This window comes from Aeromicrobium fastidiosum (assembly GCF_017876595.1).
Lineage (GTDB): Bacteria > Actinomycetota > Actinomycetes > Propionibacteriales > Nocardioidaceae > Aeromicrobium > Aeromicrobium fastidiosum.
Window position 1 is genome coordinate 504,885 of sequence record NZ_JAGIOG010000001.1, and the last position, 113,168, is coordinate 618,052.

Consider the following 113,168-nt stretch of genomic DNA (forward strand, 5'->3'; position numbering starts at 1 on the left):
GATCCCGGGGAGGTGTCACCGTGGGCCACGAACTCGATGTCCAGCTCCAAGGTCTCGGGTCGGAACGCCCGCGCGGTGTACAGGCGCACGTGCGGCCGTGTCGAGGGGGCCATCAGCAACCACTGCGCGAGCCACCCGTCATGGGACCAGCTCGGCATGCGCAGCTCCTGCTGCCCCGGGCGACGGAAGAAGAAGCGGAACATCTGGTCGTCGCCGACGTACCTGTACCGCGCGAGCTGCGGGCCGGAGATCGTCACGCCCACCAGGCTCGGGCTCAGCCGTGAGGTGCGGACCACGTCCGCGGTGATCATCTCCCTGCTCGTGGGCAGCTGTCGTCCGGGCCGCTTGCGCCGCGAGCCCGTCTCCGACTGACCCTGCGGGCTCATCGCTTCACCTTCGCGGCAGCGTCGGCGAGCAGCGGCACGAGCTTCTGCAGCGCCACGGGCAGGCTGAGGACGGAGCCGACGCTGAAGGCGGTCGCGATGTCGCCGGTGGGGTCCAGGAAGACGGCGCGCCCGTCCTCGACGACGGGCAGCGACCGGACGAGCGGGTCGCTCTTCAGCTGGTCGAGGGTGAAGCCGATGGCGAACAGGACCGTCACGTCAGCGTCGAGCGCGGTGATCTTCTCCGCGGGGACCACGGCGGAGAAGCTCATCTGTCGTCCCAGGGCCGGGATCGCGGCGGGCTGCTCGAAGCCGAGGCTGGACAGGAGATCCCAACGAGGATCTCCGGGCAGCGTGGCCCCGTAGGCGTCGCCGGCCTTGGCACCGGCGACGGCCGTCAGTCCCGCGAACTCGGGATGGGCCGTCTTGGCCGCGGCGATCTGGGCGTCGATCCCGTCGACGAGCGCGGCCCCTTCGTCGTCCTTGCCGAGAGCCTTCGAGACGGTCGACGTCTCCGCTCGCCAACCCAGTCCGTACGGATTCGCGCCCTTCGGGGCGTACACGGTGGGGGCGATCGAGCTGAGCCGCTCGAACTGCTTCTTGTCGCCGGCGGAGTTGACGTTGAGGATGAGGTCCGGCTTCAGGGACTGGATCTGCTCGTAGTTGATGCTCTGGTTGACGTTCTTCATGACCACCGGGGTCTCGGAGCCGAAGAGCTGGGTGGCCCAGGGACCCACGCCCTTGGCCTTCTCGCCGAAGCCCAGCCAGTCGTACACGGCGACCGGCTTGACCCCGAGGGCGAGCGCCGTCTCCGCGTCCGACCAACCGAGCGCGACCACGCGCAGGTTCCTGCCCTTCGGCTTGGGCACGGCGACGGTGCCGAACATGGTGTCGACGGAGGACACCAGGTCGTTGGAGCCCTTGCCCGTCCGCGGCTGGTCGCTGGATGACGAGCATCCCGCGGCGATCAGGCAGACCGCCGCCAGGATCGCGACGGCTGCGGGCCCGCGTGTGCTGTGTCTCATGAGTCTCATCTGGTTCTCTCGCTTTCTGGACGTTCGTGTGGAGTGGGAAGGAGCGTTCGGTCGGACGCCGCCACCCGCGGGACGACCAACGGGGTGCCGGCCTCCGGGTCCGGGACGACGACCACGTCGACACCGAAGACGTCGCCGACCAGCTCAGCGGTCACGACCTCAGCGGGCGGACCGGCGGCGACGAGCCGACCGCCGCGCATCGCCACGAGGTGGGTGCCGTAGCGCGCGGCCTGGTTGAGGTCGTGGAGGACGGCCACGAGGGTGCGTCCCTCACGGTGGAGAGAACGGCACAGCTCGAGCACCTCGATCTGGTGCGCGAGGTCGAGGAACGTGGTCGGTTCGTCCAGGAGGAGGATCGGCGTGTCTTGGGCCAGGGCCATGGCGATCCACACGCGTTGCCGCTGCCCGCCGGAGAGCTCGTCGACCCGGCGACGAGACAGATCGGTGAGGTTCGTCCGCTCCAGAGCACGGCGGACAGCGTCCTCGTCCTGGCGGGTCCACGTCCCGAGCAGCGAGCGGTGCGGGTGACGCCCACGCGAGACGAGGTCCGCGACGGTGATCCCGTCGGGCGCGATCGGCCCCTGCGGCAGCATGGCCAGCGAGCGTGCTCGCTGCTTCCGGCCGTGGTGACTGATGTCCTCGCCGCCGAGCAGCACGCGGCCGGAAGCCGGTGCGAGAAGCCCCGCGAGGCTGCGCAGCAGGGTCGACTTGCCGGACGCATTGGCTCCCACCACCACGGTGAACGAGGCGTCCGGGATGTCCAGGTCCAGTCCGTCGATCACGGTTCGCCGGTCGTAGCGGACGACGAGGTCCCGGGCCCCGAGCCCCAGGGGCTGACGCAAGGGCTCCCCAGCCGTCGCGCGTGCTGACGTCTCGCCGGCGTGCTGATCGGTCGTCATGCGACCCTCCGCGATCCGGTTGCCTCGGTCGCCAGGAGCCAGATCAGGTAGACCCCGCCGAGGCACATCGTGACCATCCCGACCGGCACCTCGGCAGGAGACACGACCGTGCGCGCGATCAGGTCGCACGTGCCCAGCAGCAGCGCGCCCATCGCCGCGGACGGCAGGATGTGAGCCCCCGAGGCTCGCGTGAGGCGGCGCGCGAGGTGGGGTGCTGCCAGGGCCACGAACACGATCGGGCCGGCGACCGCCGTGACGACGGCCGTGAGGACGATGGCGATCACGACGAGGAGCCCGAACGTTCGGCCGGTGTGGAGCCCCAGGCTCCGCGCGGTGTCGTCACCGAGCTCGAGGAGCACCATCTGGGAGCCGAGGAGCCCTGCGGCCGGCAGCATCACCGCGAGGCAGACGCCGACACCGATGGCGTCGCGCCACCCGGCGTCGACGAGCGAGCCGGCTCCCCAGGTCGCCGCTGAGATCGCCTGCCGAACGTCCACGGTGATCAGCAGATAGCTGCTCACCGCGCCCAGGATCGCGCTCACGCCGATGCCCACGACGATGAAGCGGTAGCCACTGGTGCCTCCTGAGCGCCAGGTCAACGCGAACACCACGGCTCCTGTCGCGAACCCGCCGAGCAGCGCGCCCAGGGTGATGCCGGTGCCGGACGTCGTGACGACGAGTGAGGCGATCAGCGCTCCTGTGTACGCTCCCGTGCTGAATCCGATGACGTCCGGGCTGCCGAGCGGATTGCGGGTGATCGTCTGGAAGATCACTCCCCCGACGGCCAGGGCAGCGCCGCCGGTCAGGCCGACCACGATGCGCGGCAACCTCCAGTCGACGACGACGAGCCGGGTCGCCGGGTCGCCGTGACCCGTGAGCGCAGCGACGATCGTGTCCACGCTGATGGCGGTCTCGCCGATCGTGAGCGACCACAGACCGACGCCCACGGCGAGCAGCGACAGGACCATCGTGACCGTCGCCGCGCGCACGTCCAGGCGCAGCTGCCGACCAGCCGGCAACGGGACGCTGCGCGTGGTTCGGGGCCAGATGTCGCTCGAACCTGCTGCAGGCAGCACCACACCTCGGATGCTCACTGGCCGACCGCCTTGCCGCGGCGGGTCACGGCGATGAGGACCGGGGCCCCCATCGCGGCCATCACGATGCCCAGGGGGAGCTCCGACGAGGTCAGCACCCGGGCCGCCATGTCGGCGGTCAGCAACAGGATCGGAGCGGCCAGCATGCTGAGGGGCACGATGAGCCGTTGGTCAGGTCCGACGATCGCGCGGACCAGGTGCGGCACCATCAGGCCGAGGAACGAGATGGGCCCTGCGGCCGCCGTGGCCGCGCCGCACAGCAGGGTGAGCGCAGCAACGCCTGCGGTCCGCGTGAGCCCGGGGTGGGTCCCCAGTGCCGACGCGACCTCCTCGCCGAGCGCCAGCGTGTTCAGGGCCGGGGCGATGGCCAGCGCGATCACCAGCCCCACCACGATGAAACCGAGCACGGACCCGACGACGTCCATCTGCCGGTTCTGCAACGAGCCCGCCTGCCAGTAACGAACGCGGTCGAAGACCTCCGAGCTGGACAACGTGACGGCGAAGCTGATGGCGGTGAAGACCGCCCCCAGCGCGACACCGGCCAGCACGAGCTTGGTCGACGATCCACCGTCGGGGCCGGTCGAGCCGACGAGGAACACGACGGACGTGGCGACGAGGGCGCCACCCATCGCGAGCCAGACCAGCGTCGTCGAGCTGGTGGAGCCCAGCACCGCTGCACCGACCGCCACGGCGACGAACGCGCCAGCGTTGACCCCGAGGATGCCCGGGTCTGCGAGTGGATTGCGCGTCAGGGCCTGCATGATCGCGCCGGCCGCGCCGAGCCCGGCACCGACGAGTAACGCGAGCAGCGTCCTCGGCAGCCGGAAGTCGACGACCAGCAGGTCTGAGGTGCTCGAGCCACCATGCGTGAGCGATTGCCACACCTGCGACACGGGGATGTCACCCGAGCCCACCATCATGCTCAGGACCGACAACCCCGCCAGCAGGCACACTCCGCCGAGCACGACCGCTGCGACGTGCCGCCCGGGGTTCGCGGGGTGCGCGGGGACGCTCCCGAGCTCGGTGGGCGGCCTCAGGGCCGTTCGTTCGGATGCCATCAGCCGCGCCGGAGTGCCTTTCGAGACGGTGGTGGACGCGCGCCATCGAGAGAGGCACCGCGGGCTCAGGGTGCCCGCGAGGAGCAGTCAGGTTAGCCTTACCTAGCGTATGGACGACGTGCGTCGGCAGCCAAGGACGACCCGCGCGCCTTCCAGCACGATCGACGCACTCGCCCCGCGCGGGGTCGACGGTGGTGCGCCGATGATGGCATCGACGCCGCGTCCGCGGCTTGGTGCAGCCCGGCCCGCGCTCAGGCGAACCGAGCTGCGGGTGCGGGTGCGCGCGTCAACGCCTCCAGCTCCCTCAGGACCGCTTGCGTGTGCTGCCCGACTCCCAGACGGCGGACCTCTCTCAGGTCCTCTCGCGTGTCGACGTCCTGCCGCACACGGGGGTCGACATGACGGACTGCCTTGACTCCGTCGTGCACGTGCCGCTTGGCGGAGTCGTGCCCGTACTGCGTGAGGAGCAACGCCGGATCGTGCGCCCAGCTGAGCGTCGTGCCGCGGTCGGAGGCGTCAGGGACGAATGCTCGTTGGTACTCGCTCATCGCGGTGAGCGCCGAGTCGAGCGCCACAGCCGTGAGCGCGGCCAGATCGGCGGGCACGACGACGACCGGAGCATCGGGACGTCTCGACATCGCCCAGCGACGCCCCCGGTCGATCGCCACGTTCAACATGTTGGGAGCCAGCATCGGCCTGTCCGTGAGCAGCACCGCCCCGTGACCTCGCGCAACCGACCCGAGCTCGACCTCGGCACTGACGATCACCAGCTGGCCCACCGACGATGCGTTGCCCACCTGCTCGAGGACGTCCAGGGCGAAGGCGCGCGCGAGATCAGCCCTGCGAGCATCCACCCCCAGGCGCGACTTCGAGAGGGCCCAGGGCTTGACGGGGACGATGACGGTGGCGTTCACCCGACCACCTCGTGGACATTCGCGTAGAGCGTCGTCCGCTCGCGCGCCGGGCGGCCCGCAGCATGGGCCATGGCCTCCAGCTCGGCTCGTTCCTTGCGCGACCCGTTCGTCGAGCCCGCCATGCGACTGATGGTCTCCTCCATCAACGTCCCACCGAGGTCGTTGACCCCGCCGTTCAGCACCTGGCTCAACAGCTCAGGACCGAGCTTGACCCAGGACGTCTGGATGTTGGGGATCAGGCCGTGGAGCATGATGCGCGCCACGGCATGGACCGCGCGGTTGTCGCGAGCGGTGGGACCCGGCCGCGCGACGCCGGCCAGGTAGATCGGCGACGACTGATGCACGAACGGCAAGGGGACGAACTCGGTGAAGCCGCCGGTGTCCTTCTGGATGCCCGCCAGGACCTGCAGGTGCTTGACCCAGTGACCCGGATGATCGACGTGCCCGTACATCATCGTGCTGGTCGTGGGCAGGCCGATGCGGTGAGCCGTCGTGACGACATCGATCCACGCCGACGTCGGCAGCTTTCCCTTGGTCAGGACCCAACGGATGTCGTCGTCGAGGATCTCGGCAGCCGTGCCGGGCAACGAGTCCACCCCGGCCTCCTTGGCGGCGATCAGGAACTCCGTCAGCGACAGACCCGTCCTGGCCACGCCGTTCATGACCTCCATCGGGCTGAAGGCGTGCACGTGGAGCGAGGGCTCCGCATCCTTGACCGCTCGGGCGATGTCGAAGTAGGCGGTCCCGGGCATCTCGGGATCGATGCCGCCCTGCATGCAGACCTCGGTCGCACCGACCTTGACCGCGATGCGTGCCCGGTTCGCGATCTCGTCCAACGACAGCGTGTAGGCATCGGCATCGGTCTTGCGCTGCGCGAAGGCGCAGAACCGGCAGCCGGTGTAGCAGATGTTGGTGAAGTTGATGTTCCGGTTGACCACGTAGGTGACCAGGTCGCCGACGGCTTCGCGACGCAGCTGATCGGCGAGCTCCGTCACGGCCTCGAGAGCCGGGCCCTCCTCGGCCGTCATGAGGCTCACCGCGTGCTGGGTCGACAGGCCGGCAGGATCGACCTCCGCGGCCCGAAGCGCCGCATGAAGATCTGACGGGATGCGCTCGGGACCGCGCTGATCGCGACCGACGCGGTCGCGAAGCACCGACCAGTCACCGTAGACCTCGTCGAAGTCACTGCGTCGGTCCGTCGTCCGACCGTCGACATCGATGCTCTCGTGGAGGTCCGCTCGACCGGTCGTGGCACGGAAGCCGCCATCCGGCTCCTGCCACGGGAGACCCACGGGGAGCACGTCGCGCGCCAGGCCGTCGTCGTCGCGCAGAGCGTCGACGTGACCCCGCAGACGCGGGTCGAGCCACGGAACGTCCAGGTACGGCGGATGCGCCGTGAGCCGCTCACGCAGGGTCAACCCCGCCTCGGAGCAGAGGGACGCGAGCCTGCCGAGGTCGGGCCACGGTCGCTCCGGATTGACGTGGTCCGGCGTCAGGGGGCTGATGCCACCGAAGTCGTCGACGCCGGCGTCGAGGAGTGCTCGGCACTCCGCCAGGTCGACCAGGTTCGGAGGAGCCTGGATGCGCATGGCCGGTCCCATGACGACCCGTGTCGTCGCGATCGCGGCCAGGTACTCCTCGAGACCCACGTCGTCCACGTGCCGCATCGCGGTGTCGGGCTTGGCGCGGAAGTTCTGGACGATGACCTCCTGGATCGAGCCGTACGATCGCGCGATGCGTCGCAGCTCCATGATCGACTCGGCACGCTCGACGACGTCCTCGCCGATCCCGATCAGCAGTCCCGTCGTGAAGGGGATGCTCAACCGACCGGCGTCCTCCAGCACCCGCAGCCGCGTCGCCGGGTCCTTGTCGGGCGACTTGTAGTGGGCATGCCCCTTCTCGGTCAGACGCACGCTGGTGGTCTCCAGCATCATCCCCATGCTCGGCGCGACCGGCTTCAGCCGGGACATCTCGGCCCACGACATGACCCCGGGGTTGAGGTGCGGGAGCAGGCCGGTCTCCTCCAGCACGCGGATGCTCATGGCACGGACGTACTCCAGGGTCGAGTCGTACCCGGCCTCCTCGAGCCACGCCTTCGCCTCGGGCCATCGATCCTCGGGACGATCGCCCAGGGTGAACAGCGCCTCCTTGCACCCCAGCTCCGCGCCGCGGCGCGCGATGGCCATCACCTCGTCGGGCGACAGGAAGGGGGCCTCGAGCTTGCCGGGCACCGTGACGAAGGTGCAGTAGTGGCAGCGGTCCCGGCAGAGCCTCGTCAGCGGGATGAAGACCTTGCGGGAGTAGGTGACGGTGGCGGGCCGTCCGGCGGCCTCGAGCCCGGCATCCCTGACCCTCCGCGCAACGCTCATCAGGCGGTCGAGGTGGTCACCGCGCGCTTCCAGCAGGGCCTGCACCTCGTCGCCGTTGAGCGTCTTGCCGGCTTCGGCACGCGCCACGGCACGGCCCACCGCCCGCGAGATCCCTACCTCGGTCTGCATGGCTCAGCCCTGCTCTACACCGGTGACCGCCACGCCCGAACGCGTCTTGTATCGCTTGTTCATGCTGATGAGCACCGCCGTGAGTGGCTCGAGCTGGCGAGCCAGCCGCAGGGCGCCGGCGTCGATGCCGCGCTTGCCCGTCACCGAGGCAGCCAGGTCCTGCACCACGTCCTTGGCATCGGCGTCGTCGCCGCACACCAGGACGTCGTCGTGCGACAACGGGTCGGGCGTCTTCCACAGCGACAGCGCCGCCACGTGGTGGAAGGCTCCGACGACGCGAGCCGTGGGCACCAGCCGCTGGGTCTCCTGAGCGGCAGACTCCTCCAGCACCAGCCCGAAGGGGCCGTCCTGGTCGAACCCCAGGGGGTTGACGCACGAGATGACCAGCTTGCCCGCGAGCTGCTCGGACAGTCCGAGCACCAGGTCGGCGTGACCGTCCCACGGCACCGCCAGGAGGACGATGTCGGAGGCCTGGACCGCGTCGGCGTTGGTCGCTCCGGAGACGGACGAAGCCCCCAGCTTGACGTTGATCTCGTCGGCCTTCTCCTGGGCGCGGGTCGCGTCGCGAGAGCCGATCGTGACGGCATGACCGGACAGGGCGAACCGGTAGGCGAGTCCTCGGCCCTGCGGACCGGTTCCGCCGACCACGGAGATGTTCAACGACATGGTGTCTTCCTCTTCATCAGACGGAACTGCATCGAGTCGAGCTCGACGACATGGTGACTGGGATGCGGCCCTCTTGCCGGTGGTCCTGGTCCGACCGCCGGTGGGTGGAACGGCGGCAGGTCCAGTGGATGTTCAGTACGTCACATCATCCTAGGACGAATGCGAACAATTTGAACATAGCGTTCTCAAAAATCTTTGGACGATCGAGTCTCACGCCGTGCTCGCGCGCGGGGCGACGGGAAGGGAGTCGAACGGATTGGCTCGCAACGAGATGAACCGCTCTTGATGGACCCTCTCCCTCGGCAGCCCCAGCCGGCCCAGCGCTTCGGCCGCAACGTCCATGAAAGGTGGCGGTCCGCACACGAAGGCATCGAACGAGGTCGATTCGATCGCCCAGGTCTCGACCGTCTCGATGGTCGGCGGACCCGTCTCGGAATCCAGCCAGTGCGAGATCGCGATCCGGTCGCGATGGACGTGGGACAGCTCCGCCAGTGCGCGGTCGAACATGATGGAGTCACGATCGCGGTTGGCATATGCCATGACGATCCTGGAGCTCCCCTTCAGCAGGGCAGTCCTCAGGATCGACAGGATCGGCGTGATGCCGCTCCCGCCTGCAAGGAGCAGGAGGTCGGCGCCGAACGACGTCGGAGTGAAGGCCCCCATGGGAGGGAGGGTCCGGATCCGCTGGCCCGGGCGAAGGCTGTCGCAGATCCAGTTCGACGCGTAGCCACCGACGGTCCGTTTCACGCCGATGCTGATGGTGCCGCCGGGTTCAGCCGGACTGCTGCACAGGGAGTAGCAGCGTGCGACCTGCCCCCTCGTGTCACCCGGCACCTCCAGGGTCAGGAACTGCCCGGGGCGGTAGGTGAAGTCGCTCTCCGCACCCACCGGAATCGCGAACGTGACGCACACCGCGTCCGCCGTCTCGTCAGTGACGTCGACGACGTCAAGGTCGAACGATCGTACTGGCATCAGGACTCCTCCCATGAACCGTCAGGCGACCTACGTCGGCGCTCACCGCGGACGTGGCAGGTGCTTGTCGATGAAGATGGCCTCCGCGGTGACGCACAGCTCGCCGTCGGCGTGAAGCTCGCCGGTCGTGCGGATCTTGCGACCCTCGACCGTCTCCTGACGGGCGGTGATCACCAGCTCCACGAACAACGGTGCCGGTCGGTGGTACCGCACGGTCAGCGTCCCCGTCATCCCGGACACCCCGGCCCACTGGTTGGCGAAGTCCAACGCATGATCGAGCAACAGCGCCGATATCCCGCCGTGGATGACGCCGGGCGGGCCCTGATACGGCAGGCCCAGAGTGGTCCGGCTCTCCACGCTGCCGTCGTCGCGACCGAGGAAGCGCAGGGGTGGGGCGAGGGCGTTCTCCGATCCCACGACGGGGTCGTGCCGGGTGACGCCATCGCCGGCCCACATGTCGACCATGCGCTGCTGCAGCGTCGGTGCGTGACGCTCGAGCCGTTCGGCCACGGCCTCGAGCCGCGCAGCCACGTCGGACATGTCGAGGGCGGTACCGTCACCCGCCAGCAGGAGCGCCTCGACGACGCGACGCGCTGCCGCGACCGCCACGTCGAGGCCTTCACCACGGGGCTCGGCGGTCAGGACGACAGGCTCGCGCACTGAGCTCACACCCGCACCGTTGCCGTCGCGTGCGTCAGCACCGGGGTACCGGTCTCGTCGGCACGGGTGGACACCAACGTCAGCTCGTCGCCGCTGCGCCACACCGCCGTCGCGATCGTCTGCCCGGGCACCACTGTGCCGGCGAAGCGGACGTCCAGCGCGGTCAACCGGGAGGCATCGCCGTCGAGGACCTCGTCCACGAGAGCCTTCGCCACGATGCCGTACGAGGCGAGACCGTGCAGGATCGGACGGTCGAAGCCGGCCGCCGCGGCGAACTCCGGATCGACGTGGAGCGGGTTGAGATCGCCGTTGAGGCGGTACAGCAGCGCCTGCCCGGGATCCGTCGTCGTCACCAAACGATGGTCAGGTGCCCGATCGGGCACGCCGGAGATCGGCACGGGACCCGGCTCTCCGCCGAATCCTCCCTCACCACGCGCCCAGATCTGCATCGTCGTGGTCCACAACGGTTCGCCGTCCGGAGCGGTGGCGTCACCTTGCAGCACGATCACCGCAGCCTTCTGCTTGTCCCAGACATCGGCCACCCGCGTCGAGACGGTGGCGGAGCCGGCAGGAGGGATCGGTCGGTGCACCGTCAGCTTCTGGCCTCCGTGGAGGATCCGGCGCAGGTCGATGTCGATCCCCGGCAAACGCATGTCCGCTGGCGGCAGGTCGCCCACAGACGGCCCGCCCCCGGCGACCATCGCGAAGGTCGGCAGCACCTGGAGATCACGCTCGTAGGTCCAGCGCAGCTCCGGATCGACCTCGGCGTGCCGCCCAGCGCCGAGCGAGAGGTGGTAGAGCAGCACGTCGCGCCGGGTCCAGGCGATGGTTCGAACCTGCGGTTCAGCGGATCTGGCGGCGTTGGCGTCGATGGGCACGATCAAGCCTCCTCGGCCGTTGCGGCCGCTGTCCTGCAGACCACGTCACGCCCCCGTCGGCGTCGAACGCCCCGCGTCGGCCACCAGCTGGCCGGCGGTCGCCGGGGCGACGACGAAGTGCGCCGCATCGAACGTGCGAGTCCGTCGCCAGTACTCGAGGTAGGTCCAGGGGCTGCTCACCACCACACGCCCGGCTTCGTTGCGGTACCAGTTGGTCATTCCCTGGTGCGACCAGATGGTCTGCGCGAGAGCGGCGTCGAGCTCCTCGTTGTAGTCCTCGTACACGTCCTCGCGCACCTCGACGCTGGCGACGTCACCCGTGGCGAGCAGGGCGATCGCCTGCAGCACGTAGCGCATCTGGAACTCCGCCACCAGCACCGCGCTGCCGCCGTGCCCCGCGTTCGTGTTCGGCCCGTTGAGGATGAAGAGGTTCGGGAAGTCCGGGACCGTCATGCCCAAGAACGCACGAGCATCGTGGTGGCCCCACACGTCGGTCAGCGTCCGACCAGACGCACCGCGAATCGTCATCGGCCACAGGTACTGAAGAGCCTTGAACCCCGTGGCCCACACGAGGATGTCGACGGCGTGCTCCTCACCCGAGACGGTCGCGACTCCCCGTGGGGTGATGCGGGCGACCGGATCGGTGATGACGTGCACGTCGTCGCGGCGCAGCGCCTTGTACCACCCGTTGTCGAGCAACGGCCGCTTGCCGTACGGAGGATATTCGGGGATGCACACGCCGTGGAGATCTTCGCGATCGCCCAGCTGCTGCTTGATGTAGTCGGTCAGGAAGACGCGGTGACGCTCGTTCTGGGCGTTGATCGACACGTCCGGCTTGTCCCAGTCGGGATCGATCTGCAGGCTCGCGTGCAGACTGTCGCTGAAGTGCCAGAACGCGCGAGCCCGGTACCAGCGGGTGTACGCGGGGCACCGTGCCATGAGGTAGCGGATCGCGGGGGTCACGCCACGTCCGTAGTTGGGGTGCGGCACCACCCACTGCTTCGAGCGCTGGAAGATCAGCACGTCCTCGGCCTGACCGGCGATCGTGGGGACGAGCTGCATCGCGCTCGCGCCTGTGCCGATGACACCGACCCGCTTGCCGACGTGGTCCACGTCGGGGCTCCACTCGGCCGTGTGCATCGACGGGCCCTCGAACGACTCCGCACCTTCCACCGAAGGAGTCTGAGGCCGGTTGAGCGTCCCCACCGCACTGACGAGCACGGGCGTCACCAGGGACGCCTCCTCACCCGTGTCGGTCTTCACGACGACCGACCACGTGGCGCTGCGGGAGTCGTAGTCGGCCTCGACGACCTCGTGCCCGAACTTGATGTGGCCGAGCAGGTCGTGCTCTTCGGCCAGGTCGGCGAGGTAGGCGTGCAGCTCGGGACGCTTGGCGAAGTAGCGGCTCCACCGCCCTCCGTCGGGCTCGAACGAGAAGGAATAGAGGTGGCTCGGGGTGTCGACACCCGCCCCCGGGTAGATGTTCTCGAGCCAGACCCCACCGAGGTCGGCGTTCTTCTCGATGATCGTGAACGGCACGTCCGCCTGCTTGAGCTTGATCGCAAGACCGATCCCGAAGATGCCGGCACCGATGATGAGGACCGAGAAGCCCGGCCGCAAGGGGCTGGGAAGCTCGACGTCTCGTGAGATCTGCCCGATCTCCTCGGCCAGGAGGGCGCCGTAGGAGTCCGGCACCTCGTCGGCCAGCGAGAAGGCCAGCATGTCGGCGACCTCGGACGGATCGAGCCGGCGGCCCCACGAGGCGCTCTGCTCGGACGACACGATGGCGTGCAGGGCTGCCTCACGGACCTCTGCCTGGAGCGACTCCGACAGTCCGCCGGTGTCGTTGTCGTCCAGCGCCCTGCCCTTGGTGATCCGGTAGCGCTCGCCCAGCCACGAGGGGTCTTCGGTGAGCTGGGCGAGCACCAGCAGGAGGGTCGGGATGTTGGCTTCGCCGAGGGCCGCGCGCAGCTCCTCGAGATCGGACGCCGCCGCGCTCGTGGGCGGCGGGGTTTCGCGGGAGATGGTCATGGTCGTCCTTGATGGTTGAAGGGCGCGGAGGGCGTCTGGCTCACTGCCCGCTCCAGACCGGAGCGCGCTTCTGCGCGAACGCCAGCGCTCCTTCGGCGGCGTCACGCGACGACCTGACGGCGTCGGTGAAGGGCACCTGGAGGTCGAACGCGTCCTCCAGCGACCAGTCCGGCGAGGCGGACACGAGTCGTTTGGCGGTCAGCACCGCCAGGGGCGCATTGGCAGCGATGGAGACCGCCAGTGATCGCGCCACGTCGACCGCGGCACCGTCGTCGGCGATGCGATTGACCAGACCCGCCGCGGCGGCCTGCTCGGCCGTGATCGGGTCGCCCGTGAGGATCATCTCCATCGCGAGCGCCTGCGGCACACGCCGCGGGAGCCGCAGCACGCCGCCGGCAGCGGCGACGAGCCCGCGCTTGACCTCGGGCAGTCCCAGCTTGGCGCTGCGCGCAGCGACGATGAGGTCGCAGGAGAGCGCGAGCTCGAGACCGCCGCCCAGGGCATTGCCCTCGATCGCGGCGATGACCGGCTTCGCGGGGGGCTTGCGGACGAAGCCGAACGCACCCCGCTCGGCGTGGAGCGGGCGTTCGCCCGTCGCGCTGAACGCCTTGAGGTCCATCCCCGCGCTGAAGACGCCGCCGGCTCCCGTGAGGATGGCCACGACGACGTCCGGTCGGGCATCGACCTCGTCGACGGCCGCGGCGAGGGCGTCGGCGGTCGCCTTGTCGATCGCGTTGCGAACAGCCGGACGATCGATCGTGATCGTCGCGATCCCGTCGCTCACCTCGAGCCGGATGGTGCCGCTCATCGAGGCGCCATCCGGATCGCGCCGTCGAGCCGGATCGTCTCGCCGTTGAGCATCCCGTTGTCGATGATCGACAGAGCCAGCTTCGCGTACTCCCCGGGCTCGCCCAGCCGGCTCGGGTGGGGCACCGCCTGTGCCAGGGAGTCCTTGACCTTGTCGGGAAGCCGGGAGAGCAGTGGCGTCTCGAAGGTTCCCGGTGCGATCGTGCACACCCGGATCTGCTTGCTGCCGAGGTCTCGCGCCGCGACGATCGTCATGCCGACGATGCCGGCCTTGGCCGAGGCGTACGGGATCTGGCCGATCTGTCCCTCGAAAGCGGCGACCGATGCCGTCAGGATGCAGACGCCGCGATCCCCGTCGATCGGATCGTTCTTGGCCATCCGGGTGGCGGCCAGTCGCAGCACGTTGAAGGTGCCGATCAGGTTGATCGTCACGACCTCGGTGTAGAGGTCGAGGTCGCCGGGGGTGCCATCTCGATTCACGAGGCGAACCGCCCCTCCCCTACCCGCACAGTGGACCAGCACGCGCACGGGTGCGTGGGACTCAGCGTCGTCGAACACGGCCTCGACCTGCTCGACGTTGCGCACGTCCGCCGGGACGAAGCTCACCCGCTCGCCCATCGACTCGGCGATCGCGAGCCCGTCAGACATCGGCAGATCCGCGATGGTGACGTGCAGGGCACCTGCCTCCAGCAAGCGGCTGACGGTGGCCAGCCCCAGGCCGGACGCGCCGCCCGTGACGACGGCGGAGGAGGTTGACATATCCATGGAGCGAGCCTTCCGACAGTTTTGAGCTTTCGCGTCTCAATATAGAATAGCGAGCCTCGTCGGTCAACGACTCCTGGCGAGAAGGGCAGGTCACCGGCCCTCCAGCCACCTTTTGCGCGACAGGACGTGCCTTGTGAGACTGCTTGACGGTAAAATGTCGCATTCGCACCGACCATCAGTCCGGCGACCGAGGAGTTTCATGACGACCGAGCAGGCCAAGGCCTCCGACCCCAGACCCCGAGGACGTCCTCGGCTCGACATCGACGACAACGACGTCGCCGACGCCGTGGCCGAGCTGATCGCCGAGCGCGGCGTCGAAGGCCTGACGTTCAACGACGCCGCGGAGAAGCTCTCCGTCTCGCGCGCCACCCTGTACCGCACCATCCCGACCAAGGAGCACCTCCTGGCCGTGCTGCTCGTTCGCAGCATGAACGAGATGAACGAGCTGGTCGCCGATGCCCTGAAGCGGATCGACGACCCGGCCGAACAGCTGCTCGCCCTGGTGGAGCTGCAGATCGACGCCGCCATCCGGATGCGGCAGTACATGCCGCTGTTCTTCGGTCAGGGCGACATGCCCGCCGAGACGTACACCCGGTGGCAGGGCTGGGCGCGGGACTTCGAACAGGCATGGGTCGAAGTGGTGCGCAGGAACATGCAGGCCGGGACACTGGCAGACGGCGACCCGGTCATCACCGCGCGCCTGCTGCTCGGAGCCTGCCTATGGGTCTCGCGCTGGTACCGCCCCACCGATCGCTTCACGGCGGAGCAGATCCGACAGTCGGCGCTCGACCTGGTCAACTCGATGGTGCCGCCGCGGGCCGCCGGCGAGGCGTGATCCAGGCGGCTCAGGCCGTCCGACCGGTCCCGCCGCCCGACGCGTCCGTCATGCTCATGGTGCCGGTCGCGCTGGCGCAGTGCTTGCCGTCCTTGTCACGGACGACCACCTGGACGGTGCGGATCGTCCGACCGCCGGGGATCACCGACGCCGTCAGCGTCAGCGGCGCGAACGCCGGCCGGTGGAAGTGCGTCTCCAGCACCGCGGTGACGGGCTGCCGGCCGGCCGGCGCCGTCCGTATCGCGGCGACGCCCATGGCCTGATCAGCCACGAGCGCGACGATGCCACCGTTGACCGCCCCGTTGGGATTGGGCGGGAAGTTGGCCTTGTCGAGCACGAAGTCCGCGCCGTCGGCGTCGATCCGCGTGCAGGTCAGACCCGAGGCCGCGAGCGTCGAGTAGCCATTGGCCCAGTCCAGCCAGCTCTGCTCCGCATCGTCCTGGCGCGGCAGCTGCTGGATGGCTTCTTGATTGTCTGCCGAGGTGGCGCTGTGCTGCATGAGACTCCTTGACCTGTTCGACGTGACCTGTTCGAGTTGACGTGTTCGACGTCTACAAGCCCAGCGCGTCCGCCAGCACCAGGCGCGGGTCGCTCGAGGCGGCCGCGCTCTGGCGCACGAAGCGGGCATCGGCGTAGGCATGGGAGATCGGGTACTCGCGCATGTAGCCGTAGCCCCCGTGGAGCTGCAGTGACTGGTCGACTGCACGATCGAACGCCCGAGTGGCCTCCATCCGGGCAGTGGCCGCAGCGACTCCGGACAGCGTGCCGTCGGCCAGCTCGTCGAGACACCGCGTGACGAATCCCTGGACGACGCCGATCCTCGCGCCGACCTCGGCCAGGCGAAGACGCGTGTTCTCCAGAGAGGAGAGCGGCCGGCCGAAGACCTTGCGTTCGACGACGTAGGCGCGCCCCAGCTCGAGCGCATGACGCGCTCCGGCCGCGGACACGACCGCGGTCCACAGGTCGACATCGCGCCGTACCCGCTCGACCTCGGAGCCATCGACCGTCGCGGCAGGCACGGCCAGCCGGACATCACCGAGCCCGGCCTCCAACCCGCCGAGCGATGCCGAGCCGGCCGTCACCTCGACGGCGTCTCGCGCCACGAGGCTGACCCCGGCCTCGCCGTCCGGACCGGACTGCACGACCACGAAGAAGCCGGCGCCGGCCGCGCCCGGCACTCCCAGCCCTCGGTCCCCACCGTCGAGCAGCAACGGGATCAGCAGATCCTCGCCCGCCGCGACGCGGCGGATCGTCGTCGTTCGATGATCCCCCTCGGGCAGTCGGAGCACCGCCGGCACCGCCACCCCGCACTGGTGGGCCAGCACCACTGCCAGCCCGATGGCGCCGGCTGCCACGACCTCCTCGACCAGCACGGCCGTGAATCGCGGATCACCGGTACCGCTGCCCCCGAGGTCATCGGGGACGTCCGTGCCGAGAAAGCCCTGGTCGCCGAGCGTCCGGAAGAGCTCAGCGGGCACGCGTCCCGCGGCACGCCATGCGTCGAGATGTGGCACCACATCGGCCCGGACGAGGCGACGGACCGACGCACGAAAGCTCTCGTGGTCCGCGCCATAGTGCGGAGGAGACGTCAGGCTCGTGTCGCCCGCCATCAGGCCCGCTGGTCGAAGCGTCGCCCGAGATAGCCCGACGCGATCCTGGTGCGCTGGATGGCCGGCGTTCCGCCGGCGACCGCCCAGCCCACGGCATCGCGATGCATGCGCTCGAGCTCGTACTCCTCGGCGTAGCCGTAGCCACCGTGCAGCTGGATCGCCTTGTCGGTCACCCGTTTGACCATCTCGTTGCTGAAGCACTTGGCGAGCGAGGCCTGCAGCTGGTCGGGCGCACCCTCACCGGCCTCGATGGCAGCTCGGTAGATCAGGAGCCGGGCCGCGTCGACGTCCATGATCATGTCCGCCAGCAGCATCTGGCTGGCCTGGAACTCGATGATGGGCTTGCCGAACTGCTCGCGCTCCTGGACGTAGGCCGCGGTGCGATCGAGCGCTTCCTGCGCGATCGCCAGGCACATCGTGCTGTTGCCCAGACGCTCGATCGAGAAGGCCGTGAAGAGCTTGTTGAAGCCACCTTCGGCGATGATGACCCGATCGAGAGGCACCCTCACGTCGTCGAGGATGATGTCGGCCGAGCCGACTCCCCGGTGTCCCATCAGGTTCTCCTGAGGGCCGAAGCTCAGGCCGGGGGTGTCCTTGTCGAGCAGCACCGCACCCATGCCGCGGCCACCCGGGGTGTCGCTGAAGCGCACGTAGACGAGGTACTGCTCGGCGTGTCCGGCGCCCGAGCACCAGCGCTTGACGCCGTTGACCACGACCTCGTCGCCCTCGATCCGCGCACGGGTGGACACATCGGTCGCTGCCGACCCGGCGTCGGCCTCGGAGATGCTGATGGCGATCACCACGTCCCCGGAGGCGACCGGCGGCAGGAATGCCTGCTTCTGCGCCTCGGTGCCGAACAGGTCGATCACCCGTGCGGGGCCCGCGCTCGCCTCGAAGATCGGCCACGCCGACAGGGGGTTGGCTCGCGCGAACTCCTCCTGGACGATGAGCGAGTCGATGAGCGGCCGGCCGCCGCCCCCGTACTCCTCGGGCAGTGAAAGGGCCAGCAGGCCCAGGTCGGCGATCTTCTTGCGCTCCTCGCGCGGGAAGTGCGTGCGGTCGGCGTCCATCGAACGCGCCAACGGCGCGTACTTGTCGCGGGCCACCTTTCGCGCGAGGTTGCGCAGCTCCAGCTGTTCTTCACTCAGGGTGAACACGTCATACGTCCCGTCGGTATTGGGGGTGGGTCAGCATCGTTCGATGAGCGTGGCGTTGGCCATGCCGCCGGCCTCGCAGATCGTCTGCAGTCCGTAGCGACCGCCGGTGTGCTCGAGGCCGTTGACCAGCGTCGTGAGCAGACGAGCTCCCGACGCACCCAGCGGATGGCCCAGGGCGATGGCGCCCCCACGCGGATTGAGCTTGGCGGGGTCAGCCCCGAAGTGCTCGCGCCACAGCAGGGGAACGGAGGCGAAGGCCTCGTTGACCTCGTAGTGGTCGATGTCGTCCAGGCGCACACCGGAGCGGCGCAAGACCTTCTCGGTCGCCGGGATCGGACCGGTCAGCATCGTGATGGGGTCGTCTCCGGCGAGGGCGAAGGCGCTGAATCGCGCACGCGGCGTCAGTCCCAGCTGCAGCGCACGCTCCTCGGACATGATCAGCACGGCCGCGGCTCCGTCGGCCAGCTGGGACGAGTTGCCGGCGGTGATGTGCCAGTCGATCTCGGGGAAGCGCTGCTCCATCTCGTCGGTGCGGAAGACGGTCGGGAGCCCGGCCAGCGACTCGACCGTGGTGCCGGGGCGAGGAGTCTCGTCATCGATGACGACCCGGCCGTCGGGCAGGGTGATCGGCACGATCTCGGCGCGCGCGTCAGTGGTGGAGGCGAGGTCGTGCGATCGAGCCGAGTACTCGTCGAGCATCGTCCGATCCATCCCGTGACGGGCGGCGATGAGCTCGGCCGAGATGCCCTGGGGCACGAGCCCCGGCTCGTAGCGCCGGGTCACCGCCGGGCTGTAGATGTCCATGTCCATGAGCGCGGACCACATCGGCACCCGACTCATCGACTCGACACCCGCCGCGATCACGACGTCGTACACGCCCGCGATGACGCCTTGGGCTGCGAAGTCCGCTGCTTGCTGGCTCGACCCGCACGCCCGGTGGATGGACACCGCCGGGATCGTGTCGGGCAACCCGGCTGCCAACGTGGCCATGCGGCCGACCTGCCCGGACTGCTCACCCACCTGGTTGACGCATCCGGTGATGACGTCCTCGATGAGCGTGGGGTCAAGGTCGGAACGCTCCACGAGCTGGCGGATCACCTGTGCGAGCAGCTCCACCGGGTGCACCGCAGACAGCGCGCCGCCCGGCCGGTCTCCCTTGGGGGCCCGGCCGCGTCCCAATGGGGAGCGGATCGCATCGACGATCACGGCACTCCGCGTCATATGGCTCCCGCTTTCCGGCCGATCCGACCCTTTTGATTCTGCGAGTCTCATAATAGAGTCAGGAGCGACACACGTCAACGCCGTCGATCAGAGGAAGCCCCCCACATGATGCCGAGATCCGTCTTCACCGACGAGCACGACGCCTTTCGCGCGGTGATACGCGAAGCCTTGACCACCGATGTCGTCCCCGACTATCCGTCGTGGCGGTCCTCCGGCATGCCCTCCCCGACGTTCTGGAGGCGCATGGGTTCCCTCGGGGTGCTGGGCATCAGCGTCCCCGCGGAGCATGGCGGCCTCCCCGGCTCCGACTTCCGACACAGCGCCGTCGTGACCGAGGAGATCCAGCGACTCGGCCTGGCCATCGGCGGCCTGCGCGTGCACACCGACATCTGCATGCCCTACCTGATCGAGTACGGCACGCCCGAGCAGCAGGCCACGTGGCTGCCTCGCCTGTGCGCCGGTGAGGCCGTCATCGCCCTGGGCCTGTCCGAGGCAGGCGCAGGCTCCGACCTCAAGGCCATGGCGACGCGCGCGGAACGGGTCGGCGACACCTACGTCGTCAACGGCTCGAAGACGTTCATCTCCAACGGTGCGGCCGCCGACCTGGTCATCCTCGCCGTCAAGACGGATCCCTCCGCCGGTCGCGACGGCATCAGCCTTCTGCTGGTCGACACGTCGACTCCCGGCTTCGAGACCGGGAAGCACCTGGACAAGCTGGGTCTGGCGGCACAGGATCTCGCCGAGCTCTCCTTCGTCGACATGCACGTGCCGGTCACCAACCTGCTCGGCGAGGAGAACGAGGGATTCCGCTACCTCACCGCCAACCTGGCCCAGGAACGCCTGTCGATCGCCGTCAACTCCCAGGCGGCCGCCGTCGCTGCACTGGCCTGGACGGTCGACGAGCTCGCCGGGACGCGCCCCGGGCAGGAGGCCAAGTTCACCCTCGCGGCGTGCGCGACCGAGGTCGCGGCAGGCCAGGCACTGGTCGACCAGGCCATCGGTGCGCATCTGAGTGGCCAGCTGGGCGTCGCCGACGCAGCAGCAGCGAAGCTGTTCTGCACCGAGCTGCAGGGCCGTGTCGTCGAGCGCTGCCTCGATCTCCATCCGGCCGGCACGGCGTTCCGTGCCGACTCCACGATCGGCCACGCGTACCTCGACGGGCGCGTCAGCCGCATCTACGCCGGCTCCAGCGAGATCATGAAGGTCATCGTCAGCCAACAGCTCGGGCTGTAGCAGGGGCGACTCGGGCACGCTGCAACGCAAGGACGTCGCCAGCCCGGCTCCCGCACCACGGTCGAACGGTGCGGAGGCTGGCTGGCGACGTCGGATCGCCCTACGACACGATCAGGAGATCTGCCACAGCGCCTTCCACTGATCCTTGTATCCGTCGGGTCCGGCGAAGTCGTCCTGCCCGGCGGCAGGCGGGTTCTTCTTGCTCCACACGGGGTACGGCTCCAGGGCGTGATCCTCGTTGAGCACATCCATGCCCAGGCTGTGCCGGGCCATCTGGTCGACGTTGGCCCACACCACGCTCTCGACAGGCTGCGGAGCCTGTGCGATGAAGGTGCCGTTCGCGAGTCCCGGCACCTGCGTCGGATCGGGGGACCCGAGCAGCAGCTTCACATCGTCGATACCGGCGGACTTCATCGCCTCCGGCAGTCCGAGAGCCAGCGTGTCGAACGGCGCCAGGACGTAGTCGATGTCGGGATTCTTGCGGAGAGCCGCCACGACGCTCTGCGGAGTGGCACCGGCAGCAAGATCGGGCAACGACATGTCCAGCTTCTGGAACCCGCACTTCGGGCACGACTTCTTGAGGTTCTTCTCGGCGTTGCCGGTGACCGGAGTCATGACCGGGAAGTCAGGCGCTGACAGCAGCAGGACGTTTCCGGCCCCCGAGCTGTCGACGATCATCTCGTCGAGCAGGCGATCGGTGGCATCCAGGATCCACAGGTTGTCACCGTTGGAGTAGAGGCCGTTCTCCTCGCCCTTGGGGACGGTCGAGACCGGTCCTCCCTCCAGGAAGACCGGGATGCCAGCCTTCTTGGTGACCGCGAGGCCTGCGCTCATCGCCTCCTCGGAGCTCGACGAGATGCCGATGTAGTCGGCACCTGCGGCGACGGCCTGCTTCAGTGCGTTGCTGGGTGCCTGCGGATCGGTCGGGTCCATCAGGATGGTCTTGAGCTTCCACCCGAGCGCCGCCGTCGCCTCCTTGTAGGGAGCAGTCAGCTGCGCCGCGACCGGGACGTTGTTGTGGATCTCGTAGACCAGCTTGCCCGCGGCCGGCTTGGCCGTGAGCGGAACGTCCTGGCTGATCGTGGTGATGGCCTGCTGGTACGGCTCCAACCGAGTCTGAGCCGCGGTGACGGCTGCCTCGTCCGTGCCGCCCGACGACCGGTTCTCGGCGTCGGACGAGCCGCCGCCGCACGCCGCGACGAGGCTGCCGGCGAGGACGGCGACGACGGCCGCGGTCGTCCTGCGTGGCCCGGGCCCGCCTCGTCGTGGCGGGCTGCCCTGCTTGCTCGTGGTGCCCTTGACTGCTGACATGTGGATGTCTTCCTCTCTCGTGGGGACCGAAGTCCCCGACGTCATGCGTGGGTGCGTTCCGGGTGCCTCGTCGAGGACACGATCAGGAGATCTTCCAGAGCGCCTTCCACTGGGACTCGTAGTCGTCGGGGCCTGCGTAGTCCGTCTGACCGGCGGCAGGCGGGTTCTTCTCGCTCCACACGGGATACGGCTCCAGCGCGTGCTGATCGACCAGCAGGTCCATGCCCAGGCTGTAGCGGGCCATCTGGTCGACGTTGGCCCACACGACGCTCTCGACGGGCTGGGGTGCCAGCGCCATGAAGGTGCCCTTCGCGAGTCCCGGCACCTGCGTCGGATCCGGAGACCCGAGCAGCAGCTTCACGCCCTTGATACCGGCCGACTTCATGGCCTCCGGCAGCCCGAGCGCCAGCGCGTCGAACGGCGCCACGACGTAGGTGATGTCGGAGTTCTTGCGGAGCGCCGCCACGATGCTCTGCGGGGCGGAACCAGCGATGAGATCGGGCACCGAGATGTCCAGTGACTGGTACGCGCACTTCGGGCACGACTTCGCCAGCGACTTCTTGGCGTTGCCCGCCAGCGGGGCCAGGGCCGGGTAGTCGGGCGTCGAGAGCAGCAGGACATCACCGGCCCCCTTGCTGTCGACGATCATCTCGTCGAGCAGACGGAAGGTGGCGTCCTGGATCCACAGATGATCTCCATTGCTGTAGAGGCCGTTCTTCTTCCCCTCGGGGACCGTCGCGGTCGGTCCACCCTCGAGGAAGACCGGGATGCCAGCCTTCTTCGTGACGGCCAGACCTGCGCTCATCGCCTCGCCACTGGCCGCCGAGATGCCGATGTAGTCAGCACCTGCGGCGACGGCCTGCTTCAGCGCGTTGCTGGGTGCCTGCGGATCGGTCGGGTCCATCAGGATGGTCTTGAGCTTCCACCCCAGCGCCGCCGTCGCCTTCTCGTACGGCTCGGTCAGCTGCGCCGCGACCGGGACGTTGTTGTGGATCTCGTAGACCAGCTTGCCCGCGGCCGGCTTGGCCGTGAGCGGAACGTCCTGGCTGATCTTCGTGATGGCCTGCTGGTACGGATCCAACCGAGTCTGAGCCGCCGAGACGGCTGCCTCGTCGGTTCCGCCCTTGGCCCCCGTGGGCTCGGACGATCCGCTGCCGCCGCACGCCGCAAGCAGGCTGCCGGCCGCCACGGCGACCACCGCGACGGTGGTCTTTCGCACGCCGAGCCCTCCCCGCCGCGTCCTGTGATCTCGGTTCCTCGTGGTGCTGCGAAGTGCTGACATGCGAATGTCTCCCTTTCCGATGAGTGTTGCTGTCCCCGAGGTCTGGTGTCGTGAGCCGTTGTTGCTAGTCATGGACGGTGGCCCGATCGTCGGCAGCCGAGAGGTCGGCACCCGCGTCTCCCACTGCCGGGCCCGCCTCGCTGTCGACCTGCGGGTCGGCGGCATCGGCGGCCAGAGGAGCGGCCGCCTGCCGCCGGCTGAAGACCACGGCGATCAGCAGGGCCACACCGTTGAACATGGGGGTGATCCAGAACTGACCCGTGTCGGACGACAGCTGCAGTCCCTGGACCCCGAGCGCCAGCGTGAAGATGGCCAGCAGCGTCCCCAGGACGTTCGGTCGGAAGTTGAACTGGGTGGCACCCAGGAAGATCGCCGCGAAGGCCGGGAAGATGAACGGGGCCCCCACCGAGTTCGAGAACGTCCCGATCTGGGCGATGTACACGACCCCCGCCACGCCGGCGATGAGGCCGGACGCGACGAAGGAGCCGATCACGAGGCCTTCGGTGCGGATGCCTGAGAGCCTCGCCGCCTCGCGGTTCGCGCCGGCTGCGAAGAGGTGACGGCCGAGCACGGTGTGTCCGAGCACGTACCAGAGCACCACTCCGAGGACCAGGGTGCAGTAGGCGGCATTGGGGATTCCCCAGTGCTTGCCCTGGCCCGCATCGACGAATCCCTGCGGGAGCTTGGCCAGCACCTGCTGGTTCTCGGAGATCTTGAGTGCCAGTGCCGCCAGCACCTGGCTCATCGCCAGGGTCGTGATGAACGAGTTGACGTTGAGGCGCGCCACGATCAATCCGTTGGCCAGGCCGACCACCCCGCACGCGATCACGGCGACGACGCAGATGAGCAACAGGCTCCGGTCGGGATGCTGGCTGGTCTGTTGCGCGACGATCGCCGCGGACAGCGCCATGTTCGTGCCGATCGTGATGTCGAACTCGCCCGCGATGAAGGGCACGAGCGCCGCCAGTGCCAGGATCCCGACCACGGCCTGGCTCGAGGCGACGTTCTGCATCGTCACCGTCGACAGAAACAGGTCGGGGTTCCACAGGCCGAAGATGACGAACTCGGCCGCGAGCAGGTAGAGGATGCTCACCCGCCGCGGACTCAGCAGCGAGCGCATCGTGGTGCTACTTGACATGGGAAACCACCTTGGTCGCGGAGTCGCGCGTCGTACGCGTCTCGGTTGGGGGGCCGGATCTGAGCAGCTCTTCCTCGATCCGGTCGGACGTGAGATCTGCTCCGGCGAGCTCGCAGGCGACGACGCCGCGGCGCATGACGAGCACGCGCTGGGTCAGCCGCACGAGCTCCTCGGAGTCAGACGAACACACCACGGCACACGCGCCATCGGCGACAGCTGCCGAGACCAGGTCGTGGATCAGCACCTTGGCACCGATGTCGACGCCCTGCGTGGGCTCGTCGATGACGAGGACTGCGGGTGACATCCTCAGGAGGCGGCCGAGGATGACCTTCTGCTGGTTGCCACCGGAGAACTCGAGGATCTGCTTGTCCTGCTGAGCCGGATACACGGCCAGCTCGTCGACCCAGGTCGCCGCCTCGGCGCGCTCCCGTCGAGGCACGACACGTCGCCCGCGGGTCGAGACCGATCGCAGCTCGGCCAGAGTCAGGTTCTCGCGCAGGTTCGCCACTCCGAGCAGAGCGTCACGCTTGCGCTCGGCCGGCAGATACGCCATGCCGTGCCTGATGGCGCTCCGCGGACGGTGTGCAGCGATCTCGGCGCCATCGACCTCCACCCTTCCGCCACGCGGTCGCTGGCCGAACAGTGCTCCGGCCAGCTCCTCGCGACCCGACCCCGTCAGCCCGGTGATCCCGACGATCTCGCCCGCTCGGACATCGACGGAGAAGTCGAGGATCGGACCCGACCGGAGGTTCCGGACCGACAGGCGAGCGGGTGCCGACTCCAGAGCCGCCCCGTCACTCACGTCGTCGGCGCGGGTGATCGCCGCCCCGAGGCGTCGGCCCAGCATGGTCTCGGCCAGCTCGTCGTGACTGACATCGGCGGACGCGACGGTGGCGACCCGTCGACCGTCGCGCAGGATCGTCACGGTGTCGGCGACTCCCAGCACTTCGTCGAGGTGGTGGGAGATGAACAGCACTGCTGTCCCACTGGCGGCCAGGCGGCGCAGCGCGTCCACGAGGATCGCGACGTCGGGCCCCGGCAGGGACGCCGTCGGCTCGTCCAGCACCAGCACGGCAGGCGGCGTGTCACCCTCGATGGCACGGACGATGGCCACCGCGGTTCGCTCTGCTGCCGAGAGGCTCGCCACCAAGGCGCTCGGATCGATGACGTAGCCGAAGTCGGCCATCGCCTGAGCGGTCCGCCGCTCCTCCTGCGCCCGGTGCAGGCGCGACAGCCTGCCCTGAGCTCCCGTGATGCAGAAGTTCTCGGCCACCGAGAACGCCTCGATGAGGCCGAGGTCCTGGTGCACGAACCTCAGTCCTGCGTCATGGGCGGCCGACATCGACCCCAGGTCGAAGGACGCGCCGGCCACGCGCGCCTGGCTGCCCTTGTCCGGCGCGTGATAGCCGGCCAGCAGCTTGACCACCGTCGACTTGCCGGAGCCGTTCTGCCCCACCAGCGCGTGGATCTCGCCGGGCGCGACCGCGAGATCCAGCGAGTCGAGCGCCATCTGCGATGCGAAGGTCTTGCTGACGGACTCCAGCTCCAGGGCGTTCGCCCGATGCGCGGTCATGATCGCACCGCCCTCGGCGTGCTGACGATGGATACGCCGCCGCACCCCATCACGTCCTGTGCCGGCGAGCCGGTCAGCGAGAACACGTACATGGCAACTTCTTCCTTCTGAGCCGGCGACTCACCTGGCGATGAGGCGCATCACTACCGACCTCGAGTCTCACCTACTTTTGAGACTTGGAGGCGCATAATGCTGAAGTTGTTTATATAGTGAGTGGCATCACACTGTCAATAGCCCGTCTCGCGGGCTCGCTCACAGGGTTCCGGGCAGCACAGAACCGCCTCGCCGCCTCCAGTGACGTGAGGCGGCGAGGCGGCCGTGATCGACCCGGCTCCGGCGTCGGCGAAGCAGGGGGACGGCAGGCCTCGGCTCAGCCAGCCGACACGCTGTCGAGGATGTCCGCCGAGTCCACGTGACCCACCAGGGCACCACCGTCGATGACCATCGACTGACCGGTCATCCAGGACGACGCGTCGCTGGCCAGGAAGACGGCCGCGCTGGCGATGTCCTCGGGCTCGCCGATCCGGCCGAGCGGCAGGCGCTCCTTGAAGTTCTCCTCGTTCGCCTCCCACAGCGCGCGAACCATCTCGGTGCGCACGAGCCCCGGAGCGATCGCGTTGACACGCACGTCCGGCCCCAGCTCGACGGCGAACTGCCGCGTCAGGTGCAGCACGGCGGCCTTGGTCGAGTTGTAGAAGCCGATGCCCGGCTCCGTGATCAACCCACCGATCGAGGCCATGTTGATGATCCGGCCACCGTGATCGCGCATCGAGGCCTCCCAGACGAGCCTGGTCCACAGGAGCACCGACAGCTGGTTGACCTGGAACATCTTCTCGGCCGCCCAGGCGTCGATCGTGACGAGCGGTCCGACCTGCGGACAGGTGCCGGCATTGTTCACCAGGATGTCGACACGGCCGTACTCAGCCATGGCGGCGTCGACACAGGCCTTCGACTGATCGGGATCGCCCACGTGGGCGGCGAAGGGCAGGACCTCGGCACCCGGATACGCCGAGCGGATCTCCTCGGCCACCTGGTCGAGCGCCTCCTGCTGGCGAGAGGTGATGACGACCCGCGCACCCTGCGCGACGTAGGCCTCGGCGATCGACCGACCGATCCCTCGCGACCCCCCCGTGATGATCGCGGTCATTCCCTGCAGATTGTTCGACATGCTCAGCTCGCTCTCGCTACGGGGCGCGCGTGGTTCTCCGACGCGATACGCCCTCTGGGTCATTCAGATGAGGTGGAAATACATCGTGCACGCGACGTCGAACCAAGGGCCGAGAGCCGCGGGCACCATCAGCCTGCCGAACCCCGGGAGGGCGGCGGGGGCGATCCGGCAGTCGCCCGCCGCACCCACTCAGGGTCCCAGTAGTAGGGACGAATGGTGTGGATCAGGTCGTCCTTGAACTCCAGGACCTCCATCATGTCCATCTCGATCCGCTCTCCGGTCGAGCGTGCGGTCGCGCTCGAGCGCGTCTCCTTCATCACGCGGCTTCCCACCGAGGCGAGCTCGTAGGGGAAGGGCGTGTCCCGCCAGCCCTTCCAGATGGATCCGATGTAGGTCATCAGGCTGACGAAGCCGTCGTGCCCGCGCCATTCGCCCTCGTACGGAAGGCCCGGCTGCTCGTGGATGACGAAGTCGGGATGGACGTACTGCAGAGCTCCTTGGAGATCGCCCTTGTTGACGGTCTTCATGAGGTTCTCGACCGTGGCGATCTGCTCATCGGGGGACATGGCTCTCCTGTCGTTGGGTGTGAATGGTCGTGGGGTGTGTGAAGGTCACGTCAGCACTCAGAGGCGCTCGATGAGCGTGGCATTGGCCATGCCGCCGGCCTCGCACATGGTCTGCAGTCCGTAGCGGCCCCCCGTGCGCTCCAGCTGGCCGAGCATCGTCGTCAGCAGGCGAGCGCCAGAGGCCCCGAGCGGGTGCCCCAGGGCGATCGCTCCACCAGCCGGATTGATGCGCGCAGGATCTGCCCCGAAGTGCCTGCCCCACGCGATCGGCACGGGCGCGAAGGCCTCGTTGATCTCGTAGTGATCGATGTCCCCGATGGACAGGCCTGCTCGCTTGAGCAGCTTCTCGGTCGCGGGCACGGGCCCCATGAGCATCGTGATCGGGTCGTCGCCGGCGACGGCGAAGGAGTGGAACCTGGCACGAGGCGTCAGGCCCAGCTGGAGTGCTCGCTCCTCGGTCATGATCAAGACGGCACTCGCACCGTCGGCGAGCTGGGACGAGTTGCCTGCCGTGACGTTCCACTGGATCTCCGTGAACCGCTCGGACATCTCGTCGGACCGGAAGGCGGGCCTGAGCTCGGCGAGACCGGCCGCCGTGGTTGCTGGCCGGACCGTCTCGTCGTGGTCGACGAGCGAACCGTCCGGACGTCGCACCGGCACGATCTCCGCGGTGAAGTCGGCAGCGTGAGCACGGGCGTGGGACGCTGCGGAGAACTCGTCCAGCTCGTCCCGACCGATGCCGAACCTGGCCGAGATGAGCTCGGCCGAGATGCCCTGCGAGACCAGACCGGGGGCGTACCGCGCCGCCACCGACGGGCCCTGATGATCCTGGCCCATCCGCGCCGTGCCCATCGGGATGCGGCTCATCGACTCCACGCCGCAGGCGACGACGATGTCGTAGACCCCGGCCAGAACCCCCTGAGCCGCGAAGTCCACGGCCTGCTGACTCGATCCGCAGGCCCGGTTGACCGCGACCGACGGAACATGGTCGGGCAGACCAGCGGCGAGCCATGCCCACCGCCCGATCGGGCCGGCCTGCTCACCCACCTGGCTGACACAGCCCGCGATGACGTCCTCGACCTCGCCCGGATCCACTGCCGCGTTGCGCGCGAACAGCGACTCCAGCACCTGGCCGAGCAGCTCGACCGGGTGCACGTCGCAGAGAGCACCTCCGGCCCGGCCGTCTCGCGCGGGCTTGCCTTTTGCCATCGGCGAACGCACAGCGTCCACCACCACCGCAGTCCTCGACACAGGTCCACCTTCTTGCTCTAGACTATTTTTGAGCCTTGCAGTCTCAAGATTACCTGAGGGTGCCATGGGGGTCAATGACGGCGCAACGCCGTCACGGAGAAGACAAGGAGATCGGCGCATGAATCAAGCAACCAACGGGGGTCCCCTGGCGGGACTCACCGTCATCGAGCTCGCGGGCATCGGCCCCGGCCCCTTCGCGGCGATGCTGCTGGCCGACATGGGTGCAGACGTCATCCGGATCGAGCGTCCCGACGGGACGGCCAGCACCATGGCTCCCACGCTGGACGTGACACGACGAGGCCGACAGTCCGTGACGATCAACCTGCGCGACCCGCGAGGCGTGGCGGCGGTCCTCGACCTCGTGGCGAAAGCGGACGTGTTGATCGAGGGCAACCGTCCTGGCGTCACCGAGCGCATCGGCCTGGGTCCCGAGGACTGCTGGGCACGCAATCCGCGGCTGGTCTACGGCCGCATGACCGGCTGGGGACAGGACGGCCCACTGGCGCACAGCGCCGGGCACGACATCGGCTATCTCGCGATCACCGGCGCACTTCACGCGATCGGCCGACCCGATGAAGGACCGACGATCCCGGTCAACCTGCTGGGCGACTTCGCCGGCGGATCGCTCTACCTGGTCATCGGCATCCTCGCGGCCACCATCGAGGCCCAGCGGTCCGGTCGAGGCCAGGTCGTGGACGCGGCCATCGTCGACGGCGCGGCGTCGCTGACCTCGATGCTGCACGGACTTCTCGCCGCCGAGCAGTGGCGTGACGAGCGCGGCGTCAACTTCCTCGACGGCGGCGTGCCCTGGTACGACGTGTACGAGACCGCTGATGGCGAGTACATGGCTGCGGGGCCGCTCGAGCCCAAGTTCTACGCCTCGTTCGTGGAGCTCCTCGGCCTCACCAGCGAGGAGTCGGACCGCAGCGATCCCGCGACCTGGCCCCAGCTCGCCGAGACGTTCCGCGCCACCTTCGCCACCAGGACACAGGCCGAGTGGACCGACGTCTTCGACGGCACCGACGCGTGCGTCTCGCCGGTCGTCAGCCTCACAGCGGCCGCCCAGCACCCGCACCTGACCCACCGGCAGACGTTCGTCGAGATCGACGGGCGAACGCAACCGGCTCCCGCTCCGCGGTTCAGCCGCACACCGTCGACCGTCCGACGCGGCCCGGTCGAGCCCGGCACCGACACGCGGGCCGTGCTGACCAGCTGGGGCGTCACCAACGTCGAGGAGCTCCTGGCCTCAGGCGTCGCCACCCAGGCCTGACACCAGGACCGCCTGCCGCCGGCACGAGCCAGCAGCAGGCGGTCCGTCGGGCGGGACGGTCAGATGCCTCGGAAACGCGGGCTTCGCTTCTCGGTGGCAGCTCTCGTGCCCTCCACGAAGTCGTCCGTCGCCATGCAGACGTCCTGGGCCGCCTTCTCCCGCGCGAGCGCGTCACGCAGCATGTCGCCCTCCGCCGCCGCGAAGGCCTTCTTGGTCTCGGCCAGCGCGACCGTGGGGCCCGCTGCAAGCCGCGAGGCCCACTCGGCCAACGTCGCGTCGAAGGCGTCGTCGGCCACGACACCGGAGATCATGCCCCACTCCGCAGCCGTCGTGGCAGTGACCCGCTCGGACAAGAAGGTCATCCGCGTCGCGCGTGCTCGACCGATCGCCGCTGGGAGCAGGTACGTCGCCCCGCCGTCCGGGACGATGCCCAGGTCGGTGAATCCCAGGACGAAGAACGCCGACTCCTTGGCCAGCACCAGGTCGGCAGCCAGGGCGAAGGAGCAGCCGATCCCTGCCGTCACGCCGTTGACACCGACCAGCACGGGCTTCGGCACCTCCTTGATCGCACCGACGAGCCGGTTGACGGCGTCGAGGATCGAGTGATCGGGCTCCGGGAACATGTTGGACAGAGCCGAGCCAGCGCAGAACGCACGCCCCTCCCCGGTCAGCACGATGGCGCGGACAGCCTCGTCCGTCGCAGCATCCTCGATGCCGGCGGCGGCTGCCACCAGCATCGCGGTGTCGACCGCGTTGAGACGATCGGGCCGGTTGAACCCGACGCGCAGCACGCCGTCGCGATGTGTGATGTCGATGCCATCCATCGACGCCCCCGCGCTCAGCGGAAGTCCATCCAGTGACCGTGCGGCGTCCAGCCCATCATGAACGGCAGCTCGATCTTGGCGATCGGACCCTTCGTGATGTCGTCCGTGTCGAAGATCTGGTACTCGCCGCGCTTGTCGGCCCACCACGAGATCGGCACGATGATGTAGCCGTCGCCCTCCGGGGAGTCAGGACTGCGCGGCGCGAACGTGGCTTCCATGACGGCAGCGGGCTCGTCCTGACGGATCTGGTACTCCTGGTCGGACAACGTCTCCATGTTGGTGACGACCAGGCTGTTCATCTTCATGCCGCCGCGCTTGACGATCCCGCCGACCTGGTAGCCCCACGTGTAGCCCTGCCCGTAGAACCGCTCGTCGACCTTGGGCAGCTCCGAGGGACGGTCGGACAGCTGCTCGGCCTTCACGTGGCCGGTGTCGAGGTCGACGATCCAGCGGCCGAGGCTGCTCCTGGCGATGTTGAAGTAGAGCGCGACGTCCTCACCCTCCTCCATGTCCTGCTCGAAGGGGAAGGGCGGACGGTTGAAGATCGGGCCGTCCAGCAGCAGCTTGTTGCCGACCACGTTGGCCGACATCGTGTGCATGATGTACTGCGGCTCGAGATCGGTCTTGATCCAGCGCACCGGCGTGTCGGGCGCATCGCGCGGGATCAACGCGAGGTGGATCGGGTTCTCGGGCTTCCAGCCCCAGACGCTGAGGTTCTGCTTCTGGTAGCGGTCCCTGTCGGGCACGAAGCCCTGGAAGGCCATCACGAGCCAGTCCTGGGTGAGCCAGGCGTCGTGGGCGACCGTCGCGAACGGCGCATCCCAGATCTCCCGGCTCCTGACGGACCCGTTCTTGTTGACGACGTGCATCGTGAGGTACGGCTGCTGATCGCTCCAGGTCCAGCCGAAGAGATCGCCCGTCGCGTGGTCCCACTTGGGATGGGCGGCGAAAGCGTTGTCGCCGTACGCCGCCGGCGGGATCATGCCCTCGGACAGCTTGGTCGACCACGGGACGATTCCCTTGGTCTCCAGGGTGATCGGGTCGAGCGCGATCGGCGGACCGCCCTGCTCGTGCGTCGCGATCATCTGTCCGGCGAACGGAAAGACATTGGTGCCGGCGGTCGTCTGGCTGACGCCGCGGTTGGCGTCGTCGCGGACGACCTCGCCGAATCCGGTGTCACGCCAGTCACCGAAGTTGCAGTCGAGCCACTCGAACATGCTGCGGTCGTGCTGCTCCTCCAACAGGTACTTGGGGGTGCGCACCCAGCGGTTCTTGTAGTCGACGCGGCCGTTGTCGAACACCAGGCCCTGGACCATGCCGTCGGAGGTGAGCCCCGCCGTGGTGCCCTGCTTGGTCGGACGCTTCCACGCCGGACCGACACGGTAGAAGCCTCCGGCCAGATCCTTGGGGATCTCGCCCTCGGTGACGATGCACTCGTCGACCGTGGCCTCGAACCTCATCGGCTGGAACGGTCCCCGGAGGGAATTGCCTTTCGGGATCGGATAGCCCATGAGGGTCTCCTCTTTCTCGTGGATGCGACATGTTCTCGGCCCGCCACTCGGGCCGGAATCTGGCTGGGGGTGGGTGCCGGGCTATCCGGCGACGGTGCGCCGGTCGGCTCGGTCGACCGAGAAGCCCATGGCCTCGAGGTCCCAACCGGTGTCACCCACGGCGGGCCGAGCGCGCAGGACGGCCTTGGTGACACGCCCGACGGCGCTGCGGGGCAGGTCGTCGAACAGCTCGACGTACCGGGGCACGGCGTAGTACGGCATCGACGACTGGAAGAAGGCGAACAGCTCCTCGGGCGTCACCTCGACGCCCGGCTTGAGGATGATGCAGGCCTTGACGTCCTCCTCGGTGAGCTCGGAGGGCACGCCGTGGACCGCGACGTCGGCGACCTTCGGGTGGCGCAGGATCGCGCCCTCGACCTCAGCGCTCGAGATGTTCTCGCCGCGGCGACGCATCGAGTCCTTCTTGCGGTCGACGAACTGCACCTGCCCGCTCGGCCTGATACGTCCGAGATCGCCACTGTGGAACCACAACGAGCTGGTGGCCGCGAGCGTGGCCTCGGGGTTGTTCCAGTAGCCGCTGAACATCGCGAACCGGTGGCGCGGCCGGAAGCAGATCTCGCCCACCTCTCCATCGGCGACGGGGCGGTCGTCGTCATCGAGCAGGATCACGTCGATCTGCGGGGCCGGAAGGCCGGCACCGCCCCGGTCGCGTTCGCCCGACAGGGGCGTCATGGAGACCGGGATGCACTCGGTCTGCCCGAAGATCTCGGCCAGCGGGTCGATGCCGAACCGCTCGTGGAACTCCTCCTGCGTCGCGGGGGTCATCGGGGCGACCATCAGGGTGCGCAGGCGGTGCTTGCGGTCGTCGGGGCTCGGTGGGAGCGCCATCAGCGACGCCCCGTGGGCACCGACGCCGTACGTGACGGTGGCACCGATCTCCTCGGCCCGCGCGATGAAGGTCCTCGCGCTGAAGTGCGCGTCGAGAGTCGCAGGGATCCCCGTCATGAGGCTGCCGAGGATCGTGTGGCAGAGGACGCCGACGTGGTACATCGGCATGGTTCCGTAGATCACGTCATCGGGCCCGACCTCGAGAGCGTCGAGGAAGCCCTGCGCCGCGCACTGCAGGTAGCCGTGGCTGAGGGCGCACCCCTTGGGATTGCCCGTGGTGCCCGACGTGTAGACGATGAGGGCGACATCAGTGGCTGACACGTCTGGCAGGTCGAGATCGGTGCCGAGCCCGGCCAGGTCGTCGAAGGGCACCAGCCGGGAGGCGGCCAGCTCGACGCCGTCGTCGGCGTCGAGGGCGACACAGACCTCGAGGCTCGGAACCTCGTCGATCACGGTTGCGAGCGCGGCGACGCCCTGGGCGTCGCTGACGACGACCTTCGGTGCGGCGTGACCGAGCTGGAAGGCGAGGAAGGATCCCTTCAGGAAGGGATTGAGCGACACCAGGATCGCGCCGAGTCGCGTCACCGCGTAGAAGATCAGCACCGCTTCGGATCGGTTCGTGGAGATCGTGGCGACTCGGTCACCCTTCGTCACGCCCAGCGCCTGGAGGCCGGCCGCGACCTCGTCGACGCGGGCATCCATCTCGGCGAACGTGAAGGAGCGACCGACGACGGTGAGGTACGGACGGTCGGACAGCTCGCCGGCCCGTCGGCGAAGGAGCTCACCGACGGGCTGATCGAAGACTGCGCCCGCGTCATGGGGACCTGCTGAGTTCATTGCGACTCCACCTTGCTGAGGCAAACATGCGGTATGCGCGTTGGGCTCGCCGTGCGGCGAACGAGGCGCTCACGAACGTCGCGACCATAGGATCTAGACGGCGATACAATTTATAGTCTAGCCTAAACTCATAGTCAAGCGTGGTGAACCTCACTGCGCACCGACCGCCAGTCACTCGCACAGCGGGTGGCTCACCCCTTGGAGGTTGTCCCCTTGAAGCTTGGAATCACGATGCCGTCGCGAACGACGGACCTGCGACGGATCCCGCAGTACGCCCAGTGGGCCGACGAGGCCGGGCTCGACACCGTGTGGAGCTGGGAGCTCGCGAAGGACCCGATCTCGCAGCTCGCCACGTCGTCCATGGTGACCCAGCGGATCGGCCTCGGCACGGGCCTCGCCGTGGCGAGCAACCGCACCGCCGCCTCGATGGCCAACCACGCCATCGACATCGACGAGCTGTCCGGCGGTCGCATGCACCTGGGGTTGGGCCCGGGGCTGATCCCCAACGCGAAGCCCTTGACCTACATGCGCGAGTACATGGACGTCATCCGCCTCAACTGGCAGTACATCGCGACGGGTGAGGCCCCCGCGTACGACGGCGAGTTCCACTCCTTCAAGCAGCCCCGCTACGAGGTCTTCGAGCGACGAGCGATGGTGCGCCCATCGATCCCGATCTACCTGGGTGCCATCGGGCCCAAGATGCTCGAGATGGTCGGTGCCAAGGCAGACGGCTGGATCGGTTCGCTGTCGACCCCTGCCTACATCGAGGAGCGCGTTCGCCCACTCGTCGAGCAGGGCGCCGAGTCCGCCGGGCGGTCGATGAACGAGGTCGACATGCTGGTGCAGCGGTTCTGCATCGTGTCCGACGACGAGGACGTCGCCTTCGATCGTGCGCGCAAGCAGATCGGCTTCTACCTGCTCGCCAAGTACAGCGACGCGCCCGCCAAGTTCGTCGGCCTGCACGACGAGGTCGTCGACCTCCGCGAGCGGGCTCGCACCGAGGGCGCGGCGGCGTACGCCAACATCAGCGACGAGCTCGTCCGAACCTTCTCCATCGTCGGCACGCCCGACCAGGCGAGGGCGCAGGTCAAGGAGTGGGAAGGCGTCGTCGACCACCTGGTCCTGCACATCCCGTACGTCCCTCCGCTGAGCGCCGAGGAGAGCGAGGACTCCTACGTCAACGCGGTCGCGACGTTCAGCCGCACCGGCCGAAGCCCGCTCCAGCCCGCCTGAATCCTCACCCCCAGCCAGCCAGTCACCACGAAACAAGGAGATCACCCATGTCAGACGAGAACCTCGACGTCTTCACCGAGCGCGTCGGCACCACCGCCTTCCTGCGGGTCAACCGCCCCGAGGCCAAGAACTCGATCCACGGCACACTGATGCGCGACCTCATCGAGTCCGCGGAGGCGGCCGATGCCGACGACGACGTTCGCGCGATCATCACCACCGGTGAGGGCAAGACCTGGATCGCCGGCGGCGACAAGCACGCCTTCGCGGAGCTCACGAGCTCCGAGCAGGGGCTCGACCTGGTCGAGCGCGGATACCAGGGCCCGGTCTCCGGCGACTGGGGAGTGCCGCAGCTCTCCCCCAACCAGCTGCGCGGCGACTCGTTCGGCGTCGCGCCGTGGGTGCGCCGCTTCCTCGACATCGGCACCCCCACCATCGCTGCCATCAACGGCGGCGTCGCAGCCGGCGGGATGGCAGTGTCCCTGATGCACGACGTGCGCATCGCCTCGACACAGACGCGATTCGCACCGACCTTCGTCGCCATGGGCGTGTCCCCGGAGCTGGGCCTGAGCTGGTTCCTGCCGCGCATCGTCGGATGGCCGAAGGCGCTCGACATCCTGACCCGGGTCAAGCCCATCGATGCCGACGAGGCGTTGGAGATCGGCCTGGTCGAGCAGGTCGTGGAGCCGCACGAGCTGCGTGACGCTGCGCTCGCCCGGGCGGAGGGCTTCGCCCAGATGCCGCCGGTCGCCGTTCGCATGGTCAAGCGACTCCTGCGGCAGGCCTCGGAGTCGACGCTGGAGGTACAGTTGGAGCGCGAGTGGAACAACCAGACGCGGCTGTTCGGCCTCACGTCGAACCGCGCCAATGTCTCACGGCACCTCGACAGCAAGATCAAGACCACCTGACAAGCGGCACACTGGAGCGAGATCGAAGGACTCTCCCGCATGCACGAACTGGATCTGGGCTCGCCGCCGCTGGACGGCCACGAGCGCGGCAAGAGGCGGCGCATCGCGGAGATCCTCGCAGCAGCTCGTGAGCTCCTGAACGAACAGGCTGCTGACGAGGTGACGACCTCGCGGATCGCCGCCCGCGCCGGCGTCGCGCCGATGACGATCTTCAATCTCATCGGGACCCGCGACGACCTGTGGGCGGCGATCGCGGCCGCCTCCTTGACGGAGGTCAGCCACGGCAGCTCGGAGATAGAGGACGCTCGCGAACGCGCCCACGCCATCGCCGACCAGTTCATGTCGGCGATCATCTCCGAGGCACCCGTGTGGCGTGCGCTGATCTCCAGCTGGCGCGACAGCGGCCGGGTCCTCGAGGGCGAGCCCACCGGCGCCCTGCTGTCCTGCTTCGACGACGCGGTCGACCAGGGCCACCTGTCCCACGAGGTCGACATCAGACGTCTCGTCGCCACGATCCTGAGTGGCTTCGTCGGCGCAGCACACCAATGGGCAGCCGGTCTGATCAGCGATCGGGGCATGCGGCGACGGGCGTCGGACCTGGTGGACCTCGCTCTCGCCGCCGGTCGACCCGACGGCCCTCCTCCGATGTGGCCCCCCGGCAGCTGAGATCGCCCCGCACGCAGCCCGTGACTGATGAGCTCCAGTCACGGGCTGCTCCATGTCCGAACCGATCGGCGCACGTCGGCACCGAGGTGATTGACATCACGCTGACCCTCCTCCTATTCTGAGCCTGTTGGTCTCAAAACAATTGTCGGGCACCCGCTCCACGTCAGCGGGCCCCGAGAGCCGGAGGATTCGTGTCAGCTCGACCTCGATCGCAACCGTCGACTCCTCGATTCGAGGGCGATGCCGTGCTGAGCGTTCGCGACCTGCGCGTCGCCTTCCCGGGAGCGGAACCAGTCGTCGACGGGATCTCCTTCGATCTCGCTCCGCGCCAGGTACTGGCGGTGGCCGGCCAGTCCGGCAGTGGCAAGTCGTTGACGGCCATGGCGATCATGGGCCTGCTGCCCCATCGTGCAGAGGTCACCGGTTCGATCACCTTCGCCGGCACCGAGCTCGTCGGTGCCAGCGAGTCGGTGCTGGCCGACGTCCGCGGCGCCGAGATCGCCATGGTGTTCCAGGAGACCAGGAGCGCACTCAATCCCGTGCTGACCATCGGCAAGCAGCTCGTCGGGGCGATCCGGGCCAACTCCGATGCATCCGCCTCGCAGGCGCGTGAGATGGCCGGCGACGCACTTCGTGAGGTCAAGATCCTCGACGCCGATCGCGTGCTCGAGAGCTATCCCCACCAGCTCTCGGGCGGCATGTGCCAACGCGTCGTGATCGCCATGGCCCTGGCCTGCGGGTCGCGGGTCCTCATTGCCGACGAGCCCACGACTGCGCTGGACGTGTCCGTGCAGCGCGACATCCTCACTCTTCTCGAACAGCTGGTCCGCGACAGGGAGATGTCGTGCATCTTCGTCTCGCACGACCTCGGCGTCATCGACGAGATCGCCGACCACGTCGCCGTGATGCACACGGGACAGATCGTCGAGTTCGGTCCCGTTCGACAGACGATCGCCGACCCGCTGCATCCGTACACGCGCGAACTGCTCAGCCACCTCGACTCGCTCGTCGGCGAGCCCGCACCGGTCCCGGTCGTGCCCGACCACCAGGCCTCCACCGATCCCGACCGCGGTTGCGACTGGGGACATGAGGACTGCGACGGCGACACCGAGCTGTTCACGCTCCCCGGCGGCCGACAGGTACGCAGCTGCCTCTACGCACCCCAACGCTATGCCCCGACTCCCACGATGCAGGAGGTCACCCGATGAATCCTGTGATCCGCCGGCGACTCATCGCCCTCGTGCCGACGCTGGTGGCCATCACGATGCTCGCCTTCAGCCTGCAGCTGCTCATACCGGGCGGCCCTGCCGAGGTCCTCGCCGCCCAGTCCGGCGGCACCCAATCAGTCCAGGACTTCGAGAGACAACTCGGCTACGACCGGCCATGGCTGGTCCGGTACGGCGAGTGGCTCGTCAACGCGGCACAGGGCGACCTGGGGTTCTCCTACCGCACCGGGACGCCCGTGCGCGAGCTGATCCTCGACCGTGCGGGGGCGTCCTTCGCCCTGGTGCTGCTGGCCACGCTGACAGCCACGATCGTCGGATCCGTGCTCGGGATCGTCGCTGCCATCCAGCGCAACAACCGGTTCGGTCGGACCCTCACCGCACTGTTCGGCCTCGGACTGTCCATTCCGAACTTCTGGCTCGCGACGTTGATGGTCGGCTTCTTCGCGGTCACCCTCGGATGGTTGCCCGCGGGCGGATATCCGGGCTTCGACAACGGTCTCGTCGAATTCGGTCGCAGCATGATCATGCCGGTCATCGTCCTGGCGCTGCCGAGCTCTGCCTTGATCGCCAGGCAGGTCAACAGCGCCATGGTCAAGGCTCTCGAGAGCAGCTACGTGCGGACAGCCCGCGCCACGGGTCTGACCAAGCGAGACGTCGTGTGGGTGCACGCCCTGCGGAACTCCCTCTCACCGCTCGTGGTCCTGCTCCCCGTGGTGGTGTCGAGCCTCGTCGGTGGCGCGGTGGTGGTCGAGTCGATCTTCAACATCCCCGGACTCGGCAGTGCCATCGTCGACGCGGCGCTCCAGCGTGACTTCCTCGTGCTCCAGGGAATCGTCCTGATCCTGGCCCTGCTCGTCCTGATCCTGAACATCCTCGCCGACATCGCGCTCGGCATCATCGATCCACGAGTCAGGAGCGCATCCGCATGACGATCCTCGATCGGGGCCCTGCCCTCCCCCTGCCCGACGCGCTCTCGCCGCCACCCCGGACGCGACGCCGCCGAAAGGTCATGATCGCGACGACGGTGTTCGGCGTGGTCATCGCGATCCTCCTGCTCGTGCCGCTCCTCCCCCTGGCCGACCCGCTGACCCAGAATCTCGGACAGCGACAGGCATCTCCGAGCGGAGATCACTGGCTGGGACAGGATGCCCTGGGTCGCGACGTCCTGTCACGCATCATGTGGGGAGCCAGGGTCTCGCTCCTCGGGATGGTGGTCGCGGTCGGGATCGCAGCCGCCATCGGGCTCCCCTGGGGGCTGACCGCCGGCTACTTCGGTGGCTGGACCGACGAGATCCTGATGCGCGTGGCCGACGGAGTCCTCGCGGTCCCCGGCGTCGTCCTGGCCATCGCGATCGTCGGGATGCTGGAGCCGTCGCTGTTCAACGCCATGCTGGCCATCGGGCTGGTCTTCTCGCCCACCGTCGCTCGCTTGATCAGGTCGGAGGCACTGCCGCTCATGAACGTCGACTACGTCAGCGCCTCCCTGCTGTCCGGGACCTCGTCGTGGCGGGCCATGTGGCGCCACGTGTTCCCCAACGCGATGGGGCCGGTGATCGTGCAGCTGTGCTCGCTGGCGAGCCTGGCGCTCATCATCGAGGCGAGCCTGAGCTTCCTCGGCATGGCGACCCAGCCACCCGCGCCGTCGCTCGGCGGCGATCTCGCCGATGCCTATCTGCAGTTCAGCCAAGCGCCACTGAGCACCGTGACCCCAGGTCTGGCGATCGCATTCGTCGCCTTCCTCGTCAGCCGAGTCGGCGACGAGCTGCGCGGCAAGCTCGGAATCCGATGAACATCCACCGGGAAGAAGACGCCATGGCGCAACAGGATCGCGAACGACTCGTGGAGCTCAAGAACGTCGTGGTCGAGTTCGAGAGCTCCGGCGGCACGTTCCGTGCACTCGACGAGGTCGACCTCTCCATCTGGCGCGGCGATCACCTCGCAGTCGTCGGCGAGTCCGGATCCGGCAAGACGACCTTGGGCCGCGTGCTCGTCGGCCTGCAACCCTTCCGCGGCGAGTTCGCCTCCGAGATCGGCGGCGCCCGATCCGCCCTGACGCCGGCACGCACGTCGCGTCAACGACGGCAGCGCGTCCCCGGCGACATCTCCATCCAGATGGTCTTCCAGAGCTCGGAGTCGTCGCTCGACCCGCGCTGGACCGCCGTCGCCGCGGTGGCCGAGGCGACGGCACGAGGCAAGAGGCCGAGCGCGGCTCAGCGCGCGGAGGCCGAGCGCTACCTGACGCTGGTCGGCATACCGCCCCATCGACACCGCGCCAAGGCCTCCGAGCTGTCCGGGGGCCAGCGGCAGCGGGTGGCGATCGCTCGCGCCCTGGCGCTGAAGCCCGATCTGCTCATCTGCGACGAGGCCACCTCGGCGCTCGACGTCGCCACCCGCGCCAGCATCATCACCTTGCTGACCGAGCTCAAGCACGACCTGGGCGTGACGTTGTGCGTCATCACCCACGACTTCACGACGGCGCGCGCCCTCAGCGACACGTGCATCGTGATGAAGAGCGGACGCATCGTCGAGCAGGGCGCGACCGCACAGATCATCAGCAACCCGCAGGCCGAGTACTCCCAGCAGCTGCTCGCGGCGGTCCCTCGGCTCCAGGTGACCGGGCCGCGACCCGCGGACGAGCCGCTGATGTCTGCGCTCGACCGCACCATCCTCACGGGGCAGAAAAGTGATTGACATCACCCGCACCGCTACCTATTCTGATTCTGTTCGTCTCAAAATGCTGTGACACCCCGCGGCTCGTCCTCCCGGATCCGGCCCGACGCGGTGATCAGCGCCCCCGTTGGACGGTCGGCAGCACCCTCGCGCCGTCCGTCAGAAGCTGGAGAAACCATGAACCTGTCCTTGGACCTGCTGAGAAGATCGAGCACCATCGTCTGCCTCACAGCCATCGCCCTGGTCCTGTCCGCATGTGGGGGCGGCGGCGCAGGCTCTGACAACGGGTCCGGCAAGACCGCCGCGACCATCGGAACGACCGTCCAGCTGGACTCCCTCGACCCGCTCAGCTCGACCGGAGGCAGCTACACCTACCAGCAGCTGGTCCACGAGCCGCTCATCGGCTTCGACCCCGAGACCTTGTCGCAGGATGACTCGGGACTCGCGGTGAAGTACGGCTTCCGCGAGGGCGACCCCCTGAAGTTCGACATCACCCTCCGCGAGGGAGTCACGTTCTCCGATGGGGAGGCGGTCGATGCCGAGGCGGTCAAGGCGAGCCTCCTGCGCTACGTGGCGAAGGGTTCGCTCTACGGGCTCAAGGGGATCGTCGGCTCCGTCGACGTGGCCAGCCCGACCGAGCTCACGATCAACCTCACCCGCGAGTTCGCTCCGCTGCCCGAGCGCCTGTCCCTGGACGGCGGGCTGATCGTGGCACCGGCCACGATCAAGGAGTTCCCCGACGCCGATGCGCTGACCAAGGCAGTAGGTGCCGGGCCCTACGTCCTCGAACAGAACCGGCCGGGGGTCAGTGCGACATTCGCTCCCAACCCGAAGTACTGGAACAAGAAGGACGGTGCCAAGCTCAAGAAGCTGACGGTCCAGTACTTCGCCGACAGCGCCGCCATGATGAACGCCCTGCGCACCGATCAGATCGACGGTGCCACGTATGTGCCCAGCAGCGACGTCGCGGGCTTCAAGGGCAAGGACGACCTCACTGTCTACAACCGACAGTCCGTTGGTCTTGACTTCGTCTACCTCAACTGGGACAAGCCGGCGCTCAAGGACCCCCGAGTTCGGGAGGCCCTGAGCTACGCACTCGACCGCAAGACGCTCAACGACGTCATGACCGACGGATACGGCACCCCGGCGGCCCAGGTCGTCCCCAGCGACAGCCCCTTCTACGTCGACGACGTGACCACCTTCGATCACGACCCCGCGAAGGCCGAGCAGCTGCTCAGCGAGGCGGGAGTCAAGGACAAGGTCAACCTCGACTGCGTCTGGTACGCCGGTACCGGCTGGGAGCGGCTGCTGCCCGTGGTGATCGACCAGCTCTCCAAGGTCGGCGTCACCCTGAAGGCGCGACAGCTCAGCGTGGCTGAGGCCATCCCTGCCTACTTCAAGCCCGACGGCGCAGACTGCCTGCTGGGAGGCACCAGCGGGACGTTCGGAGTGTACGGAGCCCTGGCGCAGAACTCGGACAGCACGTCGTTCTTCACCGCCGCCAGCTCTGACAGCGGCGTGGACAGCGCTCTTGCCGCGTTCGAAACGGCCTACACGCCCGAGGCTCGGAATGCTGCCAGCAAGGGTTACTACGAGGCGATGCTCACGGCGGCACCGATGATCCTCGTCGACAACCGGGCCAAGATCGCCGTCATGGACAAGGGGCTGAAGGGCTACGCCCACAGTCCGCTGTCGTCATTGGTGCTGCGTCACCTCAGCTGGTGACAGACGTCATCGCGTAGGCATCGAAGCAGTAGCCCGGGGTCGACGTGGCCGTCGACCCCGGGTCCCCTCGGACCCCGGCCGCACCCAACGGAGAACACCTGATGCAGACCCGCATGATCTACCTCGCCCGACGCAACCCGTCGACGACTCACGACGAGTTCGTCGTGAACTGGCGCGAACACATCGCCCTCGGGGGGCAGTTCCCCTCCGTCTATCGCCGATTCACCGAAGTGGTCCAGTGCGATGTCATCGTCGACCCCGACCTGGCAGGGACCGATGCTGACGTCCCGGGCGGATTCGACGGCATCGAGATCGCCGCGGCGCGCGATCTGCCCACGTCGATCAGCGTGTGGCGCGACGAGGCCGCGCAGACCCACCTGGTGCCCGACGAGCGCCGCGTCTTCGCGACGATCGTGCAGGACCTGGCGCTCCAGGCGCTGGGCTCGGTGCTGATCGACGGACCGCGCACGCCGTACGTGCTCGCGCGGCTCCTGACCCGCGACCCCGGTCTCAGCCGCGAGGACTTCATCCGCGAGTGGTCCGCCGTACCGCTCCCCGACCACTCCACCGTCCGGCGCTACGCCCGCAACTACATCATCCTCGACCCCCCGGCGGGCGTGCCCTTCGACGGTGTCGACGAGGTGTGGTTCGACACGGCTGACGACATGGACGCCTACGTGGACCACGTCCATGGCAGCGACGACCCAGCCGAGACACGCCTGCTGAAGCAGACACCCATCTCGCTGCCGACGCGGGTGGGCATCGCCTTCCCGCCCCTGTCCACGTGATCCCGGAGGCGGTCATGTCGGCCGAGACCGCGCCGCGGACGGCGCAGGCCGATGTGCTCGAAGACATCCTCACCGCTCGACACAGCTGCCGAGGATTCCGGCCCGAGCCCGTCCCGGACGACGTCGTGCGCCGGATGTTCGATCTGGCTCAACGCACCCCGTCGTGGTGCAACTCCCAGGCGTGGCAGGTCCACCTCGCCGGCGGGACGGTGGCCAGCGCGCTCTCGGCTCGACTCCTCGAGCGGGTGGAGGACGGCCCGCCCGCCCCGGACATCCCGGGGCCGGCGAGGTACGAGGGCGTCTACCAGGAACGCCGGCGGTCGAGCGGTCTGGCCCTGTACGGCGCCCTCGGCATCGGTCGCGACGACAGCGAAGCCAGGCAGGAGCAGATGCTCGCGAACTTCCGGTTCTTCGGAGCGCCGCACCTGGCCGTCATCAGCTCCCCAGTCGCCCTGGGCACCTACGGCGTCATGGACTGCGGCGGCTACGTGGCCAACCTGCTCAATGCCGCCGCGGCGCTCGACCTCGGCGCGATCGCCCAGGCGGCCATCGCGATGTACGCCGACACGGTCCGCGACGAGCTGGGCATCCCCGAGGACCGCTCGGTCGTCTGCGGTGTCTCGTTCGGCTACGCAGATCCGGATCATCCGGCCAACTCGTTCCGCACCGATCGCTCGGACATCGACGACATCGTGGCCGGGCTCCCTGTTCGGACCAGCACGACAGGTCGCTCCCATGGGTGATCGCCTGAAGCACAAGATCGCGATCGTCACCGGGGCAGCGGGGGCCCAAGGACGTGCGACGGCCGAGCTGTTCGTCGAAGAAGGCGCTGTCGTCTATGCCTGCGACGTCGCCGCCGCCGACTACGCGATCGAGGGAGTGCACCATCGCCGGCTGGACATCGCGAGCGAAGCCGGCTGGACGGCGCTCGTCGAGGAGATCGTCGACACTCATGCGCGCGTCGACGTGCTGGTCAACAATGCCGCGGTCACGATGTCGGCCGTCAACATCGTCGACGTCTCGGTCGAGGAGATCGAGACAGTCCTGCGCATCAACGTCCTCGGGGCGACCCTGGGCACGCGCGCGGTCATCCCGTCGATGGTCGCCGGCGGGAGCGGCTCGATCGTCAACATCTCCTCCGCTCTCGCGAGGCACGCCGCACCCACGCTCGGGGCGTACCAGCTCTCCAAGGGGGCGCTGGGCGCGCTGACGCGTCACGTCGCGGTGTCCTACGCCGGCGCCGGGGTGCGTGCCAACACCATCCTGCCCGGGCGGGTCGAGACACCGATGCTCACGATGGGCCGCTCCGAGGAGTCGCTCCAGGCAGCCAGGGCAACCATTCCGTTGGGCCGATTCGCCGACCCGCGAGAGATCGCCTACAGCTCCCTGTTCCTCGCATGTGACGAGTCGAGCTACATCACCGGTGTCGAGCTGCTGGTCGACGGCGGGGCCACCGCATGACCCCGCCCGAACGACACCAGCCGCCCGAACGACACCAGGCCGACACCGGGCAACGCCCGCCGCCCCGTCCGCAGCGCGTCGGGGCGATACCTGCTCACCACCGAAGGATGTACTCATGATCGATCTCGCCACCATCAACCGGCCGGTCGCCGTCGTCACGGGAGGTGGGCGCGGCATCGGTGCGGCGACCGCCGAGGCGTTGGCCGGCGCTGGCTTCTGCGTCGCGGTCGTGGCCCGCTCGGAGCAGCAGATCGACGAGGTGGCGGCTCGCATCACCTCGACCGGAGGCACGGCCATCGCCGTGGCGGTGGACGCGACCGACGCCGCGGCAGTGGCCCGCGCCGCGGCCCTCATCGCCGACCGACTCGGACCCGTCGACGTCCTGGTCAACGCGGCCGGGGGGCGCTTCCCCGAGAACATCGGTCCGCTCTGGCTGTCACCGCCCGAGACGTGGTGGAGCGAGATCGCGGTGAACCTGCAGTCGGCCTTCCTGTTCTCGCACGCGGTGCTCCCGTCCATGGTCGAGCGCGGCTCGGGGTGCATCGTCAACGTCGGAAGCTACTTCGGCTACCAACCCAAGGCCTACCGCTCGGCCTACTCCGCGGCGAAGGCCGCCGTGCACACGATGACGGAGGTGCTGGCCACAGAAGTCGCCGAGCACGGTGTCACCGCGTTCACGCTCGACCCGGCCATGGTCAAGACGACGCTTCTGCTCGACAGTGCGGCATCCGACCAGGCCGCGCGGTGGACCCCCGAGGCGACAGATCTGCCTGAGGACGGATACACACCGGCCGCGGCCGTCGGCGACTTCGTCGTGCGGCTGGTCCTCGGTGCCGCCGACGGCATGAGTGGACGGGTCGTCCGCGTGCACAGCGACCTCGAGGCGATGGACGAGCGCAGCGAGGAGATCCGGCGCGATGAGCACTACGTGCTGCGCATGACGAAGGCGCCCGGCATCGTCGAGTCCGATCCGTCGGACCTCTACCGGTAGATCGCGAGCGGCACCCGGGGGGAGACGCTCGGCCTCACGCGAACCGTTCGGCGCGCGCGACGTAGCCGACCCACTGCTGTGGCCGGTCGATGAGCTCGTGCCAGGCGGACGGGTCACGGGCGACCTTCTGCTCCAGGTCGTACTCGCTCCCCCACCACAGCTCGCGGACGCCGACGGCGAAGGCTCCTTCAGTGGTGCCCGGAACGGGACGGCACCGCACGTGGCGCAGAGCCCCCAGCCGTTCGCCCAGCTCGAAGTCGTCCTCTCGGTCCCACGGCTGGTCACCGCTCTGCTCGATGAACTGCAACAGCTTGATCGTCGTCGGCAACCGTCGTTCGTCCCACGCCGCCTCGGCGGCGGGGAGCGGCTCACGGTGATCCGGGCCCGACTTGAGCACCTCCTCCTCGGCGATCACGAAGGCCAGGTGCTCCACCTCCGCGAGCTGCGGCTCGTCCGGACCGATGTGGGCGATGTAGATCGGGTCGGTCCGCACGTTCAGCGCGTCGTCGAGACTGTCGAACCAGATCTCGGAGCAGCCCTCGAACCTCGTCTGGCGGTCGTCGATCAGCTCGCTGTGGATCTGGTGGCTCTGCACGTAGTCGCGCATCGACGAGATGGTCATGCCGATGGTCCCGTGGGGGTACCGGTAGTGGTCGTGGAACTCACGAGCGGACATTCCCGGACGACGCGGGATCGCCCCGAACAGCTTGACCCTGGACATCTCAGACCGCCTCCTCGTGGCCGTGCGCCGCTGCCTCGCCAGGTGGGCGCCTGTCGGAGTCGACCACGACGTACTCCTCGGTGAGATACACCTTCGACCTCGCGGCATCCACCAGATGCTCCTCGTCGGGTCTGATGAAGCTGAGGTACGACTCGCTGGAGGTCATCCGCGTCATGTCGTCCATCGATGCGAAGTGCGCCTCCATGATGCCGTCGAAGTCGAGATCGTCGGTCGGCAGACCCACGTCACCGAACTCGTCGGACGCCTGCTCCGCCCCGGCGATCATGTAGTTCTGGACGTAGCGCTGCATGCACGACGAGACCTCGGGCAGCTCACGGACCAGCCGCGCATGGACGTGGCGCCAGTGCTCGTCGAACTCCTCGCGGGTCAACGCGGGGTTGCGCTTGATCAGGACGATCATCTTGATCATGGTGGTGTCCTTTCGTGGGGCTTGCTGTCGTGGGGCTTGCTGTCGTGGGCCGTGCCGTCAGATCGGGGCCGGCGAGGTCGCCGCGCGAATGCCTTCTGGATCCCAGTAGTAGGCACGAACCCGGCGGATGAGACCGTCCTCGAGCTCGAAGACCTCCATGAAGTCCATCTCGATCTCGACACCCGTGGCCGCCGCCGTCGCCGTGAAGCGGACCTCCTTGAACACGCGGTTGCCCTCGACGGCCAGCTCGTAGGGATAGGGCGCGTCGACCCACCGCGTCCACGTGCGGCCGGCTGCCTCCATGAGCCCGAGAAATCCGTCCCGTCCGTGATACTCACCGGCGTAGGGAAGCCCCGGCTGCTCCACGAGGTCGAAGTCGGGATGGATCAGCTCCGAGGCGGACACCATGTCGCCCGAGTTGACCAGCCGCAGGAAGCTCTCGATGGTCTCGATCTGATCCTTGGGTGACATGCGTGCTCCCGTTCGAGTCGTGAAGGTTGGGCCGACAAGCCAGGCATTCGCTGCCGCGCGGCATCACACCGCGCGGCATCGGCTGGCCTCAGCCGTTCAGCAGGTCAGCACTCGCATAGATCGACTTGTACTCGAAGTAGTTGTCGAGGCCGACCGAACCGAGCTCACGACCCACGCCGCTCGCCTTCACGCCGCCGAAGGGGGCGTTCATGTCGAGTCCCCAGTAGTTGATGCCGACCGCTCCCGTCCGGATCTGCCGGGCCACCTCGATGGCGTGCTGCTCATCAGCGCTCCACACGACACCTCCGAGGCCGAAGTCGCTGTCGTTGGCGAGGCGCAGAGCCTCGACCTCGTCGTCGTAGGGGATCACGGCGATGACGGGTCCGAAGACCTCCTCGCGCGCCAGCCGGTCGCCGTTGTCGACGTCGGCGAAGATGGTCGGCTCGACGTACCACCCGCGGTCGAGTCCGGCGGGACGCCCACCTCCCGTGATCAGGCGGGCGCTGGTCTGCCTGGCCGCCTCGATGTGCTCGTTGATCCGGGCCAGGTGATGCTTGCTCGCCATCGGCCCCATCGTGACGGCCGGGTCGAAGGGATCGCCGATCACCTGATCGGTGCACCACGTCTTCAGCGTCTCGACGACGTCGTCGTAGCGCGACCGCGGTGCGAGGACGCGCGACGCGGTCGTGCACGTCTGGGAGTTGTTCATGAACGACGATGCACCGATACCGGCGTAGAACGTCTCCATGCTGGCGTCCTCCAGCACGATCGATGCGGACTTGCCGCCGAGCTCGAGGATGACGTGCTTCAGTCCTCGGCCAGCCGCCTCGCCGACCTTGCGGCCTGCCTCGGTCGAACCGGTGAACGCGACCTTGTCGACACCCGGGTGGCTCACCAGCGCCGCACCTGCCTCGCGTCCACCGAGGACGATGTTGAGCACGCCGGCCGGGAGACCGGCGTCGCGCGCCGCGTCAGCCAGGACGTAGGAGTCGAGAGCCGTCTCGGGAGAGGGCTTGAGCACGACCGTGCAACCCGCCGCCAGCGCGGGTGCGACGTTGAACATCGCGATCGAGTGCGGGTAGTTCCACGGGACGATGACGGCGGCCACGCCCAGCGGCTCCTTGCGCACGATCGTCGAGCCGAACATGCTCGGCTGGACCTTCTCGAGCTCGACGTCCAGCACCAGGTCGGCGTAGTAGCGGATCTGCATGGCCGGTGCCTGGCCGTTCAGGATCGTCGACATGCCGATCGTGGTACCGATCTCGCGGGTCACGAGCTGAGCGGTGAAGTCCGACCTCTTCTCCAGCTCGTCAGCGAACCGGTGGAGCGCAGCCGAACGCTCCTGGAGCGTCATCCGGGGCCAGGGCCCGCGGTCGAAGGCGTCCCGGGCGGCCCGGACCGCAGCGTCCATGTCGGCTTCGGTGGCCATCGCGGCCACTGCGATGACCTCCTCGGTGGCCGCATCGATCGCATCGTGAAGTTCGCCGCCGGCCGGGGCGACCCACTCGTTGTTGATGAAGAACTGAGGCCTGCCGAGTTCCGTCTCGTTCGCCGTCGTGCTCATGTCGTGTCTCCGGTTCTTGAAGGGGTGAGGGGCAGGGTGCTCAGTCGAACGTGATGACGCCGCGGATGTTGACCCCGGCGTTGAGGTCCTCGTAGGCGCGGTGGACGTCGTCGAGGCGGTACTTCGTCGTCACGAGCTCGTCGAGCTTGAGCTGACCGGCGCGGTACATCTCGATCTGTCGGGGGATATCGGCACGCGGGTTGCACGCGCCGAAGAGAACGCCCTGGATCCGCTTCTGCAGGAGCGTCAGCTCCATCGCGCTGATCGGGATGCCGACCTCACCGAACGGCATAATGCCGGTGACGACGACCGTGCCGCCCTTGCGGATGGCGGCGAAGGCATCGGCGATGTGCTCCCCGTGGACGACGCCGATGCTGACGATGGCGGAGTCGGCACCCTGCCCGTTGGTGATCGACTGGGCGTAGGCCGTGGCCTCGGCGATGTTGTCGTAAACGTGGGTGGCGCCCATGGTCAGCGCGTTGTCCCGCTTGAACTTGACCGGGTCGACGACGATGACCGTGGTGGCTCCCGCGATCTTGGCGCCCTGCACGGCGTTCGAGCCGATGCCACCGGCACCCATCACGATGACGACGTCACCGGCCTTGACCTCGGCCCCGTTGAAGGCGGACCCGAGCCCGGTGCCGACGCCGCAGCCGAGCAGGCACAGCTTGTCGAGCGGGAGGTCCTTGTCGACCTTGATCGCCGAGTGGGTGGAGACGACCGTGTACTCCGAGAGCGTGCCGATCGAGCAGCTCTGACCGACTCCCGTGCCGTCGGGCAGCTTCAACCGGAAGTCTTCGGGGTCGTCGAGCCGCGAGCCGAACATCAAGAAGGCACCGATGTTGCAGAGGTTCGTCAGGCCCATGGCGCAGAAACGGCACTCGCCACAGCTCGGGATGAACGAGAAGATGACGTGGTCGCCCACCTCGAAGCCCTCCGTGCCCGGGCCGACCTCCTCGACGATGCCACCGCCCTCGTGACCCGTGATGATGGGCATGTGCCCCGGGGGCATGTCGCCGGTCTGCATGTGGTCGTCAGAGTGGCACAGCCCCGCGGCGACCATCTTGACCAACAGCTCACCGTGGCGGGGAGCGTCGAGCTCGAGGGTCGCGATCTCGAACTTGCCGGGGGACTCACGGATGATGGCGGCTCGTGTCTGCATGGTGTTCTCCTTCGGTGGTGCCGGGCGGTTCGCGGCGGCGGGGGGGATGACGACGGTGCGATCACGCGACGTCGGTGTTGTCTGATGAAGCTGTCGGGACGGCGGGACTGCCGTTGTCTCAGGCAGGCACGGATGCTGCCTGGCTCCCCTCGCGCACACCGGGCGTGAACCTGATGGGCATGCTCGTCGGGCCTGTTCCTGCCGGCACGTCGGGGTAGTCGTACCAGCCGACCGGGCCGGCCAGCTCCATGTCGGGGATGCGACGGATCAGCTCGCGGAACATGATCGCGAGCTCGAGCCGCGCCAGGTGGACGCCTGCGCACAGGTGACGCCCGGACCCGAAGGCCAGATGTGGATTGGGCGAGCGCCGGATGTCGAAGACGTCGGGGTCCGCGAAGACCTCGGGGTCGCGGTTCGCGGCGCCGTAGAAGCCGACGACCTTGTCGCCCTTGCGGATCGTCTTCCCGCCGAGCTCATAGTCGCTGGTCGCGGTACGACGCTGGTACACGATCGGCGGGTTGAAGCGCAGCATCTCCTCGACCGCCTGGGGGATCAGCGAGGGGTCCGCGACCAGCTCGGCGTAGACGGACGGCGCCTTGATCAGCTCCCACATGCCCGTGGCCACCAGGTTGCGCGTCGTGTCGCTGCCGCCATTGACCATCAACAGGAAGTCGAGCGTGAACTGGAGCTCGTCGACATCCTCGTGCCCGTCCCACCCACCGTTGGCCATGCGTCCCATCCAGTCATCGGTCGGGTTGCCCTTGCGGTCGACGAATGCGCGGTGCGCCGCCTCGAACACGATCGCGGCCGCCTCCGCTCCCGGACCGTCGGTGATGCTGATGCCGCGCACGAGGATCTCGGCTGCCGGGAAGAGTCGCTGCGCCTCGTCGCGGGTGATGCCCATGACGTCGGCGATGACGAAGCTGGCCAGCGGCCCCGACAGGTCCTCGACCAGGTCGCACTCACCGCGCTCGATCACGCCGTCGATCACCCCGGTCACGAGCTCGTCGAGGTGCTCGCGCTGCGACCGCACCGGGATGGGCTGGAGCTCGACGGTGAAGAACCGCCGGTGCTGGGTGTGGCCCGGCGGGTCCTCGAACAACAGGTGCTTGTGGTTCTCGTCGCCGAAGACCATGTCGTCGTTGATGACGATGGTGGGCTCGTTGGCGAAGACGTCGGACTTGGTCTCCATCTCCTTGACATGCGCATGGCGCGTCAGGGCCCAGAATCCCTTGCCGTTCGGCTCGTCGTGCCAATGGACAGGGTCGTTCTCGCGCAGCCAGCGGAACTGGTCGTACGGCTGGGTGTAGCTGTAGTTGGTGGGGTCGAGGAGGTCGATCTTCACAGCGTGCTCCTTGGCAGGCTCGGCCGGCGGGGCGTCGATGACCGAGCCGGGCGGCTCGACTGTGACGCACACTACTTATACTAGCCGTCTCAAAATTACTGTCAACCACAATTGGCATCAGAATCGAGTGGTCGAACGCCCCCGCCACGCACCGCCCGACCGCGTGGCTTCACGAGACCATGCGGATCGCCTGCAGGGGGCACGCATCGGCAGCCGTCTGCGCTCCACGCGCCGCATCGGGATCCAGATCAGGCGATACATACTCGGATTCCGCCTCGTCCCTGAAGACCAGCTGACCGTCGTCGCGAAGCTCGAACTGATCTGGTGTCGTGAAGGCGCAGATGCCGTAGCTCTCGCACAGGTCCAGGTTCACGACAAACTTCACGACTGTCTCCTCAGCTCGACATGGACCACTAGTTGTGATCCTAATGATGTTGTCGAACAGTATAATGATGCTGGCCGTATCAAAACTCTCAGCCGGGGAGCGGCGCACAGACGGAGACACCCATGACGCACGTCATCACCCACGACTGCTGCAACGACGGCTCCTGCATCACCGTGTGCCCGGTCCAGTGCATCCGTCCCCGTCCCGGAGACGCCGACTTCACGACCGCCGAGCAGCTGTACGTCGATCCCGAGTCGTGCATCGACTGCGGAGCGTGCCTCGACGCATGCCCCATCGACGCCGTGCAGGCCGACTACCTGCTGCCCGCAGACCTGAGTCATCTGCTCGAGCTCAACGCCGAGTACTTCGTCGATCACCCGATCACCGACAACATGCCCGAGCCCGACGTCTACCGCAAACCACCGGCCGATCGCGAGCCACTGCGCGTCGCCGTCATCGGATCCGGGCCGGCTGCCTGCTACCTCGCCGACGAGATCTCCCAGATCCGCGGCGCCTCGGTGTCCCTCTTCGAACGCCTGCCCGTGCCATTCGGTCTCGCTCGCGCGGGCGTGGCACCAGACCATCCGTCGACCAAGCGCATCGTCGAGCGGTTCCGCGACGTCCTGCTGCGGCCACACGTGGAGTGCTTCTTCAACGTCGAGGTCGGCGCGCACGTCTCGGTCGACGAGCTGCTGCGGTATCACCACGCGGTGGTGATAGCGACGGGAGCCACGAGCGACGGACGGATCCACGTCCCGGGCGAGACCCTCGCCGGATCGCACTCGGCGCGGGAGCTCGTCGGTTGGTACAACGGCAGCCCGGATCATGCCGACGACACCTATGACTTCGACACCGCACGAGCTGTCGTGATCGGCAACGGCAACGTCGCGCTCGACGTGGCGAGGGTGCTGGCCCGTGACCCCGAGCACTTCACCCGGACCGACATGGCCGATCACGCGATCGAAGCACTCCGGCACAGCGCGGTGCGTGAGGTCGTGGTCGCGGCTCGCAGGGGGCCGGCGCACGCCGCGTACAGCACGGGCGAGCTCCGAGCGCTCGCCCGGATCGAGGGTGTCGACCTCCTGGTCTCCCCCGACGAGCTCACGGGGTCTGAGGAGACCGCGCTGTGGCGCCACGACGTCCTCCGTGCCGCATCGGACCGCACTCCGTCCGAGGGCAACCGGCGGATCGTCCTGCGGTACGGGCTCACGCCGACCTCCATCGACGACGACGGCAACGGGCGTGTCCGGTCCATCACCTTCAGCAGGGCCGACGGCAGCCCCGAGACGCTGGAGACCGGGCTCGTGCTGCGTGCGGCGGGCTACCGAGGACTTCCCTTCAGCGGTCTGCCGTACGACGAGGGTCGTGGGACGGTGGCCAATGAGCGTGGTCGCGTCACGGACCCCGAGACCGGCACGGCACACGCGGGGGTCTACTGCTCGGGGTGGATCAAGCGTGGCCCGTCCGGGGGCATCGGCACCAACAAGGTCGATTCGGCCGAGACCACGGAGGCGCTGTGGGCCGACTACGTCGCCGGCCGACTGCACGAGCCGCAGGGCGATCAGGCCGAGCTGGCTGCTCTCGTCGCGGAGCGCCAGCCGGCAACGGTCGACAAGGACGCGTGGCTTCGCATCGATGCCGCCGAGCGGTCGCGAGGGCGTGCGGCCGATCGACCGCGGGTGACCTTCGTGCGGGTCTCGGAGATGCTCGCCACCGCTCACGCTCCGCGCTGACACTGCGTCTCAGCGGAGGCAGGCCTCGATCTCGGCCTCCGCGAGTGCCGACGCCTCGGCGATGGTCAGGGCCACGCCGCCGGCCTTGATGATCCTCGCCCTTCCGCGGCGCAGATCGTCGCGGTAGCGGGCATCGATCACGTCGAACTCGAGATTCTTGACGTAGATGCGCAGACGGTCGCGCAACGCGTTGTCCGCGGCCTCCACCACGGCCGGCAAGGCACTGGTCTGGACGAGCAGCGAGTGCGCGACCCCACGGAGCCCCGGGTCGTGCAGGCCGAGGAGAACCTCGTGCTCGGAAGCGCGGATGATGTGGTCCTTCCACCAGTCGAACGCGTCGTCATCCTCGACGACCGCCAGCTCCACGTGCGGGACCGCGAGGGTGGTCGCCAGGGTCTCGACGGACGTCCGCAGATACGTCTCGTACTCGTCGGCGCCCAGGTGCGATCGCACCGATCTCATGGCCGCTCGCGCATCGGTGGCCGAGAAGCAGTACCGACGGACACCGTGCACCGATGAGTCGAGCAGCGCGTGCTCGTACGCGAAGACCCGGAACGGATTGGTCAGCGCACCGCCCGGCGAGCTTGCCAGCGCCTCGGCGTCGCTGGCCTCGAAGGCCCAGGTCGGCGTCAACCGTCGTCCCCGTGTGACGTCGCAGTACACGTTCGACCCGTGGAACCACTCGGGCAGGAGCGGACCCGGTCGACGCGAGTACGAGATGCTCACGCCGGTCGGCTGCGCCTGGCGCAGGAACCGGTGCGCGTCGAGATGCGTCATCGACTCGGTGAAGCGCACCAGCGGTGCCGGGCTCGTCATGCCGATGCGATACGCCGCTTCGTGGAGCCGTCCCGGCCAGTCGTCACCCCACACCTCTCGCGCAGCGTGGGCGATCCCGCTCGCCACGGCGGACCCGTCTCTGAGGTGCTGGGTGCCGACCGTGGCAGCACCCAGCAGGCCGAGCACGACGGATGACGCAGAGTCGAAGCCAGAGTGGCCATGGGCCGAGGTGACGACCAGACCCAGCGAGGTGACCAGCTGGCCGAACGAGGTGTCGACGTCGAGGCGGAATCTGGGTTCCAGCTCTGCCAGAAGCCGCTCGCCCTCCGCCGAGAGCTCCTTGTGCCGGTTGCCCGCGTCCATCGCTGCGACGACGAACTCCCGCAGGACGTGCGGTTCCTCGGGGCGCAGCGGGACGTCGACGTCGAGGAGCTGATCCAGATCGTCGGCAAGTCTCGCGACCGACGGATCCTTGGTGAGCTCGAGGAACTGCATCAGCTCGTGGCGCCGATCCGCGCCGAAGTGTGGTGGCGTCCGCTGGTGGGCGGCTATCGCCACTTCGGCGAGAGAGACCTGTGCTCGGTTGCGCACCCCTGGATACGTGCTGACGAGACCCTTCCTCGCCCACTGGTTGACTGCCTGTCGACTCACCCCGACCGAGCGCGCGGCGTCGGCCTGGGACACCAGGTCTGCGGGCACCTCGACGGAGTTGTTCGGGCTGCGCAGTCGTTCCGCCGCGCGCTCGAGGGCCCGGATCAGCTCGGGTACGGGGACCGCACCGCTCTCGGCAAGGCTGACCGCGAGGCGCTCGACCGCGTCGGAGACCTTCTCCACCCTGTTGTCCATGGTTGTCGCACTCTACTGACCCCGCGGCACCCGAGCATCGTGACCCTTTTGTCAATGGCGTCACTTGACGGCAGCTGATCGGGTCCGTACGGTCTGATGTGACGCAGGCAACACGGAGAGGTAACGAACGTGAGCACGAGGCAGCCCCCATCGATGATCGACCTCGCACGCCGGGCGGCAGCGCTGATCCCCGAGCCCCCCGCCGATGTGGTGAACCAGATCGAGTGGCGCGAGCTCGTGTGGGAGACCGCGCGGCGCCTGGCCGACCGCGGACCGTCGGTGCGCGAGATGCCGGGTCACCTCGACGCCGCTGTCGAGTTCGACGGCTCGTCCGAGCACCTCCTCCAGCTTGCGGCGATGTTCCAACGATGTGGTGCTTCGTCGACGACGTCCTCCACCCCACGGTCGACGAGGCTTCCGCACCCTCTCTGACCGCCGGTCTGCAGCGTCGACGCCCTTCGGTCCCTAATGATCGATTTGGTACATAGCACCATGAGTGTGATATCTACTTGACAAGGCTCTTCAGCGAGAGCTCGTACGAGTGGTCAGGCACCGATGAGCCCGCTCTCGTACCTGCACACCGACGTCGGGATGTTCACACCATGCACAGGGACGCAACGGCCAGGAGCCGCATCAAGGAGTACTTGCGCAGCCACGGACCGGTCGAGGACCCGTCCGGCCACGCCACGCGAGTTCTGCGCCAGGCCGTCGACTACCAGGGTTCTGCGGTCGCCTTCATCCAGATGCTCGCCGCCATGGACCGGGACGGGGAGCTCGAGCGGACCATCGTGGGCAAGCGAACCTACCGCGTCGAGGGGCTCGCCGACTCGGCCAGCGCGCTGGTCCCCGTGCACAGCAGCGACCCGTCAGCTGGCGCGCCTGTGGCCCTGATCGACTATGAGCGACTCGCCAAAGCCATCGTGAGCGAGCTCGCCGATCGGCTGTCCACGCCCTCCGGCAGCGGCTCGCCGGCTGTGAACCACATGCCGTCCCAGAGCACGAACACCGCGGCCGCGGAGCGCGCCCGGCTCGTGCAGGAGCGCGACGACTACGCCGCCCGCCTCCACGAGGCACGCCACCGCCTGGACGAGCTGCTCGGCGACGAGCCGGCCGCGGGAGAGGCCCGCCTCGACGACGCCTCGCCGCTGTTTCGAAAGCCCGCGAACTTCAGCTCGTGAGGCCTTGCGTCGCGCGATCGGCTCCTGACCCCGCCACCTGCGGGCGCGCGCCAAGGGCGTCCCTATGATGCTCGACCATGGACACACCATGACTACATCCACACATGCAGGTGAACCGCAGGAAGCTGTCCCACCAGGTCTGCGCTGGGCGGTGAAGCGCAGCTTTCTCGACTACGTCGCGCGTCTGCCCGACGGCCGAGTGAGCACGACGGACGGCGTGACGCACACCCCTGACGGCGAGTTCCTCTGGGCGGCGGCGGACCGTCACGAGGATGTTCCCGAGGCGGCAGACCGATCGCTCGGATTCGTCGGAGACCTCCGGTATGGCGGACACGGAGGCCTGCTCTTCGTACGTCTGGCCGATCCGTGCGTGACGCTGCGCGGCGGCGTGGGCACCGTGTCGGTCGCCGACACCTTCGACGAGACCCACCAGATGCTCGTGCCCCTGGTCACCTTCGATGTCACCCGATGGGATCAGCAGCCCGGCGTCGAGATCATGCGGGCCGACACCGTTCGGCTCACCGCTCGGGGCGCGACGATGTTCAACATGGTGTATCCGGCAGGAGAGCTGTTCGAACCGATCACGATGACGTGGCCGGTCGATCGACCGGGCGGCGCGTGAGATCGGGCTCGACGACCCAGCTCAGTGCGTGAAGTCGGGGGGAACCGCTCGGCTGATCTCGCGGGCGAGATCCTCGGTGCTCATCGGCGCGTCGTCGGCCAACCACCACCGGATGATCGCCATGACCCCGGCCGCGAACATCCGCGACGCCACCTCGGGATGAGCCGACTCCCGCTGAGCGCGCAGGTACTCGCGGGCGCGCTCGGCCAGGGCCTCCTCTGCCGCGACAGCGGATCGGCTGCCGCCGGTCAGGATCTGGCGGTAGACAGGACGCCGCTCGCCGATGAAACCCAACACGTAGGCCATGGCCTGCTCGCTGAGCTGCGTACCCGTCAGCCGGTTCTCGACCCGGGCGGTGAAGTAGATCGTCGACCCGGTGTCGAACTCCTCGACGAGCGCGGCGACTGCCAGCTCGTCGACTCCTGCGAAGTGGATCCTCAGCTCGGCCACCGTGCACGCGGCCAGCTCGACGACCCGGTGCAGGAGCAGCCCGGACTCGGCATCGAGGCTCGCGTCCCGGAACGCGGCGATCAGCCGCGTTCGCGAACGCCGCCCGTCAGCCTCGCTGGTGTGCATCATCGGTCGGCTTGCCTCCCTGGCCGGTGCCGGCGATCGGTCGGGTCATCGTAGCCCTCCGCGCCGGTATCTGGACATGCCCGCCCGGCAGTGGTCGTCGACGGGTCAGTGCTGACCGAAGCGGACTCCCGGGAACAGGCCCGAGGCGACCCCGGTGCGGAGAACCGCGGGCGCTCCCCCGGCCACGACGTTCGTGACGGCATCACGGTGGATGCGCTGGATCGCGAAGTCCGTGGTGACTCCGAGCCCGCCGTGCAGCTCGAGCGCCTTGAGCGTGATCTGCGGACCGACCGTGGCCCCGAAGAGCTTGGCCTGCGTCACCTCTGCCAACCGGGGGAACCTGCCCTCGACGGCGGTGGCCGCAGCGCGGTAGGCGAGGAGCCGCAAGGCCTCGATCTGCACCCACATGTCGGCCAAAGCGTGATGGACCACCTGGAACGCGACGAGCGGCTTGCCGAACTGCTCGCGCTGGAGCACGTAGCTCGAGGCCTCGTCGTAGGCCGCCTCGCTGAAGCCGAGCCAGAACCCGCAGTTGTGCAGACGCTCGAGGTTGAACGCGGTCATCAGCCGACCGAACTCTCCCGGAGCGCAGATCAGGTCGTCGACGCCGACCCGGACGTCCTCGAGGATGAGGTTGCCGTGGGCGATGCCTCGATCGCCCAGGAACCGGGGGCCACGCTCCACCGTCACGCCGGGCAGCTTGGCGTCGACCATCACCGCGCCGATTCCCTTGGCTCCCGGCACGCCGTCGAACCTGACGAACGTCGCGTTCAGGTCGTTGACGTTCGAACCGGTGACGAAGCTCTTCGTGCCGTTGAGGACGAACTCGTCGCCATCGCGCTCGGCCGTCGTGACCAGATCGGTGAGCGCCGACCCGGCCCCGGGCTCGGTCAGGGCGATGTTGCACGCCCGGCGGCCCGACACGATGTCGGGGAGGTACCGATCACGCGCCTCCTGCTTGCCGATCAGGAGCATCGAGGGGCCGGGCCCGCTGGTGGCGAACACCGGCTCTGCCGGCAACCACGACTGGGACATCCTGAACAGGGCCTCGACCGTGATCAGGTACTCGAGCGCTCCGCCCCCGAGCCCCCCGTGCTCCCGCGGGATGGCGACCGCGAGCAGACCAGCCTCGGCGACCCGGTCGAAGATGTGCCGGTACGGGGCCTCGTCGCTCTCGTCCCAGTCGCGTGCATCGTCGCGGAACGACCGACCCACTTCTTCGGCGGTGGCCTGGAGCTTCACCTGCTCCGGAGTGAGATCTAGATCCATGTGCCCAACACCCTCGTCATTAGTGAGATCAGTTGTCGCAGAATATGTGGGGCTCGGTCGCGAGTCAAGTACTCATTGTGAGACACGCAGATGCTTAAATGTGATCGACGCCGACCCGATGGCGTCGCCGAAGCGGAGGCACAGCCATGGTCAGCACCTCGGACTTGCTGCATCACACCCGGCGGGGACCCGTCACGCTCCTCACCATGAATCGCCCGGAGCGACGCAATGCACTGACCGCCGACCTCCTGGACCGCGTGCGCGAGGCCATGCAGATCGCCGACGGCGAGCCCGAGACCCGAGCGGTGGTGTTGACGGGCGCTGGCGGCTTCTTCTCCTCGGGCGCTGACCTGCGCGGCGAGTCGTTGGGAGCCGAACGCGTGCTGCGAGACCACTACGAGCCGTTGATCACGACGATGGTCGGCCTGGGCGTGCCCATCGTCGCGGCCATCGACGGGTTCGCCGTGGGTGCCGGAGCGTCGATCGCGCTGGCCTGCGACTTTCGCGTCATGGCCTCGGACGCCTTCGTCTACGTTCCCTTCGCGGGCATCGGCCTGATCCCCGATGCCGGACTGACGTGGCTCCTGCCCCGCACGGTCGGCGCAGCTCGCGCGGCCCAGATCTGCATGCTCGACGAGCGAGTCGATGCCGCCACGGCACACGCGTGGGGCATCGCCACCGCGGTGGCCGAGACGACCAGCAGCCTCGACCGGGCCCTCGAGCTGGCCACCGCCCTCGCCGCCCGCAGCAGCAGCCTCGGTGCCGTCAAGGCAGCGCTCGCCACGTCGTGGACCCGCGACCTCGCCGACCACATGGTCTTCGAACGCGAGGTTCAGCAACGCCTCCAGGCCCTGCCGGACTATCCGGCCGCAGTGGCCGCCTTCCGAGAACACCGCCCACCGACCTTCGGTCCGCGACCGGTCCCGGGTCCCACCCATCGAGGAGAACTGACATGACCGAGCACCACATCGAGGTCGAGGACGGCGTCTCGCTGTTCGTGCAGGACGTGGGACACGGACGACCTGTCGTGTTCCTTCACGGCTGGGCGCTCGGCCACGAGCTGTGGGACCGCCAGGTTCACGAGCTCGCCACCCACGGCCGGCGAGCTGTCGCGCTCGACCTGCGCGGACATGGCGCATCGTCGAAGCCGCTGACCGGCTACGGCGTCGAACGCCTGGCGGCAGACGTCATCGCGGTGATCGAGTCGCTGGAGCTCGAGAAGATCGTGCTCGTCGGGTGGTCGATCGGCGGACTCACGGCCTTTCGAGTCGCCGCCGAACGTCCCGACCTGCTGGAGCGCCTGGTGCTGGTCGGCTCCAACGGCGTGGCCGCCTCCAAGGTCCCCGGGCTTCCGTTCGGTGCCCCTGCAGCGAGCGTCGAGGGACCGGTGATCGCTGCCGAGCTGGCCGACCGGGTCGCTTCGCGCGAGGGTCACATACGGCGTACCGTCCTGCCGACGGTCTCCGACTCGACCTTGCAGTGGTTGCTCGCTCTCACGATGCGAGTCCCGGTCTGGGCAGGTGTCGACGGACTCAAGACCATCCTGAACACGGACCAGGTCAGTGCGGCTGCGACGCTGGCCGTCCCGCTGGTCCAGATCATCGGGGACCAGGACCCCACGCTCTCGGCTCGCGCCGCACAGTGGCTCATCGACACCGTGCCGGACGCGCGCCAGCTGACCGTCCCCGACTCCGGTCACTTCCCCATGGTCGAGAACGCCGAGGTCTTCGCCTCCACCCTGCTCGCAGCGGTCTCCATCGACCAGGGGTCGTGAGACCTCGTCCTCGGGCTCAAGCCGACCGGTTCGATCAGAGCTCGAGCACGAGGCGCCCACGAACACCTCGCTCGTAGTCGCCCCGAACTCCCTGCCACGAGGCAGCACGATGTCAGCGCCCAGACCGCGCACGAGCTCGACACCGGCATCGGCATCGGCCGCTTCGGCGACGATCCGCAGCCCTTCGGCAGCAGCGAGCTGGACGGCATACCCGCCGACGGCTCCGGCCGCGCCAGTCACCGCGAGCACCCCTCCTGCGGGCAGCTCGAGGGCGTCGAGGGCGTCGAGGGCACGGCGGGGCCCGACTTCTCAGCGTCGGTGAAGCCACCGCCGGCCCGGGTGATCAGGTCGATCAGGTTGACGGTCGCCGCGCGCACTCGGGTCAGTCTCCGCCCAGTAGGTGCCCGGCAGCGATCCAGGCCAGGGCCATGACGGGTGCCGCCGAGTTGCCGCTGACCTGATGGGGCAGGACCGACGCGTCGATGACCCGCAACCCTTCGACTCCGCGCACACGGAGCCGCGAGTCGACGACGTCATCGTCGCGCGCGCCCATCGCGCACGAACCGACCGCGTGGTAGATCCCGCTCCCGTGACGGCGCGAGTAGGCGACGACCTCGTCGTGGGTCGAGACGCTCGGGCCGGGGAAGACCTCGTCGCGGACCCAGTCGGCCAGCGGTGATGTTGCCACGATCTCGCGGGCGTGGTCGAGAATCGACCCGGTGGCCGCACGCTCCGCCTCGTCGTCGAGGTAGCGGGGCGACACGACAGGAGGCGTCGAGGGGTCGGCCGAGGCAACGTGGACCGACCCGGTCGATGTCGGCCGCAGCGCGTAGCCCGTGAACAGCAGCCCCGAGTATCGAGCGAGGCGCATCTGCTCCGAGGTCGCGTCCAGTGCCATCGGCACCCAGACGCCCTGGACGTCTGGCCGCTCCACGTCCGGCGACGACCTGAACGCGCTGACGACGTCATAGCCGCTCGTCGCGATCGGACCCCTGCGGGTCGCGAGGTAGCGGGCCCCGGCGATGGCCTGCTTGGGCAGCGAGTTGAGCCTCTCGGTCGGTCCGTGGCGACCGTCGAAGCGAACCTGCATGCTGACGGCTCGCTGCTCGATGACTCGCTCACCGACCTGGGGGCTCTCGACGACCTGGGCGATGCGGGCCTCGTGCAGCACGTCGCCTCGACCGATCCCCGACCGTTCGAGAAGGGCGGGGCTCTCGACCGTGCCCGCGGCGACCAACACCTCACGGCTGGCTCGCAGCTCGAGTCGGTCGTGCCCGTGTCGCACGACGACCCCCGCTGCACGGCGACCTTCGAGCAGGATGCGCTCGACGCGTGCGCCCGTCATGATCGCCAGGTTGGGACGGCACCGGACCGGGGCAAGGAACGCCGATGCGGCGCTGACCCGTCGGCCGCCGCTGATCGTGGCAGGCGTGAAACCGATGCGCTCGTCGTCGGAGTCGTTGAAGTCTGCTGTCGGGCGCAGACCCCGACTGCCGGCGGCCTCCAGCAGCGCCGCGGTGACCTCGTCGCCATGGGTCGCGATCGAGACCGCGAGAGGGCCGCCCTGCATCTCGTCGTAGGCTCGGGCGAACGCCCGGCTGCCCCAGCCCGGGTTGCCGGCGGACTCCAGGGCGTCGAAGTCGGCGGCGGCCCCGCGGACGTACATCATGCCGTTGACGAGAGTGGATCCGCCGAGGCCACGGCCGCGCGTCCAGACCTCCGCGGGGCCGCCCGCCATCGCAGGATCGGCCGGGTAGCGGTGGACGTAGCGATCAGATCGCAGGGTGAAGAAGAACGCCCGCGGCACCGACAGGAGCGGGTTGCGCCCACGACCGCCGTCCTCGACGAGCAGCACCGTCACGCCGGGATCCTGGGTCAGGCGATGGGCCAGCACGCATCCAGCTGCGCCAGCACCGACGATGACGTAGTCGTGCTCGTTGCGGCGGTCACGACTCACCGGCGAGCACCACCTGTCGGCAACCAACGCGGCACGAGACAACGCGCTGACCCGGCCCGCATCGCCCCCCACCAGACGCCCGCTCCATATGCGAGATCATCGGCCCGGCGCAGCGCTGTGAAGGTGACCGGACCCAGATCGGGACGAGCCGACCGGTGGGCCAGCAACCCGTCGACGACGGTCAGCGCCGCCACGACCCGGCGTGCCCGGGCAGAGCCCAGGCACAGCAGCAGCGCGACGGGCGACCAGTGCTTCAGCGCCAGGCCCGAGGTCTGCCGCAGCAGCGCAGCGGCAGTCGCCGTCACGAGGTGGCGACGCTGGCGGACGGGCAGGTCTGGGACCGAGGTGAACGCATCACGGGCCGTCCACCCGGCGCAGGCCGTTGCCACGGCGAGCGACCACGGCCGTTGCCAGAGCACGCCGGCGATCGCGACCGCGGCGACCGGGCTCATGACCGCGGGAGCGACCCGGTCGCCGTGCCGAGCGGCGAGCTGCGCCGCGCTCGTGCCGTAGAAGGCCTTGCGCCGCACCCAGGCGCGCAGTGACGTACGGGCGTCGTGCCGCACCTCGACCTCCGCGGCATAGCGGATGCGGTGCCCCTGGCCGATCAGCCGCCACACCAGATCGACGTCTTCTCCGGCTCGCAGGAGAGGGTCGAACCCATCGCTCAGCGCATCGACCCGGGCCACGAAGCACGCGCTGGGGACATAGGCCACGGCCGACCACGGCCGGACCGTCGCCGCCGCGGAACCGAGGTCGAGTGACCCCGAGGAAGCCTCGTAACGACCGAGACGACCGCGGCCCCCGGCTGACCGGACCCGTGGGGCCACGACGGCCAGGCCCGGATCGGCGGTGTGCCGGACCAAGGCCTGCAGATCGGCGGGCGCGATGTCGACGTCGGAGTCGACGAAGGCGACCAAGGGCGTGCGGACCTGCCGACGACCGACGTTGCGGGCGACGGCCGGGCCGACGTTGTGATCGAGCCTGAGCAGATGTGCCCCGTGCCGCGTGACGACCGCCGAGAGTGCTGCCGAGTCGCGCGACGCGTCATCGACCACGACGCACCTGACGTCGCCCGCGAGGCGTCGCAGCAGGCGGTCGACCCCGGAATGGTTGTCCCGCACGGGCACCACCACGGTCACCGCGGCGAGACCCTCCTCGGCCGCGCCCGATCCGCTGGAGTCATCACCCGGCACCGGATCGGCGAGGTCGAGGTCGAGCAGACGAGCTGCGAGCCGGGCCGTCAGCGGAGAGGTCACCTCGATCTCGCGGCCGGCGAGCAGGTCGCGCGCCAGGCCCGAGATGCGCACGACCTGCGTGCCCGACACCAGGAACTCACCGACCTCGACGCGATCATGGAGCCGGACGACGAAGCCGTCCGGCAACGATGGCCGCGGATCGGTCACCGCGACGTCGCGTGCCCGCGACCCAGGACTCCGTGCACATCGGCCTCTCCGAACATGATCCGCTGAACGATGTCGTCGACCATGGAGTCGAGTATCTCGGCCCCGGCCCCGGCCGAGGATCCGGCCGGGTCGCCCAGGACACCGTTGGCCGAGACGGCCCCCACCCCGCCGGCCATCATGAGCGGAAGGATCTCCGACAACGGACGGGTCTCCCCCGCCTCAGCCAGCTCGAGGCGCACCGACGCCGGCCGGATGTGGAGCATCAGCGACGTCTCGGTCAGACCGGCGTGCAGGTCGACCTCCTCCGTCGCGCACGGCACCCACGCGACATCGTGCTGCTCCGCGATCATCTGGAAGACCGCCTTGGACAGCGCAGCGACGTTGCCCCCGTGGGCGTTGACGAACACGATGCGGCCGGCCCAGGTGCTGATCGACCGCACGAGCTCGATGATGACCTGCTGCAGCACCTCGGTGCCGATCGAGCTGGTACCGGCGAAGCCCTGGTGCTCGCCGCTGGAGCCGTAGTTGACGGGCGGTGCCACGACCACCGGCCCCCCGAGTCGCTCGGCCACAGCGTCCGCGACCGCGACGGCGATGGCGGTGTCGGTGTCCAGAGGAAGGTGGGGTCCGTGCTGCTCGATCGATCCGACCGGCACCAGCACGAGCCGACCCGCGCTCACCTCGGCCCAGGTCGTGTCCGCGAGACGGGTCGCCATCTCACGCGATCGTCGCCGTGGCGACGTCCTCCGCGACGGCGACAGGAGCCGCCGCGCCGAGGCGGCGCTCGAAGCCGTCGGGGATGACGAGCAGGTCGCGGTTCAGCTGATCGGTCGACGACAGGCCCATGCCCAGCAACGACGAGTCGATGCCGCCGCGCAGGATGTCGAGGACGTTGCCGACGCCCGCCTCGCCGTTGGCTGCGAGTCCCCACAGGTAGGCGCGGCCGATCATGACGGCGCGTGCGCCCATCGCGACGGCCTTGACGACGTCGCTGCCGCGGCGGATCCCGCCGTCGAGCAGCACCTCGATCTGGTCACCGACCGCGTCGGCGACGGCCGGCAGCGTGCGGATCGGCGCCGGAGTTCCGTCGAGGTTGTTGCCGCCGTGGTTCGACACCGAGATGGCGTCGACGCCCAGGTCGACCGCACGTCGGGCATCGTCGACCCGACACACTCCCTTGAGCATGAACGGCTTGCCGCTGAGCTGGTACCACTGCTCGCGCATCCACTGCACGTCGTCCCACGTGGGCGGCGGCGTGCTCATCCACTCGTAGTAGGCGCCGAAGAACGTCGGGCCCTTGGCCTGGCCCGGGGCGGCGAGGTTCGGAGCCGTGAGATCGGGCAGGTCCCTGGCGAACGAAGCGAGCCAGCGCGGCTTGCGGACGACCTGCGGGGCGAACTTGACGGCAGTCTTGAAGTCGACCTTCTCGGGGATCTCGGGACTGCCCCAGTCGCGGCCCATCGAGAACGACCAGTCGAGCGTCGCGATGAGGCCCACGGCACCGGCGGCCTGCGCACGCTGCATGCGCTGGATCATGACGTCGCGGTCACCCGTCCAGTACATCTGGAAGAAGGTGCTGGGCGCGACGGCCGCGACCTCCTCGATCGACTTGCTGGCGAAGTTGCTGAGGCTCATCACGGTGCCCCGCGACGCCGCCGCCCTGGCCACCGCGACCTCGCCCTCGGGGTGCACGGCCTGCACGCCCGTCGGCGAGATGATGACGGGCAGCGACACGGCCTGGCCCATGACGGTCGTGGCCATCGAGCGCTCCGCCTGGTGCCCGGCCACGTGCGGGGCGAATCCCAGCTCCATGAACGCTGCCTCGTTGTCGGCGGTCGACTGGCCACGCTCCGAGCCGGCGACGAGCGCGCCGTACACCGACGACGGCAAGCGCTTCTTGGCGCGCCGCTGGGCGACAGCCACGGACTCGAACCACGGGTTCTGGGCCCAGGGGTTCTTCGACATCAGATGTTCTCGCTTCGGGTCAAGGGGTCGGGAAGGTCAGAGGGTGAAGCCCGCGAGCGGGCTCTCGGCGCACGCCGACACCGGCGGCCTGGTGGCCTGGACCGCGAGAGCGTCGTCCCGGCGGCTCAGCGTGAGCATGACCGGCTGGTTGCGGGTGGGGTTGGCCTTGGAGTGGTCCTTGCCCTGCGCGGGCAGCACCCGCTCTCCCGAGGCCAGAGCGTCCTCGCCGAAGCCCCGGACGCACTCCGGATCGGGGCCGTCGAGCGGCAGGCCGGTGAAGAACTTGGCGGCCATGCAGCCACCGCGGCACGCGTCGAAGAACGAGCACGACGTGCAGGCCCCCGACGTCTGCGGCGAGCGCAGGTCGTTGAACAGCTCCGACATCTGCCAGACGTTCTGGAATCCGCCGTCGGCCAGGATGTTGCCGGCCAGGAAGTTGTCGTGGATCGCGAAGGGGCACGCGTAGACGTCGCCGATCGGGTCGATCAGGCACACGACGCGTCCGGCACCGCACAGGTTGAGCCCGGGCAACGCTCCCCCGCCGTCGGCGACGCCGAAGGCCGAGAGGTGGAAGAACGAGTCGCCCGTCAGCACGTTCTCGCCGTTGGCGACGAGCCAGTCGTAGAGCTCGCGCTGCTGCTCGGGCAGGGGGTGCAGCTCGTCCCACACGTCCGCGCCGCGGCCCGACGGGCGCAGCCGCGTGAGCCGCAGCGTCGCGCCGTACTGGTCGGCCAGGGCCTTGAACTGGTCGAGCTGGCCGATGTTCTGGCGAGTGCAGACGACCGAGATCTTGGCGTCCTCGAAGCCGGCGTCCTGCAAGTTCGCCAGGGCCGTGATGGCGGTGTCGAACGAGCCGGGACCACGCACGTAGTCGTTGACCTCGGGCGTGGCACCGTCGAGGGATATCTGCACGTCGACGTAGTCGGTCGAGGCCAGGAATCGCGCCCGCTCGGGGGTGAGCCGCACGCCGTTGGTCGAGAACTTGACGCCCACGTCGTGCGACACGGCGTAGTCGAGCAGCTCCCAGAAGTCGGGACGGATCGTCGGCTCGCCGCCGCCGATGTTGACGTAGAACACCTGCATGCGCTGCAGCTCGTCGATGACGGCCTTGCACTGCGCGGTGCTCAGCTCACGCGGGTCCCTTCGCCCCGAGGACGACAAGCAGTGCGCGCACTCCAGGTTGCAGGCGTAGGTCAGCTCCCAGGTCAGGCAGATCGGGGCGTCCAGTCCCAGCTCGAACTGCTCGATCAGCGTCCCGTTCTGCGGGCGCTGCGTGACTGGACGGGTCTCGAGGATCGTCATGCGGCATCTTCTTCCACTTCCACGCGCGGGCGGATCATGTCGGTCTCGGCCAGGCCTCGCAGCGCCGACAGGTAGCCGGGCCAGTCCTGCTCGGGCACCTCGGCCGCGACGAGGGTCGACCGGACGTCGGGGTGCTCGGCGAGGCCACGGACGACCTCGACGAGCTGCATGCGCTTCAGGAACGTCAGCTTGCGGTTGCCGAAGTGGTACGCCATGGCCCCGAAGGGCTCGGGCCGCAGGGCGACCGCGGGCGACAGGCCCCAGGACTCGTCCAACATGTCAGTAGACGCCGCACATGCCGTCGATCGAGACCTCTTCGATGAGGTCCGAGGCGTCCAGCTGAGGCTCGTCCGCGGCCGTCGCGTCGGTGGTGGGGTTCTGGTCCATGACTGCTCCTTGGTCGGGGGCCACGGCAGAAAGTGGCCTGCGTCGCACTTTAATGGCATTGCGCGCCATAAAGAAAGGGGTCGCGGCGAAATGTTAGATTTGCCCGCGATGGCCGCTTCTCCCACCCGATCTCCCGGTCGCCCCTCGGTCACCGACCACGCGGCGATCGAACGGGCTGCGTTCGCGCTGTTCCAGGAGCAGGGCTTCGACGACACGACGATGGACCACATCGCCCGAGCCGTGGGCGTCGGCAAGCGCACGCTGTTTCGCTACTTCCCGTCCAAGAACGACATCCCGTGGGGCCAGTTCGACCAGAGCCTGGCGCACTTCAGCCGGCAGTTCGATGCCGTCCCGCCGACGACGCCCCTCGCCGACGCCGTGCACGGCTGCGTCGTCGCGTTCAACACCTTCGACGAGTCGGCCCGCGACCAGCACCGCTTCCGCATGCGGCTGATCCTGCAGACCCCGGCCCTGCAGGCGCACTCGGCGATCAAGTACGAGGCCTGGCGCCGGGTCATCGCCGAGTACGTCGCCCGGCGGCTGTCGCTGTCCGCCGGCGACCACCTGCCGCGCCTGGTCGGCCACGTCAGCCTGGCAGTCTCGGTCGCGGCCTACGAGCAGTGGCTCGATGAGCCGGCGAGCTCGGTGACAGATCTCCTCGACGAGCAGCTCACCGCCCTCCGCACGTACCTCGCGTGAGGCCCGCGGGCCCCGAGACGTCCGGCTGAGCCCATCGGCCTGCGGGCGCTCCGCGAAGCGGGCAGCCGGCGATCAGCGGACGACGGACGTGAATCGCGGCGAGCGCTTCTCGCCGAACGCCGCGACACCCTCGCGAGCATCCGGTCCGACACCCAGGTGCGCAGCAGCGTTGATCTCGAGGTCGAGCCCGTCGTCGGTGACGCCGCGCGGGCTCGACATGCGCTTCATGAAGGCCAGTCCGGTCGCGCTCCGCGAGGCGATCTTCGTCGCCATCGCCCAGACGTCGTCGAGGAAGGTCTCGGCGGCGAACACCTCGTGCACGAGCCCGAGGGACCTGGCCTGCTCGGCGTCGAGCGTCTCGCCGGTGAACATCAGCCAGCGCGCAGCGCGCGAGCCGACCGCATCGGTGAGGCGCTGGGAACCGCCGCCTCCCGGCACGAGGCCGAAGTTGGCGTGGACGTCCCCGAGCCGGGCCGACGAGCTCGCGACCATGAAGTCCGCCGAGAGAGCCAGCTCGAGGCCACCGGCGAGGGCCAGGCCGTTGACGGCCGCGATGACGGGCTTGGGGCTCGCGTCCATCGCCGAGAACACCGCCTTCCAGGACATCAGCAGCTCGCGGAACGCGGTCGAGTCCTGCGTCATCGTCGCGGCCTCGACAAGGTCGGCACCGGCGCAGAACGCTCGCCCGCCACCGGTGATGACGACGACGCGCACGTCGGCGTCCGCGCGACAGCTCGCGAGCGCCTCGCCCAGCGCGGCCACGAGCTCGCCGCTGAGGGCATTCATCTGCTCCGGTCGATTCAGGGTCAGCAGCGCGACCCCACCTCGTCGCTCCTGCGTCAGCACGTCGGCCATCGACATCGCCTCCTCGTCTGCGCCTGTCCTACCAGATCGACGCGGGCCCGTCGACGGCCCCCAGCTCCCGCAGGCCGGTCCAGCGAGCTGCCGAAACGTGGCGAGTCCCGCCGTCGCCGTCGAACGCACGGCTGGTGGACACTGAGATCATGCACATCACGGTCTTGTCAGGCGGGGTCGGGGGCTCCCGCTTCATCGAGGGGCTGCTGAGGGTCAAGGACCCCGACGACGACGTGACCGTCATCGTCAACACCGCCGACGACATCTCCTTGTTCGGCCTGCGCATCAGCCCCGATCTCGACACCGTCATGTACACGCTCGGCGACGGCATCGACCGCGAGCGCGGCTGGGGTCGCACCGACGAGTCGTGGAACGCCAAGGACGAGCTCGGCGCCTACGGCGTGGCCGAGGCCTGGTTCGGCCTGGGTGATCGGGACATCGCGACCCACCTCCTCCGCACCATGCGCCTGCAGCAGGGACGCACGCTCACCGAGGTGACCGCCGAGCTGTGCGAGAGGTGGCGACCGGGCGTGAGCCTGCTGCCCATGTCGGACGACCGGGTCGAGACCCACATCGGCATCGACCGAGACGGCGTCCGCGAGCTGATCCACTTCCAGGAGTACTGGATCCGTCTGCGCGCCTCGGTGCCCGTCGAGGAGGTGGTCGTGCAGGGAGTGCTCGACGCGACACCCGCCCCGGGGGTCGTCGAGGCGATCGTCGGTGCCGACGTGGTGCTGCTGCCGCCGTCCAACCCCATCGTGTCGATCGGTCCCATCGTGGCCGTCGCCGGTATCCGCGACGCGCTCGCGACAACCACTGCCCCGGTCGTCGGCGTGTCCCCCATCATCGGCACCGGTGCCGTGCGGGGCATGGCCGACCAGCTGCTCACGGGACTCGGCATCGACCTCAGCGCAGCCGGGGTCGCGGCGCACCACGGCCATCGCGAGTCCGGTGGGGTGCTCGACGGGTGGCTCATCGACTCCTCGGACGATGTCCAGCTGGCGACGATCGACGCGCTGGGCGTGACCTGCCGGGCCGTGCCACTGTGGATGACCGACGAGCCTGCCACCGACCAGCTCGTACGGGACACCATGGCCCTCGCCCTCCACATCGGCACCCGCCGGTGAGCCTCACGCTCGAGCCCGTCGACGGTATCGGCGAGGTACGTCCCGGTGACGATCTCGCCGACCTCGTGGCCGCTCGCACACAGCTGGCCGACGGTGACGTGCTCGTGGTCACCAGCAAGGTCGTCAGCAAGGCCGCGGGCCTGGCGACGACCGTCCCCAGGGACGAGCTGATCGCGGCGCAGACCGATCGCCTCGTCGCTCGTCGCGGACCCACCAGCATCGTTCGCACCCACCACGGACTCACGATGGCAGCCGCCGGGGTCGACAACAGCAACACCGAGCCCGGCACCCTGATCCCGCTGCCGCCCGACCCGGACGCGTCCGCCGCCACCATCCGCCGCCGCATCCTGGAGCTCACCGGCGTGCGGGTCGCGGTCATCATCTCCGACACCGCCGGGCGTGCCTGGCGGGTCGGTCAGACCGACATCGCGATCGGGTGCGCCGGCATCGCGCCGCTCGACTCGTTCGCGGGGCGCACCGACACCTACGGCAACCTGCTCGCCGTCACGGCACCGGCAGTGGCCGACGAGATCGCCGGTGCCGCCGAGCTGGCGTCCGGCAAGCTCGGCGGCCGCCCCGTCGTGCTGGTGCGCGGGGTCGACCCGGCCTGGTTGAGCGCCGACGACGGCGTGGGTGCCGGGGCGCTGCTGCGCGACGAGGCGAGCGACATGTTCGGCCTCGGCGCGCGAGAGGCCGCCGTCGCGGCCATCACGGGCGACGGTCCCGTGCGTGGACTGCCCGCCGACGACGCGATCACGGTCGACGACCTCGTCGAGCTGGCGCTGCGAGGAGTCACGTTCCCGCGTCAGCGGGTGTCGATCACAGGAGCCGGTGTGACGGTGGAGGCCGGCGACGATCAGGTCGTGGCCGGTGCCGTGGCCCAGCGGCTCACATCACTCGGCATCGCCTTCGGCATGACGATCGGCGTGCAGGTCGTCACGTCGACCTGATCCAGCGCCGGCTACCGCCTCGGCGGCCACCTGTTCGAGCTGGGCAGCATTTCAGTCAACGGAACGTCACCCTAGGTCTCTTCCCTCCACCCGTCGAGAATCGGTCGACAGCACCGACGACGGAAGAGATCCATGAGCACAGCCTCTGACATCACCCTGGCCGCGGCAGACCGACTCGAGCAGGCGACCCACAGCGGGCACCCCACGTCGCCGGTCCGCGACATCCTGGGCAGCACGGACATCCCCGCCGCCTACGCGGTGCAGGACGAGCTCACGCTGCGTCGCACGGCCCGGGGTGCGAAGGTCGTGGGCCGCAAGATCGGGCTGACGTCGGCCGCGGTGCAACAGCAGCTCGGTGTCGACCAGCCCGACTTCGGCGTGCTGTTCGACGACATGGCCTACGCCGACGGCGCCGACGTCCCCGCCGGCATCCTGCTGCAACCCAAGGTCGAGGCCGAGGTCGCCTTCGTCCTCGCCAAGGACCTCGATGGTGACCTCAGCCTGGCCAGGGTGCGCGACGCCGTCGACCACGCCGTCGCGGCGCTCGAGATCGTCGACAGCCGGGTGGCCGACTGGGACATCACGATCGTCGACACCGTCGCCGACAACGGGTCCAGCGCGCTGTACGTCCTCGGCTCGACCCAGCTGCGCCTCGACGAGTTCGAGCCCAAGGACGTCGAGATGTCGATGACGGTCGACGGCGAGGTCGTCTCGAAGGGCAACGGTGCCGCGTGCCTCGGCGACCCGCTGGAGGCGCTGCTCTGGCTGGCCCGCACGGCCCAGGAGTACGGCGATCCGCTGCGCGCCGGGCAGGTCGTCCTGTCGGGGGCGCTCGGACCGATGGCCCCCGTCGTCGCCGGCAGCTCCGTCCACGCCGAGATCAGCCGACTCGGCTCGGTCTCCATCAACTTCACCGAGGAGAACGCATGACCCGCACGAAGGTGGCCGTCATCGGCTCCGGCAACATCGGCACCGACCTGATGTTCAAGGTCCTGCGCCTGTCCGACACCCTCGAGATGGGTGCCATGGTCGGCATCGATCCCGCGTCCGACGGCCTGGCCCGCGCGGCCAAGCACGGCGTCCCGGTCGTCTCCGACGGCGTCGACGGGCTCATCGCGATGGACGGCTTCGACGACATCGAGATCGTCTTCGACGCCACCAGCGCCAAGGCCCACGAGGCCAATGCCGCCAAGCTCGCACCGCTCGGCAAGAAGCTCGTCGACCTCACCCCGGCCGCGATCGGGCCCTACGTCGTCCCGGCGGTCAACCTCCCCGAGCACCTCGACGCCGACAACGTCAACATGGTGACGTGCGGCGGCCAGGCCACGATCCCCGTCGTCGCCGCGATCAGCCGCATCACGCCGGTGCCGTACGCCGAGATCGTCGCCTCGATCGCGTCGAAGTCGGCCGGCCCGGGCACGCGCGCCAACATCGACGAGTTCACCGAGACCACCTCGGCGGCCATCGAGGCCGTCGGCGGCGCCGGACGCGGCAAGGCCATCATCATCCTCAACCCGGCCGAGCCGCCGCTCATCATGCGCGACACCGTCCTGGCGCTGATCGGGGACGCCGATCACGACGCCGTCCGTGAGTCGATCGAGACGATGATCGGCCAGGTCGCCGCCTACGTGCCCGGCTACCGGCTCAAGCAGGAGATCCAGTTCCGCGCGCTCGAGGCCGACGAGCCGGTCCATACCCTCGTGCCCGAGGGCTCCCCCGTCGCGACGCACCAGGTCACGGTCTTCCTCGAGGTCGAGGGCGCCGCGCACTACCTGCCCGCCTACGCCGGCAACCTCGACATCATGACCTCGGCCGCCCTGCGCGTCGCCGAGTCCCTCGCCGCACGCCTGCCCGCCGCCGACACCGCTGGAGCCGTCTGATGACCACGATCTTCGTCCAGGACGTCACCCTGCGTGACGGCATGCACGCCATCCGCCACCGCATCGACCCCGCCGACATCCGACGCGTCGTGACCGCCCTCGACGAGGCCGGCGTCGACGCCATCGAGGTCGCCCACGGCGACGGCCTCGCGGGAGGCTCGCTCAACTACGGCCCCGGCAGCCACACCGACTGGGAGTGGCTCGAAGCCGCCGCCGACGTCATCAAGAACGCGCGGCTGACGACCCTGTTGCTGCCCGGCATCGGCACGATCCACGAGCTCAACCGCGCCTACGACCTCGGCGTCCGCTCCGTCCGCGTCGCGACCCACTGCACCGAGGCCGACGTCTCGGCGCAGCACATCGCCCACGCCCGCGAGCTCGGCATGGACGTCTCCGGCTTCCTCATGATGAGCCACATGGCCCCCTCCTCGACGCTCGCCGAGCAGGCCAAGCTCATGGAGTCGTACGGCGCGCACTGCGTCTACGTCACCGACTCCGGCGGGCACCTGACCATGAAGGCCGTCGCCGAGCGCGTCAAGGCCTATCGCGGCGTGCTCGACGCGTCGACCGAGATCGGCATCCACGCCCACCAGAACCTCAGCCTGTCGGTCGCCAACAGCGTCGTCGCGGTCGAGCACGGCGTCACCCGCGTCGACGCGTCGCTCGCCGGCCTGGGTGCCGGTGCGGGCAACTGCCCCATCGAGCCGTTCATCGCGGTGGCCAACCTCGAGGGCTGGGAGCACGGCTGCGACCTCGCGGCGCTCGAGGACGCAGCCGATGACATCGTGCGCCCGCTCATGGACCGCAACGTGCAGGTCGACCGGGAGACCCTCACGCTCGGCTACGCCGGCGTTTACTCCAGCTTTTTGCGCCACGCCGAGAACGCCTCGAGCCGCTACGGCATCGACGTCCGCGACATCCTCACCGAGGTCGGACGCCGCAAGCTCGTCGGTGGCCAGGAGGACATGATCGTCGACATCGCCCTCGACCTCGCCCGCACCCGGGACACCGTTCCGGCCTGAGCGCCGACCCGGTCAGCCTGCGACGACGAAGTCGACGACGAGACGCGCGACGACGTCGGGCTGCTCGACCTGCAGGAAGTGACCCGCGCCGGACACGACCTCGACGCGGCTGCCCGGCGGGAGGACGTCCCGGGTGGGGCCGGTCCAGTCGCGGAGCACGCAGCCGTCCTGCCGGCCGTGCAGGTAGAGCATCGGCACCGTCGAGGCGCGCATGAGCCCTCGCTGCGCCGAGCGGTACTGCGCCGGGACCGTCCACCACCGGGCGGCGTGACGGTAGTAGCGCAGCACCTCGGTGCGCCGGTCGCCGATGGCCTCCCACGCGGCCTCGAGCTCGGCGCCGGCCGGGTGACCCGGCGACCACGTGCTCCACAGCCGCGGCACCAGCGCGCCGAGCGACCGCTCCGACACGACTGGCAACTGCTGGAAGGCGACGTACCAGCTGAGTCGCGCCTGCCGGGCCAGCCGGGCCAGCCAGGCCCGCATGCCGTCGGCGCGGTCCAGGAACGCCGCGGCGGGAGGCACCGCCATCGTCACGATCCGGCGGAACGGCTGACCGTCCAGGCCGGCGACCGCGTGCGCCGCGACTGCGCCCCAGTCGTGCCCGATCAGCACCGCGCGGGCGTCACCGCCGAGCAGGCCGTGCAGCTCGAGCGCGTCGCTGGCCAGCGCTCCGATGTGGAACGACCCGTCGGTCGGGACGCTGCTCGGCGCGTACCCACGCGTCCACGGCGCGACGACGCGGTAGCCCGCCTCGACGAGGGACTCCGCGACGCCGCGCCACGAGTGTGGCGAGTCGGGATAGCCGTGCAGGAGCAGCGCGAGCGGGGCGTCGTCGGGTCCCCACGACAGGGCTGCGAAGTCGACGGTGCGCCCGTTGACGGTGACCTGCTGGGCGTCCTGCATCCCAGCAGGCTATGCCGACGCCGGATACACGTCGTGGACGCTGCCCTTCGCTCCCCACTGGCACATCGATGGCGTCTTCATCATCGGGGTGGGGACCATCGTCGTCGGACTCGTCGCGATGACTGTCGCTCGGCGGACCCAGGCCACGTTCTTCGCGGGCCAGGGCCTGTCGGACACGCACGGCGAGCGCTCGACGTCCACGCCCTGACCCCTGCGTGCTGACCCCGCGGCCTACCATCGGCAGATGACAGTCGCCGGCCTCCTCCTCGCGGGCGGGGCCGGTCGCCGCATGGGCGGCCCGAAGGCACTGGTCCGCGGCGCCGACGGCCTCACGTGGGCCGAGCGATCCGTCACGGCGCTGGCGCAGGGTGGCTGCGATCCTGTTCACGTCGCGGTCGGCGCGAGCGCTCCCGAGGTGGAGCGGACGCTGTCGCACCGGCCCGTGCGCATCGTCCCGGTGCCCGACTGGAGCACCGGGATGTCGCGCTCGCTGCGCGCTGGGCTGCTGTCGCTGCCCGATCACAGCACCGCCGTGATCATCATGCTCGTCGACCTCCCCGACGTGGGTGCCGACGTCGTCCGGCGGCTCGCCCAGCACGCCGCACCGGAGTGCCTGGCCCGGGCCGCGTACGAGGGGCTCCCGGGCCATCCCGTCCTGATCGGCAGGTCCCACTGGGGCGCCGTCGTGGCCGGGCTGGAGGGTGACACCGGTGCCGGCACCTACCTCGCCCAGAACGAGGCACTGCTCGTGGAGTGCCGCGATCTGGCGACGGGCCGCGACGTCGACTCGATCAGTGAGCCACCGGGCTGACTCACAGCCCGCCGAACACGACCGATCCCTCGAACATCACGGCCGCCGGACGGATGTCGCTGATGTGCGTGGGCGGCGCCTGGAACAGATCGGTGTCGAGGACGACCAGGTTGGCAGCCTTGCCGACCTCGATCGACCCTGCCCGGTCGTCGATCCGCAGCTGCTTCGCGCCGCCCATGGTGTATCCCTCGAGCAGGCGCTCCAGCGACAGCACCGAGTCGGCGGCGGGACGCACGCTGCCCGGGTAGCGGTCGGCGTCGAGCGGGTACTCGGGGTCGACGCGGGTGTGCGCGACCTGCATGCCGAAGAACGGGTTGGCGCGGCCCAGCTCGTAGTCGGTCACGACGTCGCTGGAGTAGGCCAGCGTCGCGCCGCTGTCGATCATCGCGTTGAAGGCGTACATCCGGTTCCAGCGCTCCTCGCCGAGGTGCTCGATGGCCTCTTCGCCGAAGTAGCCGCCCGACCAGTGCGTCGTCCAGTTGATCAGCACGCCGAGCTCTGCGGGGCGGTGCATGTCGGCCGGGTCGACGAGCTCGCAGTGGGCGAAGGTGACCTGGATGCGCCAGGCACCGGAGTCGTCGACGGCCAGCGCCTTCGCGGCCTCGACCGCGTCGCACCCGGCCCGGAAGGCCCGGTCGCCGACCATGTGGATGTGCACGTCGACATCGGCCCGGTTGGCCGTCAGCAGGCACTGCGTCAGCTCGTCGGCGCCCATCTGCATGGCCCCGTCGCCGTCACCGTGCGAGCACGACGAGAGCTGCGGCGCGAGGACGGCGCTGTTGCCGACCTCGTTGGTGCCGTCGAGGAACAGCTTGAGCGTCCTGACCCGCACGCGGTCGCTGCCGTAGAGGTCGTCGTAGCGCTTGACGGTCGCGATGGCGTCGGGCAGGTCGTCGGACGTCCGGAAGCGGACGCCCCCCTCGTAGTGGCAGTGCAGGTCGCCGGCTGCGTCGAGAGCTGCGACGGCCTGCACCGTGCTCTCGTCCACGATGACGGCCTCGAAGACCGCGGTGACCCCGTGACGCCCGAGGAAGTCGAGCACGTACGACATCGACTCGGTCGTGACCTTGTCGTCGGGTCGCCAGCCCATCGCGTCGTACATCGTGTCGAGGAAGCGGGCGTGGACACTCTCGAACAGGTGCCCCGTGGGCTCTCCGTCGGCGTCGCGCGCGAACATCTCGAGCCCAGGCACCGGGTCGGGCGTCGACGCCGTGACGCCCATGAGCTCGAGCATCCGCGAGTTGACCCAGTGCGCGTGCTCGCTGAAGTCCTGGCACAGCACGGGACGGTCGCTGACGGCGCTGTCGAGCAGCTCCTTGGTCGGCGCTCCGTCGGCGAACAGCGCGCTCGGGTAGTACTCGAAGTACAGGAACGGCACCTCCTCGGGCGGGTGTGCCCGGGCGTACTCGCGCATGAAGTCCAGCAGCTCGTCGACGTCGTGCGTCCACGGCAGCCGGACGTGCCACCTGCTGTTGGCGACGGACGTGGGGTGGACGTGCGAGTCGATCAGTCCCGGCAGCACGAGCCGGCCACCGAGGTCGTGCACGACGTCACTGTCGTCCGCCCGGATGATCGGGTGCGTGCCGACCGCGATGAACCGCCCGCCCTCGATCACGACGGTGTCGACCGTCGGCTGCAGCGGATCGGACGTGTAGATCACTGCATTGGTCAGCGTGGTGCGCATCCTGGTCCACCTTCGGCTCGACGAGTCCGGCTGCTCCTGCGCCCGACCGCCGCAACATTATAAGAAATCACCTCACGCCGGTTGAGCCTCAGCCGCGCCTGTGCCCAGAAGTGTTGTCGGACCCCGTCTCCAGAGTGGGAGAAAAGTTGAGACGGCAGGGGTTTTCGGGAGTTGGACGATCGGCAGGTCATCGAGCAGGTGGTGGTGCGGCCTGAGGGCTACTCGAGCCCGGTGCAGGCGCTCGCGGTCGTGACGGTCACGGCACCCTCGTCTGCGGCGACCGTCAGCGTCGCGCCGGTCGTGTCGTTCGCGTACTTCATGAAGACGACGGCGTCCCCGTCGAGGCGGACGTCGCGATCTTGCAGATCAGCCTCTGCCGCAGCGAGGGCCACGGCCGCCCGGTCGTCCTGCGTGTAGGGGTAGCGGGGGCTGCGGTTGGTCCACGACACGATGCGCGAGTACCCGCCGGTCGAGCAGTCGCTGGTGGTCGTGTCGGCCGGCTCCCAGTCCTCGTCATCGCCCAGGAGCCTCTGGACGTCGGACTGGAGCCTGTTCTGCGTGCCACCGGCTTCTCGCGAGAGGTCCGCCGCCTGCGGCCGGGCCGAGTACGTGGGCTCGGCCGATGCCCGGTCGTCGCCGTCGTCGCCACTGCCGAGGGCCGTGATGACGCCGTACACCGCGAGGACGAGCACGATGAAGGCCACGACGGCCAGCACGGCGGCACGGTTCGGGTGCACCACCCCGAAACCCAGAAGTCCCGGGAACTCGCGCTGAGCCTCCTTGGGCGTGACCTGCAGCGGCTCGGAGCACTGGACCGGGATGTGCGTCAGGAGGTCCGCGAGGTCTTCATCGGCCCACATGTCGATGTTGAGCTTGAACGGGCGCCCGGTGCCGGCGACGACGAGGTAGTTGCTCGCGATGCCCCACTGCAGGAGCAGCCTCATGGCAGCTGCTCGGGTGCGTTCGTCGCGGACGATCGTGCGGGTGCGCCCATAGCTGCGCATCGTGATGTCGGAGGGGGTGACGGTGACGGTCAGCTGCGTGGGCAGCGTGAGGCGCACGACCAGGAGGATGGCCACGGTGACCACCGCGGTGACGGCCGCGACGGGGATTCCCACCTCGGGGCCGATGTTGATGAACCCGACGGCTCCGACGGGGCCGGCGACGAGGACTGCCGCGCCGGCGGCCTTCACCTGATCCCGCCTCGCACGGGTCCGCCGCCTCAGGTCGGGCGAATAGCGGATGGACGAGTCGGGGAGTGTGGTGCGGCTCATCGTGCCCTCTCCGTGAGCGACCCGATGGTCTGCTCGTGACGGTCTCGGCCGGAGCGACGCTCCGGACTGGCTCACACCCTAGGTCTGTGGCGACGCGATCGCGACCGACCACTCGACGGGAGCCCCGGCGAGGGCCCGAACCGCCCGTCGGGGCGTCGGCCGATTGAGCCTTCAGTGCGCTTGTGCGCACCCGCGAACGCCGTGTCGGAGCAGTGTCGGACCTTGTCTCTAGAGTGGGAGAAAGATTGAGACGGCGGGGGTTTTCGGGTGTTGGACGATCGGCAGGTCATCGAGCAGGTGGTCGTGCGTCGCGAGGCGCTCGCCGCGCTCGAGGCCGCCGAAGCCGTCGACATGCTCGACGTCGTCGACCGCGCCCGTGCCGCTGGCGAAGTGGTGAGCGCGGCTCAGGGACGTCGGCGGGTCGATGCGGCGGTGCACGAGCTGTCGCTCGCGATGCGGCTCCCGGCCCCCACGATCGAGCGCCGTGTGGCCCGGGCCCGGCGGTTGCGGTCGAGCATGCCGGAGGTGTGGCAGGCGTGGCTCGATGGACGCATCAGCACCACCCATGTGGCCGCGATCGACCGTGCCGCCACGCGGCTGGTGCATGCCGAGTCCGTGACCGCTTTGGACGACATCGCTGTCGAGCGAGTCGGGCGGTTGACGCCGGGTCAGGCGACCCGCTGGCTGGACCGGTGGGTCGAACGCACCGAAGCCACCGAGTCGGCCCGCCGCCACGAACGCGCGCACGCCGACCGGAAGGTCTCATCCCGGCCGCTGGGCGATGGGATGACCCGCCTGACCGCCGACGTCACCGCCACCGACGCGGCCGCGGTCATGCAGAGCCTGACCGGTGCCGCCCACGCGCTTCCCGCTGACGACGGGCGGACGATCGACCAAGCGCGCGCCGATCTGTTCGTCGACGCGCTATTGGGCCGCGAGCCCGGTGGGCTCGGATTCCGGGCGGTCATCGGCATCACCGTCCCGCTGTCGTCCCTGATGGGATTCAGTGATGTGCCCGGTGAGCTGACCGACCGGTCGGCCACGATTCCGGCGCACATCGTGCGGGCCGCCATGGCCGACGAACAGTCGCTGCTCTACCGGTTGGTCACCGATGATGTCGGCAACCTGATGACCGTCACCTGGCTCGGAAGGTTCGCACCGACCAGGTTGGCGCAGGTACTGGAGTTCCGCGACGGCACATCAGTGTTCCCCACCAGCACCGTCCCAGCCCGGGCCTGCGACACCGACCACAGTGACCCCTGGCCCGCCGAGACGTCCGCCGCGAACACCGGACCGTTGAACCGGCGTGCACATAACCTCAAGACCGAGGGACACCTGAGGCTGCGACAACCCGCGCCCGGGGTCTTCGCATGGACCACCAGCACCGGGCACACCTACACACGCACCGCAGAACCGTTGCCCATCGCAGACTGGGAACACCACTGGGAGCACGAAGCGGCAGAGCTACCCGCCGACCCGTGGGCAGACGAATTCACCGAGATGGTCGAGTACCTGACACAGCCCGTCTAACTCGCCGAGAGGGCTGCGAACAGCTGGGCGTGGCGCTCGGACGGGCCCTGGACGAGTCCTGACTTGACGAGCTTCGCCCAGTCGTCGGCCAGCACCTCGTCGAGCCCCGACTCGACGGCGTCGAGCGCAGCACCGGCCACTGCTGACGGAGAGACCTTCGGCGCGTCGAAGCCCGCCGTCATGTCGGTGTCGACGAGACCCATGTGGACACCGACGACGTGCGTGCCCTGGCCCGCGAGCTCGAGCCGCGTGCTGTCGGTGAGGCTCCACGCCGCCGCCTTGGAGGCCGCATAGGCACCCGCGCCCGGCATCGTGAACCACGACAGCGCCGACACGATGTTGATGACGGCACCTCCCCCGTTGGCCCGGAGGATGGGGGCGAAGGCGCGGGTCATCAGCAGCGGACCGTAGAAGTTGGTGTCCATCTCCTGCTTGATGGTCGCGAGGTCGCCCGAGACGACCGACGTGCCCGTCGAGACGCCGGCGTTGTTGATCACGATCTGCACGTCGCCGGCCGCGGCGGCCGCCGCCTCGATCTGGGCCGGGTCCGTGACGTCGAGCCGGAGGGGCTCGACCCCCTCGACGTCGACGTCTCCGGCGCGCGAGGCCGCGTAGATCTTCGCCGCACCCCGAGACTTGAGCTCGGCGACGAAGGCCGCGCCGATCCCCCTGTTGGCTCCGGTCACCAGCACGACGGCGTTCTCGATCTGCATGAGCTCCTCTTTCTTTAGCGATCACTATGGAATGAGATCGACGGTAGCACATTCCATAGCGACCACTACGGTATGCTCGCCACATGGCAGGCCGACCGAGGAGCTTCGACCGCGATGCCGCGCTGGCTGCGGCCGTCGAACAGTTCTGGCGCACCGGCTACGACAAGACGTCCGTCTCAACGCTGACGCAGGCGATGGGCGTCACTCCCCCAAGCCTCTACGCGGCGTTCGGCGACAAGGACCGCCTCTTCGACGAGGCGTCGACCCTGTACTTCGAGCGGACGTGCGAGGCCGTCGACGCCGCCACCGACGAGCCGACCGCCCGCGCGGCGATCGCCAGGACGCTCGACGACGCCGCCCGCGCGCACACCGACGCCAGGACGCCGCTGGGCTGCCTGATGCTGACCGAGCCGCGACTAGCGGCGCAGCGCGAGATCGTCCGCGAGCGACTTGCGCGCCGGATCGCGCGGGGCATCGACGAGGGCGACCTCCCGGCCAGCGTCCAGCCCGACGAGCTCGCCTCGTTCGTGGTGGCCGTCATGCGGGGCATGTCGGGGTGCGCCCGCGACGGGGGGACGGCCGACGAGGTCCGCGCGATCGCCCGCACCGCACTGGCAGCCATCCCCGAAGCCTGACCACCACGCCCGAGATGTCGGCAGTTCTTGCTGTCTTTTCGGCTTGGACACGTCGACAACTGCCGGCATCTGGCGGGTTTAGGCTCCCTCCGCCTTCGTCGTCGGGAACAGAATCGCGTCGCGGATCCCGATGCCCTGCAGCAGCATCACGAGCCGGTCGACGCCGAAGCCGAGACCGCCGGCCGGGGGCATGCCGAACTCGAGGGCGCGCAAGAAGTCCTCGTCGACGTCATTGGCCTCGGGGTTGCCCGCCGCGGCCTGGCGCGCCTGCTCCTCGAGCCGCTCGCGCTGGATGACCGGGTCGTTGAGCTCGGAGTACGCCGGCGCCAGCTCGACGCCGTTGATGATGAGGTCCCACGCCTCGACCAGGCCCGGCTTGGTGCGGTGCTTCTTGGCCAGCGGCCGCACCGACTCGGGGTAGTCGCGCACGAACGTCGGCTGGATCAGCGTGTGCTCGACGAGCTTCTCGTACAGCTCGAGCACGATCTCTCCGGCGTCCCAGCCGTCGCGCAGCGCCACCTCGTGCTCCGCGGCGATGGCCACGAGATCGTCGACCGACGTCTCGATGTCGACCGTGCGCCCGACGGCCTCGCTCACGAGCCCGTGGACCGTCGCGTGCCGCCACTCGGCCTCGAGGTCGATCTCGCTGCCGTCGCGACCGGGGACCACGGTCTTGCCGACCGCACGGGCAGCATCGAGCACGAGCTCGCGAGTCAGGACCGCGATCGTGTCGTACGAGCCGTAGGCCTCGTAGGCCTCGAGCATCAGGAACTCGACGTTGTGGGTGTTGTCGACGCCCTCGTTGCGGAAGGTCTTGGCCATCTCGTAGACCTTGTCGATGCCGCCGACCAGGGCCCGCTTGAGGTGCAGCTCGAGGGCGATGCGCAGCAGCGCCGGCTCGTCGTAGGCGTTGACGTGCGTGCGGAACGGACGCGCCGCGGCACCGCCGTTGGTGTGCTGCAGCACGGGCGTCTCGACCTCGATGTAGCCCAGCCGGTCGAGCGTCGAGCGCAGCGACTGCATGACCTTGGCCTTGACCCGGACGTTGTCGCGCGCCTCGGGCCGCACGATCAGGTCGACGTAGCGCATGCGACTGCGGGCCTCGTCGGACAGCGGCGCGTGCTCGTTGGGCAGGGGCCGCACGGTCTTGGCCGCGAGCTGCCACGACGTCGCCATGACCGACAGCTCGCCGCGCTTGCTCGTGATGACCTCGCCGGTGACGGCCAGGTGGTCGCCGATGTCGACGGTCGACTTGAACGTCGCGAGGGCGTCCTCGCCCACGCCGTCGAGCGAGATCATGGCCTGCAGCGGCGTGCCGTCACCCTCGCGGAGAGCGGCGAAGACCAGCTTGCCGGTGCCACGCACGAAGATGACGCGGCCGGCGACCGTGACGGTGTCACCCGTGCGGGTGTCGGGCCCCAGCGCCTCGGCGTCGTACGTCTCGACGATCTCGCGCAGCGTGTGGGTGCGGCCGACGACGACGGGGTAGGGCTCCTCGCCCCGCGCGATGACCTGCTCGCGCTTCTCGAGGCGCACCCGCATCTGCTCGGGCAGGTCGTCCTCGGGGCTCTGGGGGTTCGTCGCGTCGCTCACGAGGATCAAGCCTAGTGCCGCGGCGGAGACCTGCGAACCTGGGCTTGCGCCAGCGATCAGCCGACATTTCGTCGTGTTAGTTTCCGATGCATGACGAAATCCAGGACTCGCGCCGTCAGCCGTCTCGCCCTCACCACCGGCCTCGCCACAGCGTTGCTCGCGACCGGCACCGGTGCGTCTCACGCCGCCACCGCGATCGACTGCTCGACAGGGCCGGTCTCGATCACCACGAGCAACACCACCGTCCAGCTGACGGGCGCGTGCAGCACGGTCGTCGTCGACGCCGGCAACACGACCGTCCGGCTCGACTCCGCGTCCCGCGTCACGATCAAGGGCGGCAACAACACGGTCATCGCCCGCAAGGTCGGCTCGGCCACGATGGCAGGTGGCAATCACGCGCTGCGGGTGTCGGCGCGGCTGTCCACGGCCACGGTGAAGGCGGCCAACTCGACCATCAGGACGGCATCTGCCTCACGCATCACCATCAAGGGCAGCAACAACGACGTGCGGTCGACGCGTCTCACGAAGGTCGTCGTGAAGGGTGCCAACAACACCGTCAAGGTCAAGAAGGGCAGCACCAAGGTCTCCAACCGCGGTGCCAACAACTCGATCAAGGTCAAGAAGCGCAGGTAGGCACGTCTCGCCTGCCCCGGCGGTCAGCCGTGGTTCTTCTCGTGGATGAGGCGCAGACCCGTCAGGGTCAGGTGCGGGTCGCGGGTCGTGATGGTGTCGCAGTGGTCGACGACCGACTCCGGGAACGAGCCCGTCGCGATCACCGTGACGTGGTCGGGATCGGTGTCGAGCGACTCGATGATGCGACCCACGATGCCGTCGACGAGCCCTGCGAAGCCGAAGACCAGACCCGACTGGAGCGCCTCGACGGTGTTCTTGCCGATGACGTCGCGCGGCACCGCGAGCTCGACGCTGCGCAGCTGCGCTCCTCGCCGCGACAGTGCCTCGAGCGACAGCTCGACGCCGGGCGCGATGGCTCCGCCGATGTAGCGGTTGTCGGCATCGACGACGTCGAAGATCGTCGCGGTGCCGTTGAGGTCGACCACGACCGCCGGCCCGCCGTAGAGCTCAGCCGCCGCCAGCGCGTTGACGATGCGGTCGGCACCGACCTCGCGCGGGTTGTCTGTGTGGATCGGGATGCCGGTCTTGACCCCGGGCCCGACGACCGCGACGGGCAGGTCCGCGTAGTACCGCTCCTGCAGCGTCCGCAGCTCGACCAGGATCATCGGCACGGTGCAGCACATGCTGACCGCATCGATGTCGTCGATGCCCGCCCGGGCCGTGAGGCCCGTGATCAGCACCTGCCACTCGTCGGCGGTGCGTCGCTCGTCCGACGACACCTGCCAGTGCGCGATCAGCTCAGGGCCCTGGAACGCCCCGATCGTCGTGTGGCTGTTGCTGACGTCGAGGCACAGCAGGATCATCGGACTCGGCTCATCGGTGGGCTGCGTACGGGTTGGCGATGACGTCGCCCCGGGTCAGGCCCGTGCCCGGCAAGGCCTCGGCCGGGTCGTTGCCGGTGCCGATGATGCGGTTGTCGGCGTCGACGAAGACGACGTTGGGCTGGAACGTGCGCGCCTCGGCGTCCTCGAGCTGCGCGTAGGCGATCAGGATGACGAGGTCGCCGGGGTGCACGAGCCGGGCGGCGGCACCGTTGATGCCGATGACGCCCGAGCCCCGCTCGCCGGCGATCGTGTAGGTCTCGAGCCGGTTGCCGTTGTCGATGTCGACGATGTGGACGAGCTCGCCGGGCAGCAGGTTGGCCGCGTCGAGCAGGTCGAGGTCGACCGTCACCGAGCCGACGTAGTGCAGATCGGCCTGCGTGACGGTGGCGCGGTGGATCTTGGACTTCATCATGGTGCGGATCATGCGGGACCTCCGAGGGTCAGGGCGATGTTGTCGAGGAGTCGGGGCCTGCCGACACGGGCCGCGACGAGCAGCCGCGCGTCCGCGCCGGGCACGGGCGGCCCGAGCTCGGGATCGGTGAGCACGAGATAGTCGAGGTCGACGTCGGCCGGGTCGATCACGGCGTGCGCCGCGGCCAGCACGGCGTCGGGTCCCCCGACTGCCGCCGCGACGCCGGCCCGCAGCGCCGCCGACAGGATTGCGGCGGTCTGGCGCTCGTCGTCGCTGAGGTACCGGTTGCGCGAGCTCATGGCCAGGCCGTCGGGCTCGCGGACCGTCGGACATCCGACGACGTCGACGCCCAGCGCGAGCTCGCGTGCCATCTGCCGGATGAGGGTCAGCTGCTGGTAGTCCTTCTCGCCGAACACCGCGACATCCGGACGCACGAGCCCGAACAGCTTGGCGACGACCGTCAGCACGCCGCGGAAATGCGTGGGCCGCGTCGCCCCCTCCAGCACCGAGCCGAGCGGGCCGGGATCGACCGTGACGGTGTCGACGAGACCCGACGGGTACATGACCGGGACGGTCGGGGCGAAGACCACGTCGACGCCCGCCTCGGCACAGCGCTCGAGATCGGCGTCGAACGTGCGGGGGTAGTCGTCGAAGTCCTCACCCGGCGCGAACTGCGTGGGGTTGACGAAGATCGACGCGACGAGCGTCTGGCCCAGCGGCCGGGCGTGCTTCAGCAGCTGCACGTGGCCGTCGTGGAGGGCCCCCATCGTGGGGACGAACGACACCGTGGCACCGCCACGCGCCTCGACGAGCTCGGCGCGGGTGCGCGCGACGACCGGACCGGACATCGTCAGATCCCGGCGGCGATGTGCGCCATGGTGTCCCAGTCGGCCTCGTCGAGCACCTGGCGGATCGTGCCGGCGGTGGCGGCGTCGATGCGGTGATCGGCCTCGGCGCGACGGGCGGTCGCCCGGGCGAGCTCGAGGTACGCGTCGACCGTGGCGTCGTCGACGTCGGAGGCTGTGAGGGCGTCGACGTGCGCGCGGATCGTCGTGACGTCGCCCCGCACGACGGGCCCGGTCAGCGCCGCGTCGCCGTAGGCGAGGACGTTGTCGAGCGCCGCACCGAGCAGGGGCCGCAGGACGGCGGCCGGATCGGCGGCACCCGCGGTGCGCAGCAGGTCCATCGACTGGGCGACGAGGGTGACGAGGTGGTTGGCTCCGTGCGCGAGGGCTGCGTGGTAGAGCGCCCGGTCGGACTCGGCGACCCACATCGGCACGCCGCCGAGTGCCGCGACGAGCTCCTCGGCGAGAGCGTGGTCGGCGGGGGCTGCGGTGAGTCCGAACACGGGTCCGCGGTCGGCGTCGATCGCGGTGCCGGTGAACGTCATGGCGGGGTGGAACGCGATGGGACGGGCCCCGACACGGGTGAGGGCAGCCAGGGCGTCGAGCCCGTGGCGGCCACTGGTGTGCAGCACGGGCTGGCCGCGACGCACCGCGCCCGAGGCGGCGAGCTCCTCGGCCACGGCGATCAGGCTGTCGTCGGGGACCGCGAGCACCAGGATGTCGGACGCTGCCGCGACCTGCTCGGGATCGAGCACGGGCACGCCCGGCAGCAGGGTGCTGATGCGCAGGCGCGAGGCCTCGGACCGGCCGCTGACGCCGGCGATCGGGTAGCCGGCGGAGCGCAGGCTGGCGGCGAGCACGGAGCCGACCTTGCCGGCCCCGACGACGCCCACAGAAGGACGATGCATGGGTGGTGCCTCTCGTTCCAGTCCCTGACGGGTACCAGACAAATGGACACCTTCAGCATATCCCTCGGTCTCCGCAGCGCCATGGGGCAGCCGAGTGGGCTGGATCACACGGGGCCGACGGGGCGGGGTCAGCGCGGGATGGGAGCCGTGGCCGTGCCGGTGCGGTCGCCGTCGGTCAGCGTGACCGTGAGCGCGCGCGGTGCCCGCCGGGCGACGCCTCGCAGCGTGACGGTCCACCCCGAGTGCAGGTAGCGGCGCTCGGCACCCTGCCTCGACGAGACGATGTGCGGCTCGCCGCCGGCCAGGACGTCGACCACGTCGCCATCGGTCTTGACCTCCAGCTGCGGCGCCGACAGCTCGACGTTCGGGTACCACGCGGCCACGTCGAGCACGAGGTCGGCACCGTCGCGGTGCGCCGACCGGACGATCGCCCTTGCCGCGGTCTGCTCGGCGGTCAGCACGTAGGCCTCCGGCGCGACGGCGTCGCGCCCCCAGCCCGGCAGGTAGACCGTGTGCCCGTGCGGCTCGTCGCCCGACGGGTGCATCTCGGGCTGCATGCCCTCGGCGGCCACGTATCGCCACACCGCGTCGCGGTCGTCCGCGGCCAGGAGGGCGTGCAGCACCCGGTACTGCGCGGGGATCTCGGCGGCATAGCGATCCGGCGGGGCCGCCGCTACGACGTGCGGGACGCGCTCGACCAGTGCCGCGAGGTAGTCGTCGTCGGCCCGCTCGAGCTTGAGCAGCGAGTTGGGGACGTTGTGCCGCAGGTACTGCAGGACGCGCTCCTCACGGACGGCCGGCAGCGGCTCGAGGATCTCGAGCACCCGGTCCATCGCGTCGTGGCGGGCGTGCACGGCGGCGGCGGTCACGTGACCCTGCGAGATCGAGGTCGCCATGCGCCGCCACGTGTAGCCCGGGACGCCGGTGATGTCGAGCGTCCGGGCCTTCAGGAAGGCCTCGGCGGCGACCTGCTGGTCACCCGCGAGCAGCACCGTGGGGTAGACGAAGCCGTGCTCGTCCCAGAACGCGCGGCGGAAGATCTTGCCGCCCGGGATCGCGTTAACCAGCACGTCGGGACGGTCGGCCAGCACGACGCCCGCGGCCGGACGCGCGTGGACGGCCCGGATCCACGGGGCCGCGGGGCGGATGACGTCGCCCTCGCGGCGCTGGTACGGCATGACCGCGACGTCGGAGCCGCTGTGGCGCAGGCCGTCCATCGCGACCTGGATGCCGGTGCGGGTCACGGTGTCGTCGGAGTCGACGAACGTGAGGTACTCCCCCGTCGCCGCCTCGGTGCCCGTGCGGCGGGCGACGCCGACGCCGCCGTTGGCCTGGCTCAGCACCGTCACCCGGGGGTTCCGGGCCGCGAAGGCCCGCACCACCGCGAGGCTGTCGTCGGTCGAGCCGTCGTCGACCACGACGATCTCGACGTTGCGGTACTGCTGGTCGAGCACCGACTGCAACGACTCCTCGACGAGGTCGGCCGCGTTGTAGACCGGGACCACGACGCTGAGCAGGGGGCTGTCGCGGTTGCGCCAGCGCCGTCGCGCCGCAGCGGCGGCACGCCGCACCCCTCGCCGCCCGGTGGTGGTCACGCGCCGAGCATAACGAGAAGGCCTGATCGGCCGGGCCGACGTGCCCTAGATTGGCGGCGTGACGGCGCACCGGGTCTCGTGGCGGACGGCGTGGGAGACCGCGCTCTACGGCGACGACGGCTTCTTCCGCACGTCCGCGCCGGTCGACCACTTCCGCACCAGCGCCCACGTCGGGACGTTCGCGGAGGCCGTGGCCGAGCTGGCCCGGCAGGTCGGTGCCTGCACCGTCGTCGACCTCGGGTCGGGCCGCGGCGAGCTGCTCGTGGCCCTGCGCCCTCTCCTCGGGCAGGACGTCGAGCTGATCGGCGTCGAGGTCGCCGACCGTCCGGCCGACCTGCCGGACGACATCGCCTGGACGACCGAGCTGCCCGCGCGCGTCGATGGCCTCCTGGTCGCCAACGAGTGGCTCGACAACCTGCCGTGCACCGTCGTCGAGCGCGCCGACGACGGCACCGTGCGCGAAGTGCTGGTCGACCCGGCGACGGGCGACGAGACCCTCGGCGACGTGCACGACTCGGCCTGGCTCCGGCGCTGGTGGCCGCTCTCGACGCCCGGCGAGCGCGCCGAGGACGGCGGCCCCCGCGACGCCGCGTGGGCCGATGCGGTCGCCCGGGTCGACGGTGTGGCGATCGCGATCGACTACGGCCACCTGCGCGGCGACCGGCCGCCCTTCGGCACGGTGCGCTCGTACGCGGGCGGCCGCGAGGTCGACGTGCGGCTCGACGGCAGCCGCGACGTGACGGCCGACGTCGCGGTCGACGCCGTGGCCGACGCGGTCGGTGGCCGGCTCGTGCGCCAGCGGGACGCGCTCGCCGAGCTGGGCGTCGACGGCGGGCGTCCGCCGATCCAGCTCGCCCACGACGATCCCGCGGCGTACGTCCGCGCCCTGTCCCGGGCCGGCGAGGCCGCCGAGCTGACGGCGCGGGGCGGCCTGGGCGACTTCTGGTGGGTCGTCACCGACACCCGCATGGAAGGATCGGCCCCATGAGCCGCTTGCTGATCCGGTCCGGCAAGGACCCGTTCACCCCCGTCGTGGCCGAGTCGACCCTGACGCAGGACGTCTTCAACAGCAACAGCGGCAACTACCTGTTCCAGCACTCGATGTGGAAGACCCTGTCGGTCGACGGCGCCGAGCTCGTCTCCAACTCGACGCTGTCCGAGCGGGTGCCCCCGGAGCCGGGCGACGCGGCCCGCGTCAACGCCGAGTTCGACCACTTCGTCATCCCGATGGCCAATGCGTTCCGCGCCGAGTTCGCACCACGGCTCGACCGGCTCTCCGAGCTGCTCGAGGGCCTCAAGATCCCGGTCACGGTCACCGGCATCGGCGCCCAGGCGCCGCACGGGCACGGCATCGAGGCCCTCGCACCGGTCAACGACACGGTCAAGAAGTTCGTCGGCCTCGTGCTCGATCGCTCGGCGTCGATCGGCGTGCGCGGCGAGTTCACCCGGTCGTACCTGCTGAGCCTCGGCTTCCCCGACTCCTCGATCGACGTCATCGGCTGCCCCTCGCTGTTCCTGCACGGCCGCGACTTCCGGGTCGACAAGCGCGTCGACGCGATCGGGGACGACAGCCCGCTCGCGCTCAACCTGACGCCGGAGGTGCCGGGCATCGGGGCCTTCGCGACGACCCAGGCCGAGCGCCACCCCCACCTGACCTACATCGGCCAGGACGCCCACGACCTGCGGATGCTGCTGTGGGGCGTCCCGTTCCCGCACGTCCACGACCCACTCGTGCCGGTGCACCTCGACCACCCGCTCTACCAGCAGGACCGCATCCGGCTGTTCCTCGACACCTGGCCCTGGTACGACTTCATGGCGACGCAGCACTTCGCCTACGGCACCCGGTTCCACGGCAACGTCGCGGCGCTGCTGGGCGGAACGCCGGCGCACCTGCTGGCCCACGACTCACGCACCCTCGAGCTGGCCGAGCACCACCGCATGCCGTACACGCTGACCCCGTCGTTCGAGGCCGACGTGCGCGCCGACGAGCTGTACGCCGCGACCGACATGACCGAGTTCAACGCCGAGCTGCCCCACGGCTTCGACCGGTTCACGGCGTTCCTCGACCGCAACGGGCTCGACCACATCTGGGCCGAGGGCAGCGGCACCGGGACGTTCGAGGCCGACCTCGCGGCGGCGACCTTCCCGCCTCCGGTGCACCCGCTCGTCGCGGGCGACGGACACGAGATCGCCTCGCGCCTGCAGTGGCTGCGCGACGGCATGGTGCTCGACATCACGCGTCATCCGCAGGCCTACCGGCAGCCGTGGGAGCACCCAGTCTGGAGCGGCGCGGGCAGCCGGCATGCCCGACTCCACGCCAAGGTGCAGCGCCAGGCCGGCGAGATCGAGACCCTCTACGCCCGTCTCGAGCTGGTCGAGCGGGGCTCGCCCTACATCGCGCTGCGCCGCGTCGGTCGCTGGCTCAAGCGGCTGCTCGGCCGCTCATGACCGAGGTCACCGCCAGCGTCGGGTCTGGAGGACCGGGCACGGGCTTCGCCACGACCGACATGGTGCTCAACATCGGGCCGCAGCACCCCGCGACCCACGGCGTGCTGCGCCTGCGCCTGACGCTGGACGGTGAGCGCGTCAAGGCCTGCGAGCCGATCATCGGCTACATGCACCGGGGCGTCGAGAAGCTCTTCGAGGTGCGCGACTACCGGCAGATCATCGTGCTGGCCAACCGCCACGACTGGCTCAGCGCCTTCTCGTCCGAGCTCGGCGTCGCCCTGGCCGTCGAGGACATGCTCGGCATGGAGGTACCCGAGCGGGCCACCTGGATCCGCACCCTGCTGGCCGAGCTCAACCGCGTGCTCAACCACCTGATGTTCCTCGGCTCCTACCCGCTCGAGCTCGGCGCGATCACGCCGATCTTCTACGCGTTCCGCGAGCGCGAGACGATCCAGGAGGTCATGGAGGAGGTCTCCGGCGGGCGGATGCACTACATGTTCAACCGCGTCGGCGGCCTCAAGGAGGACATCCCCGCCGGGTGGACCGGACGCGCGTCGGCCGCGATCGCGACGGTGCGCTCGCGACTCGACGAGCTCGAGCAGCTGATCCTGGGCAACGAGATCTTCCGGGCCCGCACGGTCGGCATCGGCGTGCTGTCGCCCGAGCTGGTGCAGGCCTACGGCGTCTCCGGACCCATCGCCCGGGCCTCCGGCCTCGACCTCGACCTGCGCCGCGACGAGCCCTACCTGGCCTACGGCGAGCTGCAGGACGTCCTGCGGGTGCCGGTGCGCACCGAGGGCGACTGCCACGCCCGGTTCGCGGTGCTGCTCGAGCAGACCAAGGTGTCGCTCGACCTCGCCGGCGCCTGCCTGGCCCGGCTCGCCGAGCTCGCGCCCGGACCCGTCAACGTCCGACTGCCGAAGATCCTCAAGGCCCCCGAGGGATCGACGTACGTCTGGACCGAGAACCCGCTGGGCCTCAACGGCTACTACCTCGTGTCGCGCGGCGAGAAGACCCCGTGGCGGCTCAAGCTGCGCACCGCGTCGTTCAACAACGTGGCGGTGCTGCCCGAGATCGTGGCGGGCACCGTCGTGGCCGACCTCGTCGCGATCCTGGGGTCGATGTTCTTCGTCGTCGGCGACATCGACAAGTAGCCGGCTGCCGGTGGGGCTGCGGTCAGACCAGCCCGTGCTCGTGGGCGAACACCACGATCTGCACGCGGTCGCGAAGGTCGAGCTTGCGCAGGATCGCTCCCACGTGGGTCTTGACGGTCGACTCGCTGAGGAACAGGCGACCCGACACCTCTGCGTTGCTGAGGCCGGCGGCCAGCAGCACGAAGATCTCCTGCTCCTTGGTGGTCAGCTCGCGGTAGCCGGCCGGCACGGGCGTCCGGCTGCGGAACCGGCCCTCCATCAGCGACGTGAGGTCGTCGGGCGCGAGCACCGCGTTGCCCGCGTGCACCGTGCGGATCGCATCGGTCAGCATCGCAGGGGTGGCGTCCTTGAGCAGGAACCCACTGGCCCCGTAGCGGATCGCCGTCGCGGCGCGGTCGTCGAGGTTGAACGTCGTCAGCACCACGACGCGCACGGGACGGGTGCGGGCCGCTGCCCGCGCCGGCGAGAAGATCTGGCGCGTCGCCTCGACACCGTCGAGCTCAGGCATGCGGATGTCCATCAGCACGACGTCGGGCGCGAGCTCGTCGACCAGTCGCACGCCCTCGATGCCGTCGGCAGCCGACCCGACGACCTCCATGTCGTCGTGGGCGTCGATGATGATGCCGACCCCCGTTCGGAACAGCTCCTGGTCGTCGACCAGCACGACGCGGACGGGGATGGTCATGACCCCACCCTGTCAGCTCCTGGACGCAGCGGGATCCACGCGGTCGCGGTCCACGACGGCACCCCGTCCCGCTGCCGCCGGCGCGTGTCGAGCCGGCCACCGACCGACTCGAGCCGTCGCCGCATGCCCGGGAGCCCCAAGCCCTCGCCGAGGGGCCCGGAGCCCGCCGCACCGTCGACGACGTTGTCGACCTCGAGCCGCAGGTCGTCGTGCCACTGGCGGTCGACGTGGATCGGCTCGCCGCGTCGCCCGTGCTTGAGCGCATTGGTCAGCATCTCCTGCAGCACCCGGAAGGCGATGACGTCGAGATCTGGCGGGAGCGGGCGGGGCGTCCCCGACACCGAGCCGACGACCTCGTGCCCCGAGGCCTCGACGCCCTCGAGCAGGCGGTCGAGACCACCCTCGGGCAGGCTCACGGTCAGGGCGGAGTCGCTCGTGCTGGCGAGCACCCGCCGGACGTCCTGCAGCGACTCGCGGGCGGACCCGGCGATCGCCGCGAGGGTCTGCTTGACGCGGGCGACGTCGTCGTCGGGCAGGAACTGGGCCGACTCGGCCTGCGCCAGGATGACCGCGAGGGAGTGGCCGACGACGTCGTGCACGTCGCGGGCCAACGCCGCCTGGTCGGCCCGCAGCCGGGCGACCTCCTCGGCCGCGAGCTGCTGCTGCTCGGCCTGCTCGCGGCCCGTGCGGGCGACCGCGGTCTCGGCTCGCGACGTCACGCGCACGCGCAGCAGCAGACCTACGAGCCACGGCAGCACGAGCGGCATCAGCGCCACGAGGGCGATCAGTACGCCCTGCGACGCCACGATGTCGCCGCGCAGCAGCACGCCTTGGCCGATGATGTCGGTGATGACGTAGGGCCGGGCGAGGACGTAGAGCGCGCCCGCGAGCATGCCGACGGGGATCGACAGTCCACTGACCCACAGCGTCGCGGTGCTGCCGTGGCGTGCCGCGCCATAGGCCACCAGCGCGACCGCCAGCTCGGCGTAGACCAGGTTGACACCGTCGGCGAGCTGGTAGAAGCAAGTCAGCCACACCCCGGCGAGCGCGACGTGGGGCGCCGCCCGGTAGAGGCTGGCCGCGACCGCGAAGCAGACGGTGAGCAGGAGCCTGTCGCTCTCGGACGACATGGAGTAGCCGTCCGGGGCCACGATGGTCCAGACGCCGACCACCAGCACCGCCAGGCCGATCGCCGCGTCAGGGGCCCACCGGCGGGCGACGGTCAGCGTGTCGATGGCGGGGCCTCCTGCCGGGTGTGGGCGCACATGTCATGGCCATCGAACCACGATGGGAGGCTCCCGGTGCCTGTCACCGCGCCACCGCCTCGTCTACCAGGGCCGCGAGCAGCTCGGGGTAGGGCATCCCAGCGGCGGCGAACATCTTCGGGACCTGCGACTGCTCGGTCAGGCCCGGCATCGTGTTGACCTCGTTGAGCACCCAGCCACGGCTCGTCGCGAAGAAGTCGATGCGCGCCACCCCGGCGCAGCCCAGCGCGTCGAACATGGCGACGGCGTGGGTCCGCAGCTGCTCCAGGCTGATGTCGTCGAGGAGCGCGGGCAGCCTGAAGTCGGCGGCCCCGTCGTACTTCGTGGTGGTGTCGAACAGTCGTCCGTCGGGCACGACGATCTCGAGCGGCGGGCCGACGACCCGGCCCCCGTCCGGTGTCGCCAACACCGCGACGTCGATCTCGCGGCCCGTCACGACCTCCTCGACCAGCACGCGGTCGTCCAGCAGCAGCGCCGCCGCGATCGCGGGTGCCAGGTCGGCGGCATCGGTCACGAGCGAGAGCCCGTGGCTCGACCCGGCGGCGATCGGCTTGACCACGACGGGTCCCCCGAACCGCAGCGCCGCCGCCGTGGCGGAGGTGACGACCGTCCCGGCCGCCGTGCCGATGCCCAACGAGGCGGCCACGAGCTTGGTGGCGACCTTGTCCATCGCGAGCGCACCGGCACGCAGCGGCGACCCGGCGCAGGGGACGCCGGTCAGGTCGCACAGCGCCGCCAGCGTGCCGTCCTCGCCGTGAGGACCGTGCACGACCGGCACCACGACGTCGCACCCGCCGAGCAGGTCGACCGCCCGTGCCAGCGAGACCGCGACCGAGGGACCCAGCGACGCCCCGCCCGCTGTGCTCCAGCGCCCGTCCCGGCCGATCGTCAGGGCCAGGACCTCGAAGCGGGCGGGATCGAGCGAGCCCGCCACGGACGCCGCCGACGCCAGGGACACGTCGTGCTCGCAGCTCGCACCTCCTCCCACGACCGCGACCCGCGTGCGCCGCGTCATCGGACGACCCGCTGCACGCGGTGGCCGATGCCGGTGAGGATCTCGTGCTCGATCGTGCCGGCCCAGGCGGCCCACTCGGCGGCGGTCGGCTCGCCCGTGCCACCCAGGCCTCCCGGGCCGAGGACGACCGCGACGTCTCCGGGCCGGACGGGCAGATCGCCCACGTCGACGACGACCTGGTCCATCGAGATCGTCCCGACGACGGGCGCCCGTCGTCCGCGCAGGAGCACCTCGGCGCGCCCGGAGGCGGCGCGGGGCAGCCCGTCCGCGTAGCCGAGCGGCAGCAGCGCCAGCCGCGTCGCGGTCGGCGTCGACCACGTGCCGCCGTAGCCGACGGGGGTCCCGGCGGCGACGTCGCGCACCGTCACGACGGGTGCCGTGAGGGTCATGGTGGGCCGTAGGCCGGCCCGGCCCGTCGGGTCGATGCCGTACAGGCCGGCACCGACCCGGCACAGCTCGAGGTGCGTGTCCGGATGGTCGAGCAGCGCCCCGGTCGCCGCCAGGTGACGGACGCGCGGGCGCAGGCCCACGGAGCGCGCCACGTCGACCCCGTGGCCGAACCGCGCCAGGCCGTCCGCGACCTCGCCGGCACCGCCCAGGTGCCCCATGACGCCCACGACGTCCACGAACCCCTGCCGCTCGAGGTCGTGCGCACGACGGCAGAGCGCCAGCCACTCCGCGGGGCTCGCGCCGTCACGGGCCATGCCGACGTCGAGGTGCAGGTGCACGCGCGCCCGGACGCCCGCCGTCTCGGCGGCACCCGCGACCAACGCCAGGTGGGCCGCGCCCGGCACGGCGAGGTCGATGCGGTGCCGCAGAGCCGTCGCGAAGTCGCCCGACAGCGGGTTGAGCCAGCTCAGGACGGGCGCCGTGATGCCGGCCTCCCGCAGCTGCACGGCCTCGACGATGCTCGTCACGCCGAGCCACGTGGCCCCGTGCGCCAGGGCCGTCCGGGCGACGGGCACCGCGCCGTGACCGAAGCCATCGGCCTTGACGACCGCCATGAGCTCACCGCCGGCTCGCACGGCGAGCACGCGGGTGTTGGCGGCCACCGCCCCGAGGTCGACCGTCGCCACCGGCGCCGTCGTGGTCGCCGTGTCGTGGCCGTGCAGCATCGTCGTCATGCGGCGCTCGCGAGCCCGACGGGGCCGTACAGCGCCGCGGGAGCACCCGTCACGAGCGCCCAGTACCGGTCTCCGTAGCTCCAGTGCCACCACTCCGTCGGGTAGTTGACGAGACCGGCTGTGCCCAGCGCCTGCGCGAGGAGGCGACGGTGCGCGCGCACCTCGGCGGTCAGCCCGCGCGCGTCGAGGTAGCAGGCGCCGGCGCTCTGCTCGGGCGTCGCGTCGATCGGCGTGCCCATGTCGAGCTCGACGCCGTCGGGGCCGAGCAACGTCACGTCGACCGCGGCACCGGCCACGTGCGGAGCGACGTCGACCGGCGCGACGAACCGGCTGGTCAGCGTCGCCAGGTCGGCCGACGAGATGCCGGGGTGAATCGCGCGCAGCGACGACGCGTAGGTGTCGATGATCTCCTGCTGGACGAGGATGTCGCGCACCCCTTCGACAACGTGCAGCCGCAGGTGCGGGCCCAGGCCAAGCTGGGCACGGGCCAGGCGCGCGGCGAGCCCGGAGCGCACGAGCACCGTCCCGTCGCGGCCATCGGGGTGTGCCACCAGCGGCTCCGCGCACTCGTGCAGCGGTACGGCGCGGACACGGGGATCGCTCAGCAGGATCGTCATGCTCCGACGCTATGAGCCAGCCATACCGCCCCACATCGTCCTGAGGTGCCGACCCGCTGTCCCCGAGGACGAGAGCAGCGGCACCACCTAGGCTCGGACCATGGCCGACGCACGCATCCCCACGCCCATCGACGACCTCGCCGAGCAGTGGCTCGACACCATGCTCGAGCTCACCCCTGAGCTACACGTGCACCTCGGCCGGCCGGGGCGCGAGTCCGACTACACCGACCGCTCCCCCGACGGCGTCGCGGCGCAGGCCGACGCCGCCCGGTCGATGCTGGCGCGCGTGCGGGCCGCACGCCCCGAGGACCAGACCGACGTCGTCACGCAGGCCGAGCTGGTCCGCACCCTCGAGCTCGAGCTGGAGCAGATCGAGGCGGGCTTCTGGCAGCGCGACCTCAACGTCATCGCGTCGCCCGGCCAGGACCTGCGCGACGTCTTCGACCTCATGGGCACCGACACGACCGACGACTGGGAGCACGTCGCCCAGCGGCTGCACAACCTGCCGTCTGCGATGTCGGGCTACCTCGACTCCCTGCGCATCGGCATCGCCGCGGGCAGCGTGCCGGCGATCCGCCAGGTGCGCGAGGTCGCCGCGCAGGCCCGCAAGCAGACCGGCACCGACAGCTTCTTCGCTGGGCTCGCAACCCGCGCTGACGTGCCCGCGGCCCTGCAGTCGCGTCTCGACGACGGTGCCCGTGCCGCGTCGGAGGCGTACGGCCGGCTGGTCGAGTTCCTCGAGCGTGACCTCGCGCCGCACGCGCCCGAGGCTGACGCGCTCGGCCGCGAGCACTACGCCCTGGCCTCTCGTGCCTTCGTCGGCGCCGAGATCGACCTCGACGAGACCTACGAGTGGGGCGTCGAGGAGCTGGCCCGCATGGTGGCCGAGCAGGAGCGCATCGCCGACCAGGTGCTGCCCGGGGCCGGCGTGGCGGAGGCCATCGCCCACCTCGACGCCGATCCCGCCCGCAAGCTGCACGGCACCGAGGCCCTGCAGGCCTGGATGCAGCAGACCAGCGACCGGGCGGTCGACGAGCTCGGCCGGACGCACTTCGACATCCCCGATGAGATGCGACGCCTGGAGTGCATGATCGCGCCGACCCAGGAGGGCGGCATCTACTACACGCCCCCGAGCGAGGACTTCGCCCGCGCCGGCCGCATGTGGTGGAGCGTGCCCGAGGGCATCACGGAGTTCGACACCTGGCGCGAGCTCACGACCGTCTACCACGAGGGCGTGCCCGGCCATCACCTCCAGTGCGGGCTCGCGGTCTGGAACAGCGCCGAGCTCAACGGGTGGCGGCGACTCAACTGGAACTCCGGTCACGGCGAGGGATGGGCGCTGTACGCCGAGCGGCTCATGGCCGATCTCGGCTATCTCGACGACCCGGCCGACCGGCTCGGGATGCTCGACGGCCAGCGGATGCGGGCGGCGCGCGTCGTCCTCGACATCGGCGTGCACCTGCAGAAGCCGCGACCTGACGGCAGCGGCGAGGTGTGGACCGGCGACGACGCCTTCGGCTTCATGGCCCAGCACGTCAACATGAACGACTCGTTCGTGCGCTTCGAGGTCAACCGCTACCTCGGCTGGGCCGGGCAGGCCCCGTCGTACAAGGTCGGGCAGCGCATGTGGGAGCAGCTGCGCGACGACTGGGTCTCGGCGCAGACTGGTCGACCCGGTGGGGCGGACCTCAAGGAGTTCCACCGCCAGGCGCTCGCGGTCGGCAGCATCGGCCTCGGCACGCTGCGCACGACCCTCCTGCCCTGACCGGGGGTCAGGCGGGGCTGGGGTCCTCCTCGTCGTCGTGGGGCAGCCGGCAGGCCCGCTCGAGCAGCAGCCCGGCCACCAGCAGGGCGAGGCTCGCGCCGGCGGCCACGAGGGCCCGCACGAACCGCTCACGTCCGAGCATCGCGTCGAGGTTGTCGACGAAGGCCAGCGCGAAACCTCCGTAGAACCCGCCGACGAGCGCCGCCGCGACGGCGCACGACTTGGCCAGCGCCAGCAGTGCGATGCCGTGATCGGCCGTCATGCGCTCGTGCCGGCGGTGCAGCGCCTGCCACGTGCTGTAGGCGAGCGACCCGACGCCGGCGGCACCGGCCAGCAGCACGAGCGGGGCGACCCAGCCGAGCCGCGGCGGAGTGCCGCCCAGACGGACGAACAGGGGCGGCGTCAGCCGACCGAGGACGATGCCGACGGCGACGAGCCCCACGACGAACAGCGTCGACGTCGGCTTCGCGATCCTCATGGCGTGCTCGGCGGGCCCGAGATCACAGGATGATCTCGAGGTCCTCACGCTTGACGACGTCGCTGGTGTCGATGTCGCCGATCAGGTCGGCGACGAAGCCCTTGCCCGGGATCTCGCCCTCGGGGTCGATCTCGAGCCACGGCACGAGCACGAACCCGCGCTCGTGGGCCCGGGGGTGGGGCAGCACGAGTGCCTCGTCGTCGGCGACGCGGTTGCCCACGACGATGACGTCGACGTCGAGCGTGCGCGGCGCACCGGGCTCGGAGCGCTCACGGCCGAAGGCGTCCTCGATCGCGAGGGCACGGTCGAGCAGCGTGTGGACCGTCAGGGTCGTGTCGATCAGGACGACGGCGTTGAGGAACTTGCCCGCGTTGTCGGGGCCGCCGACCGGATCGGTCTCGTAGACCGACGAGATCGCGACGACCGTGACCTCGGGGGTGTCCTCCAGCGCCGAGACGCCGCCCTGCAGCTTGTCGATGCGATCGCCGAGGTTGGAGCCGATCGCCAGCACGGCCTGGCGGATGGGGCGCATGCCGCCCGTCATCGTGTCAGCGTCCAGGACGTACGGTGTGGGCGCTTCAGTCACAGTTTGCTCCGCTCTATCGTGACGGCGACGTCTTCGAACGTCACCGCGATGGGCGCTTCCGGCTTGTGCACCGTCACGCTAGCCCATTGGACCGACTCTTCGGCCAGGCACAAGTCCACCATACGGAGCGCGAGCGTCTCGATGAGGTCGACCGGATCGCTGACGATCTCGTCGTGGATCTGCTGAGCCAGGACGCCGTAGTGCACGGTCTTGGTCAGGTCGTGCTCGCGGGCGGCCGGTCCGAGGTCGAGACCGAGGCTCACGTCGACGACGAATGTTTGCCCGTTCTTCTTCTCCTCGTCGAACACGCCATGGTGTCCATGCGCGGCGAGGCCCCGCAGGTCGATGCGGTCGAGACCGTCGGGAATGCTCACTGGTCCTCCTCCAACATCAGCTCGGCGATCGGCGAGGCGTGGCGGGACCAGATCTTCCAGCCGCCCCCGACACGCACCACGATACTGGTGCTGACCGCCTTGCCTCCCGCGAAGGCCTCGGCGTCGAGCGCGAGGCCCTCGGCCGACAGCACGTTCTCGGTGCACGTGATGACCGCGGTGTCGGGGTCGGACGCCCCGCGCGGGAGCGTGACCACCTCGACGTCGGTCAGGAAGAACTGGATGTAGCCGACCCCGGCCATGACGACGGTCCACGACCGCAGCACCTGCGCCGTGCCCCGCAGCGGCATGGTGCCGAGGTGCACGCACGACGTCGCGGGGTCTTCGACCCACAGCGACGCCATGAGGTCGACGTCGCCGGTCTCGACGGCGTCGTAGAACAGGCGGTGCACCTCGAGCGGCGTCGTCATCGGGGCTCCTGCGCGAGCCGCGCGACCACGCGCACCGCATCAGCCGACGGACCCACCTCGTGCACGCGGACGCACCAGGCTCCGGCGGCGGCGGCCAGCGTCGTGACGGCCGCGGTCGCCGCGTCGCGACCTCCGGCGGGGCGGGGGCCGGCGTCGTCGGCGAGGAGGTCGCCCAGGAATCCCTTGCGGCTCGCGGCGACCAGCAGGGGGTGGCCCAGCGACACGAAGGCGTCGAGGTGGGCCAGCACGGTCCAGTTCTGATCGCCGGTCTTGGAGAACCCGAGGCCCGGGTCGAGCACGATCTGCGCGGGATCGACCCCGGCGGCGAGGGCCGCGTCGACCTGCACCAGCAGCTCGGCGCGGATGTCGCCCACGAGATCGTCGTAGTGCGTGTGCTTCTGCATCGAGGCGGAGTGCTCGCGCCAGTGCATCAGGACCACGGGCGACCGCGTCTCGGCGGCCAGCGCCATCATCGCGGGATCGGCCCGGCCGCCCGAGACGTCGTTGATGATCGACGCGCCGGCGTCGAGCGCCCGTCGGGCGGTGCCCGACCGCATCGTGTCGACCGAGACCCTGATGCCCTCCGCCACGAGGCCCTCGATGACGGGCAGCACGCGGCGGGCCTCCTCGGCCTCGTCGATGCGCAACGCCCCGGGCCGTGTCGACTCACCGCCCACGTCGACGATGTCGGCGCCGTCGGCCACGAGCTCGACCCCGTGCTCGATCGCGGTCGCGGCGTCGAGCCACCGGCCGCCGTCCGAGAACGAGTCGGGGGTGACGTTGACGACGCCCATCACGAGGCACCGGCCAAGGTCGAGCACAGGGTCGAGCACCGGCGACCTACCGCGCCGTGATGAGGCCCATGGCCTCGGCCCGGGTGGCCGGGTCGCGCAGCTGGCCGCGGACGGCGCTCGTGACGGTCTTGGCACCGCCCTTGCGCACGCCGCGCATGGCCATGCACAGGTGCTCGGCCTCGATCACGACGATGACGCCGCGGGGCTTGAGGATCTCGACGAGCGACTCCGCGATCTGCGTCGTGAGCCGCTCCTGCACCTGCGGACGGCGCGCGTAGACGTCGACCAGGCGGGCCAGCTTCGACAGGCCCGTGACGCGTCCGCCCTCGGCGGGGATGTAGCCGACGTGCGCGACGCCGAAGAACGGCACCAGGTGGTGCTCGCACATCGACCACATCTCGATGTCCTTGACCAGGACGAGCTCTTCGTGGCCGACGTCGAACTCGGCGGTGAGCACCTCCTCGGCCGTCTGCCCGAGACCCGAGAGCAGCTCGTCGTACGACTTGGCGACCCGCTTCGGGGTGTCCTTGAGCCCGTCGCGGTCAGGGTCCTCCCCCACCGCGATGAGCAGCTCGCGGATGGCCGCCTCGGCCCTCGGCCGGTCGACGCTCATGCCGGCCCCGGTCCGGCGGGCGGCGGGGCGTCGGGCCCCGAGTCGGGACCGATCACGACAGGCGTGCTCTTGTCGTTCTCGCCGCTGTACGACTGGCCGGGGATAGTGTCGACCGGCGGACGCGTGTCGGGCACGCGGGTGTCGGAGCCCGTCCAGGCCGGACGGATGTCGCGGCGACGCAGCGGCTCGAAGATGCGAGCCACCTGCGCCTTGTCGAGCGTCTCCTTCTCGAGCAGCTCGGTGACCAGCGCGTCGAGCACGTCGCGGTTCTCGTGGAGGATGTCGAAGGCCTCCTGGTGCGCGAACGTGATGAGCTTGTTGATCTCGTCGTCGACGATCGCGGCGACGTTCTCGGAGTAGTTGCGCGCGTGGCCGATGTCGCGGCCGAGGAAGGGCTGGCCCTCGTTCTCGCCGAGACGGACCGCACCGAGGCGCTCGCTCATGCCGTACTGCGTGACCATCGCCCGGGCCACGTTGGTGGCCTTCTCGATGTCGTTGCCGGCGCCCGTCGTGGGGTCGTGGAACACGAGCTCCTCGGCGGCGCGGCCGCCCAGCATGTAGGCGAGCTTGTCGAGCAGCTCGGCCCGGGTCTGGGAGTACTTGTCCTCGTCGGGCAGCACCATGGTGTAGCCGAGGGCGCGGCCGCGCGGCAGGATCGTGATCTTGTGCACGGGGTCGCTCTGCGGCAGGGCCGCGGCCACCAGGGCGTGGCCGCCCTCGTGGTACGCCGTGATGCGGCGCTCGTTCTCGTTCATGAGGCGGCTGCGCTTCTGCGGGCCGGAGATGACCCGGTCGATGGCCTCGTCGAGCGCGGCGTTGTCGATCGTCTTGGCCCCGTTGCGGGCCGTCAGCAGCGCGGCCTCGTTGAGGACGTTGGCCAGGTCGGCACCCGAGAAGCCGGGCGTGCGGCGGCCGATGGCCTCGAGGTCGACGCCGGGGCCGATCGGCTTGCCGCGCGAGTGCACCTTGAGGATCTGCGTGCGGCCGGCCAGGTCGGGGGCCTCGACGCCGATCTGGCGGTCGAAGCGGCCCGGACGCAGCAGCGCGGGGTCGAGCACGTCGGGACGGTTGGTGGCCGCGATGAGGATGACGCCGCCGCGGACGTCGAAGCCGTCCATCTCGACGAGCAGCTGGTTGAGGGTCTGCTCGCGCTCGTCGTGGCCGCCGCCCATGCCGGTGCCGCGGTGGCGTCCGACGGCGTCGATCTCGTCGATGAACACGATGGCCGGGGCGTTCTCCTTGGCCTGCTCGAACAGGTCGCGGACGCGGCTCGCGCCGACGCCGACGAACATCTCGACGAAGTCGGAGCCGGAGATCGAGTAGAACGGCACGCCTGCCTCGCCGGCGACCGCGCGGGCCAGCAGGGTCTTGCCCGTGCCGGGAGGGCCGTAGAGCAGGACGCCCTTGGGGATCTTGGCCCCGACGGCCTGGAACTTGGCGGGCTCCTGCAGGAACTCCTTGATCTCGCCGAGCTCCTCGATCGCCTCGTCGCAGCCCGCGACGTCGGCGAACGTCGTCTTGGGGGTGTCCTTGCTCATGAGCTTGGCCTTGGACTTGGCGAACTTCATGACGCCGGCCCCGCCACCCTGGCTGCGGCTCAGGAAGTAGATCAGCAGCCCGAAGATCAGCAGGATCGGCAGGAACGAGATCAGGAAGGAGCCGATGAACGACTGCTTGGGCACCTCGACGTCGAAGGTCTTGAGCTTCTTGTCGGCCACGGCGGTCTCGGCCTGCTGCACGAGACGTGCACCCTGGTCGCCGAGGTACTCGGCCTTGACCTTGGTGCCGTCGTTGAGCGTCGCGCGGATCTGCTGGTCACCGTCGACGAACTTGACGTCCTTGACCTTGCCCGCGTCGAGGTAGCCCACCATCGTCGCGGTCTTGATCTGCTTGAAGCCGTCGGCGTTGGACGAGACCGAGATGATCGAGATCACGACCACGGTGATCAGGGCGATCCAGATCCAGGGGCCCTTGAAGAGGCGTTTGAAGTTCATGTGCGGCGTGGAGCGGGTCCACTCCTCCTCGGGGTTCTGGTCGGTAGTCGAACGGTACACGGGGTTCCGCTCACCAGTTGAACGCGCTCAGCGGCCTGCGAGGTTCCCCTCACGAGTTCGCCAGCAGCGAACGAGAGCCCGCGATGTCAGGGCTTACGAGTACACGTGAGGAGACAAGGTGCCGATGCAGCGCAGGTTGCGGTAGCGCTCGTCGTAGTCGAGTCCGTAGCCGACGACGAAGGCGTTGGGGATGTCGAAGCCGACGTACTTGACCTCGACGTCCATCTGCTGCGCGTCGGGCTTGCGCAGCAGCGTGGCGATCTCGACCGAGGCCGGTCCGCGCGAGCGCAGGTTGGTGATGAGCCACGAGAGCGTGAGGCCCGTGTCGATGATGTCCTCGACGATCAGGACGTGCCGGCCGCTGAGATCGGTGTCGAGGTCCTTGAGGATGCGCACCACGCCGGACGACTGCGTGCCGGAGCCGTACGACGAGACCGCCATCCAGTCCATCTCGACGTGCCGGTCGAGGCTGCGGGCGAGATCGGCCATGACCATGACCGCGCCCTTGAGCACGCCGACGAGCAGGAGGTCCTGGCCCTCGTAGTCGGCCTCGATCTGCCGGGCCATCTCGGCGAGACGGGCCGTGATCTGCTCCTCGGTGAAGAGGGTCTGGTCGAGCTCGAGGTCGTCTGCGACATGCGTCTGGTCCACGGGATCAGCCTCCCACAGGGGTGGCTGCGAACGTCAGGGAAGTCCCTCCCGACGTCCTGACCCGGGTCACGCTCACCCGTCCGGGGAGCTCGATGCGCTGCTGCCCGTGCCAGTCGGTCACGAGGCGGTCGAGCTCGGCCAGGTGGGTCGACGACAGCTCGGCGCCGACGGCACCTGCCGCGAGGGCGACGCGACGCAGCACCCGTGAGCGCAGGGCCGGCGGGAGCGCGGCGAGCGTCGCGACGTCGAGCGGGTCGGCGACCTGGGCGGCGAGCTCGTCGAGCAGGTGGCCGTCGGCGCGCACCTGGTCGGCGGTGCGGGCGAGCGCCTCGGCCACCCCACGGCCCAGCACGTCCTCGAGCAGCGGCATGACCTCGCCGCGCACGCGGGACCGGCGGAACGCCGGGTCGCTGTTGTGCGGGTCGGTCCACCACGTGAGCCCGTGGGCACGGCAGATCTGCTCGGTGCCGGCGCGGCGCAGCGGCAGGAACGGCCGTCTCCACAACCCATCGATCGCCGCCATGCCGGCGATCGAGCGGGGCCCCGAGCCCCGTCCGAGGCCCAGCAGCACGGTCTCGGCCTGGTCGTCGAGGGTGTGTGCGAGCAGCACCGCATCGGCACCGGACGCAGCGAGCACCTCCCGGCGGGCCGTGCGGGCAGCGGCCTCCGGGCCTCCAACGCGTCCGACGTCGACCCGTCGTACGACCGCGCGCACGCCCAGCCCGTCGAGCTGCTGCACCGCGCGGGCAGCCACCTCGTCCGACCCGTGCTGCAGGCCGTGGTCGACGACGACGGCGGACAGGTCGAGCGAGCCCCGGTCGGCGACGAATGCGGTGACCGCGGCCAGCGCGAGCGAGTCGGCACCTCCGGAGACGCCGACCACGACGCGGGTCCCGGCGGCGAGGTCGGCCAGCGCCTCGCGCACGAGATTGCGACCCGTCGCGACGGCCGGGTCGAGTGCGCCGCCCATGACCGGAGGCCTCAGCCGTGGACGCGCTTGACCCAGGCGGCGGGATCGAGGATCTCGGCCTTGCCCGGGAGGTTGGCCGGCTCGGCCCACACCTGGTTGAAGCCGCTCAGCCCGACCATCTCGTTGACCTCGCGCACGAACGTCGCGCCATCGCGGTACTGCCGCATCTTGGCGTCGACGCCCAGCAGGCGGCGCAGCACCCGGTCGAACGGGCTCGAGCCGGCGCGCCGCTCGGTGAACTTGCGGCGGATCTCGGCGACGCTCGGGATGACCTCGGGCCCCACGCCGTCCATGACGACGTCGGCGTGGCCCTCGAGCAGCGACATGATGCCGGTCAGGCGGTCGACGATCTCGCGCTGGCGGTCGTTCTGGAACAGCTCGCTGAACGACGCCTCGGAGTCGCCCTTGACGATGCGGACGAGCTCGCCGAGGCCGTCGCCCAGCATCGACGACAGGGCCGACGAGTCGAGCTCGGTGGCCTCGATGAACTCGTCGAGCAGCGACTTCATGTGGCCGCGCATCCAGTCGACGGCCGTGAACTGCACGCGGTGCGTCTCCTCGTGCAGGCACACCCAGAGCCGGAAGTCGTGGGGGTCGACGTCGAGCTTGCGCTCGACCTCGACGATGTTGGGGGCCACGAGCAGCAGGCGTCCGCCCTCGCCCGCCGGGCCGTCCCAGAACGGGTCGAACTGGCCCAGCACCTTGGACGACATGAACGACATCAGCGCCCCGACCTCGGCACCGGCGACCTTCTCGCCGACCGTGCGACCGAGCCCCGTGGGTGCCTTGCCGGATGCGGCGAGCCTGGCGGCTATGGGGTCCATCAGCACCCGGAACGTGTCGAGGTTGGCCTCGACCCAGCGCGGACGGTCGACGACCAGCACGGGGGCCGTGGCCGACACGGCGTGCAGGTCGCTGAACTCGCGCACGGGCGCCTCGGAGCGGGCCGCACCCTCGCGCAGCTCGGCGACCGCCTCGGCGGCCTCGGCGGCCGACATCTCGGGGCCGGGACGCGACAGCTTCGTGGCCGTCGTCAACGCGAGGTTCCAGTCGATCATGCAGCCACGCTACTCGCGGGCGCCGCAGGAGCAGGTCGCGATGGCGGCCGCCACCCGGTCGAGGGCGGCCTGCGCCTGCAGCGGCAGGTCGCGGTCGGCGCGATCGCTCATGACGGCGAAGATGACGGGCCGGGAGTCGGCGTCGAGGGCGTAGCCCGCAAGCGAGTGGATGCCCGACAGCGTGCCGGTCTTGGCCCGGACGGTGCCGCGGGCCGCCTTGAGGTCGGCGAACCGGCCGACCAGGGTGCCCGTGAACCCGCTGACGGGCAGATCGGCCAGCAGGCCGGACGCGCGAGGCGTCCCCCGCGCGACCTGCAGCGTCTGGGCCAGCGTGGAGGGGGCGATGCGGTTGTCGCGGGACAGCCCGCTTCCGTCGTTCAGCACCAGGCCGTCGGTCGCGATGCCTCCCGCCGTGAGCGCCGCCTTCACCGCCGCGGTGCCGCCGTCGAAGCTGCCCGGCCCTCCGGCGGCGAGGCCGACGTGTCGCAGGACGACCTCGGCAGCCTCGTTGTCACTGACCCGCACGAGCGTCTCGACGATCTGGGCGAGCGTCGCGCTGCGCACCTCCGCGACCGCCGCTGCACCAGCACCCGCCGTCACCGCCGACGGGTCGCCCTTGACGTCGATGCCCTCGTCGGCGAGCAGCCGCGCGAACGTGCGGGCGGCGTCGTCGGCCGGGTCGTCGGCCAGCCCGGCACCGGAGTCGGACACTCCCTGGTCGGTCCACAGCGCGCTGATGCGCGTCACGATGTCGGCGCTGACGTAGCTGTCCTCCCACGTCGGGCTGGCGTCCGGACCGGTGAACAGCGAGGCGTCGTAGCCGAGCGTCACGGCGGTGGTGCCCGACGCCGTCAGCGCCTTGGCGGTGCGGCGGGCGAGGGTCGTCAGATCGGCCTGGAAGACCCGGTCGTCGCCGCGGGCGCGAGGCTTCGTCGCGAGGTACGGGTCGCCGCCACCGACCAGCACGATGCCGTCGGCCGAACGCACGACGGTCGTCGAGAACCGGGTCGCGGGGTCGATCGTCGCGAGGGCGGCGTATCCCGTCAGCACCTTGGTCGTCGACGCCGGCGCGAACGTCCCGGCACCCGAGCCGTACAGCGCGGTGCCGTCGGCCCCCACCGCCGCGAAGCCGACGTGCGGGCCGAGCGCCGCGTCCGCGAGGCCCGGCGCCACGGCCGCCTGGAGCTTGCCGGGGTCGACCGTGCCGGCATCGGGGGCGTCGGGCGCCGCGGAACGCGGTACCTCGTCGAGCGCGAGCGCAGCCGGCGGGACGACGTTGGCCGGGCCGCAGTCGCCGTCGCAGATCAAGGCGTTGAGGTCACCGCGGCCCCACAGCGTGACGCCCAGGGCGATCACGAGAGCCAGCACGACGGCGGGCACCAGCAGCGCGAGCGTCCCGCCCACGACCCTGCGTCCTCGCTGCTCCCCCACAGGCGCCAGACTATAGAGACCCCCGCCGCGCCGTTCTCTCGGCGCGCGCTCCCCAACTCAACCGCCGGAGGCACCAGTGATTTTCGACGTCACCGTGGAGATCCCCAAGGGCAGCCGCAACAAGTACGAGGTCGACCACTCGTCGCACCGCATCCGTCTTGACCGCACGCTGTTCACCGCGACGCAGTATCCCGCGGACTACGGTTTCATCGACGACACCCTCGGGCTCGACGAGGACCCGCTCGACGCGCTCGTGCTCCTGTCGGAGCCGACGTTCCCGGGCTGCGTCATCTCGTGCCGCACGATCGGCATGTTCCGCATGACCGACGAGGCCGGCGGAGACGACAAGGTGCTGTGCGTCCCGGCCAAGGATCCGCGCCAGGAGCACCTGCGCGACATCCACCACGTCCCCGAGTTCGACCGCCTCGAGATCGAGCACTTCTTCACGGTCTACAAGGACCTCGAGCCCGGCAAGTCGGTCGAGGGATCCACCTGGACCGGACGTGTCGAGGCCGAGGCCGAGATCCAGGCGAGCTACGCCCGGTTCAAGGACAACGGCGGATACTGAGCACCCCGATCGGCCCAGGCCGGTCCCGCTCCTCCCGTTGACCCCGACGTCCCGGCTCCTCGTCGCTGCCCTCGGATCAGCCCTGCTGGTCGTGGGCCTGACGACGCCTGCCCAGGCGGCGCCCGCCCGCGTGCCGGTGCCGTACGTCACGGCGTCGTCCCCGCACACCCTGACGCTCCAGTGGCCGGAGGTGCCCGGGGCCAGGCGCTACACGGTCTACGTGGCGTCGAGCCCGTCGAAAGCGACCCGCACGACCACGCGCAGCCACTGGTCGTACGGGCGCAGGACGACGCTCACGGTCAAGGACCTGCGCTCGAACCGTCGCTACTGCTTCACGGTCAAGGCCGTGCGGGGCGACGAGAGCGGTCGCCGCTCGGCACCCATGTGCAGCTTCACGCTGCGGGGCGGCAAGCGCCCCCCGGCGAACGGTGCCGAGGTGTCGGTCGCGACGTTCAACGTGTGCGCGGCCGCGGTCAACTGCAAGCGCTGGACCGCCAGGCGCGAGGACGCGATCGTGCAGCGCATCGTCGACGCGAACGCCGATGTCGTGGCCCTGCAGGAGGTCACGCGCAAGGCTGACAAGCTCGGTCGCCGACTGGCCGAGCACGGCTACGTCCGCTACGCCGCGCCGGTCAACAAGGTCGACGAGGCGCTCTACTACCGCAGCTCGGCGGCGGAGATGGCCGTCGCGGTCGACCCCGCCCGCCGCTGCGAGGTCGAGCCGTACCGCGGGCCCGACAACACCCTGACGTGGCGGTTCCCGCGGCACTTCGACGAGGCCACGCAGCAGTGGTACGCCTACCAGACCAGCAGCTGGCTGACCGAGCAGCCGGTGTGCCGCGATCACCAGCTGCCGCTCGAGCAGGAGGGCCGCATCGGCTCGCCGACGGGGGCGACGGCCGTGTGGGCGGCACTGCGGCTCAAGACCAACGGCAAGACCTACGCCTTCGTCTCGGCGCATCTCTCGCACGGCCCGACGAAGGCCGACGGACGCCTGCGGGGACGCGAGGCCAAGCAGCTCGTCGCCTCGACCCGCAGGGCCGTCAACGGCCTGCCAGTCATCTACATGGGCGACTTCAACTCGTACCGCGGCGGGCCCGACGACGACGCGCCACGACGCGCGATGTCCAACCGGGGCTGGGTCGACACCTTCGACGCGTCGTCCACCTACACGCGCCCGTACGTCAGCAGCTTCAACGGCTGGCGGCGCAAGGTCGAGACCCTGGCCGACTGGGGTGGCCACATCGACCGCATCTTCATCCCCCGGCAGATGGGTTCGACGGCGTGGCGGGTCGTCGCCAGGACCGAGAAGCGGCGCTACGTCGGCACGCAGGCCTCCGACCACAACCTCATCAGGACGACGATCCTGCTGCCGTGACCTTGCAGCCCCTGTCAGCCCTGGGTCGTCAGGTCTGGGAGCTGCGCAGGAGGGCGCGCATCGTGTCGGCAAACACGCGGACGTCGATCGTGTGGTCGAGCGAGCGCAGCGTGCCCAGGCCGATGCCGAGGCTCAGCAGCGTCGTGGCGGCCTGGTCGGCGTCGACGACGTCTCCGAGTCCCGCCTCGGTCGTCACCTGGCGGACGAGTTGGGCGATGGCGCCGCGGATCTCGCGGTGCCGCTTGACCAGCTCGGTCGCGACGTAGGGGCTCTGCCGCGCGCTGGCACCGAACTCGACCTCGAGAGCCGTCCAGCGGGGCTGACCCAGGCCCTCGCGGGCCCACGCGGCGAAGGCCTCGATGCGGCCGTCGAGGTCGGTGTCGCGGCTGAACGCCTCGACGACGCCGGCGAGCTGCTCCTCGTGGATGCTGTCGAGCACCGCCATGCAGAGCTCCTCCTTGCCGGAGAAGTTGGAGTACACGGCACCCTTGGAGAAGCCCGCCTGCACGGCGACCTTGTCGAGGGACGTCGCGGCGTAGCCGTCGGCGAGGAACATCTCGCGAGCCACCTCGATGAGGCTCTGTCGTGTCTGCGCCTGGCGCTCAGCCCTGGTCGTGCGGGCTCCGTCGACCGTCACACCTGCTCCTTCTCCCCCGGGCCGTGAGTGGCCCGGAACACCCTTGCATCGTACTCAGATACCGATAGTATCTGAACGGTGATCACCAAGGACATCGTCATCATCGGCACCGGCTTCTCCGGCATGGGCATGGCCATGAAGCTCCGTGCGGCAGGCCGCGACGACTTCGTCGTGATCGAGAAGGCCCACGACGTCGGAGGCACCTGGCGCGACAACACCTACCCCGGCTGCGAGTGCGACATCCCGAGCCACATGTACTCCTTCTCGTACGAGCTCAACACCGACTGGAGCAAGAGCTTCTCCGGTCAGCGCGAGATCCACGAGTACATGCGCACCGTCGCCGATGAGCAGGGTATCCGCCCCTACATCGACTTCGGCGTCGAGGTCACGGGGGCCTCGTGGGACGAGAGCCGCCAGCGGTGGACGATCCGCACCACGGGCGGCGACGACTACGAGGCCCGCTTCGTGGTGGCCGGCGTCGGCGGGCTGCACATCCCCAACGTCCCCGAGATCACGGGTGCCGAGACGTTCGCCGGGCCCCGCTTCCACTCCGCGCAGTGGGACCACTCGGTCGACCTGAGCGGCAAGAAGGTCGTCGTGATCGGCACGGGTGCCAGCGCGATCCAGTTCATCCCGATCATCGCCGAGCAGGTCGAGCAGCTGACGGTCTTCCAGCGCACCCCCGCCTGGGTCCTGCCCAAGAAGGACAAGCCGACACCCGAGTGGCGCAAGCAGGCCTTCGCCAAGGTGCCGGGCGCGCAGCGCGCCTACCGCAACGCGCTCTACTGGGGGCTCGAGGCCCGCGCGATCGCGTTCAACGGACACCTCAACGTGCTGCCGTTCGCCGAGAAGATCGTCAAGCGCCACATGGAGAAGGCGATCCCCGATCCCGCGCTGCGGGCCAAGCTGACGCCCGACTACCGCCTCGGCTGCAAGCGCGTGCTGCAGTCGAACACGTACTACCCGACGTTCCTGCGCGACAACGTCGAGCTCAGCACCGACGGCGTCCGAGAGATCACCGCCGATGGCGTCATCGACGGCAACGGCGTCCTGCACGAGGCCGACGTCATCATCTACGGCACGGGCTTCCACGTCGTCGACGCCTTCGACTACCTCGACATCAAGGGCCGCGGCGGCGTCGACCTGGCGGCGCAGTTCCGTGAGGGCGGCGTCGAGACCTACATGGGCATGATGATCAACGGCTTCCCGAACCTCGCGTTCATGCTCGGACCCAACACCGCGCTCGGCCACAACTCGGTGGTGTTCATGATCGAGCAGCAGACCAAGTTCATCATCCGGCTGCTCGACGAGATGGACGGTCTGGGCGCTGCCGCAGCCGAGCCCACGCTGCAGGCCCAGACGGCGTTCAACGAGGAGATCCAGCGCCTCGTCGAGAAGGGCATCTGGACCCAGGGCGGCTGCACGAGCTGGTACCTCGACAGCCACGGCAAGAACCGCACGATCTGGCCGAAGTTCACGTTCCAATACTGGTGGGAGACCCGCAAGGTCGACCAGCTGGCGTTCGCCTGGGAACAGGCTGCCTAGCGCGGCCCCACCGCTGTCACCGTCACGGCGGCTTCGCCGATCTCGTCGCTCTCGGCCAGGTCGACCGTCGCGCTGATGCCCCAGTCGCGGTCGCCCTCGGGGTCGTCGAACGTCTGCCGGACGGTCCATGTCTCGGGCCCCTCGGTGACCATGAACAGCTCGGGCCCGCGCGACCCCGGCCCGGTGCCGATGTTGGTCGCGAAACCGGTCGTCGCGGGGTACTCCTCGCGGTAGGCCGCCATCGCGTCCATCCACGCCTGCTCGTCCCACTCGCCGTCAGGTTCGAGCGCCGCCAGCTCGCCCCAGCGTCCGAACGCCGCGAGCTCGACCCGGCGGAACATCGCGTTGCGCACCAGCACCCTGAACGCGCGGGCGTTGCCCGTGACGGGCCTCGGCGTCTCGGACGCCATGGCCTGCGGACGCACCTCGAGCGGGTCGACCCCCGGCGCGATCAGCGACTCCCACTCGTCGAGCAGCGACGAGTCGGTCTGGCGGACGAGCTCACCGAGCCACTCGGTGATGTCCTCGAGCTCCTCGTCACGTGCCGAGACGGGCACCGTGCGACCCAGCGTCTTGTAGACGTCCGACAGGTAGCGCAGCACCAGACCCTCGGAGCGGGCGAGCTGGTAGTCGCCGACCAGCTCGGAGAACGTCATGGCGCGCTCCCACATCTCGCGCACGACCGACTTGGGCTTGAGCTCGTGGTCGGCGACCCACGGGTGACCACCGCGGTACGTCTCGTAGGCCGCGGTCAGCAGCTCCTCGAGC

113 protein-coding genes (2 of these 113 cut by a window edge) are annotated in these 113,168 nt (G+C 69.6%); 38 read left to right on the top strand and 75 right to left on the bottom strand.

The features are described from left to right. From JOF40_RS02520 to JOF40_RS02585, 14 genes are all read right to left on the bottom strand, one after another. Positions 1-386, bottom strand: the start of a protein-coding gene (locus tag JOF40_RS02520; protein WP_209674337.1) for a siderophore-interacting protein. 460 nt of this gene lie to the left of the window's left edge; the window shows 386 of its 846 coding nt (coding positions 1-386); its start codon is at positions 384-386; its stop codon lies beyond the left edge, outside the window. After that, a complete protein-coding gene (locus JOF40_RS02525; RefSeq protein WP_188111641.1) occupies positions 383-1,408 on the bottom strand; it encodes an iron-siderophore ABC transporter substrate-binding protein in 1,026 nt (341 codons plus the stop codon). Before JOF40_RS02525 ends, JOF40_RS02520 begins: the two co-directional genes overlap by 4 nt. A gap of 5 nt (positions 1,409-1,413) precedes the next feature. After that, complete coding sequence (locus JOF40_RS02530; protein ID WP_129179805.1) at positions 1,414-2,316, bottom strand: ABC transporter ATP-binding protein; 903 nt, start codon at positions 2,314-2,316, stop codon at positions 1,414-1,416. Beyond that, entirely contained in the window at positions 2,313-3,410 is a 1,098-nt protein-coding gene (locus tag JOF40_RS02535) for a FecCD family ABC transporter permease (protein WP_129179806.1), read from the bottom strand. The genes JOF40_RS02530 and JOF40_RS02535 overlap by 4 nt, the downstream gene beginning before the upstream one ends. Continuing rightward, positions 3,407-4,468, bottom strand: a complete 1,062-nt coding sequence (locus JOF40_RS02540) for a FecCD family ABC transporter permease (protein WP_129179808.1) — start codon at positions 4,466-4,468, stop codon at positions 3,407-3,409. The genes JOF40_RS02535 and JOF40_RS02540 overlap by 4 nt, the downstream gene beginning before the upstream one ends. 251 nt (positions 4,469-4,719) lie before the next feature. Continuing rightward, positions 4,720-5,382 (bottom strand): 2-phospho-L-lactate guanylyltransferase, encoded by a 663-nt coding sequence (gene cofC / locus JOF40_RS02545; protein ID WP_129179810.1) that lies wholly within the window; start codon positions 5,380-5,382, stop codon positions 4,720-4,722. Then, on the bottom strand, positions 5,379-7,880 hold the full coding sequence (locus tag JOF40_RS02550; protein WP_129179812.1) for a bifunctional FO biosynthesis protein CofGH: 2,502 nt from the start codon (positions 7,878-7,880) through the stop codon (positions 5,379-5,381). Before JOF40_RS02550 ends, cofC begins: the two co-directional genes overlap by 4 nt. Before the next feature lie 3 nt (positions 7,881-7,883). Continuing rightward, a complete protein-coding gene (gene npdG / locus JOF40_RS02555; RefSeq protein WP_129179814.1) occupies positions 7,884-8,546 on the bottom strand; it encodes an NADPH-dependent F420 reductase in 663 nt (220 codons plus the stop codon). 210 nt (positions 8,547-8,756) lie between these two features. Further along, positions 8,757-9,518 (bottom strand): FAD-binding oxidoreductase, encoded by a 762-nt coding sequence (locus JOF40_RS02560; RefSeq protein ID WP_129179816.1) that lies wholly within the window; start codon positions 9,516-9,518, stop codon positions 8,757-8,759. Between the two features lie 42 nt (positions 9,519-9,560). Then, positions 9,561-10,187: a PaaI family thioesterase gene (locus JOF40_RS02565; RefSeq protein WP_129179818.1), complete on the bottom strand. Its 627-nt coding sequence runs from the start codon at positions 10,185-10,187 to the stop codon at positions 9,561-9,563. Beyond that, a complete protein-coding gene (locus tag JOF40_RS02570) occupies positions 10,184-11,056 on the bottom strand; it encodes a MaoC/PaaZ C-terminal domain-containing protein (protein WP_129179820.1) in 873 nt (290 codons plus the stop codon). Before JOF40_RS02570 ends, JOF40_RS02565 begins: the two co-directional genes overlap by 4 nt. A gap of 45 nt (positions 11,057-11,101) precedes the next feature. Continuing rightward, on the bottom strand, positions 11,102-13,087 hold the full coding sequence (locus JOF40_RS02575) for a flavin-containing monooxygenase (RefSeq protein WP_129179822.1): 1,986 nt from the start codon (positions 13,085-13,087) through the stop codon (positions 11,102-11,104). Positions 13,088-13,127: 40 nt separating this feature from the next. Continuing rightward, positions 13,128-13,895: a crotonase/enoyl-CoA hydratase family protein gene (locus JOF40_RS02580; RefSeq protein ID WP_129179824.1), complete on the bottom strand. Its 768-nt coding sequence runs from the start codon at positions 13,893-13,895 to the stop codon at positions 13,128-13,130. Continuing rightward, the gene (locus JOF40_RS02585; RefSeq protein ID WP_129179826.1) at positions 13,892-14,659 is read right to left on the bottom strand and encodes an SDR family NAD(P)-dependent oxidoreductase; all 768 of its coding nucleotides are present in this window, start codon (positions 14,657-14,659) and stop codon (positions 13,892-13,894) included. Before JOF40_RS02585 ends, JOF40_RS02580 begins: the two co-directional genes overlap by 4 nt. Before the next feature lie 199 nt (positions 14,660-14,858). Here JOF40_RS02585 and JOF40_RS02590 point away from each other — a divergent pair, with 199 nt between their 5' ends. Beyond that, a complete protein-coding gene (locus tag JOF40_RS02590) occupies positions 14,859-15,494 on the top strand; it encodes a TetR/AcrR family transcriptional regulator (protein ID WP_129179828.1) in 636 nt (211 codons plus the stop codon). A gap of 10 nt (positions 15,495-15,504) precedes the next feature. On the opposite strand, the gene JOF40_RS02595 is transcribed toward JOF40_RS02590, so the two are convergent. Genes JOF40_RS02595 through JOF40_RS02610 form a run of 4 tightly spaced genes read right to left on the bottom strand, consistent with a single transcriptional unit; the run spans position 15,505 to position 19,482 of the window. Beyond that, positions 15,505-15,993, bottom strand: coding sequence for a PaaI family thioesterase (locus JOF40_RS02595; protein ID WP_188111642.1), 489 nt, complete (start codon positions 15,991-15,993; stop codon positions 15,505-15,507). Between the two features lie 52 nt (positions 15,994-16,045). After that, positions 16,046-17,104 carry an acyl-CoA dehydrogenase family protein gene (locus JOF40_RS02600; protein ID WP_129179831.1) on the bottom strand — a complete coding sequence of 353 codons (1,059 nt, stop codon included), beginning with the start codon at positions 17,102-17,104 and terminating at the stop codon, positions 16,046-16,048. Further along, positions 17,104-18,261: an acyl-CoA dehydrogenase family protein gene (locus tag JOF40_RS02605; protein WP_129179833.1), complete on the bottom strand. Its 1,158-nt coding sequence runs from the start codon at positions 18,259-18,261 to the stop codon at positions 17,104-17,106. The genes JOF40_RS02600 and JOF40_RS02605 overlap by 1 nt, the downstream gene beginning before the upstream one ends. A gap of 30 nt (positions 18,262-18,291) precedes the next feature. After that, entirely contained in the window at positions 18,292-19,482 is a 1,191-nt protein-coding gene (locus JOF40_RS02610) for a thiolase family protein (RefSeq protein WP_129179834.1), read from the bottom strand. Positions 19,483-19,590: 108 nt separating this feature from the next. Between JOF40_RS02610 and JOF40_RS02615 the strand changes: the two genes are divergently transcribed. Next, complete coding sequence (locus JOF40_RS02615; protein ID WP_129181843.1) at positions 19,591-20,715, top strand: acyl-CoA dehydrogenase family protein; 1,125 nt, start codon at positions 19,591-19,593, stop codon at positions 20,713-20,715. Positions 20,716-20,826: 111 nt separating this feature from the next. On the opposite strand, the gene JOF40_RS02620 is transcribed toward JOF40_RS02615, so the two are convergent. The 7 genes from JOF40_RS02620 to JOF40_RS02650 all read right to left on the bottom strand — a co-directional run bounded on the left by JOF40_RS02620 (position 20,827) and on the right by JOF40_RS02650 (position 29,004). Next, complete coding sequence (locus tag JOF40_RS02620) at positions 20,827-22,026, bottom strand: substrate-binding domain-containing protein (RefSeq protein ID WP_188111643.1); 1,200 nt, start codon at positions 22,024-22,026, stop codon at positions 20,827-20,829. 82 nt (positions 22,027-22,108) lie between these two features. Beyond that, positions 22,109-23,245: a sugar ABC transporter substrate-binding protein gene (locus JOF40_RS02625; RefSeq protein WP_188111644.1), complete on the bottom strand. Its 1,137-nt coding sequence runs from the start codon at positions 23,243-23,245 to the stop codon at positions 22,109-22,111. 127 nt (positions 23,246-23,372) lie between these two features. After that, positions 23,373-24,446 (bottom strand): ABC transporter permease, encoded by a 1,074-nt coding sequence (locus tag JOF40_RS02630; protein ID WP_129179840.1) that lies wholly within the window; start codon positions 24,444-24,446, stop codon positions 23,373-23,375. Further along, positions 24,436-26,019, bottom strand: coding sequence for a sugar ABC transporter ATP-binding protein (locus JOF40_RS02635; RefSeq protein WP_129179842.1), 1,584 nt, complete (start codon positions 26,017-26,019; stop codon positions 24,436-24,438). Before JOF40_RS02635 ends, JOF40_RS02630 begins: the two co-directional genes overlap by 11 nt. Before the next feature lie 370 nt (positions 26,020-26,389). After that, on the bottom strand, positions 26,390-27,187 hold the full coding sequence (locus JOF40_RS02640; RefSeq protein WP_129179844.1) for an SDR family oxidoreductase: 798 nt from the start codon (positions 27,185-27,187) through the stop codon (positions 26,390-26,392). 128 nt (positions 27,188-27,315) lie between these two features. Further along, on the bottom strand, positions 27,316-27,753 hold the full coding sequence (locus tag JOF40_RS02645) for a nuclear transport factor 2 family protein (protein ID WP_129179846.1): 438 nt from the start codon (positions 27,751-27,753) through the stop codon (positions 27,316-27,318). Positions 27,754-27,810: 57 nt separating this feature from the next. After that, the gene (locus JOF40_RS02650) at positions 27,811-29,004 is read right to left on the bottom strand and encodes a thiolase family protein (RefSeq protein WP_281286482.1); all 1,194 of its coding nucleotides are present in this window, start codon (positions 29,002-29,004) and stop codon (positions 27,811-27,813) included. 118 nt (positions 29,005-29,122) lie between these two features. Here JOF40_RS02650 and JOF40_RS02655 point away from each other — a divergent pair, with 118 nt between their 5' ends. After that, positions 29,123-30,274 carry a CaiB/BaiF CoA transferase family protein gene (locus JOF40_RS02655; protein WP_129179850.1) on the top strand — a complete coding sequence of 384 codons (1,152 nt, stop codon included), beginning with the start codon at positions 29,123-29,125 and terminating at the stop codon, positions 30,272-30,274. Between the two features lie 59 nt (positions 30,275-30,333). Here the strand turns inward: JOF40_RS02655 and JOF40_RS02660 are convergent, their stop codons facing one another. From JOF40_RS02660 to JOF40_RS02670, 3 genes are all read right to left on the bottom strand, one after another. Further along, positions 30,334-31,098 carry an enoyl-CoA hydratase-related protein gene (locus tag JOF40_RS02660; RefSeq protein WP_129179852.1) on the bottom strand — a complete coding sequence of 255 codons (765 nt, stop codon included), beginning with the start codon at positions 31,096-31,098 and terminating at the stop codon, positions 30,334-30,336. A gap of 14 nt (positions 31,099-31,112) precedes the next feature. Next, a complete protein-coding gene (locus JOF40_RS02665) occupies positions 31,113-32,558 on the bottom strand; it encodes a carotenoid oxygenase family protein (RefSeq protein WP_209674343.1) in 1,446 nt (481 codons plus the stop codon). A 132-nt stretch (positions 32,559-32,690) separates the two neighbouring features. Further along, entirely contained in the window at positions 32,691-34,334 is a 1,644-nt protein-coding gene (locus tag JOF40_RS02670) for an AMP-binding protein (protein WP_129179855.1), read from the bottom strand. A 231-nt stretch (positions 34,335-34,565) separates the two neighbouring features. Here JOF40_RS02670 and JOF40_RS02675 point away from each other — a divergent pair, with 231 nt between their 5' ends. The 12 genes from JOF40_RS02675 (at position 34,566) to JOF40_RS02730 (ending at position 45,999) form a co-directional block, all read left to right on the top strand. Then, positions 34,566-35,567 (top strand): LLM class flavin-dependent oxidoreductase, encoded by a 1,002-nt coding sequence (locus JOF40_RS02675; RefSeq protein ID WP_129179857.1) that lies wholly within the window; start codon positions 34,566-34,568, stop codon positions 35,565-35,567. A gap of 47 nt (positions 35,568-35,614) precedes the next feature. Continuing rightward, positions 35,615-36,472, top strand: coding sequence for an enoyl-CoA hydratase/isomerase family protein (locus JOF40_RS02680; RefSeq protein ID WP_129179859.1), 858 nt, complete (start codon positions 35,615-35,617; stop codon positions 36,470-36,472). Between the two features lie 39 nt (positions 36,473-36,511). Next, positions 36,512-37,138, top strand: a complete 627-nt coding sequence (locus JOF40_RS02685; protein ID WP_129179861.1) for a TetR/AcrR family transcriptional regulator — start codon at positions 36,512-36,514, stop codon at positions 37,136-37,138. Between the two features lie 245 nt (positions 37,139-37,383). Beyond that, positions 37,384-38,346: an ABC transporter ATP-binding protein gene (locus tag JOF40_RS02690; RefSeq protein ID WP_188111645.1), complete on the top strand. Its 963-nt coding sequence runs from the start codon at positions 37,384-37,386 to the stop codon at positions 38,344-38,346. Then, positions 38,343-39,293 (top strand): ABC transporter permease, encoded by a 951-nt coding sequence (locus tag JOF40_RS02695; RefSeq protein ID WP_129179865.1) that lies wholly within the window; start codon positions 38,343-38,345, stop codon positions 39,291-39,293. Before JOF40_RS02690 ends, JOF40_RS02695 begins: the two co-directional genes overlap by 4 nt. Beyond that, complete coding sequence (locus JOF40_RS02700; protein WP_129179867.1) at positions 39,290-40,153, top strand: ABC transporter permease; 864 nt, start codon at positions 39,290-39,292, stop codon at positions 40,151-40,153. The genes JOF40_RS02695 and JOF40_RS02700 overlap by 4 nt, the downstream gene beginning before the upstream one ends. 23 nt (positions 40,154-40,176) lie before the next feature. Next, positions 40,177-41,055, top strand: a complete 879-nt coding sequence (locus JOF40_RS02705; RefSeq protein ID WP_188111646.1) for an ABC transporter ATP-binding protein — start codon at positions 40,177-40,179, stop codon at positions 41,053-41,055. A 156-nt stretch (positions 41,056-41,211) separates the two neighbouring features. After that, on the top strand, positions 41,212-42,759 hold the full coding sequence (locus JOF40_RS02710) for an ABC transporter substrate-binding protein (RefSeq protein ID WP_129179871.1): 1,548 nt from the start codon (positions 41,212-41,214) through the stop codon (positions 42,757-42,759). A 101-nt stretch (positions 42,760-42,860) separates the two neighbouring features. After that, positions 42,861-43,547 carry an EthD domain-containing protein gene (locus JOF40_RS02715; protein ID WP_129179873.1) on the top strand — a complete coding sequence of 229 codons (687 nt, stop codon included), beginning with the start codon at positions 42,861-42,863 and terminating at the stop codon, positions 43,545-43,547. Positions 43,548-43,561: 14 nt separating this feature from the next. Then, complete coding sequence (locus JOF40_RS02720) at positions 43,562-44,290, top strand: nitroreductase family protein (protein WP_129179875.1); 729 nt, start codon at positions 43,562-43,564, stop codon at positions 44,288-44,290. Further along, the gene (locus JOF40_RS02725) at positions 44,283-45,008 is read left to right on the top strand and encodes an SDR family NAD(P)-dependent oxidoreductase (protein WP_129179876.1); all 726 of its coding nucleotides are present in this window, start codon (positions 44,283-44,285) and stop codon (positions 45,006-45,008) included. The genes JOF40_RS02720 and JOF40_RS02725 overlap by 8 nt, the downstream gene beginning before the upstream one ends. Positions 45,009-45,123: 115 nt before the next feature. Then, positions 45,124-45,999 carry an SDR family NAD(P)-dependent oxidoreductase gene (locus JOF40_RS02730; RefSeq protein WP_129179878.1) on the top strand — a complete coding sequence of 292 codons (876 nt, stop codon included), beginning with the start codon at positions 45,124-45,126 and terminating at the stop codon, positions 45,997-45,999. A 34-nt stretch (positions 46,000-46,033) separates the two neighbouring features. On the opposite strand, the gene JOF40_RS02735 is transcribed toward JOF40_RS02730, so the two are convergent. The 7 genes from JOF40_RS02735 to JOF40_RS02765 form a co-directional block, all read right to left on the bottom strand. Further along, the gene (locus JOF40_RS02735; protein WP_188111647.1) at positions 46,034-46,720 is read right to left on the bottom strand and encodes an EthD domain-containing protein; all 687 of its coding nucleotides are present in this window, start codon (positions 46,718-46,720) and stop codon (positions 46,034-46,036) included. Position 46,721: 1 nt separating this feature from the next. Beyond that, complete coding sequence (locus JOF40_RS02740) at positions 46,722-47,150, bottom strand: EthD domain-containing protein (protein ID WP_129179882.1); 429 nt, start codon at positions 47,148-47,150, stop codon at positions 46,722-46,724. A 57-nt stretch (positions 47,151-47,207) separates the two neighbouring features. Beyond that, positions 47,208-47,621, bottom strand: a complete 414-nt coding sequence (locus JOF40_RS02745) for a nuclear transport factor 2 family protein (protein ID WP_129179884.1) — start codon at positions 47,619-47,621, stop codon at positions 47,208-47,210. Between the two features lie 88 nt (positions 47,622-47,709). After that, complete coding sequence (locus tag JOF40_RS02750) at positions 47,710-49,185, bottom strand: aldehyde dehydrogenase (RefSeq protein ID WP_129179886.1); 1,476 nt, start codon at positions 49,183-49,185, stop codon at positions 47,710-47,712. 40 nt (positions 49,186-49,225) lie between these two features. Next, entirely contained in the window at positions 49,226-50,347 is a 1,122-nt protein-coding gene (locus JOF40_RS02755) for an NDMA-dependent alcohol dehydrogenase (RefSeq protein WP_129179888.1), read from the bottom strand. A 118-nt stretch (positions 50,348-50,465) separates the two neighbouring features. After that, positions 50,466-51,692 (bottom strand): cytochrome P450, encoded by a 1,227-nt coding sequence (locus JOF40_RS20145; protein WP_129179891.1) that lies wholly within the window; start codon positions 51,690-51,692, stop codon positions 50,466-50,468. A 169-nt stretch (positions 51,693-51,861) separates the two neighbouring features. After that, the gene (locus JOF40_RS02765) at positions 51,862-52,077 is read right to left on the bottom strand and encodes a ferredoxin (RefSeq protein WP_129179893.1); all 216 of its coding nucleotides are present in this window, start codon (positions 52,075-52,077) and stop codon (positions 51,862-51,864) included. A 122-nt stretch (positions 52,078-52,199) separates the two neighbouring features. On the opposite strand from JOF40_RS02765, the gene JOF40_RS02770 reads away from it, so the two are divergent. Next, positions 52,200-53,810, top strand: coding sequence for an FAD-dependent oxidoreductase (locus JOF40_RS02770; RefSeq protein WP_129179895.1), 1,611 nt, complete (start codon positions 52,200-52,202; stop codon positions 53,808-53,810). A 9-nt stretch (positions 53,811-53,819) separates the two neighbouring features. Here the strand turns inward: JOF40_RS02770 and JOF40_RS02775 are convergent, their stop codons facing one another. Beyond that, the gene (locus JOF40_RS02775; protein WP_129179897.1) at positions 53,820-55,433 is read right to left on the bottom strand and encodes a hypothetical protein; all 1,614 of its coding nucleotides are present in this window, start codon (positions 55,431-55,433) and stop codon (positions 53,820-53,822) included. 153 nt (positions 55,434-55,586) lie between these two features. Here JOF40_RS02775 and JOF40_RS02780 point away from each other — a divergent pair, with 153 nt between their 5' ends. The 3 genes from JOF40_RS02780 to JOF40_RS02790 all read left to right on the top strand — a co-directional run bounded on the left by JOF40_RS02780 (position 55,587) and on the right by JOF40_RS02790 (position 57,233). Further along, on the top strand, positions 55,587-55,865 hold the full coding sequence (locus JOF40_RS02780; protein WP_129179899.1) for a hypothetical protein: 279 nt from the start codon (positions 55,587-55,589) through the stop codon (positions 55,863-55,865). Positions 55,866-56,035: 170 nt separating this feature from the next. Then, positions 56,036-56,611 carry a hypothetical protein gene (locus JOF40_RS02785; protein ID WP_129179901.1) on the top strand — a complete coding sequence of 192 codons (576 nt, stop codon included), beginning with the start codon at positions 56,036-56,038 and terminating at the stop codon, positions 56,609-56,611. A gap of 64 nt (positions 56,612-56,675) precedes the next feature. After that, complete coding sequence (locus JOF40_RS02790) at positions 56,676-57,233, top strand: HtaA domain-containing protein (protein ID WP_129179903.1); 558 nt, start codon at positions 56,676-56,678, stop codon at positions 57,231-57,233. Between the two features lie 21 nt (positions 57,234-57,254). Here JOF40_RS02790 and JOF40_RS02795 read toward each other — a convergent pair whose 3' ends face one another. Beyond that, entirely contained in the window at positions 57,255-57,809 is a 555-nt protein-coding gene (locus JOF40_RS02795) for a TetR family transcriptional regulator C-terminal domain-containing protein (RefSeq protein WP_149712864.1), read from the bottom strand. A 105-nt stretch (positions 57,810-57,914) separates the two neighbouring features. Beyond that, positions 57,915-59,078 carry an acyl-CoA dehydrogenase family protein gene (locus tag JOF40_RS02800; RefSeq protein WP_129179907.1) on the bottom strand — a complete coding sequence of 388 codons (1,164 nt, stop codon included), beginning with the start codon at positions 59,076-59,078 and terminating at the stop codon, positions 57,915-57,917. A 146-nt stretch (positions 59,079-59,224) separates the two neighbouring features. Between JOF40_RS02800 and JOF40_RS02805 the strand changes: the two genes are divergently transcribed. Together JOF40_RS02805 and JOF40_RS02810 are read left to right on the top strand one after the other, a co-directional pair. Further along, complete coding sequence (locus JOF40_RS02805) at positions 59,225-60,034, top strand: enoyl-CoA hydratase/isomerase family protein (protein ID WP_129179909.1); 810 nt, start codon at positions 59,225-59,227, stop codon at positions 60,032-60,034. Further along, positions 60,031-60,852 (top strand): alpha/beta fold hydrolase, encoded by an 822-nt coding sequence (locus JOF40_RS02810; protein WP_129179911.1) that lies wholly within the window; start codon positions 60,031-60,033, stop codon positions 60,850-60,852. The genes JOF40_RS02805 and JOF40_RS02810 overlap by 4 nt, the downstream gene beginning before the upstream one ends. A gap of 236 nt (positions 60,853-61,088) precedes the next feature. On the opposite strand, the gene JOF40_RS02815 is transcribed toward JOF40_RS02810, so the two are convergent. Genes JOF40_RS02815 through mftA form a run of 8 tightly spaced genes read right to left on the bottom strand, consistent with a single transcriptional unit; the run spans position 61,089 to position 67,869 of the window. Further along, a complete protein-coding gene (locus JOF40_RS02815) occupies positions 61,089-61,229 on the bottom strand; it encodes a hypothetical protein (RefSeq protein ID WP_188111650.1) in 141 nt (46 codons plus the stop codon). A gap of 5 nt (positions 61,230-61,234) precedes the next feature. Then, a complete protein-coding gene (locus JOF40_RS02820; protein ID WP_129179913.1) occupies positions 61,235-62,809 on the bottom strand; it encodes a GMC family oxidoreductase in 1,575 nt (524 codons plus the stop codon). Further along, the gene (mftF, locus tag JOF40_RS02825; RefSeq protein WP_188111651.1) at positions 62,806-64,215 is read right to left on the bottom strand and encodes a mycofactocin biosynthesis glycosyltransferase MftF; all 1,410 of its coding nucleotides are present in this window, start codon (positions 64,213-64,215) and stop codon (positions 62,806-62,808) included. Before mftF ends, JOF40_RS02820 begins: the two co-directional genes overlap by 4 nt. Further along, complete coding sequence (gene mftE / locus JOF40_RS02830; RefSeq protein ID WP_129179917.1) at positions 64,212-64,931, bottom strand: mycofactocin biosynthesis peptidyl-dipeptidase MftE; 720 nt, start codon at positions 64,929-64,931, stop codon at positions 64,212-64,214. The genes mftF and mftE overlap by 4 nt, the downstream gene beginning before the upstream one ends. A 1-nt stretch (position 64,932) precedes the next feature. Continuing rightward, a complete protein-coding gene (mftD, locus tag JOF40_RS02835; protein WP_129179919.1) occupies positions 64,933-66,180 on the bottom strand; it encodes a pre-mycofactocin synthase MftD in 1,248 nt (415 codons plus the stop codon). A 36-nt stretch (positions 66,181-66,216) separates the two neighbouring features. After that, a complete protein-coding gene (gene mftC / locus JOF40_RS02840; RefSeq protein ID WP_129179921.1) occupies positions 66,217-67,482 on the bottom strand; it encodes a mycofactocin radical SAM maturase in 1,266 nt (421 codons plus the stop codon). Then, a complete protein-coding gene (gene mftB / locus JOF40_RS02845) occupies positions 67,479-67,760 on the bottom strand; it encodes a mycofactocin biosynthesis chaperone MftB (RefSeq protein WP_129179923.1) in 282 nt (93 codons plus the stop codon). Before mftB ends, mftC begins: the two co-directional genes overlap by 4 nt. A 1-nt stretch (position 67,761) precedes the next feature. Then, positions 67,762-67,869, bottom strand: coding sequence for a mycofactocin precursor MftA (gene mftA, locus JOF40_RS02850; protein ID WP_129179926.1), 108 nt, complete (start codon positions 67,867-67,869; stop codon positions 67,762-67,764). 108 nt (positions 67,870-67,977) lie between these two features. Here mftA and mftR point away from each other — a divergent pair, with 108 nt between their 5' ends. Then, positions 67,978-68,568, top strand: coding sequence for a mycofactocin system transcriptional regulator MftR (gene mftR / locus JOF40_RS02855; RefSeq protein WP_129179928.1), 591 nt, complete (start codon positions 67,978-67,980; stop codon positions 68,566-68,568). 72 nt (positions 68,569-68,640) lie between these two features. Here mftR and JOF40_RS02860 read toward each other — a convergent pair whose 3' ends face one another. Continuing rightward, positions 68,641-69,423, bottom strand: a complete 783-nt coding sequence (locus tag JOF40_RS02860) for an enoyl-CoA hydratase/isomerase family protein (RefSeq protein ID WP_188111652.1) — start codon at positions 69,421-69,423, stop codon at positions 68,641-68,643. A 134-nt stretch (positions 69,424-69,557) separates the two neighbouring features. Between JOF40_RS02860 and cofD the strand changes: the two genes are divergently transcribed. The 5 genes from cofD (at position 69,558) to dmpG (ending at position 74,402) form a co-directional block, all read left to right on the top strand. After that, a complete protein-coding gene (gene cofD / locus JOF40_RS02865; protein ID WP_307800754.1) occupies positions 69,558-70,550 on the top strand; it encodes a 2-phospho-L-lactate transferase in 993 nt (330 codons plus the stop codon). After that, entirely contained in the window at positions 70,547-71,500 is a 954-nt protein-coding gene (gene cofE, locus JOF40_RS02870) for a coenzyme F420-0:L-glutamate ligase (RefSeq protein WP_129179934.1), read from the top strand. Before cofD ends, cofE begins: the two co-directional genes overlap by 4 nt. Positions 71,501-71,632: 132 nt before the next feature. Next, entirely contained in the window at positions 71,633-72,430 is a 798-nt protein-coding gene (locus JOF40_RS02875) for a 2-keto-4-pentenoate hydratase (protein ID WP_129179936.1), read from the top strand. Continuing rightward, entirely contained in the window at positions 72,427-73,380 is a 954-nt protein-coding gene (locus JOF40_RS02880) for an acetaldehyde dehydrogenase (acetylating) (RefSeq protein WP_129179939.1), read from the top strand. The genes JOF40_RS02875 and JOF40_RS02880 overlap by 4 nt, the downstream gene beginning before the upstream one ends. After that, positions 73,380-74,402 (top strand): 4-hydroxy-2-oxovalerate aldolase, encoded by a 1,023-nt coding sequence (gene dmpG, locus JOF40_RS02885; protein ID WP_188111653.1) that lies wholly within the window; start codon positions 73,380-73,382, stop codon positions 74,400-74,402. The genes JOF40_RS02880 and dmpG overlap by 1 nt, the downstream gene beginning before the upstream one ends. Positions 74,403-74,414: 12 nt before the next feature. Here dmpG and JOF40_RS02890 read toward each other — a convergent pair whose 3' ends face one another. Further along, positions 74,415-75,305 (bottom strand): alpha/beta fold hydrolase, encoded by an 891-nt coding sequence (locus JOF40_RS02890; protein WP_129179943.1) that lies wholly within the window; start codon positions 75,303-75,305, stop codon positions 74,415-74,417. A 244-nt stretch (positions 75,306-75,549) separates the two neighbouring features. On the opposite strand from JOF40_RS02890, the gene JOF40_RS02895 reads away from it, so the two are divergent. After that, entirely contained in the window at positions 75,550-76,116 is a 567-nt protein-coding gene (locus JOF40_RS02895; RefSeq protein ID WP_129179945.1) for a nucleotidyltransferase family protein, read from the top strand. A 1-nt stretch (position 76,117) separates the two neighbouring features. Here JOF40_RS02895 and JOF40_RS02900 read toward each other — a convergent pair whose 3' ends face one another. Beyond that, on the bottom strand, positions 76,118-77,800 hold the full coding sequence (locus JOF40_RS02900; RefSeq protein ID WP_129179947.1) for an amidohydrolase: 1,683 nt from the start codon (positions 77,798-77,800) through the stop codon (positions 76,118-76,120). A 218-nt stretch (positions 77,801-78,018) separates the two neighbouring features. Next, positions 78,019-78,993, bottom strand: coding sequence for a hypothetical protein (locus tag JOF40_RS02905; RefSeq protein WP_129179949.1), 975 nt, complete (start codon positions 78,991-78,993; stop codon positions 78,019-78,021). Positions 78,994-79,341: 348 nt separating this feature from the next. Here JOF40_RS02905 and JOF40_RS02910 point away from each other — a divergent pair, with 348 nt between their 5' ends. After that, complete coding sequence (locus JOF40_RS02910) at positions 79,342-80,604, top strand: DUF222 domain-containing protein (RefSeq protein ID WP_129179951.1); 1,263 nt, start codon at positions 79,342-79,344, stop codon at positions 80,602-80,604. On the opposite strand, the gene JOF40_RS02915 is transcribed toward JOF40_RS02910, so the two are convergent. Then, positions 80,601-81,317, bottom strand: a complete 717-nt coding sequence (locus JOF40_RS02915) for an SDR family oxidoreductase (RefSeq protein WP_129179952.1) — start codon at positions 81,315-81,317, stop codon at positions 80,601-80,603. The two genes, JOF40_RS02910 and JOF40_RS02915, sit on opposite strands and share 4 nt — an antisense overlap. Positions 81,318-81,400: 83 nt before the next feature. On the opposite strand from JOF40_RS02915, the gene JOF40_RS02920 reads away from it, so the two are divergent. Beyond that, a complete protein-coding gene (locus JOF40_RS02920) occupies positions 81,401-81,952 on the top strand; it encodes a TetR/AcrR family transcriptional regulator (RefSeq protein ID WP_129179954.1) in 552 nt (183 codons plus the stop codon). Positions 81,953-82,030: 78 nt separating this feature from the next. On the opposite strand, the gene lysS is transcribed toward JOF40_RS02920, so the two are convergent. Further along, on the bottom strand, positions 82,031-83,494 hold the full coding sequence (lysS, locus tag JOF40_RS02925; RefSeq protein ID WP_129181845.1) for a lysine--tRNA ligase: 1,464 nt from the start codon (positions 83,492-83,494) through the stop codon (positions 82,031-82,033). Positions 83,495-83,635: 141 nt separating this feature from the next. Between lysS and JOF40_RS02930 the strand changes: the two genes are divergently transcribed. Continuing rightward, positions 83,636-84,178, top strand: a complete 543-nt coding sequence (locus JOF40_RS02930) for a DUF3060 domain-containing protein (RefSeq protein WP_129179956.1) — start codon at positions 83,636-83,638, stop codon at positions 84,176-84,178. A gap of 23 nt (positions 84,179-84,201) precedes the next feature. On the opposite strand, the gene JOF40_RS02935 is transcribed toward JOF40_RS02930, so the two are convergent. The 5 genes from JOF40_RS02935 to JOF40_RS02955 all read right to left on the bottom strand — a co-directional run bounded on the left by JOF40_RS02935 (position 84,202) and on the right by JOF40_RS02955 (position 88,762). Then, a complete protein-coding gene (locus tag JOF40_RS02935; protein ID WP_209674345.1) occupies positions 84,202-84,981 on the bottom strand; it encodes a type III pantothenate kinase in 780 nt (259 codons plus the stop codon). Positions 84,982-84,991: 10 nt separating this feature from the next. Then, positions 84,992-85,426: an aspartate 1-decarboxylase gene (gene panD / locus JOF40_RS02940; RefSeq protein WP_129179958.1), complete on the bottom strand. Its 435-nt coding sequence runs from the start codon at positions 85,424-85,426 to the stop codon at positions 84,992-84,994. Beyond that, positions 85,423-86,262 (bottom strand): pantoate--beta-alanine ligase, encoded by an 840-nt coding sequence (panC, locus tag JOF40_RS02945; protein ID WP_129179960.1) that lies wholly within the window; start codon positions 86,260-86,262, stop codon positions 85,423-85,425. The genes panD and panC overlap by 4 nt, the downstream gene beginning before the upstream one ends. A 2-nt stretch (positions 86,263-86,264) precedes the next feature. Continuing rightward, on the bottom strand, positions 86,265-87,167 hold the full coding sequence (locus tag JOF40_RS02950; RefSeq protein WP_129179962.1) for a Rossmann-like and DUF2520 domain-containing protein: 903 nt from the start codon (positions 87,165-87,167) through the stop codon (positions 86,265-86,267). A 128-nt stretch (positions 87,168-87,295) separates the two neighbouring features. Further along, positions 87,296-88,762, bottom strand: a complete 1,467-nt coding sequence (locus JOF40_RS02955; RefSeq protein WP_246152703.1) for a glycosyltransferase family 2 protein — start codon at positions 88,760-88,762, stop codon at positions 87,296-87,298. Positions 88,763-88,820: 58 nt separating this feature from the next. On the opposite strand from JOF40_RS02955, the gene JOF40_RS19555 reads away from it, so the two are divergent. Genes JOF40_RS19555 through JOF40_RS02970 form a run of 3 tightly spaced genes read left to right on the top strand, consistent with a single transcriptional unit; the run spans position 88,821 to position 92,364 of the window. Continuing rightward, on the top strand, positions 88,821-89,750 hold the full coding sequence (locus tag JOF40_RS19555) for an SAM-dependent methyltransferase (protein WP_129179964.1): 930 nt from the start codon (positions 88,821-88,823) through the stop codon (positions 89,748-89,750). After that, positions 89,747-91,210: a polysaccharide pyruvyl transferase family protein gene (locus JOF40_RS02965; protein WP_129179966.1), complete on the top strand. Its 1,464-nt coding sequence runs from the start codon at positions 89,747-89,749 to the stop codon at positions 91,208-91,210. Before JOF40_RS19555 ends, JOF40_RS02965 begins: the two co-directional genes overlap by 4 nt. Further along, entirely contained in the window at positions 91,207-92,364 is a 1,158-nt protein-coding gene (locus JOF40_RS02970; RefSeq protein ID WP_129179968.1) for an NADH-quinone oxidoreductase subunit D, read from the top strand. Before JOF40_RS02965 ends, JOF40_RS02970 begins: the two co-directional genes overlap by 4 nt. Before the next feature lie 22 nt (positions 92,365-92,386). Here the strand turns inward: JOF40_RS02970 and JOF40_RS02975 are convergent, their stop codons facing one another. Genes JOF40_RS02975 through JOF40_RS02995 form a run of 5 tightly spaced genes read right to left on the bottom strand, consistent with a single transcriptional unit; the run spans position 92,387 to position 97,070 of the window. Continuing rightward, entirely contained in the window at positions 92,387-93,049 is a 663-nt protein-coding gene (locus JOF40_RS02975) for a response regulator (RefSeq protein WP_129179969.1), read from the bottom strand. After that, a complete protein-coding gene (locus JOF40_RS20150; RefSeq protein WP_129179970.1) occupies positions 93,046-94,314 on the bottom strand; it encodes a sensor histidine kinase in 1,269 nt (422 codons plus the stop codon). Before JOF40_RS20150 ends, JOF40_RS02975 begins: the two co-directional genes overlap by 4 nt. A 43-nt stretch (positions 94,315-94,357) precedes the next feature. Continuing rightward, positions 94,358-95,329: a D-alanine--D-alanine ligase family protein gene (locus JOF40_RS02985; protein ID WP_129179971.1), complete on the bottom strand. Its 972-nt coding sequence runs from the start codon at positions 95,327-95,329 to the stop codon at positions 94,358-94,360. Next, the gene (gene alr, locus JOF40_RS02990) at positions 95,326-96,453 is read right to left on the bottom strand and encodes an alanine racemase (protein ID WP_129179972.1); all 1,128 of its coding nucleotides are present in this window, start codon (positions 96,451-96,453) and stop codon (positions 95,326-95,328) included. Before alr ends, JOF40_RS02985 begins: the two co-directional genes overlap by 4 nt. Next, positions 96,450-97,070 (bottom strand): M15 family metallopeptidase, encoded by a 621-nt coding sequence (locus tag JOF40_RS02995; RefSeq protein WP_129179973.1) that lies wholly within the window; start codon positions 97,068-97,070, stop codon positions 96,450-96,452. Before JOF40_RS02995 ends, alr begins: the two co-directional genes overlap by 4 nt. Positions 97,071-97,170: 100 nt before the next feature. Between JOF40_RS02995 and JOF40_RS03000 the strand changes: the two genes are divergently transcribed. Next, a complete protein-coding gene (locus JOF40_RS03000) occupies positions 97,171-98,835 on the top strand; it encodes a DUF885 domain-containing protein (protein WP_129179974.1) in 1,665 nt (554 codons plus the stop codon). Positions 98,836-98,842: 7 nt separating this feature from the next. Here JOF40_RS03000 and JOF40_RS03005 read toward each other — a convergent pair whose 3' ends face one another. The 11 genes from JOF40_RS03005 to dacB form a co-directional block, all read right to left on the bottom strand. After that, the gene (locus JOF40_RS03005; protein ID WP_129179975.1) at positions 98,843-99,313 is read right to left on the bottom strand and encodes a DUF3180 domain-containing protein; all 471 of its coding nucleotides are present in this window, start codon (positions 99,311-99,313) and stop codon (positions 98,843-98,845) included. A 22-nt stretch (positions 99,314-99,335) separates the two neighbouring features. Further along, the gene (gene folK, locus JOF40_RS03010; RefSeq protein ID WP_129179977.1) at positions 99,336-99,899 is read right to left on the bottom strand and encodes a 2-amino-4-hydroxy-6-hydroxymethyldihydropteridine diphosphokinase; all 564 of its coding nucleotides are present in this window, start codon (positions 99,897-99,899) and stop codon (positions 99,336-99,338) included. Then, positions 99,896-100,273: a dihydroneopterin aldolase gene (gene folB / locus JOF40_RS03015; RefSeq protein ID WP_129179979.1), complete on the bottom strand. Its 378-nt coding sequence runs from the start codon at positions 100,271-100,273 to the stop codon at positions 99,896-99,898. Before folB ends, folK begins: the two co-directional genes overlap by 4 nt. Further along, complete coding sequence (locus JOF40_RS03020) at positions 100,270-100,701, bottom strand: nuclear transport factor 2 family protein (RefSeq protein WP_129179981.1); 432 nt, start codon at positions 100,699-100,701, stop codon at positions 100,270-100,272. The genes folB and JOF40_RS03020 overlap by 4 nt, the downstream gene beginning before the upstream one ends. Continuing rightward, positions 100,698-101,495 (bottom strand): dihydropteroate synthase, encoded by a 798-nt coding sequence (gene folP, locus JOF40_RS03025; RefSeq protein ID WP_129181849.1) that lies wholly within the window; start codon positions 101,493-101,495, stop codon positions 100,698-100,700. Before folP ends, JOF40_RS03020 begins: the two co-directional genes overlap by 4 nt. 46 nt (positions 101,496-101,541) lie before the next feature. Then, positions 101,542-102,108, bottom strand: coding sequence for a GTP cyclohydrolase I FolE (gene folE / locus JOF40_RS03030; protein ID WP_129179982.1), 567 nt, complete (start codon positions 102,106-102,108; stop codon positions 101,542-101,544). Continuing rightward, positions 102,105-104,102, bottom strand: a complete 1,998-nt coding sequence (gene ftsH / locus JOF40_RS03035) for an ATP-dependent zinc metalloprotease FtsH (RefSeq protein ID WP_129181851.1) — start codon at positions 104,100-104,102, stop codon at positions 102,105-102,107. Before ftsH ends, folE begins: the two co-directional genes overlap by 4 nt. Positions 104,103-104,255: 153 nt before the next feature. Then, a complete protein-coding gene (gene hpt / locus JOF40_RS03040; RefSeq protein ID WP_129179985.1) occupies positions 104,256-104,813 on the bottom strand; it encodes a hypoxanthine phosphoribosyltransferase in 558 nt (185 codons plus the stop codon). Positions 104,814-104,817: 4 nt separating this feature from the next. Beyond that, entirely contained in the window at positions 104,818-105,783 is a 966-nt protein-coding gene (gene tilS, locus JOF40_RS03045; RefSeq protein ID WP_129179987.1) for a tRNA lysidine(34) synthetase TilS, read from the bottom strand. 11 nt (positions 105,784-105,794) lie between these two features. After that, complete coding sequence (locus tag JOF40_RS03050; protein WP_129179989.1) at positions 105,795-106,841, bottom strand: Rv3626c family coenzyme F420 biosynthesis-associated protein; 1,047 nt, start codon at positions 106,839-106,841, stop codon at positions 105,795-105,797. 9 nt (positions 106,842-106,850) lie between these two features. Then, positions 106,851-108,272 carry a D-alanyl-D-alanine carboxypeptidase/D-alanyl-D-alanine endopeptidase gene (gene dacB / locus JOF40_RS03055; RefSeq protein ID WP_129179991.1) on the bottom strand — a complete coding sequence of 474 codons (1,422 nt, stop codon included), beginning with the start codon at positions 108,270-108,272 and terminating at the stop codon, positions 106,851-106,853. A 76-nt stretch (positions 108,273-108,348) separates the two neighbouring features. Between dacB and JOF40_RS03060 the strand changes: the two genes are divergently transcribed. Then, positions 108,349-108,840, top strand: coding sequence for an inorganic diphosphatase (locus tag JOF40_RS03060; RefSeq protein ID WP_129179994.1), 492 nt, complete (start codon positions 108,349-108,351; stop codon positions 108,838-108,840). Positions 108,841-108,877: 37 nt separating this feature from the next. After that, entirely contained in the window at positions 108,878-110,218 is a 1,341-nt protein-coding gene (locus JOF40_RS03065) for an endonuclease/exonuclease/phosphatase family protein (RefSeq protein WP_129179996.1), read from the top strand. Between the two features lie 28 nt (positions 110,219-110,246). Here JOF40_RS03065 and JOF40_RS03070 read toward each other — a convergent pair whose 3' ends face one another. Next, the gene (locus tag JOF40_RS03070) at positions 110,247-110,855 is read right to left on the bottom strand and encodes a TetR/AcrR family transcriptional regulator (RefSeq protein ID WP_246152706.1); all 609 of its coding nucleotides are present in this window, start codon (positions 110,853-110,855) and stop codon (positions 110,247-110,249) included. A gap of 78 nt (positions 110,856-110,933) precedes the next feature. Here JOF40_RS03070 and JOF40_RS03075 point away from each other — a divergent pair, with 78 nt between their 5' ends. Next, positions 110,934-112,400: a flavin-containing monooxygenase gene (locus JOF40_RS03075; protein WP_129179998.1), complete on the top strand. Its 1,467-nt coding sequence runs from the start codon at positions 110,934-110,936 to the stop codon at positions 112,398-112,400. Here the strand turns inward: JOF40_RS03075 and JOF40_RS03080 are convergent. Further along, positions 112,397-113,168, bottom strand: the 3' end of a protein-coding gene (locus JOF40_RS03080) for a DEAD/DEAH box helicase (protein ID WP_129180000.1). It continues 1,772 nt past the right edge of the window; the window shows 772 of its 2,544 coding nt (coding positions 1,773-2,544); the start codon falls outside the window, past its right edge; the stop codon is at positions 112,397-112,399. The two genes, JOF40_RS03075 and JOF40_RS03080, sit on opposite strands and share 4 nt — an antisense overlap.

Bases quoted from the DNA above. Each gene is read 5' to 3' on its own strand.
- JOF40_RS02525 (WP_188111641.1), bottom strand. From the start codon at position 1,408: ATGAGACACAGCACACGCGGGCCCGCAGCCGTCGCGATCCTGGCGGCG.
- JOF40_RS02530 (WP_129179805.1), bottom strand. From the start codon at position 2,316: ATGACGACCGATCAGCACGCCGGCGAGACGTCAGCACGCGCGACGGCT.
- JOF40_RS02540 (WP_129179808.1), bottom strand. From the start codon at position 4,468: ATGGCATCCGAACGAACGGCCCTGAGGCCGCCCACCGAGCTCGGGAGC.
- JOF40_RS02550 (WP_129179812.1), bottom strand. From the start codon at position 7,880: ATGCAGACCGAGGTAGGGATCTCGCGGGCGGTGGGCCGTGCCGTGGCG.
- npdG (WP_129179814.1), bottom strand. From the start codon at position 8,546: ATGTCGTTGAACATCTCCGTGGTCGGCGGAACCGGTCCGCAGGGCCGA.
- JOF40_RS02560 (WP_129179816.1), bottom strand. From the start codon at position 9,518: ATGCCAGTACGATCGTTCGACCTTGACGTCGTCGACGTCACTGACGAG.
- JOF40_RS02575 (WP_129179822.1), bottom strand. From the start codon at position 13,087: ATGACCATCTCCCGCGAAACCCCGCCGCCCACGAGCGCGGCGGCGTCC.
- JOF40_RS02580 (WP_129179824.1), bottom strand. From the start codon at position 13,895: ATGAGCGGCACCATCCGGCTCGAGGTGAGCGACGGGATCGCGACGATC.
- JOF40_RS02585 (WP_129179826.1), bottom strand. From the start codon at position 14,659: ATGGATATGTCAACCTCCTCCGCCGTCGTCACGGGCGGCGCGTCCGGC.
- JOF40_RS02590 (WP_129179828.1), top strand. From the start codon at position 14,859: ATGACGACCGAGCAGGCCAAGGCCTCCGACCCCAGACCCCGAGGACGT.
- JOF40_RS02595 (WP_188111642.1), bottom strand. From the start codon at position 15,993: ATGCAGCACAGCGCCACCTCGGCAGACAATCAAGAAGCCATCCAGCAG.
- JOF40_RS02600 (WP_129179831.1), bottom strand. From the start codon at position 17,104: ATGGCGGGCGACACGAGCCTGACGTCTCCTCCGCACTATGGCGCGGAC.
- JOF40_RS02610 (WP_129179834.1), bottom strand. From the start codon at position 19,482: ATGACGCGGAGTGCCGTGATCGTCGATGCGATCCGCTCCCCATTGGGA.
- JOF40_RS02615 (WP_129181843.1), top strand. From the start codon at position 19,591: ATGCCGAGATCCGTCTTCACCGACGAGCACGACGCCTTTCGCGCGGTG.
- JOF40_RS02620 (WP_188111643.1), bottom strand. From the start codon at position 22,026: ATGTCAGCAGTCAAGGGCACCACGAGCAAGCAGGGCAGCCCGCCACGA.
- JOF40_RS02630 (WP_129179840.1), bottom strand. From the start codon at position 24,446: ATGTCAAGTAGCACCACGATGCGCTCGCTGCTGAGTCCGCGGCGGGTG.
- JOF40_RS02635 (WP_129179842.1), bottom strand. From the start codon at position 26,019: ATGACCGCGCATCGGGCGAACGCCCTGGAGCTGGAGTCCGTCAGCAAG.
- JOF40_RS02640 (WP_129179844.1), bottom strand. From the start codon at position 27,187: ATGTCGAACAATCTGCAGGGAATGACCGCGATCATCACGGGGGGGTCG.
- JOF40_RS02645 (WP_129179846.1), bottom strand. From the start codon at position 27,753: ATGTCCCCCGATGAGCAGATCGCCACGGTCGAGAACCTCATGAAGACC.
- JOF40_RS02655 (WP_129179850.1), top strand. From the start codon at position 29,123: ATGAATCAAGCAACCAACGGGGGTCCCCTGGCGGGACTCACCGTCATC.
- JOF40_RS02660 (WP_129179852.1), bottom strand. From the start codon at position 31,098: ATGGATGGCATCGACATCACACATCGCGACGGCGTGCTGCGCGTCGGG.
- JOF40_RS02665 (WP_209674343.1), bottom strand. From the start codon at position 32,558: ATGAGGTTCGAGGCCACGGTCGACGAGTGCATCGTCACCGAGGGCGAG.
- JOF40_RS02670 (WP_129179855.1), bottom strand. From the start codon at position 34,334: ATGAACTCAGCAGGTCCCCATGACGCGGGCGCAGTCTTCGATCAGCCC.
- JOF40_RS02675 (WP_129179857.1), top strand. From the start codon at position 34,566: ATGCCGTCGCGAACGACGGACCTGCGACGGATCCCGCAGTACGCCCAG.
- JOF40_RS02680 (WP_129179859.1), top strand. From the start codon at position 35,615: ATGTCAGACGAGAACCTCGACGTCTTCACCGAGCGCGTCGGCACCACC.
- JOF40_RS02685 (WP_129179861.1), top strand. From the start codon at position 36,512: ATGCACGAACTGGATCTGGGCTCGCCGCCGCTGGACGGCCACGAGCGC.
- JOF40_RS02695 (WP_129179865.1), top strand. From the start codon at position 38,343: ATGAATCCTGTGATCCGCCGGCGACTCATCGCCCTCGTGCCGACGCTG.
- JOF40_RS02700 (WP_129179867.1), top strand. From the start codon at position 39,290: ATGACGATCCTCGATCGGGGCCCTGCCCTCCCCCTGCCCGACGCGCTC.
- JOF40_RS02705 (WP_188111646.1), top strand. From the start codon at position 40,177: ATGGCGCAACAGGATCGCGAACGACTCGTGGAGCTCAAGAACGTCGTG.
- JOF40_RS02710 (WP_129179871.1), top strand. From the start codon at position 41,212: ATGAACCTGTCCTTGGACCTGCTGAGAAGATCGAGCACCATCGTCTGC.
- JOF40_RS02715 (WP_129179873.1), top strand. From the start codon at position 42,861: ATGCAGACCCGCATGATCTACCTCGCCCGACGCAACCCGTCGACGACT.
- JOF40_RS02720 (WP_129179875.1), top strand. From the start codon at position 43,562: ATGTCGGCCGAGACCGCGCCGCGGACGGCGCAGGCCGATGTGCTCGAA.
- JOF40_RS02725 (WP_129179876.1), top strand. From the start codon at position 44,283: ATGGGTGATCGCCTGAAGCACAAGATCGCGATCGTCACCGGGGCAGCG.
- JOF40_RS02730 (WP_129179878.1), top strand. From the start codon at position 45,124: ATGATCGATCTCGCCACCATCAACCGGCCGGTCGCCGTCGTCACGGGA.
- JOF40_RS02735 (WP_188111647.1), bottom strand. From the start codon at position 46,720: ATGTCCAGGGTCAAGCTGTTCGGGGCGATCCCGCGTCGTCCGGGAATG.
- JOF40_RS02740 (WP_129179882.1), bottom strand. From the start codon at position 47,150: ATGATCAAGATGATCGTCCTGATCAAGCGCAACCCCGCGTTGACCCGC.
- JOF40_RS02745 (WP_129179884.1), bottom strand. From the start codon at position 47,621: ATGTCACCCAAGGATCAGATCGAGACCATCGAGAGCTTCCTGCGGCTG.
- JOF40_RS02750 (WP_129179886.1), bottom strand. From the start codon at position 49,185: ATGAGCACGACGGCGAACGAGACGGAACTCGGCAGGCCTCAGTTCTTC.
- JOF40_RS02755 (WP_129179888.1), bottom strand. From the start codon at position 50,347: ATGCAGACACGAGCCGCCATCATCCGTGAGTCCCCCGGCAAGTTCGAG.
- JOF40_RS02770 (WP_129179895.1), top strand. From the start codon at position 52,200: ATGACGCACGTCATCACCCACGACTGCTGCAACGACGGCTCCTGCATC.
- JOF40_RS02775 (WP_129179897.1), bottom strand. From the start codon at position 55,433: ATGGACAACAGGGTGGAGAAGGTCTCCGACGCGGTCGAGCGCCTCGCG.
- JOF40_RS02780 (WP_129179899.1), top strand. From the start codon at position 55,587: ATGATCGACCTCGCACGCCGGGCGGCAGCGCTGATCCCCGAGCCCCCC.
- JOF40_RS02785 (WP_129179901.1), top strand. From the start codon at position 56,036: ATGCACAGGGACGCAACGGCCAGGAGCCGCATCAAGGAGTACTTGCGC.
- JOF40_RS02790 (WP_129179903.1), top strand. From the start codon at position 56,676: ATGATGCTCGACCATGGACACACCATGACTACATCCACACATGCAGGT.
- JOF40_RS02795 (WP_149712864.1), bottom strand. From the start codon at position 57,809: ATGCACACCAGCGAGGCTGACGGGCGGCGTTCGCGAACGCGGCTGATC.
- JOF40_RS02800 (WP_129179907.1), bottom strand. From the start codon at position 59,078: ATGGATCTAGATCTCACTCCGGAGCAGGTGAAGCTCCAGGCCACCGCC.
- JOF40_RS02805 (WP_129179909.1), top strand. From the start codon at position 59,225: ATGGTCAGCACCTCGGACTTGCTGCATCACACCCGGCGGGGACCCGTC.
- JOF40_RS02810 (WP_129179911.1), top strand. From the start codon at position 60,031: ATGACCGAGCACCACATCGAGGTCGAGGACGGCGTCTCGCTGTTCGTG.
- mftE (WP_129179917.1), bottom strand. From the start codon at position 64,931: ATGGCGACCCGTCTCGCGGACACGACCTGGGCCGAGGTGAGCGCGGGT.
- mftD (WP_129179919.1), bottom strand. From the start codon at position 66,180: ATGTCGAAGAACCCCTGGGCCCAGAACCCGTGGTTCGAGTCCGTGGCT.
- mftC (WP_129179921.1), bottom strand. From the start codon at position 67,482: ATGACGATCCTCGAGACCCGTCCAGTCACGCAGCGCCCGCAGAACGGG.
- mftB (WP_129179923.1), bottom strand. From the start codon at position 67,760: ATGTTGGACGAGTCCTGGGGCCTGTCGCCCGCGGTCGCCCTGCGGCCC.
- mftA (WP_129179926.1), bottom strand. From the start codon at position 67,869: ATGGACCAGAACCCCACCACCGACGCGACGGCCGCGGACGAGCCTCAG.
- mftR (WP_129179928.1), top strand. From the start codon at position 67,978: ATGGCCGCTTCTCCCACCCGATCTCCCGGTCGCCCCTCGGTCACCGAC.
- JOF40_RS02860 (WP_188111652.1), bottom strand. From the start codon at position 69,423: ATGGCCGACGTGCTGACGCAGGAGCGACGAGGTGGGGTCGCGCTGCTG.
- JOF40_RS02875 (WP_129179936.1), top strand. From the start codon at position 71,633: ATGAGCACAGCCTCTGACATCACCCTGGCCGCGGCAGACCGACTCGAG.
- JOF40_RS02880 (WP_129179939.1), top strand. From the start codon at position 72,427: ATGACCCGCACGAAGGTGGCCGTCATCGGCTCCGGCAACATCGGCACC.
- dmpG (WP_188111653.1), top strand. From the start codon at position 73,380: ATGACCACGATCTTCGTCCAGGACGTCACCCTGCGTGACGGCATGCAC.
- JOF40_RS02890 (WP_129179943.1), bottom strand. From the start codon at position 75,305: ATGCAGGACGCCCAGCAGGTCACCGTCAACGGGCGCACCGTCGACTTC.
- JOF40_RS02895 (WP_129179945.1), top strand. From the start codon at position 75,550: ATGACAGTCGCCGGCCTCCTCCTCGCGGGCGGGGCCGGTCGCCGCATG.
- JOF40_RS02900 (WP_129179947.1), bottom strand. From the start codon at position 77,800: ATGCGCACCACGCTGACCAATGCAGTGATCTACACGTCCGATCCGCTG.
- JOF40_RS02915 (WP_129179952.1), bottom strand. From the start codon at position 81,317: ATGCAGATCGAGAACGCCGTCGTGCTGGTGACCGGAGCCAACAGGGGG.
- JOF40_RS02920 (WP_129179954.1), top strand. From the start codon at position 81,401: ATGGCAGGCCGACCGAGGAGCTTCGACCGCGATGCCGCGCTGGCTGCG.
- lysS (WP_129181845.1), bottom strand. From the start codon at position 83,494: ATGCGGGTGCGCCTCGAGAAGCGCGAGCAGGTCATCGCGCGGGGCGAG.
- JOF40_RS02930 (WP_129179956.1), top strand. From the start codon at position 83,636: ATGACGAAATCCAGGACTCGCGCCGTCAGCCGTCTCGCCCTCACCACC.
- JOF40_RS02935 (WP_209674345.1), bottom strand. From the start codon at position 84,981: ATGATCCTGCTGTGCCTCGACGTCAGCAACAGCCACACGACGATCGGG.
- panD (WP_129179958.1), bottom strand. From the start codon at position 85,426: ATGATCCGCACCATGATGAAGTCCAAGATCCACCGCGCCACCGTCACG.
- panC (WP_129179960.1), bottom strand. From the start codon at position 86,262: ATGTCCGGTCCGGTCGTCGCGCGCACCCGCGCCGAGCTCGTCGAGGCG.
- JOF40_RS02950 (WP_129179962.1), bottom strand. From the start codon at position 87,167: ATGCATCGTCCTTCTGTGGGCGTCGTCGGGGCCGGCAAGGTCGGCTCC.
- JOF40_RS02965 (WP_129179966.1), top strand. From the start codon at position 89,747: ATGAGCCGCTTGCTGATCCGGTCCGGCAAGGACCCGTTCACCCCCGTC.
- JOF40_RS02970 (WP_129179968.1), top strand. From the start codon at position 91,207: ATGACCGAGGTCACCGCCAGCGTCGGGTCTGGAGGACCGGGCACGGGC.
- JOF40_RS02975 (WP_129179969.1), bottom strand. From the start codon at position 93,049: ATGACCATCCCCGTCCGCGTCGTGCTGGTCGACGACCAGGAGCTGTTC.
- JOF40_RS02985 (WP_129179971.1), bottom strand. From the start codon at position 95,329: ATGACGCGGCGCACGCGGGTCGCGGTCGTGGGAGGAGGTGCGAGCTGC.
- alr (WP_129179972.1), bottom strand. From the start codon at position 96,453: ATGACGACGATGCTGCACGGCCACGACACGGCGACCACGACGGCGCCG.
- JOF40_RS02995 (WP_129179973.1), bottom strand. From the start codon at position 97,070: ATGACGATCCTGCTGAGCGATCCCCGTGTCCGCGCCGTACCGCTGCAC.
- JOF40_RS03000 (WP_129179974.1), top strand. From the start codon at position 97,171: ATGGCCGACGCACGCATCCCCACGCCCATCGACGACCTCGCCGAGCAG.
- JOF40_RS03005 (WP_129179975.1), bottom strand. From the start codon at position 99,313: ATGAGGATCGCGAAGCCGACGTCGACGCTGTTCGTCGTGGGGCTCGTC.
- JOF40_RS03020 (WP_129179981.1), bottom strand. From the start codon at position 100,701: ATGACGACGCCGCTCGAGGTGCACCGCCTGTTCTACGACGCCGTCGAG.
- folP (WP_129181849.1), bottom strand. From the start codon at position 101,495: ATGGGCGTCGTCAACGTCACCCCCGACTCGTTCTCGGACGGCGGCCGG.
- folE (WP_129179982.1), bottom strand. From the start codon at position 102,108: ATGAGCGTCGACCGGCCGAGGGCCGAGGCGGCCATCCGCGAGCTGCTC.
- ftsH (WP_129181851.1), bottom strand. From the start codon at position 104,102: ATGAACTTCAAACGCCTCTTCAAGGGCCCCTGGATCTGGATCGCCCTG.
- tilS (WP_129179987.1), bottom strand. From the start codon at position 105,783: ATGGGCGGCGCACTCGACCCGGCCGTCGCGACGGGTCGCAATCTCGTG.
- JOF40_RS03050 (WP_129179989.1), bottom strand. From the start codon at position 106,841: ATGATCGACTGGAACCTCGCGTTGACGACGGCCACGAAGCTGTCGCGT.